Consider the following 115,343-nt stretch of genomic DNA (forward strand, 5'->3'; position numbering starts at 1 on the left):
AAATATAAAGTTGTAATGATTTGAAAAAGTAAGTTTGCTATATAATAATAAAAGTACTTATAGTTAAGGAGAGGAAAAAAGTGTTCATTAAATTTAACACAACACAACACAACACAACACAACACAACACAACACAACACAACACAACACAACACAACACAACACAACACAACACGTTGATTATGTAGGTCAACGTTTATTTGTCAAGTCATTTAATCCATTTTTAAGTATATTTAATATACTTAAAAATGGATTTTTTTATTTGAATGGAGGTGATTGCTGTGATTAGGGATCATCTTCAATCAAATGAAAATGTTAAGCCAAATACAGCGTTTTTAGAGGAATTAAAAAATAAACTGCCAGAGTTTTTCAATGATGAAGGCTTTGATATTGAAAAATTTCAAAATGCCTTGAAAGAAAATGATGTTAATGAATTTTCAGAAGGATATCAATTGAACTTTATCGGGAAAGATTATGCACGGAAACAAGCGGGTGATGCACCAACTTCTGTGATTGTTCCAGATAATGAACATAACCAAAAAGAAGAAAATAAGAATAGCAAGAATTTATTCTTTACAGGTGATAATTTAGAAGTATTACGTCATTTGAGAAATAATTATTCGAATAAAATTGATGTGATTTATATTGATCCACCATACAATACGGGAAATGATGATTTTGTTTATCCAGATAAATTTGAATATTCTGATAAACAGCTTGAAGAAGTATTTGGAATGTCAGAAAAAGATATTTTAAAATTGAATGCTTTGAAGGGAAGTAAAAGTCATTCTGCATGGCTTACTTTTATGTATCCAAGGTTATGGTTGGCTAAACAATTATTGACGGATGATGGTGTTATCTTTGTTTCTATAGATGAAAATGAGGAGGCAAACTTAAATTTAGTTTTAAATGATATTTTTGGAGAAATGAATTATGTTGGAGATATGATTAGAAAAACTAGAACTAGTAACAGTGATTCAGGAAACGGATTTAACCAACAACATGAATATATAAAAATTTTTTCAAAAAAAGCTTTGTCATTAAGAGGAGATCGAAAGGATTTTAGTAATTATAAAAATCCAGATAATGATAAAAATGGTGAATGGATTAAAGATAATCCAAGTGCTAGAAGTGGTGGAAGTAGTATGGCTTTTGAAATAAAGAATCCGTACACAGGACAAATTGATTTTCCCCCAGAAGGAAGATATTGGGCATTTTCATACGATACTTTTAATAAATGGATTAAAGAAGGCAAAGTAATTTGGGAGAAGGATATAAAAAAAGGAAGAAGAGGATTTTTTGTTAAAAAATATAAAAAAGAATTAAAAGATGAATATAAAACTTTTGAATCGCTTACGTTTATTAGTTCTAATTATTTAAACAGCGTGGGAACTAAAGAAGTAAGAGATAATTATTTTAATGGACAATCATTATTTTCAAGTCCTAAACCGGTAAATTTTATAAAGAAATTAATAAAAAGCTTTCCGTCAAAAGAATTTAATGTTTTAGATTTTTTTGCTGGTTCTGCAACCACAGCCGATGCAGTCATGCAATTAAATGCTGAAGATGGTGGAAAACGTAAATTTATCATGGTTCAGTTACCTGAAAAAACATATGAAGTAGATAAGAACGGTAATAAGAGACCAACAAAAGGTGGGAAAGCAGCTTTTGATGCTGGATACATGAGTATTGACGAAATTAGTCGTGAACGAATTAAGAGAGCTGCTAAGAAAATTAAAGATGAAAATCCTGATTTAGATGAAAATTTCGATGGAGGATTTAAACATTATTGTGTGGTATCTCCTCAAAAAGAAACATTGGATAAAATTTATGATTTTGATCCTGAAAGATATGAATTAGTTTCTGATATGATTGATAGTTTTTCAAGCTCTGCTTTAGGAGTGCCTGGAAATGCTAGTGGTGAAGATACCATCTTAACAACTTGGTTGGCAGAAGACGGATACGACTTTAATACTGACGATTTAGTTGAATATAATTTTGCAGGTTATAAAGCTTATGGAATTAAAGATACACGGCTATATTTAATTGATGGTAATTTAAATTCAAAGCAAATAAAAGAATTGTTAAATCAACTTGGAACAAATAAAATGAAATTCCAGTCAATTGTAGTATATGGCTATTCATTTAATGTAATGGATATAAAAGAGCTTGAACGTGGACTTTCACAATTAAATTCAAAAGTTAATTTAATTAAGAGGTACTAATATGAAAATTGTTTTAGAAGAATTACAACATCAAAGTGAAGCCTTAAAGCGAATTAATGAAACTTTTCCAGCAATTGATCACTTAAAGTCAGATTCATTAAATTTTGCTAACCCATTAATTGAGCATGCCTATGAAAAAGATTATTTTATTGATATTAAAATGGAAACGGGAACAGGTAAAACGTATGTTTATACGCGAATGATGTACGAATTGCATAAGCGGGGGATTTTTAAATTTGTGATTGTTGTTCCATTACCAAGCATCAAAGAAGGGACAAAGAGCTTTATTGAAAGTGACTATGCCAAGCAACATTTTAGTCAATTTTATGAGAATACTCATATTCAGTTAAACGTTATTAATAATGGTGATTTTAAAGCGAAGGGTGGAAGAAGAAATTTTCCGTCGCAATTAACTGAATTTATTGAAAGTTCGCGTGCAAATTCAAATCAAATTGAGGTTTTACTAATTAATGCAGGGATGCTTAATTCAAAATCAATGAAACGGAATGACTATGATCAAACTTTAGCCGGTGGAGAGACTTCACCAATTAAGGCGATTGCTGCCACTCGTCCAGTAGTGATTATTGATGAACCTCATCGCTTTGCAGAGGGAAATGCTGGTTATAAAAATATAATGAATTTGAAACCACAATCGATCATCCGGTTTGGAGCAACTTTTCCTAAGAAGAAAGTTGGCAGAGGAAAAAATGCAGTTGAAAAGGCACAGTATTATCAAGGAAAGCCCCAATATAATTTGAATGCGGTTGAAAGTTTTAATCAAGGTCTTGTAAAAGGAATAGATATTACTTATCCGATGTTATCAAACGAAATTATTAAGGATACATACAAAGTAAAGTCAACAGGAAAGAATGAACTAATTTTACAAGATCCAAATGGTAAAGAAAAAGTTGTTCAAACCGGTGAAAACCTTGCGGTAGCTGATAATTGGTTTGAAGGGTCGATCACGTATGATGGTGGATCAACAAAGCAAGGAAAATTATCGAACAATTTAGAAATTGTGCCAGGAATGAAACTAATTCCGGGAACATTTACTGAATCATATCAAGAAAGAATTATTAAACAAGCAATTGATGAGCATTTTAGAATTGAAGAGCGAAACTTTCTTCGAAAGAATGGTGCTCCTAAAATTAAAACTTTATCGTTATTTTTTATTGATAGCATTGATAGTTATGGCCGAAGAAAGTCAGATGGAACTGGACGTGAAAAAGGCTGGTTAACTGAGAAATTTGAAAAATTATTGCGTAAAAAATTAAATGATCGAATAAAATATTATTCACGTGCAACGAATAAACGTGAACAAGAATACTGTGATTTTTTACAAGCAACTCTTAAAAGTTTAAACTCAGAACATCAACAGGTGTATGCTGGATATTTTAGCGGCGATAATGGTCGGAAAAACCCAGACGATGATATTCAAGCTGAAGTTGATGACATCCTTAAAAACAAAGAAAAGATGCTTAGTTTTAAGGATAAAGATGGAAATTGGATAACGCGACGTTTTCTTTTCTCAAAATGGACTTTGCGTGAAGGCTGGGATAATCCAAATGTTTTTGTAATTGCCAAGTTAAGAACATCGGGATCAGAAAATAGTAAGATCCAAGAAGTTGGTCGTGGACTTCGTTTGCCAGTTGATGAAAATGGTAATCGAGTTCATCAAGATAAATTTGAAAGTCGGTTATCATTTTTAATTGGATATGATGAAAAAGATTTTGCAAACACATTAGTTAATGAAATTAATAGTGACGTGGATGTTCAATTGAACGAAGAAAAGCTTGATGAAAATATAATTAAGTTAATTGTTGAAGAACGTCAAAAAACAGATCCGGAATTCGATGCAGACAAATTAAAAAATAACTTGGGAAAACATAATATTATCGATTATTCTGGAAATTTCTATGACAAAGTTGAACTTAATGGAAAAACAATGTCAGGTTTTGAAGCGCTTGAAGAATTATATCCAGTTGTAAAACAGAAGAAAGTTGCGAGTGATAAAGTTCGTGATATGAATAAACATCCAGAATCAACAGAAGTAAAGTTAAATAAAGAAAACTGGAATAAATTACGAAAAATTTGGTTAAAACTTGTTCGACGTTCAATGGTTGTTTTTGATCGCGGTCAGGAAAATCAGGTTGAAGGCATCGCGAAAGCTGCTTTTTCAAATAGCGATAATTATGTAAAACAGGCTGTTCAAAATATCAAACAAAGAGTTCATGTTGATGAAGAAGCCGTAATCAGTGAACAAAAAGAAGATTATGAGGCACCTCAATATGAAACCATGAGTTATGGTAAATTTCTTGAACAAATATCGCGAGCAACTGGCTTGCAACCATCAACGATCAATAAGTATACAATTGAAGGAATGAAATCAGTAAATAATGATAAAGACTTTATTAACGAAATTACAATGAATAATCTGATAAAGGATTTCAATGAACGATTTAATAACTTTTTTGCTAATCTTTATCATTATGAGTCATTAGATTTTAATGCTTCAACATCAGTTTATGATTATGAAAAAGATGATTTTCTTGATACGGTATCTGCAAGCACTATTGGGGTCAATAGTATTAGTGCAACCGAAGCAGATAATAAATATCTTTATGATCGTCCGCCATTACGTTTTGATAGTGACGATCCGGAATTAGATATTTTAAAACATAACTACGATAATCAAAAAATTACTGTTTATGGTAAGTTACCAAAGCAAGCAATTAAAATCCCACGATATGATCATGGGACAACCACACCAGACTTTATTTTTAAAATCGAAAAGGATGGAGAGGATCCTAAATATCTAATGGTTGAAACCAAAGCTGAGAATCGTCGTGAAAGTGATAATCAAATTGTTAAAATTCAGGAAAAGTATTTTGAACAGTTACATGAAAGCGGAATTTACTATATGATGGCAACCAGCGATCAAGAGGTCCAAGAAAAGTTAAGAAGAATTCAAGAAGGAGAGGAATAAAAAGTAAATATGAGCATTTCACTTACAAAATTAGTAGAAGACGGTGAATTTAAGAAAACGGGAGCGAAGCCAAAACTTCCAATTAAAATTGAAGAGCTTAATTCTTCATTATTGGATGTATATCAAGTTCCATTGAAATATCTATATTACAATGATGAAAATGGGCGAATTGCTTCCGAAATGGAAAAAGAACGAATTGATCTTGAACCAGTTTCGGACAGTATTAATCCAGAATATAATGACCAAATTGCGAAACTAATTCGTAAAGATAATTCATCAAAGCTTAACCGAACAAAAAAAGATATCGAAAAAGATGGTCAAAAGGTTTTTGGATATGTGTTGGACGATGGACGAATCATTGATGGTAATCGGCGATTCACGGCACTAAGAGAATTACAAAATGAAAGTGGCAAGAATGGCTATTTTGAAGCTGTTATTTTACCATTCTCATATGACAAAAAGGTTGATCGTCAACGAATTAAAAGTCTTGAATTAGCAATTCAAATGGGTGTTGAAGAGCGGCAAGACTATGATCCGTTAGATAAAGCCGTTGATATTTACCGAACAACCGCTGATGAAAATTTATTTACACTTAATGATTATGCTGAAAAAGCTAATATGAAGAAACAAGAAGTGAAAGATAATTTTAATGCGGTTGTTTTGATGCGCGAATTCTTAGAGTTCATTGGTGTACCACAGGATGCATATTATTTGATTAAAGAAATCGGAACGTATTCAGTATTTTATGAAATGACTAAAACCTTGAGAACAACTTTTGGTAAAAGTGAAGATTCAGAGGTTAATAAAAATGAAACTAAATTAACGTTCTTTGTATGGGTACTGTCAAGAATTGGTCAAGGTGCCGGTGGAACGATGGCCTATGAAGGACGTGACTATAAGAAGAACATCATCAAGAAAAAGGAAAACAATGAATTTAACAGTGAAGTTGAAGACATTGTTGAAGATATTCAAGATGATTTATTAGAGCATGAAATTACGGGAGCAGCTTCGCTAAGTAAAGCAATTACCGATTCAAAGGATTCGTTTGAAGAATTTAACGATATTTATGATGAATACCTTGATAATGCTAAGAAGGATGAAAATATTGATTCCTTTATCAAAGATATTTCAAAAATTGCCAAGAAACTTAAAGACGTGAAATCTCAGGGAGGATTACGGGGAACAATGCGATTTGAACAGTTAAGTGATGACCAAAAAGAAGCATTACGGAATCAAATGCGTGAAATTTTAATTACCAGTGAAGATCTTTTTGAGGAGTATAAGAATGCGTAATCAACCCGAAATTATTAAGAATCAAAATGGCAATTTTCAATTAGTTGATGATGAAAACCAAACTTTACAGTCTTCAGTTGCACAACGAAAACTAAAGATCTTTAACCCATATTTTAAAGATCAAGAACAGATGATTTTTAACGATGAGGTCACGTATGTTCAAATTGAAAAATTAATTAATAGTTTAAATAAACGTCTTGATAAAAAAGGATTTCCAACTGTTAAGTTAAGTCAAAAATATCAGGAATTTATTAAGCAAAGTAAATATTACATTAAAGAGCAAAGTGATGCGGGCTTAACAATTAAAGATGCCGACCATCGATGGGATAAAGAGTTAGCAGATTTTTGTAAGGTCGTTAGTCAAGAAGTTTCACGTTCCTTAAAGAAAGAACAAGAAAGAGCTAGTTTTTTCTTAACTAAAATGAAACGAGCTGCGAATTTTTCAGTTCCAGGAGCTGGGAAAACAGCAATGATGTATGGAGCATTTGCGTACTTATCAAGTCCAAAAATTAATGAGGTTGATCGTCTTTTAGTGGTCTGTCCGTTAAACGCTTTTGAGGCATGGAGAAAAGAGTTTGTTGCAGTTTTTGGAGAAAAACGGCAGTTGAATTTCATGGACTTAAAAGATGACCGCTATAAGAATCAAAATAATATTAAGCTTGACTGGCCAAAGAAAAATGTAATTGTTATTAATTTTGAATCACTTTCAAGCAAATTAGAAGTGATTAATGAGTTAATTGATGACAAAACGATGATTGTCTTTGATGAGGTTCATCGAATTAAAGGAACTACAAGTAAGCGGGCCAAGGCAGCATTGAGCTTAAATAAAGCACCACGTTACCGTTATGTATTAACAGGAACTCCGATTCCTAACGGTTATAAGGATATATATAATTTCTTACATATAATGTATCCGGATGAATATTCAAAATTTTTTGGTTGGGATGTAAATGAGCTTGATAATGCCGATCCGGATGAAGTTAATCAAAAATTAGGACCGTTTTTTTGGAGAACAACTAAGAAAGATCTCAATGTTCCGCCGGCTGAAGCAGACCACCTAATTGAAGTAGATCCATCTGGACCCCAGTTGGGACTTGCCGAAAGGATTCATGAAGTCGAACAAAGTGCATTAGCTCGATATATCCGCTTGATTCAAGCTTCAACTAATCCTTCATTACTTAGAAAAAATATTAATTATAGTGATTTAGGATTAATTGAAGGTGAATCAAAAGAATGGGATTCTAATAAGGCAAAAATTGAGAAAGAATCACAAAGCGAAAGTAATCAATACGTTGATTTACCTTTGGAACAAATTCAAGCACCGAAATTTATTAAAGGTATTGAACTTACAAAACAATTGGTTTCTCAGAGGAAAAAGGTTTTAATTTGGGCAATGTTTGTTGATACAATGCATAAAATTCAAGATGCTTTATCTGATGAAGGGATTAAATCAACTCTAGTTTACGGTGCAACTCCTAAAAGTGATCGTGAGGGAATGATTGATGAATTTAGAAATGGAGATGTTCAAGTCCTGATTTCAAATCCAAATACTTTAGGAGAATCGATTTCATTGCATCAAACTGTTCACGATGCAATTTACTTTGAATATAATTTCAACTTAACTTTTATGTTGCAATCACGTGATCGAATTCACCGTTTGGGGTTACCTGATGATCAATATACAAGGTATTACTATTTGATGACAAATGGGACTGCAGCAGAGTCGGGATTTGTTGATCATGCTATTTATGAACGACTTAAAGAGAAGGAGCAAGTAATGTTAGACGCAATTGAAGGGGATTTACTTGTTCCGGAATATACAGATGATTATCTTGAAGAAGTTAAACGAATTATTGATGGAAAGTAAAAAATAATTTTCATAGATTTTAAAGAGGTTGTGACTGAGAATTCAATAGACAATCTCTTTTATTTTACCTAAAAAATTAGCACCGATGATCTTCTCACCTGTGCTAAATATTCAGTCAAATTTTAATGCCGCAGTTCATTTTTATTGTTAATCGACAATGCAATTAGTAACCCAATCACAGCGAGGACGATCGTAAAGATGATTCCATTATGAACTCCGTGTGTAAAGGCCACGGCACTGCTTGCACCATGAGAAGCAGTAATTCCCATTTGAAGCAGGCTGGTTGACATTGCGGTTGCGATTGCGCCGACGATCTGTTGAAGGGTGTTGATGATCGTACTTCCATCGGCTGATTCATAAATTTCAAGTGAATTTAAGGCGTGCGTTTGAGATGGTGACATTGCAAGCGGACAACCGATCATTAAAATCACGTGGGCAGCGATAATGCGCCGATGCCAGTAGTGATGATTTGCCGGGTCGTAAACCATTTAGTTAAGAGGCTTGAAAGTGGAAGGATAATTCCGATTACAAGCGTATAACCGGTAACGATCCACTGAAGGGTCGCATTGTCGATGTTAAGACTTTGCGACAATTGCGGAAGTGCAATGTTTAGTGAAGTTTTGGAAAGTATTCCAACGAACGCCCCGATAATTGGGCCCATCAAAGCGAGCCACGGATGTTGGATTTCAATTTGATGATCCATTATGATCTCCTCTCATTTCTCTAGTATGCGTTTTTAAACACGATGATTAGCATATCGAATTTTAAAATTTCATGTGAATAAAAAATTATTAAAAATAAGGATTTTATGAATCATAAATTCAAATCGCTTAAATAAATATTTTTTATAGGTGTTTTTCGAAAAAGAATATGCTATATTATAATTTGTAAAAACAAACATATGTTCGATAAGGAGGAAAACATGAAACGCAAAAGTTACATCGCCATCGATTTGAAGTCATTTTATGCCTCCGTTGAATGTATTGCGCGGAATTATGATCCATTACATACAAATTTGGTAGTTGCTGACGAAAGTCGGACAGATAAGACGATTTGTTTGGCGGTTTCACCGGCACTGAAAAGCTTTGGAATTTGTAGTCGGTCACGGCTATTCCAGGTCAAACAGAAGGTTAATGATTTTAATTACCGCCGAAAGCGGCAGGTGGTCGGTCATCGATTGAAAGATTATTCGGTCGACCGGAAAGAAGTTCGATCAAATCCCGCAATTGGTTTGGATTATGTGATTGCGCGACCGCGGATGAAATATTATGAAGAGGTCAGTGCTCAGGTTTACGGTATCTATTTGCGGTACATTGCGCCGGAAGATGTTTACGTTTATTCAATTGACGAGGCATTCATTGATGTTACGCCGTATTTAAAGGTATATGACTGTACAGCGCGGGAATTGGCTGAAAAGATCATCGATGATGTTTATCACGAAACGGGACTCACAGCGACGGTTGGGATTGGGACCAATCTATACTTGGCAAAGGTCGCAATGGATATTTTAGCCAAGCATATGACACCCACCAAGCACGGCGTTAAAATTGCAGAACTAAATGGCATGAAATACCGTAAGCTGTTGTGGAACCATGAACCGATCACAGATTTTTGGCGGGTTGGAAAGGGCTATGCGCGTCGACTGGATAAGCTGGGAATTCATACTATGGGAGAAATTGCGGCATGTTCTGCTAATCAGCTGAAATTGAATGACCAGTACAATGATGAATTGTTATACCGGACTTTTGGCAAGGCTGCCGAGGTTTTGATCGATCACGCCTGGGGTTATGAACCCAGGATATTAAAGCATACGAGCCGAAACGGCATTGTCTGTGTGTGGGCCAGCTATTGATGAAACCATACACGTTTGCGCAAAGTCAGGTGATCCTAAGTGAAATGAGTGATGAGATTGCATTGAAACTGGCAGGAACTCATCAGCTTGCGCAAGAATTAAACTTAAGTATTCATTATGATGAAAAGACATTTGGCTTGGTTTCCAATGTTGATGAGGTCGAAATTGACCGGTTTGGCCGCAAACGACCGCATTCGATTCGAAAAAGCATTGAATTACCACATCCGACAAATGCGAATTCCGTTATTCGGAAGGCTTTGCAGCAACTTTTTGATGACTACGTTGATCCACGCTATTTAATTCGGCGAATCACAATTACGGCGGAAGAGGTGATCGATGAAATGGTGGCTGATGATTTTCAAGAGTATGAACAGACTGATTTTTTTTTGCAAAACAATCCGCGGGGACATTCTAAATATGACGAGCAGCGTGAAATGGATTGTCAAAATGCGATTTTAACAATTAAGGATCGTTTTGGCCAAAACGCAATTTACAAAGCAATGGATCTTCAAGAAATTTCGATGACTCGCCGGCGTAACCTGCAAATTGGCGGTCATCTAGCTTAGGAGGAACAAAATGAAGTACGATTACCGGCAAATTATTAAAATTCCATACCATCAGTCGCAAGCTCATCCGCGAATGCCAATGGCCGAACGTGCCGCAATCTTTTTGCCATTCGCTGCTTTAAGTGGTTTTGAAGATGAAATTGAGCGGGTCAAGAAGGAAAGTCAGGATGCAGCGGATCAATAAAAAGTTAAAAAGATTGATTTGCTTCCATATTTTGATTAATGATACCATTCAAAAAAAGATACCATCACGAAATATGTCAGGGGAGATTTAGATGTCAATTTTAGTTAATTTATACAAATGGGGAAGTGCGCAGGGAGTGTTGATTCCGCGTGAAATTTTAAGGAAAATTGGAATTGATGATTTACGAAATGCCAAATTGGTATTAGATGTAAAAGATAATGTAATTATTTTGAAAAAGGAATCGTTAGAGTTGGACGATGAAGTTCAAGAAAGTGTTGAGGAATATTTGGTGGATGGAGAATAAGAGAGTTATTCAATATATTTATTTATCTATAATTTTATGATAATAAAATTGTTGACTAACTGGTCTAATCATATATAATTCTAAATGGAAAGTAGGCCACTTACTTTCCGTTCAATTTTTGTTGATCAGTCTTTACACGAAACTAACCCAACTATATTTGATCAACAATTACTCATGAATCCTCACCGTTTTGCTTAATTAACGGTGAGTTTTTTGTATGTACATAATTTATTAAAGAAAAATGAATATAAATGTAATTGAATATTAAATTACTAGACGGGACATGCTTATTATGAATATGTTCCGCTTTTTTGATATTTATTTTGATGTTTGATATAATTCCAAAGTTATATAAAAATCTAGGGGGATTTTAAATGAAAAACAAGTATAAAATTCATCAATCTTTTGTTAAATGGTTAATTGCTATCGTTGCATTTGCAATTATATTTTGGTTTTGCTACTCTAATAGATCTGATAGTCCAAAGTTAGTGTTTCAAGCTTGTATGTGGATTGCTGTAATTGGTGTTGGATTAGGATTAGTTGTTTCACTGGGAATATGCATTTGGCTTTTGTTTGCTAAGTCTGTATTAGTGTTTGATTTCGACAAAAATATGATCACTGTAAAAAATCCGGTTTTGTTTAGTAAGCGAACGACGGATGTTCGTTTTGATGAAATTTCAAAAATTTCTGTTAGTCGAGAAAGTATATATCGAATGATTAATATTGATGTCAAAGAACCGCATGAGAAAACAGGGATGACGATTAATGATGGAATGACTGTATCCGCTAATTTATATTTTCCTACTAGCAAAAGCATAAAGGATTTAGATGATGCGATTAAACGTCTAAATTCAGAATTGGATATTAAATAATACTAAATGTTTTGATAATTTTAGTGAGGGAGTATTTGCTTTGAAAAAGGATGAATTTATTGCTGAAGAATCTTCAATTAAGTGGTTATTCTTTATGTGTTATATATGTCTTTTTAGTTGTTTACCTATCGCTCTTATCATTAATTTTTTTCTTCATTTTACATTGATGAATGTAATAGAAGTTACACTTATGGGACTTTTGGTTTGTGTAGTTATTTCTTTCTGTGCGGCAATTAGTTCGCCATTAAAAATTGACTTTGATCATCGAATCATTTATTTTCGTAAGGCTCTAAATTATGAGTTTAACGGAATGGCGGGTAAGGTTGAAACGGAAGATGCAAAGAAGATTAATTTTGATGATATAGCAGACATAGAAATTAAAGGATTAAGTACTCATTTAATAAGTCTTAAATTTACTGTTCTTTTAGTTAAGACCAAAACAACTTGTGAAGGATTGCCCTATGATTTAACTAAGGGCAATAATGTTATCTCTATATCATTAAATCTAATGACATGTAGAAGTTCAAAAGGATTAGAATCAGCGGTTAATCGCTTAAAATCAGAATTGGATATTAAGTAGTACTGAGACTACTCATGAAGTTCATCGCATATTATGTGGTGAACTTTTTTGATATGCTATATTAGTAACATAAGTAATTGTACATTTTATTAAGGGAGAAAAGTGAATATGAATGTAAAAAAGGCGTTTTGTAGATTTTTGCTTATTTTGATGTTTTTTGTAGAACAGTTAGGTTTAGCATTTGTATTGATTAAAACTAAAGCTCTAATAGAGATAATTTTATTATTGGTATCAGTAATAGGAGTTATTTTTCTTCAAATGTGGTATCAAAAATTAATCAATGTAAAACTATCTCGTTTTTCCAAATATATTAAATTTATTGTCCTCACGTTGATTGTTTTACTTATTGTAGAAGAGGTTATATCACATTTTTCAAGCACGTCAGCTAACCAACAATTGATTAATCCAAAGTACTAAATGGATAATGACGGTATTAGGAGTAATAATTGCACCAATCGTTGAAGAAGGTACATTTCGGACAGGGATAATGGGAAATACCAAACATCCAGTTATTTTAGGAACAATTAGCACAGTGCTATTTGTATGTGCTCATATGATATCAACAAACCAATCGTTAATTTCCATCATATTGAACATAACTGCATATGCATTAATTAGTGCAGTATTATGTTTGTTGTATTATCGAACAAAGGATTGGCGGGTAAATACGGTATTTCATATCTCATGGAATTTACTGTCATTCGTTACATCTGCAATTTTTTAATTTGGAAAGTTACAGTGCAACGTAAATAACCTTGCCTCTACGTAACTGGAAAAGTTCATCGCATATGCGTGGTGAACTTTTTTGTGTTATTATAGATAATTTTCGGCTTTTCAAACTAGTCAAAATTAGCTGAGTGTGCAACAAATGTGCAACGAAGTTCTCAATTTGTTCTCCAAATGCTTTGGAAAATGATTTATAGAAAAACAAAAACACCGTAAAATCAACGTTTTACGGTGTTCAAGTAAAGGATAAGATTTATCAAAAAGGAGAGTACAGGATTTGAACCTGCGCGCCGGTTATAGCCGGTTCGGCGGATTTCGAGTCCGCTGCATTACCACTCTGCCAACTCTCCATAACAGCTAGTATTATATCAGTAATTATTCATGCCAGCAATAAAAAAATGCCGCATCGGCGACATTTTTTATAATTTTCAATTATTGGTTTTGGTTACCATTGTTTGCAGGATGTTGTTGGAATAAGAACACGCATGAAATAATTAAAAGAACAATTGCTGGGAATGCAAGCACTGCAGTTAATCCAAAACAAACGCTGCCAATGGTACCTAAAATTCCGCCTGTCATTTTAATGCCATACTTGTGTGATTGGTAAATGCAGATTGCATTTAAAACAACCCCAATCCAGGCCATGACATAAAAGAACGTTGCAGCTCCGCTAGTTGCATTCGCTGTTGAGCCTAACGCATCGGTAAAGGCTGTTCCAAAAATGACAAACCATGAAATGGTAAATAATACACAGTTCACAATATTAAGAATTGCGGTCCAGGTATTAATTTTTAATTTCTTAGACATACTCCAAACTCCTTTCTTCAAAAAATACTTTACTATCATATCACAATTTTAGTTAAACTTTTTACCAAAACACTTGGCGGCGTTTCTTAAAGCAAAATTCTTGGAAATTAGAGCCAATGGAACTACACTAAAGATGGTTGATGAAGGAGCTTTCATTCTAGTAGGTGAGTGAAAGAATATCGACCAAATCTTCGCTCCGGATACGGAGTGAAGTTTTTTTTATCTTAAGCAATTTTGAAAAAAAGCATTAATTCCGTTAGAATAGGGAGTATTAGATTTTGAAACGAGGAATTAACGATGGAAAGTTGGCTGTTTTTGGCATTAATTTTAGCAGTCGCGATTTTTGGAAAGAATAATTCATTGATTTTTGCAACGGTGGTTGTGATGTTATTGAAATTATTGCCATTTGCGCAAAAGTGGATGGAAACGATCCATAGTAAAGGAATCAACTGGGGCGTTACGATTATTTCAATTTCAATTTTAATTCCGATTGCGACCGGCCAGATTGGGTTCAAGGAGCTAATTGATGTTTTTAAATCACCTGGCGGCTGGGTTGCGATTGGATGCGGAATCTTAGTTGCAATCCTTTCAAAATGGGGCGTTAACCAATTATCAGTTTCGCCGCAAGTCACGGTTGCGTTGGTATTCGGAACGATTCTCGGAGTGGTTCTCTTTAAGGGAATCGCTGCGGGACCGGTGATTGCGAGCGGAATTACCTTTGTAATTATTTCATTGTTGCATTTAAGTTTATAAGTAAAAAGGTGAAGACATGTTAAAGGATATTATGGCACAAAACGTTACGGCAACGGTAACGGATGAAAATGACGAATTTGTTTTTGCGCAAATTGACGGCTTGACTTTTAAATTGGATAAAAGTGAACTGATCAAAATGCCGAAGATGGGATCAAAGATTTCTGGCTGGGCTTATGAAAATGAAAATCATGAACTCCAATTAACGAAAAATCCACCGAAAAGCGGGATTGACAAGTATGCTTGGGGAACAGTCGTTAAGGTTCAACGTAATCTAGGGGTCTTTGTCAATATCGGCTTGCCAAATAAAGACGTTGTCGTTTCAATGGATGATATGCCGGCAATGGCTGAATTGTGGCCGGCAAAGGGTGATCGGTTGATGGTTGCATTATCAGTTGACGATAAGGGCCGAATTTGGGGGGAACTTGCAACGGACTCAATGTTTCATGGAGTCAGCGATAAGGCGGATGCTTCAATGAAAAACAAGGATGTGACCGCAACGGTTTATATGTTAAAAATCACGGGAACGCACGTGATTACAAGTGATTACCAGTTAGGATTTATTCATCCATCCGAGCGGGAAGTTGAACCGCGGTTGGGTGAAGTGGTCAATGCGCGGGTGATCGGTGTCAATGATCGCGGTGAATTGAATTTATCATTAAAGCCGCGGGCATTTGAAGCAATTGGTGACGATGCGCAAATGATTTTAGCAGCTTTACAACATTCCCAAGCTCACGTGTTGCCATATACGGATAAGAGCAGTCCGGATGAGATCAAAGCATACTTTGGAATCAGTAAGGGGGCCTTTAAACGGGCGGTTGGTCATTTAATGAAGGCCGGCCTTGTTCACCAAGAAGATGGCTTACTGATTTTGAATGATCAAAATTAACCTTTTTGTCATTCAGATTGAAATATGGTACATTAACGTAAAAAGGTTATACCCTTGCATAAGAGGAAAGCATTTATAGGAGATTTAAAATGTTAGTTAAGTATAAGAGCGACTATAAGAAAATCGCGATGGGGCTGTTGTCCTTTATCCCTGGATTAAAGGACGTTAACCGCCTTGAAGCCGAAATTTCCTGGTATCAGGATGACGATAGTCGGGTTCTTTATTTATGGCGTAATGAAAATGGGGATTTTAGCGGAATCGTCGGGGTTGAAGTCAGTGACGAAATTGTCGTGATTCGGCAAATTGCACTGTCACCGTCAGAGCGAAGCCAAATTGCATATAATCAAGTATTAGATGAAGTCGCTCATCAATATCCAGATTGTAAGATGATGGGCAGCCTCGACGTTGCTTCAATTATTGCAAAATGGGAACACCAAAATGAAAGCAAACACGAATAACGATCATCAATTAACGTTTAAAGTTGAAAAATTTGAAGGCCCGTTGGATTTGTTATTGCACTTGATTCGTCAGAATAAAATGAACATCAATGATATTCCAATGGCTGAGATTACTGCCCAGTACATCGATTATTTACATCAAATGCAGACGTTGCAGCTCGATGTTGCTGGGGAGTATTTGGTTATGGCGGCAATGTTGTTAAACATTAAAAGTAAAATGTTGCTGCCGACTGAACAGGAACAAGCAGAGGAATTCGAAGAAGATTACGAGGATCCACGGGAAGAGTTAGTTCAGCAATTGATTCTTCACCAGACATTTCAAGATGCTGGAGTCCAGTTGCAGGCCCTTGCAACTGAGCGGCAAAAACAATATTCGCGTGAGCAGGCAACTATTCCGGCAGATGCCAAACTTGGTAAGTTGTCAGATGAAGAATTATCAACGGAAATGCTGCAACATGCGTTTGCTCGCATGATTGCCCAGCGGAAAATTGCCAAACCGGTTCGGCGGAAACTTGAAACTGAAAAGTACACCATTAAAGGTGAAATCAAACGGGTGCAACACCGCATTCAGCAAGCAACGCACCCTCTTGAATTTCAAAGCTTATTTGGTGATCAAATCGAAGCAGAACAACTGGTAACGACTTTTCTTGCGTTGCTTGAATTAACCAAACGGGGCGAGGTAACCGTTAGTCAAACGACCCAATTAGGCCCAATCATCTTAGAAAGAGGAACAAAAAATGCTGTCAAACCAAGCAAAGGTTGAAAGCCTGATTTTCGTAAGCGGAAATGAAGGTATATCGATCACTGATCTTGCTCACTTAACGGGCTTGTTAAAACCAGCAATTAATGAACAATTAAAATTGCTGATAAAAAAGTATAATACTGATAAGACTTGCAGTTTCGAATTGGTTCAAACGGGTGAAACGGTTAAATTTACAACTAAAAAGGCGTTTGCCCCATTGATCAAAAGCTACTTTGAAGCTCCGGCAACGACCACGCTTTCGCAGGCAGCAATTGAAACCTTGGCGATTATCGCGTATAAGCAGCCGATTACCCGGATTGATATTGAAGAGATTCGTGGTGTTAAGGCGAGCGGAATGATTCAAAAATTAATGGCGTTGGAACTGATCAAGGAAGATGGACGGTTAGATGTTCCCGGACGGCCGATTTTATACTCAACGACAGAAAAGTTTCTTGATCATTTTGGAATCAAGTCATTGGATGAATTACCGCCGCTTCCGCAGGATGAAGCAGATGAGTCGAATGATAATGAAAATGATCCAAATGATTTAATGGAATTATTTGAAAAAACAATTGGAAAGGAGGAAGAATAATGGCAGAACGACTGCAAAAGGTAATGGCGCAAGCAGGAGTTGCTTCACGGCGGGCCAGCGAAAAGATGATTTTGGACGGCAAAGTGAAGGTCAACGGGAAAGTTGTCACCCAGTTAGGAACGAAGGTAACGGGGAACGACGCAGTTGAAGTTAATGGCAAATTAATTGAACAGGCGGAAACAAAGGAATATTTTCTTTTTTATAAACCGCGTGGCGTGATTTCAGCAGCCAAGGATAATAAAGGTCGGAAAGTCGTTACGGATTACTTTAGCGACATTCCGGTTCGGTTATATCCGGTTGGCCGGTTAGATTATGATACTTCCGGATTATTGATCATGACGAATGATGGTAAATTAGCAAATATGCTGATGCATCCGCGGTACAAAATTGAAAAGACCTACGTGGCAAAGGTTAAAGGAATTCCAACAAATGATGACTTAAAACATTTGCGTTTAGGCGTGAAGTTGGATGCCAAGCATAAATCTGCGCCGGCCAAAGCAAAGATCCTATCAAGTGATAAACGCAGCGACACGGCAATTGTATCATTAACGATTCATGAAGGCCGGTATCACCAGGTAAAATTGATGCTTGAAAAGGTTGGGCATCCGGTGAAAAAACTGAAACGCGAAAAGTATGGTTTCCTGACGCTTGACGGGCTGACGGCAGGTCAATTCCGGCCGTTATCGCACAATGAAATTCGCAACCTTGAAAAGTTGGTCGAAGGAAAACGATTTTAACTTTGATAACTAAGAAATTTAAAATTAGAATTAGTTTAAATTAAATAATGATCTGAATGTCTTCAGGGCAGGGTGTAATTCCCGACCGGCGGTGACAGTCCGCTACTCCGTAAGGATCGAACCGGTGAAATTCCGATACCGACAGTAAAGTCTGGATGGAAGAAGATACAAAAAGATTTGCAACTGGCAGCAATGTCAGGTTATTTGCATGTATCTCCTTCTAAATTTGATTTAGGAGGATTTTTTTATGAAAAAATCATGGCGAAATTTAACGATTGCAGCGCTTTTAGGAGCGATGGCATACCTTTTGATGTACATTGCAATTCCGATCATTCCGATCGTTCCCTACATGACGTTGGATTTTTCCGGAATTCCAATTTTACTAGCATTTTTGATTTTTGGACGCAAAGATGGCTATGTTGCACTGCTCATTAAAGAGCTTTTACACCTGATTTTGGCAGGAATGGCAATCAGTAATTTAATTGGGGTTCTGGCAGATGCGATTGCGTTGATTGTCTTCATCGAAATTTTTAATTATTTTTCAAAAGCGGGTACCCAGCATTATATTCGCGCAATTGCACTTGCCACATTAGGAATGACGGTGATCATGGCGGCTGCCAATTATTGGGTCATTACCCCGTTGTACATTAAAGTTTTAGGAATGAAAATTACCATTCCGCTTGTTAAAATGGTTTTGCTTGGCGTCGTGCCATTTAATCTGATCAAAGGAATCGTGATTGGTGGGTTGACAACTTTACTGGTTCCAAAATTGAGAAAAGTGTTAACGATTGCGCGTTAATTGATTTTTAAAAGGCCGGTTAACGGTCTTTTTATTATGCTATGAAGTTGCTAAAAATGCTATAATTTTGATATTCATAACGATGAAGGGAGGCACCATAATGACTGACTGGCATCTTCTCTATTTTTTCGATCAGCAGCAACCGCGAAAAGCAACGGTTTTACGGCAGATCCTAACGAATAAGCGCACTGGCTCCACGTTGTTTTGGGGACTACGGTATCATTACTTGGACTACTTAAACGCCGTTCCGCGGTTGGATGTAAAAAAGTTTGATGATGTGATCGATGATCTGATTGCCCAAAATTGGTTACATTCTTCAAGACAGGGATTGCAATTGACTTCTCACGGGCAGGAAGTACTTGCAATGAAGCAAACACCGTATTCGTTTGCCAACCATCCGGAGTTGAATCAAAAATTCGATTACCAGTTGTGGCAAGCAATTTTATTATTGATGGTTCAAGTTGCCTCGGAATATCGTTATCACAATTCAAACTATTACGTTGCGAATCAGAACTTAAAGGCGCAGTTCTTAATTAAGAGCTGGTTGCAAGTTAACTCCTTTGAAACGCTTGCGGTAGAAGTTTCAGAATGCCTTGGGCAATTTTTAGATCAATGTGATCCTGCTAAAGCAGATCTTTTTACCGCTAAATTAGTTGGGCATTCCCAAAATGGATTGTCAGATGGCCAGATTGCCTCCCAGCTTGGAATTTGTCCGTTAGAAGTTTCGTGGACGTGGCGGGATCTCGCATTTCAGTTTGCGGCCTTTGTTCAGGCACGGTCAAACCTAAAAATCAGTCAACTTGTTCAGGTTATTGCCTTACCCGGAGCGTTGACCCCAACGATTCAGCAAACTGCAAGATTGTTTAACGAAGGAAAAACAGTTGACCAAATCATCCAAATTCGACGGTTACGGCGCAGTACGATCGAGGAGCATTTGCAAGTATTGGCAATTTTCCAGTCAGATTTTCCATACGAAAAGGTTTTAAGTGAATCTGATTTGAAGACGTTGGCAAGGGTCTATGCGGGGACCGAGATTGACCAGTGGCGGTATGCTGAATTGCAGCAGCAGGGTATTGAAATGCCGTTTTTGAAATTCCGCCTCTATGCAATTATAAAAACGCATGGTGAATACAATGAATGAAAATGAAATTCAAACGAAATTACAACAGGCTTTAAAACAAGAATTCGGCTTCGAAGATTTTAAACCGGGTCAAGCTGAAACTTTAACGAGTTTGGTTGAAGGTCATTCAATCTTGGCGATTTTACCGACAGGAACGGGAAAGTCATTATGTTATCAGCTTTATGGGAAGTTCACTCACCAGCGGGTTCTGATCATTTCACCGCTGATTTCATTAATGCAAGACCAGGTCGAACAAATGAAGTATAGTGGGATTTCGCAAGTGGTGGCATTGACTTCAAAGTTAACGGGACAGGAACGCGACTTTGTGTTGCATAATTTAGCGAATTACCAATTTATTTTTGCTTCACCGGAAATTCTGCAAAATGAGTTGATTTTTAACCAAATCCGGCGGTTGCAGATTGGATTACTGGTCGTTGATGAAGCACATTGCATTGCAAAGTGGGGACCAGATTTCCGACCGGATTATTTAATTTTAGGAAAGATTCGGCAATTACTTGGGCAACCGTTAACGTTGGCTTTGACCGCAACGGCAACGCCTGATGTTGAGATGGCGATCAAAAAACAATTACGGTTTGAAGATGATTCGCAAGTAATTCGGTATTCGATCGATCGGCCGAATATCTTCTTAAACGTTGAAGAAGTTGAGTCGGAAACGGCGAAAAATGACCGGTTGCTTGAATTGGTGGCCACGATTCAAGGACCGGGGTTGATTTACTTTTCAAGTAAGAAAAAGGCGGATGAAATTGTTGAATTTTTATCGCGGAAGACGAGTTTACGGGTCGCGGCCTACCATGCCGATCTGAACTTGGAAGATCGGTTCTCAATTCAACATCAGTTCATTGAAAATCAATTGGATGTAATCTGTGCAACGAGTGCATTTGGAATGGGTGTCAATAAAAAGGATATCCGGTATGTGATTCACTATCATTTACCGGCAGACCTTGAAAGTTACGTTCAGGAAATAGGACGGGCCGGACGGGATGGTCAGCAAAGCATTGCAATTTTATTGTATGTTCCGGGAGATGAAAGTTTGCAGTATACAATGCAGATCGATTCGGCGCCGCAAAAAAATGAGATCGACTATTATTATCATCATCCGGAATTATTAAAAGACCTTCAAGATGAGAACCATCAATTTTTGAAGGCGTTTATCAATGCTCAAATTTCGCTTCCGCGGCTTGAAAGCTTTTTTACGAAGCATCGGCAAGATAAATCGGCAGCACTCAATCAGATGATTGCATATATTCATACTGATCAATGCAAACGTCAATTTATTTTGGATGCATTTAAAGAAAATCGAACCGTTCAGCACAATGAAAAGTGTTGCCAAAGTGGGCCGGTGGATGTCGCGTTGCTTGGATTGGAAAAACAAGAACAAGCGGAACCGAGATCAACAATCAAAATGCAGAATTATCGTCAGGTTCTTGCAGAATTATTTGCGCAAGAAAAATAAATTTAGTATGGTAAAATTATTTTGAGATGTGGTAAGATATTTGAGGACACGTTTTAGATATGGGGTGTAATTTTGAGTCAAAAAAAGTCAAATGACCATGCAAAGAAACCTTGGGAAAGTACTTTTGAAGAAGAAAAAGACGAACAAGGCAACTTATCACGGACTGCAAGACGTCAAAATACCAAGAAAAATACGGCGTTAACGACGTCATTGCTGGTCGTGTTTATTATTATCATTATTGGTGTGGTAGGTCTTTATTTTTTATCGCAAAAAACGGCTAAGCAACATACAACGCACAGCGACAAGATCGAAGTTGTATCTTCATCAAAGAAAAAGAAGAAATCCTCATCCAAGAAGGATGACAAGAAAAAGGATGAAAAGAAAGCTAGCTCAGTCGTAAGTCAACCTGCACAGCAACAAAATAATAATCAACAGCAAACAAATGCTCAGCAAGGGAATAACAACCAAGCTCAAGCAAATCAAACCCAACAGAATAACACGAACCAGGGACAACAAAATCAGACTCAAGGTCAAGCCAATAACCAACAACAAGGTGGCGGCAATGGGTATGCAACAGTTGGTGCTGGTCAAGGAATTTACCGGGTAGCTGTTAATAACGGATTAACCGTTCAACAATTATTGCAATTGAATCCAGGACTTGCTGGAACAGAACTTAAGCCAGGACAACAAGTTCGGGTCAAATAATAAATTAATTCGAGGTCAGACGAAGGTCGCGACCTCAATTTTTTTGAAAGAAACATCAGGAGGTTTATTTAATGAAGAAAATTCAAGTAGCAATTGACGGACCGGCATCGGCAGGGAAAAGTACCGTTGCAAAGATCGTCGCTAAGAAATTACATTTTATTTACTGTGATACGGGGGCAATGTACCGTTCAGTAACCTTTGCGGCGTTAAAAAATCACGTTAAGCTGGATGATGACCAGGCATTAAAGGAATTGCTTAAAACAATTGAAATCCGGTTTGTTCCGGCTGAACCTGAACAACGGGTTTTTGTGAACGATGAAGAAGTTACCCAAGCAATTCGGACTCCTGAAATTACCAATAATGTTTCATTGGTATCCGCTCAACCAAGTGTGCGGGCTGAATTAACCAAGCGCCAACAAGAAATTGCGGAAGCTGGCGGAATCGTAATGGACGGTCGGGATATCGGAACAACGGTTTTGCCAAATGCTGAAGTGAAGATCTTCTTGGTTGCCAGTGTCCATGAACGGGCAGTGCGGCGGTTTAAGGAAAACCAAACAAAGGGGATTGACACGCCGCTTGATATTCTTGAAAAGGAAATTGAAGAACGGGATTACAAGGATTCACACCGTGAAATTTCACCATTGACCCAAGCAAAAGATGCGGTTTTGGTCGACACAACGTCACTGACCATTGGCCAAGTTGTTGATCAGATTTTAGAAATTATCAATCAAAAAACAAATTAATATTAAAATCATTAATAATACTGGAAATATTTATAAATATCAGTTAAAATACTATTTAGAGTTAGTCGTTAAGGAGGACATTGTCCATGAGTGAATCAGAAAACAAGGATTTATTAGAAGCTTTAAACAGCGTTAAGGAGGTAAATGTCGGCGACGTCGTTAAAGGCGAAGTTTTGGCATTTGATGAGAATAAGCAAGTTATCGTTGGTATTGAAGGAACAGGTGTCGAAGGTGTCGTTCCTGCCCGTGAATTAGGCGTTAAGGCAGACGAACTTGAAGACAAAGTAAGTGTCGGCGACATGTTAGACTTAGTTGTTATTTCTAAGATCGGTTCCGACAAAGAAGGCGGCAGCTTCTTATTGTCACAACGTCGTTTACAAGCTCGCAAAGTTTGGGATGATATCGAAAAGAAATTTGAAAATGGTGAAACAATTACAGCACCTGTAACGCAAGTTGTTAAGGGTGGTTTAGTTGTTGATGCCGGTGTTCGTGGATTTATCCCAGCTTCAATGATTTCAGACCGTTACGTTGAAGACTTGAACCAATACAAGGGTCAAGAACTCAAGTTACAAATCGTTGAAATCGAACCAAGCGAAAACCGTTTGATCTTATCACACAAGGAAGCAGCTAAAGAAGAACGCGAAGCTCAACGGAAAGAAGCAATGGACAAGTTAACTGTTGGTGAAACCGTTGAAGGTAAAGTTGCACGCTTAACAAACTTTGGTGCATTCATCGACCTTGGTGGCGTTGACGGTTTAGTTCACGTTTCAGAAATTTCATACGATCACGTAAACAAGCCATCAGATGTTTTGAAGGTTGGTCAAGATGTGAAGGTTAAGGTTCTTGATGTTGATGAAGAACACGGTCGGATTTCATTATCAATCAAGCAAACATTACCACAACCATGGGATGAAGTTGGCGAAAAGATTACTGAAGGCGACGTTCTTGACGGAACAGTTAAACGCTTAACAAGCTTTGGTGCATTCGTTGAAGTTATGCCTGGGGTTGAAGGTTTGGTTCACATTTCACAAATCTCACACAAGCACATTGCAACTCCAAACGAAGTCTTAGAACCAGGTCAAGAAGTTAAGGTTAAAGTTCTTAGCGTTGACCCAGCAGCTCACCGTTTGGCATTGTCAATCAAAGCTTTACAAGAAAAGTCAGCAGCTGAAAAGTCAGCTCCAAAGAAGAATAACAATAATGCTAAGAAAGTTGAAATCCCAGAAGAAGAAACTGGATTTACTTTAGGCGACATTATTGGTGACGAATTAAAAGACCAAAAATAATTTAATTTAAATTCTTAATTGATGGCCTAAAAGCATGACTTTTAGGTCATCTTTTGTTTTTTAATCTTTTTAGAATGGAGGGAATCAAATGGCAAATCCAGTAGTTGCAATTGTTGGCCGGCCAAATGTCGGTAAATCAACAATTTTTAACCGGGTCGCAGGTGAACGAATTTCAATCGTTGAAGATACCCCCGGGGTTACTCGTGATCGAATTTACACGCATTGTGAATGGCTTGGAAAGAAATTTAATATGATCGATACTGGTGGGATTGATATTGGTGATGAACCATTTATCACCCAGATTACCGAACAAGCTGAAATCGCGATCGATGAAGCTGATGTAATTATTTTTGTTGTAAGCGCGCGTGAAGGCGTAACGGATGCCGATGAAAAGGTTGCGAAGATTCTTTACAAGACTGATAAACCCGTCTTTTTAGCCGTTAATAAAGTTGATAATCCCGAAATGCGGAATGAAATTTATGATTTCTACTCATTAGGATTTGGTGATCCAATGCCAATTTCAGGAGTTCACGGAATTGGAATCGGTGACTTATTAGATAAGGTCATCAATGCCTTCCCTGAAAATGTCGATCAAGAAGAAGATCAGAGTATTAAGTTCAGCTTTATCGGCCGGCCAAATGTTGGGAAATCATCACTGGTAAACGCAATGCTTGGCGAAAACCGGGTGATTGTTTCAAATATCGAAGGAACAACCCGGGATGCAATCGATACGAAGTTCCAAACAGAAGACGGAACGGAATATACAATGATCGATACGGCCGGAATTCGGAAAAAAGGCAAAGTTTATGAAAATACCGAAAAGTATTCTGTTTTGCGGGCAATGCAAGCCATTGATCGTTCAGATGTAGTTTGTGTTGTGCTGAATGCCGAAGAAGGAATTCGTGAACAGGATAAACACGTTGCCGGGTATGCGCATGAAGCTGGTCGTGGCGTAATTATTGTCGTTAATAAGTGGGATACCTTGAAGAAGAATAGCCACTCAATGGCAGACTTTGAAAAGGCTATTCGGCAAGAATTCCAATACCTAAGTTACGCGCCAATCGTTTTTGTTTCAGCCAAGACGCATCAACGGCTGAATACGTTGCCGGCATTGATCAAGAAGGTTAATACCAACCATGAACGGCGGATTACATCATCTGTCTTGAATGAAGTGATCTTGGATGCGATTGCTCAAAATCCAACTCCAACTGACAATGGTAAGCGGTTGCGGATCTACTATGCAACCCAGGTTTCAGTTAAACCGCCGACATTTGTTGTCTTTGTCAATGACCCTGATTTGATGCACTTTTCATACGAACGATTCCTTGAAAATCAGATTCGGGCGTCATTTGACTTTACGGGAACCCCGGTTCATTTAATTATTCGGCGGCGTAAATAAATTAATAATTAAACGGTTACAAACATCCTAATTTTGCTTAATTTATATTGAAAAGCCTTGTTATATTAGGTTTTGTATGCTATCTTAATTATTGAGCAATGATTTGTTAGTCATTGTGTCAATCATTAATTTGATATTCAATAACAAGTTGTACAACTGTTATCTATTCGAGGAGGTGGAAACACATGGCAAACAAAGCACAATTAATCGAAAAAGTTGCTGAAAAGACAGGCTTAACAAAGAAGGACGCAACTACAGCAGTTGATGCAGTATTTGGTTCAATCCAAGACTTTTTAGCAAACGGTGAAAAAGTTCAATTAATCGGTTTTGGTAACTTCGAAGTACGTAACCGTGCTGCTCGGAAAGGCCGTAACCCACAAACAGGTGCAGAAATCCAAATTCCTGCAAGCAAGGTTCCAGCATTTAAGCCAGGTAAGGCTCTTAAGGATGCTGTTAAATAATCTTCCTGTAAATGAACTTTAAGGGTTGTGACGAATTGTTGTCACAGCCTTTTTATTTTGTTAAAGTATGTTTACGTTAATGATTTCAAAAGAAAGGCGAACAAATCTGAATGACATTTGCAGAAAAAACACTCGATTTAATTAGTAAAGGTCAAATTGATGAGGCACATAAAGAATTTGGATGGTCATTACGCAAAGATAGCGACGATATGGTGTACAGTCTTGCGGAAGAGTTATATTCGCTCGGGTTCACTAAGTGGGCGAAAAGGGCGTATGAAAAGCTGCTTGAACGCCATCCGGATGCTGATGAATTTCGGACATCATTAGCGGATATTGCGATTGGCGAAGGAAATGATGATGAAGCATTAAATTACCTTGCGCAAATCAAGCCGGATTCAGATGCTTACCTTGAAAGTCTTTTGGTTGCGGCTGATTTATATCAAACTCAAGGAATGTTTGATGTCAGCGAGCAAAAGCTTTTGCGGGCATATGAATTGGCGCCGAATGAACCAGTCATCCAGTTTGCATTAGCTGAATTGTATTTTGACATTAAAGAATACCAAAAGGCAATTCGGCTGTACCTCGGATTGATCAAACAGGGAATTACGGAGCTTTCACGGGTCAACCTGGTTCAACGGTTGGGAATTTCATATGCTGAAAGCGGAAAATTTGAACAGGCTTTAGGCTATCTGGAACAAATTCATGATGAAGACATGGATGACGATACGCGGTTTCAGCTGGCGTTCACGAAACTGAAACTTGGTCAGTATGACGAGGCAATCAAAGAGCTGAATGATCTCAAAGAAACCTCTTCGGATTATGCAACGCTTTATCCAGCCCTTGCCGAAGCATACGAACAGCAAGGAAAACTAAACGATGCCTTGATCACCTTACAAGAAGGAATGGGCGTTGATGAATTCAACTTGCAGTTGTACGTTAAAGCGGCAGAAATTGCCCAAAAGCTTGGGAAAGATGATCAATCTGAACGGTATTTAACAACGGCGTTACAACAAGATCCAGACAATCCAACCCTTGTTTCTTCGTTGAGCCGGTTGTTCGTTGCTCAACGCCGGCATGAAGAAAATATCAAGTTGTTGAATGATTATCTTCAAAATAATGAAGTTGATCCTTCGTTTTACTGGTTACGCGGGCAGTCGTATGCTGCATTGGAAGATTATGCGCATGCGATCGATGATTATCGTGCAGCACTGAAGGATCTTGGCGATTCAGATGACTTTTTACGCGACGCAGCGCAATTCTTCCGGATGGCCGGATTACGGGATCTGGCATTGGATTGTGTTAACCGTTACCTTGTCCATGAACCAAACGACGGAGAAATGGTTGAATTACAAGAAGAATTGATGGATTAAAAATAAGAAGGTGTGACAAAACACTAAAAACGAGCGTGGTGGAAGTAGCGAAACAAACGAATCGCGTAGCATAGATTCGGAGGTTTGCGTCCTTCCACGTAGCTCGTTTGTTTTGGCGGATATAGCAAAGCAAAGAGGTTGCGACCTTGTATCACAATCCTCGATAATAATTTAATGATTCGCGTGAAAGCCGCAAGTCATGCATCAACCGTTCATCTGAAAGATTTTGATGATGGTGAACGTAATTTAAAATTGCATTTTGATAAAGAACCGATGGCTTTAATGGAAGATCAACTTTGGGTTGGTCTTTTTTTAATATTTTGTGTAATCCGGCAAGACTAAGGGTCGGATTTGCAAGGTTGATTCGCTCTTTAAGGAAAATGGCTTGTGAATGCTGAAGGTTAACCGCAGCTTCATGTTCTTTCGCAAAGTGTTTCAAAAATTCCGTTTCAAACGGTTGCCAGTCAATATCTGGAAGCAACTGATAAAAATCAGGCTGGATGAACTCAGCAGTTGTGAAGTAGTGGGCCGTTAAAAGCAACGTCATTCGGGTGTAATATGCCAGCTGGTCGTTTGCAAGATAATCGGAAAGTTTCTTTGTCCAATTGATGGCTTCCCTTGCAGGCGACGTTGATTTGCTTTTCTTCATGCCCTTCATGCCAATCGTTGGGAGGGTCGTTGCTAATCCGTTTTGAAAAAGAAAAATAAAATAACTGTTTAAATGGGTCAGGATTTTATTATAAGTTGAATTTTTAATTTGGCGTTGGATCTGAAGCCAACTAAGATATTCCTTGATCTCAAGTTCAGTGATTTGATTTAGATCGGCCGTTGATTGGTATGTCGGATTATTTTCGCGCAGATAATTGAACAGGCGTTGAACATCTTCAGTTAAATCTTTGATCGTTGAATCGGCAAGGAAACGATCATTTTTCAAATAATTGATAAAGCGTTCCTTATATGGGAAATCCATCGTTTTGTCTCCTCAAGTATAAATTGTTATTTTAACTACGAAAAGTATAACAAAAAAAAGGAAGGTGCAATCAATATCACATCTTCCTTAGTTTAATTAATTGATCTTGTCATACGTGAAACCTTCACCGACAACTTCATTGACGTCAAGAATCGAAACAAAGGCGCGCTTGTCATATTTCGTAATGATCCGCTTGACTTCAGTAACTTCGCTTTGACTAACAACGCAGTAAAGGGCTTTGCCTTCTTTTTTCGAGTATGCTCCTTGCGTTTGCAAATACGTAACTCCGCGATCCATCGTCTTCATGATTTCACTTGAAATCTCATCTGGATGTTGGGTCATAATGATAATTCCGCGAGCTGAGTATCCGCCGTCTTGAATAAAGTTAACGACCCGTGAGAAAACAAATGAACAAACCAGGGTGTACATCATGCGACGAAGATCAATGTAAGTCAATGATGCAACTAAAACGCAGACATCAAGGGCAAACAATGATTGGCCCATGGGTGCGCCTTTTTTCTTTTCAAAGATTCGGGCAATGATATCCGTTCCGCCAGTTGTCCCATTGAACCGGTAAACCAGTCCTAAGCCGAATCCGCCGATGATTCCGGCAAGAATTGCTGCAATAAATAAGTCGTGATGAACGTTTAACGAAACAGGGAGCAGTTGCCACAGCCAGATCCAAAATGAAAGGGCTAAGGTACCATAAATTGTATAAATCAAAGACCGTTTTCCCAAGTAACGGTAACCGATGATCAAAAGCGGAATGTTGATCAAAATGGTTGAAAACGCCGGGTTAACCCCAACCAAGAACTTTAATAACAAGGTAATTCCGGCAATTCCGCCTTCCGCCAACCGGTCTGCAATGTTGACCGTTACAAATCCAAACGCATAAAGCGCGGTTCCAACCGTAATCATTAAAAAGTCGATCAACCGAACTCGTTGATTTTTATTTTGTGTCAATCTCTTTCCTCCTTCTAAAAAACATCGCTATTTAAAGGGTATCAGAAATCAAGGAACGATGCTACTAATGCGGGTTAAGATTTATTAAAAGCAATCATTTATTGAAAATATTATTTAATAGTCACAGTCTAATTGATTTGGTAAAATGAAAATTAGAAATTACGATGAGAGATGATAACTGTGAAAATTACTAAGTTTCCAAACGAATTTGTAAATGCCATTCCAGTTTTAAAGACGATCGAAAAGGCCGGATTCGAAGCTTATTTTGTTGGCGGGTGTGTTCGGGATACGCTCCTCGGGATTCCGCTTCACGACGTTGACATCACAAGCAGTGCTTATCCGGCAGAAATCAAGGAGATTTTCAACCGGACAGTTGATACCGGAATTGAACACGGAACGGTCATGGTTCTTGATCATGGGGAAGGCTATGAAGTAACAACTTTCCGGACTGAATCAACGTATCAAGACTTTCGGCGGCCGGATCATGTAACTTTTGTTCGTTCATTAGACGAGGACTTAAAACGGCGTGATTTGACGATCAATGCATTGGCAATGGATGCCGATGGAAATGTCGTTGATCTTTTTCATGGCCTTGATGATTTGAAGAATAAAATTATTCGGGCGGTTGGTAATCCGCATGAACGGTATCATGAGGATGCATTACGGATGATGCGTAGTATTCGTTTTATGAGTCAGTTAGACTTTAACCTTGAAAGCGAAACTGAAAAGGCAATTGAAGATAATGCTCATTTGCTGGAGAAAATCGCGATTGAACGAATTCACGTTGAATGGATCAAGACGTTGCTTGGGCAACGGCCGCAACTTGGAATTCAAAAATTTATTTCAACGGGACTGTATCAGTATTGCCCAGACTTTGCCAACTTTAAGGATGGGTTAACGGCCATGAGCAAGCTTGATCAGTTGCACCTGGATTCAGAGATTGAATGTTGGATCTTAATGGGGCATATGTTTGGCTTGAAACCGCAAAAGACCGCAAAATTGATGCGGGATTGGAAATCATCAAACGATTTGATCAACCAGGTCGAATTAGCTCAAACAGCGCTTGAAAATCAAGCCGGTTTGGATGATCCGCACGTTTTATTTGAAACGGGAAAGGATTTAACGTTGGCAGCCAACCATATTCTTAACCTTTTGAATCAGTCAACGGTTACGGATGAAGAAATCAAGACCGCATATGAAAAGTTGCCAATTAAAAGCAGCGCGGATATCGCCGTTGATGGCTCAGCCTTGATCAAGGAACTTGGGATGAAACCGGGACCGCAATTTGGCAAAGCCTTAACGGCGCTTAAGGATCAAATTTTAGATGGCAAATTAGCAAACGACCATGACCAGCTATTGACGTTTGTTCGTGAGAATTTTATGTAGAAAGTGTGAGTTGAATGCAGACTTTAAGGGTTGAACATTTAACGAAAACGTACGGCGAAAAGGCCTTGTTTAAGGACGCCAATTTTATTATCAATGAACATGACCGAATCGGTTTGATTGGCACAAATGGTTCGGGGAAAACAACGTTGTTAAACGCAATTGCCGGAATCGATCCAGCAGATAGCGGCGAACTTGTTATGCCGAATGATTATCGAATCGGATATTTAAAGCAGACCCCGGATCTGGATGAAACTAAAACGATCATGGATGCAGTTTTTGACGGGGCTGCTCCCGTTTTTCAAACGATTCGGCAGTATGAAGATGCGGTGGCTAAATATGCTGAACATCCTGAAGATGAAAAGTTACAACGCCGGTACGACCAAGCCGAAAAAAAGATGAATCAGGAAGACGCGTGGAATGCGGATAGTGAAGTTAAAACGATTTTGACCCAGCTTCAGATCAAAGATTTAAATCAAAAAATCGGGACGTTATCAGGGGGCCAAAAGAAACGGGTCGGTTTGGCTCAAGTTTTGATTCAAGCACCGGATCTTTTGATTCTTGATGAACCGACAAACCATTTGGATTTTGATTCGATCAGCTGGCTTGAAAAATATCTCGCTTCGTATAAAGGGGCTCTTTTAGTCGTTACACACGACCGGTATTTCCTTGATCAAGTAGCCACCCAGATCATGGAACTTTCATTTGGAACGTTGTATGCATATGAAGGCAACTATGAAGATTATGTCCGCCAAAAAGCTGAACGCGTTGAACGCGAACTTGTTCAGGAACATAAAACGCAGCAGTTATATAAAAAAGAATTAGCCTGGATGCGAACGGGAGCCAAGGCCCGGACGACTAAGCAACAAGCGCGGATCAATCATTTCAATGAATTGCAAAAATCAGTTGATCATAAGGTTCAGGTCGATCAAGATGTTCAGATCAATTTAGGATCAAAACGTCTCGGAAAGAAAGTCCTTGAATTAAAGGATGCATCGGCTAAGTTAGGATCGCATCAGATCATTAAAGACTTTAATATGATGATCAACGCGGGTGACCGGATTGGAATCACGGGCTTAAATGGGGCTGGCAAGTCGAGTTTATTAAATATCCTTGCCAATAAAATTCCGTTGGATCATGGTGAACTGATTACTGGCGAAACCGTTCGGATTGCATACTATCAACAGCAAACTGAACCAATTCCGGATGATAAACGGATGATCAATTATTTGAATGAGGTTGGACAAAGCGTTGTTAATAAGGACGGTGAACGGATCAGTACGACGCAATTGTTGGAACAATTCCTTTTCCCACGGTTTATGCATGGAACACTGATTCGCAAATTATCTGGTGGCGAAAAACGCCGGTTGTATTTATTGAAACTTTTAATGCAGCAACCGAATGTTTTACTATTGGACGAACCCACGAATGACCTAGATATTGGAACGCTGACCGTCTTGGAAGATTACCTTGATAATTTTGATGGAACGGTAATTACGGTTTCACACGACCGGTATTTCCTTGATAAGGTTGCTGATCAGCTTTATATTTTTGAAGGCAATGCCAAGATCGATCGGTATTCAGGAAAATTCACTGATTATTTGGCAAACGTTCAGTCTTCATCAAAGAAGAAGGCGGTTAAAGCTTCAAAGAAAAATGATGAGGCTCATCCGAAAGCGGATGCACCGAAGGAAAAGACCAAGTTAACGTATGCTGAACGGCTTGAGTATGAAAAACTTGAGAAGGAAATTAATGCGCTTGATGAAAAGCGTTCCGAACTTCAACGCGAGATGGAAAATACACCGGGAACGGATTATACTAAACTTGGCGATTTACAACGCGAAATTGATGAACTTGATGAAAAATCAATGGCAAAAATGGAACGTTGGGAAGAACTGGCACAATACATTGATTAGAGCAAAGGGGAATGAAGAATGACAGAAATTGTTGAAGAACCATATTTACAACTGATTCGTGATATTTTAAATCATGGTCATATGAAAGATGACCGGACTGGAACCGGAACGAAAAGTCTTTTTGGTTACCAAATGCGGTTTGATTTGAGTAAAGGCTTTCCGTTGCTGACAACGAAAAAAGTTGCCTTCAACCGGATCAAAAGCGAATTACTCTGGTTTTTAAGAGGAGATACGAATATTCGTTTCCTTCTGCAACACAAAAATCATATTTGGGATGAATGGGCATTTAAAAAATGGGTTGAAAGTGACGAATATCAAGGCCCAGATATGACTGATTTTGGATTGCGTTCACAATCGGATGCAGAATTCAAAAAGGTCTATCGCGAAGTCAAAAAAGATTTCTGTCAACGAATTCTCGATGACGATGAATTTGCTGCTAAATATGGAAATTTGGGTAATGTTTATGGTGCTCAATGGCGGCACTGGCAAACTCGCCGCGGCGGCACGATCGATCAAATTAAGAATGTAATTGAACAGATCAAAACGAATCCTAATTCACGGCGGTTGATCGTAACGGCATGGAATCCGGAAGATGTTCCATCAAGTGCGCTTCCTCCATGCCACACTTTGTTCCAATTTTACGTGGTTGATGGCAAATTAAGTTGCCAGTTGTATCAACGAAGCGGTGACACATTTTTGGGAGTGCCATTTAACATTGCAAGTTATGCATTATTGACGCATTTGATTGCGCGGGAAACCGGCCTTGAAGTTGGCGACTTTGTTCATACGCTAGGTGATGCTCACATTTATCGGAATCACTTTGACCAGGTTAAGGAACAAATCAGCCGGACACCGCACAAGGCCCCAACATTGTGGTTGAATCCTGAAAAGAAACATATTGAAGATTTTGAAATGGACGACATTAAGGTCCTTGATTATCATCCAGAACCGGCAATTAAAGCTCCGGTTGCTGTTTAAGGAGATTGGCCATGTTAGCATATATTTGGGCAGAAGATCTAACCGGTGGAATCGGTGTTGATGGTCATCTTCCGTGGCATTTAAAAGCCGATTTGAAGCGGTTTAAGGAAAAAACAATGAACCATCCAATGATCATGGGACGAAGGACGTTTGAAAGCCTACCGGGAATTTTACCTGGGAGAAAGCATATCGTGCTGACACATTCCAACCTGGATACTTCTGATCCTAACGTGAAGGTCGTGCATTCCAAAGAAGAACTGGATGAATGGCTTGCAGCTCAAGATCAGAATCAATTGAACGTGATTATTGGCGGGGCAACGTTGTTTAAACTATATCGTGATCAGGTCGATATTTTATATCAAACGATTGTAAAGGAAAATTTTCAAACGGATACTCAAATGCCAGCGATTAATTATGCCGATTTTGAAAAAATTGAAGATCAGCGGTTTGATGATTCAAATTTAAAATATGAGTTTATAACGTATAGGCGAAAATAAATGTAGTATACATTTTATTGACATTTCAGCTTTAAAAGGTAATATCAAACAGATAAAGTCCGATGATAAATGTATATTGCAATTAATTGAAAGAGTGATTTTGTGCGGATCAACGGAAAGAAAATAATTCGGTATATTCTTGGAGTATGTTGTTTAGCTTTCTTGATTGGCGGAGGATTTTTTCTTGCTTCGCGTTCAGGCCATTTAAAAAATGAAGTGTCTGTGTCGAAATCGGCTGTACGTCATAAGACTCATTCTCAGAAAATCAGTCTTGTCGGGTTAGGCGATTCGTTAACGTTTGGTCAGCAAGATCCGACGAATCGGGGCGGATACGTTTACTTGATCAAGCAGAAGTTGCAGCAAAATTATGATGTGAGGGTAACGACTCATAATTATGGGAAAACCGGAGATCGGACGGATCAAATTCAAGCGCGGTTAGAAAATGATCCTGCAATGCAAAAACAAGTTAGTGAGGCAGATGTCATTACGATGACATTTGGCGGAAATGATTTGATGCAAATTTTGCAAAATAACTTTCAACTTTTGTTTGCGAATAAACTCTCATCGATCATGCCTCAACGGGAAAAGCAGTATCAACAAAAGGTTGAATCCTTAATGCAGACTGTTCGGCATTATAATCCAGCGGCTCCAATTTTTGTGATCAGTGTCTATAATCCGTTTTATGTTTACTTTCCAACGGTGACCGCTCTTCAAAAATATACTGACCAGTGGGTGGAATTAACTAAAAAAACGGTAACTGCCCAACCGGGAGTTTACTTTGTAAACGTCAATCAGCGTTTATCGCAGGGACAGTATTTAGGCAAAAATCAAACGGAACTGAAGAAACAAAGTAAAATGAATCTTGAAAATCTGTCTAGTCAAGAAGTTGAGCAAACGTTAAATGATCATCACGAAAAGAATGAATATCTTTCACCGAATGATCATTTTCACCCCGATCTAAAAGGATATCAGTATATGACTGATCAGCTGTATAAAGTGATGATGGCTCATCGAACAACATGGCTGAATTCAGAAACAACAAAGAGGTAAATAAATGAAAAGAACGGATCAAACGTCATCCAAGCGTGAATTTAACCCGTGGAAATGGGCATTTACAATTTTACTTGTTGCCGTGCTGAGTTTTGTAGTTTTTATCACGTTAAAGGTCACGGTTCCAAGTACCCAACAGGAAAATGAAACGCAAGTTGTTAAGGTCGCTTCCAAAGACTATTCCAAGGTGAACGTGACGATGAATGAACAAAACTTTAGCGCAGCGATTAACTATCTGCTTCGGAATGTTGAAAAGGGAAGCGGCATCAAGTATCGTTTTATTTTGAATAAATCAGCCGTTTTAATGGGAACGACAAGTGTTTTAGGAAAGAAAATCACTTTTTCTGTGTATGCCAAGCCAAGTTTAGATTCAAACGGAAATATTAAGTTAAAGATTAAGTCTGTTGGAGTTGGGTCTTTGAATGCACCGCCAGCATTTGTTTTAAATTATATCAAGAAGAACTATGATTTGAAGGGAATTGTGGCAATCAACTCAGCCCAAAAGGTAATCACGCTTCGACTTGATAAACTTACAGCAAAGGACGGATTACGAATTAAAGCGAATAAAATGAATCTTGATAATAATCAAATCGATTTTTCAGTTTTAATTCCAAACAAGTAGGAGGAAATTATGCGACGGCAAAGTTTTTACCGGTATTTAATGTCTTTGCGTGATCCGAATAAGCATGATGAGGTCACGCAGTTTGCCAATGATGCGTTTTACGACCAAGGATTTCCGAAACAAGCGGATGATTACCATGAAGTGTCGGATTATTTAGAAATGAACGCATCTTACTTGCCCTCGATGAGCATTTTTGATCAGGTTTGGCAAGGATATACAGATAAAATGGATAATTAAGGAGAATGATATGACAGTAATTCAATGGTATCCCGGACACATGGCGAAAGCGGTCCGGCAAGTAAAGGAAAACTTGAAACTCGTTGACATCGTGCTTGAACTCGTTGATGCACGGTTACCGGAATCGTCTCGTAATCCGCAACTCGAAGAAATTTTACAAAATAAATTAACGATTCGGGTCTTAACGAAGGCGGATCTAGCTGATCCTAAGTTAAACCGTGAATGGGTCAAATATTATGAAGACCACGGCCAGCCCGCGGTTGCAATTAACAGTAATCAAGGATCTTTGAAAATTATTGAAAAGAAGATCAAAGAAGTCATGGCGGATAAACTGGCCCGGCGGCAAGAAAAAGGCATTATTAATCAACGGGTTAAAGTGATGTGCATTGGAATTCCAAACGTTGGAAAGTCAACATTGCTTAACCACCTTGTTAAAAAGAACATTGCCCAAACAGGAAATAAACCTGGGGTAACCAAGTCTCAACAATGGTTGAAAGCCGGCAAGACGTTACAGTTGCTTGATACCCCTGGGATTCTGTGGCCGAAATTTGAAGATCCATTGGTCGGCAAAAAGCTGGCTTTGACCGGAGCAATCAAGGATACGCTATATGCTAAAGATGACGTTGCGTTGTACGCATTGGAATATTTTGTTGAAAATCATCCTTCAGAATTAATGGATCGTTACCATCTAACCGAAGATGAAATTCATGATACAACCGTTAATTTGTTGCTGAATTTAACCAAAAAAATGGGCTTTAAGGAAGATTATGACCGGGCAAGCGAACGGTTGATCTTTGAAATTCGAAAGAGTAAACTCGGACGATATACACTTGACTCTTTGCCGGGTGAAAATCAGGAAGATTCAAATGAAAATTAGTGAAATCAAAGCCCAACTAAATGAAAATCCAACTGAAAGTTTCATTAATGAATTGCAAGATGATCCGCGCAAAGGAGTTCAACAGGCCCTTCAAAGTTATTTTCGCCGGAAGAAACGTGAACGTGAAAAGGAAGCTGCATTTGAGCACCGGCTGCAGTATGAACGGTCATTTTGGAATCAGGGAATTGATTTGATCGCTGGCATTGATGAGGTCGGTCGCGGTCCATTAGCTGGACCTGTCGTTTCAGCTGCGGTAATTTTACCGCACGACTTTCATGTGATTGACGTGAACGATTCAAAACAACTTTCTGAAAAGAAACGTGAGGAATTGTATCAGCTGATTCTTGAACAAGCAGTCGCTGTTGGAATTGGGATTGCTGATGCTGCTGAAATTGATGAGTTGAATATTTATCAAGCAACGCGAAAAGCAATGTTGCAGGCGGTTCAAAATCTTCAAGTTATTCCGCAACAGTTGATCATTGATGCGATGGCGATCGACACTTCGATTCCACAGTTGAAGTTGATCAAGGGCGATGCTAAATCGGCGTCAGTTTCGGCTGCCAGTATCGTTGCAAAGGAATTTCGTGATCACTTAATGCAATTTTATGACCGGATTTATCCGGGCTATGATTTTGCACATAATGTTGGTTATGGGACAGCCAATCATCTTGATGGATTGAGAAATTTCGGAATCACTCCGATTCATCGCAAGTCATTTGAACCTGTAAGTAAATTTAAATAAAATCAGACTCCTTTTGCGTAACTATTAATAGGTGGGCGCGAAAGGAGTTTTTTTATGTCATTTGAAGAATTTATTTTACGGGTGCGGGCGTGTATTGGAATCGGATTGGCAACTGAATTTAAAATTTACCAATTTATTAAGCAAAATAAGCGGGTTCCGAATTTAAATGATTTGATTCAAATTATGGACGGAAAATATGCAATTGCAAGTGATGTGTATATGCGGATCTTTTCAAAAGAAACTACAGATCTTTTGCAGCGAACATTAGCATTTTCAAAATATATTACGATTTTTGATCAGGCTTATCCGGAAAAGCTGCGGGAAATTTATCATCCGCCGCTCGTTTTGTTTTATCGCGGAAACCTTGAGTTGCTCCAAGGAAAAGCGTTAGCAGTCGTTGGCGCTCGCCAGCACAGTTCATACTCGCACGAAGTGTTGCAAGGGCTGATCCCCCCGGTCGTTCAGAATAAAATTATAACGATCAGCGGACTAGCTCAAGGAGTCGATAGCTTATGCCACCGGCTAACGATCAATTCTGGCGGGTATACGGTGGGTGTGATTGGAACCGGGATGAATCGGGTTTATCCGCGATGTAATCAGGAGCTTCAGTATGAAATGATGCAAAATCATTTAGTAATTTCTGAATACGTTTATGATGAAGAACCGCGAGCATGGCATTTCCCTGAGCGGAACCGAATCATTGCAGGCCTATGCGATTCATTGATGGTTACGGAAGCTAAGGAACGCAGCGGCAGTTTGATTACGGCAAATCTTGCGCTGCAAGAGAACCGTAATGTTTTGGCAATTCCAGGAAAAATCAACGCGGGACTTTCACGCGGATGCAACCTTTTGATTCGTGAAGGAGCCAAACCGGTTTTAGAAAGCCAAGACATTCTCGAAGAATTTTTAATACAATAACTTGACAAGGTTTATTCGTTTGTCCTAACATGTATACCGATTTTAGAGAATGTTAAGGAGTGGTTGGATGCCTGCAGCCAAAACGAAAACAACAGGTCGAAAAACGAAAAAGAAAACCACGAGAAAAGTTAAAAAGAATTTAGTGATTGTGGAATCACCATCAAAGGCTAAAACGATTCAAAAGTATTTAGGATCACGGTATAAGGTAATGGCAAGTTTAGGTCATATTCGTGATTTACCTAAAAGTAAAATGGGAATCGACATTGAAAATGATTATGAACCACACTATATTTCAATTCGTGGTAAAGGCGACGTTATTAAAGAACTTCGCAAAGAAGCAAAGAAAGCAAACCATGTGTACCTTGCATCTGACCCGGACCGTGAAGGGGAAGCAATCGCATGGCATCTTTCATACTTGTTAGGACTTGACCCGCATGATAAAAACCGGGTCGTATTTAATGAAATTACTAAGGATACGGTCAAGAATGCATTTAAAACTCCGCGATCAATCGATATGAACTTGGTTGATGCCCAACAAGCACGGCGGGTTCTTGACCGGTTAGTTGGATATTCAATTTCCCCGATTTTATGGGCCAAGATCAAAAAGGGGCTATCGGCTGGTCGGGTGCAATCGATTGCCTTAAATTTGATCATTAAGCGGGAAGAAGAAATTAAAAAATTCGTTCCGGAAGAATACTGGACAATTGATGGTCAATTCCAAAAGGGACGTTCAAAGTTTAATGCCGATTTTTATGGTAAGAACGGCAAAAAGGTTAAACCGAAAAATAATGATGAAGTGCAAGCAATTTTAGCTGATCTTGATTCGAAAAAGCCATTTACGGTTGCAAACGTTGAAAAGAAAGAACGGCGGCGGCAACCGCCATTGCCGTTTACGACGTCAACGATGCAACAGGTTGCAAACAACTCCTTGAAGTTTAGAACTTCGAAGACGATGATGGTTGCACAACAACTATATGAAGGAATCAATATTGGACGCGGTGGGGCTGTCGGATTGATCACTTACATGCGGACGGATTCAACCCGAATTTCAGCCGTTGCCAAGCACGAGGCTTCGAAGTTTATTCATGATGAATATGGGGCAGAATACGCAGCTCTTAAACCACGGGTCGGTAAGTTACCTGAAGGGGCCCAGGATGCCCACGAAGCAATCCGGCCGTCTTCTGTAATGCGCACTCCAGCATCCCTCAAAAAGTATTTGACTCCGGATCAAATGAAACTTTATTCATTGATTTGGTCACGATTTGTTGCAAGTCAAATGACTCCGGCAGTTTATGATACTGCTCGGATTGACCTTGAACAAAATGGAATTACTTACCGAGCAAACGGGTCGCAAATGAAGTTCCCAGGATTTACAAAAGTTTATCAGGATGCTTCCAAGAAGGATAACAAGTTGCCTGATTTGGCAGTTGGTGAAGAGGTTAAAATGGTTAAGAATCAACCAAACCAACACTTCACGCTGCCACCTGCACGGTATACTGAAGCAGCTTTAATCAAGACATTGGAAAGCAACGGTGTTGGACGGCCATCAACGTATGCGCCAACCTTAAATACCATTCAAAAACGGTACTACGTAAAACTAGTTGCGCGGAAGTTCGAACCGACCGAATTAGGTGAAATTGTAAATCAAATGATCAAGGAATGCTTCCCTGATATTTTGAATATCGATTTCACGGCTGATCTGGAAGACCAACTGGACGAAATTGAAGAAGGAAAACGTCAATGGGTCAAGGTGGTTGATGAATTTTACAAGCCATTTGAAAAGGAACTTAATAGCGCTTCTGCCAAAATCGAAAAGGTTCGTATCAAAGATGAACCAGCCGGGTTTAACTGTGAAATTTGCGGTGCACCAATGGTTGTTAAGATGGGGCGGTATGGTAAGTTTTACGCTTGCAGTCGTTTTCCGGAATGTCGAAATACAAAAGCCATTACAAAGGAAATTGGAGTTAAATGTCCGAAATGCAAGCAAGGCGAGATTCTTGAACGGAAATCGAAGAAGAATCGGATTTTTTATGGATGTTCCCGGTACCCCGATTGTGATTTCGTTTCATGGGATATGCCGGTTGGACGTAATTGTCCGAAAGATGGACACTATTTGGTATACAAAAAGAGTCGCAAGGGTCGGCAAGTTGTATGTCCAAACGGTGATTATGAAGAACCAATTGAAAAATAGATCTCAGAGAGGCTGCGACGGATGTCGGAGTCTCTTTTTGCTGAAAAAATACTTAAATCGCTTTTTTGAAGTGAATTTGTTAAAATACTGGTATCAGTGGTGATTGATTTATTCTTGACTAAATTTGACCATTGGTTAACAATGAACATTATAAATAAATTTATGAACTGAAAATTAATGAAGAATAAGGAGGAGTTACGATGACAACAATTTGTGCCGTAAAGCATAATGGAAAGACCGCAATTGCGGGTGACGGTCAAGTAACACTTGGTGAAAAGGTAATTGCAAAGGGGCAAGCACGGAAAGTTCGGCGAATCTATGATAATAAGGTTGCCGTTGGGTTTGCCGGTGGGGTTGCCGATGCAATCAATCTTGAAGAACGGTTTGAAAAGAAATTAAATGAATTTAATGATTTGAAACGGGCAGCAGTCGAACTTGCTCAAGAATGGCGGTCAGATCAAACCCTTCAAAAACTTGAAGCAATGCTGATCGTAAGTGACAAGGATAACTTATTGATCGTTTCTGGGGGCGGCGAAGTCATTGAACCGGATGATGATGTGCTTGCAATTGGTTCTGGTGGTAATTTTGCTCAAGCAGCGGCAATTGCAATGACAAAGTATTCACCAGAGATGTCAGCGGCTGAAATTGCGCATGCTGCCCTTGATATCGCAGCGGATATCGATATCTTTACGAACCACAACGTAATCGTTGAAGAACCAGAAGAATAGAGGAATTGAAATGCAAACAAGCGAAAAAACTCCAAGTCAAATTGTGAGTGAACTTGATAAGTATATTATTGGGCAAAAGCAAGCGAAAAAAGCAGTTGCAGTTGCTTTACGAAATCGTTACCGTCGAATGCAATTAAACGATGAAATGCAAGAAGAAATCAAGCCCAAGAACCTGCTAATGATCGGGCCAACAGGGGTTGGGAAAACAGAAATTGCGCGGCGGCTTGCTAAAATTGTCAATGCACCGTTTGTTAAAGTTGAAGCAACGAAATTTACGGAAGTCGGGTATGTCGGCCGCGATGTTGAATCAATGGTCCGGGATCTTATTGAAGTTTCATACAAGATGGAACAGGATGAAATGTATGCCCGGGTTCGCAGTCAAGCAGTGCAAAAGGCAAATGAACGATTAGCAAAAATTATCGTTCCAGCACAACGAAAAGAAAAGCGGCAAAATCAACAAGCCGATTTCATGAAAATGATGCAAGATTTGCAACAGGGCAAGTTACCAAATTTTGAAGATCCTAATAAGGAAGAGCCGGTTGATGCTGAAACGCAAAGTAAACGGATGAGCGTTAAGGATCAACTTCAACGCGGTTTGTTAGAAAATCAAGAAGTTACGATTGAAATGGACGATCCGCGGCAACAGTTCAATAATGAATCAGGCATGCTTGGACAAATGGGAATTGACCTGAATGATCTTGGTTCAATGATGCCCAAGAAGCGGGTAAAACGGACATTACCTGTTAAGGAAGCCCGTGAAGTCTTCATCCGTGAAGAATCTGAAAAGTTGGTTGATTCAGCTGATATTGGAGCTGCAGCCATTAAGCGGGCTGAAAATTCAGGGATTATTTTCATTGATGAAATTGATAAAATTGCATCAACGGGCAAGCAAAATAGCGGTGAAGTTTCACGTGAAGGGGTCCAACGGGACATCTTACCGATCGTTGAAGGTTCACAAATTAAAACGAAATACGGAATTGTCAAAACCGATCACATTTTGTTTATTGGTTCAGGAGCATTTGCAGAAAGCAAACCAAGTGATTTGATTGCTGAACTTCAAGGACGGTTCCCAATTCGGGTCGAACTTGACGAATTGAAGAAGGAAGACTTCGTGAAGATTTTGACGGAACCGAAGAACGCTTTAATCAAACAATACATTGCGTTGATTGGAACGGATAACATTTCGGTAACGTTCACGATCGAAGCAATTGAAAAGATTGCTGAAATTGCATACCGGGTCAACCATGAAAATGAAAATATTGGTGCGCGGCGGTTGCATACAATTTTGGAAAAACTGCTTGAAGATTTGCTTTATGAAGGCCCAGATATGCAAATGGGTGAAATTACGATTACCGAATCATATGTTGAAGACAAGATTGGATCAATTGCAGCTGATAAAGATTTGTCACGTTACATTTTGTAATTGAAGCGGAGGCTTAAAAATGGCAATTACGATCGAAAATCAAAAGATGGTAGCAACCATCAATGAACATGGAGCAGAATTAGTCAGTTTAATCAATAAAACAAACGGAAAAGAATATATGTGGAGTGGCGACGCAAAGTATTGGGGACGACACGCTCCGGTTCTTTTTCCAACGGTTGGACGATTAAAGGATGACACTTATACGGTTGATGGTCAGGAATATCATATGAACCAGCACGGATTTGCACGCGATATGGACTTTGATGTTTTAAAGGTTGAAGCCGATCAAGTGGTTCTTGAATTGCATTCATCTGATCAAACGAAAAAGTTATATCCGTATGATTTCATTTTAAGATTAGCATTTAAGTTAACGGATAATGGAGTTCAAGTTGGCTATGAAGTTGAAAACCCGGCGGATGAAGAAATGTGGTTTGGAATCGGCGGACATCCGGCTTTTAAAGTTCCAATGGATGGTGATCACTTTTACGATGACTATGTTGTTAAGCTTGAACCGCAAACTGCTCGGAACATCATTCCGTTGAACGGACCGTATGCTGATATTGATCATTTGAAAGAAGAACGGACATCTGAAATTGAAGTGAGTCATGAACGTTTCAAAGATGATGCGGTAATTTTAGATCTTGGCGAGGAGCCAACAACGATTACGTTGACCGATAACGATCAGCGGCATGGAGTTCAATTAAAGACGGCGGATGCAAAGTATATTGGTGTATGGTCATGCTATCCGCAAGAAGGGCAGTATGTCTGTCTTGAACCTTGGTGGAGTATTGCTGATACGGTTGATTCAGATCAGGATTTTAAGCATAAATTTGCTAACAATCATTTAGCAGCGCATCGAACATTCAAAACTGAATATGAGATTGATGTCTTTTAAAGACAGTAAAAGCGGTTGTGTTATTTAGCACAACCGCTTTTTATGTAATATTTATTTTATTTTTTCTTTTCTTTGCGTTGACGCAACCAATATCCAAGGCCAAATGGAACCATATTTTCCGTTCCATTTTTAATTCGTTCGATATTTTTCCAGTGACGAATGAAAACAAAAATCGTTAGGACAACTGCCACGCCGATCAAGACCGGATCGCCAAAGAAAAATGAAACGATGGTAATGATCGTAAAGCCAACCATACTTGCCATACTAACCATACTTGTAAGTAAAATTGTAATTAAGAAAATCGTCCATGCTAAAAGGAAAAACTTCCAATTATAAACTAACAGGGCTCCCGCACTGGTTGCAACGGCTTTTCCACCTTTGAAACCGGCAAAGATTGGGAAAACGTGGCCGATGATTGCTGAAAGAGCAATCAGCATTGGATTGGCACTTGAATGAAAGAAGTACGGCAACAATGCTGCAAGGGTCCCCTTTAATGAATCCATTAATAAAACAACGATCCCGGCTTTTTTGCCTAAAACCCGAAAGGTATTGGTTGTGCCCATGTTTCCGCTGCCGTAATCACGGACATCTTTACCATAGAAAATCTTACCGATCAACACTCCCGAGGGAATTGAACCTAAAAGGTATCCAATTACGAGCATTACAGGAATTTTCCAGCTCATTCGGTAACCTCCTTTTAAGAATATCAAACTCGATTTTAACACTTTCCAACACTTCCGGCAATTATGTTGAAAACAATTAGCTTAATAAAAAATGAACAATTTGAATTTGAATCATCATCCCGGAACGGCAGCGAATGTGCTATAATCTTTAGCGTGTCAATTTAACTAATTATTAGAATTAAAGAATAAAAAAGAAACTAGAAATCATTAAAGAAAGGTTGAAGCGCATGGCAAATAATAACTATGGCGACGATTCAATCCAAGTTTTAAAGGGACTTGAAGCCGTTCGGAAACGTCCCGGGATGTACATTGGTTCAACTGATTCACGCGGACTACATCACTTGGTCTACGAAATCGTTGATAATGCGGTTGATGAAGCATTATCAGGATACGGAAAAGAAATCGATGTGACGATCCATGCCGATGAATCAATTACCGTTTCAGACTATGGCCGGGGAATGCCGGTCGGAATGCATGAAATGGGGATCCCAACAGTCGAAGTTATTTTTACCGTTTTGCACGCCGGCGGAAAATTCGGTCAAGGCGAATATAAGACATCCGGTGGACTCCACGGGGTTGGGGCCTCGGTTGTTAATGCTTTGTCTGAAAAATTAACGGTCAATACGGTCCGCGATGGCGTTGAATACGAAGAAGACTTTGTTAACGGCGGCCAACCAGTTGGAACTTTGCGTAAAATCGGTAAAACTTCAAAGAAGAGCGGAACAACCGTTACCTTTAAGCCAGATCCAACGATTTTTTCAACGACCCATTATAATTACGATACGCTGGCTGAACGGTTGCGTGAATCAGCTTTCTTATTGAAGGGCGTTAAGATCACGTTAACGGATGAACGTGACGGCGGGGAACAGGATGTTTTCCATTTCGAAGAAGGAATCAAAGAATTCGTTGCGTACTTAAATGAAGATAAGGATACATTGGGCGATGTCATGTACTTTGAAGGTTCAAAGGACGGCGTTGAAGTTGAAGTCGCAGCCCAATACAATGACGGCTATTCAGAAACGATCATGTCGTTCGTTAACAATGTGCGGACGAAGGATGGCGGAACGCATGAAGCCGGAATGAAATCAGCATGGACAAAGGCATTTAATGAATATGCCCGTAAAGTGGGATTGTTAAAGGAACGTGCGCGGAACTTAGACGGTAGTGACGTTCGCGAAGGCCTTTCAGCAATCGTTTCGGTTCGGATTCCAGAAGAATTATTGCAATTTGAAGGCCAGACGAAGGGAAAATTGGGAACTCCCGAAGCCCGGTCAATCGTTGATGGCGTCGTTAATGAGCAGTTGCAATACTATTTGATGGAAAATGGAGAGTTTGCCCAAGACCTTGTTCGAAAAGCAATGAAAGCGCGGGATGCCCGTGAAGCAGCGCGGAAAGCCCGCGATGAAAGCCGAAACGGAAAGAAGCGGCGGAAAAAGGATCAATTGCTTTCAGGGAAACTGACGCCTGCGCAATCGAAAAACGCGAAGAAGAATGAATTGTTCCTTGTCGAAGGGGATTCTGCCGGCGGTTCAGCTAAGCAAGGCCGTGACCGAAAGTTTCAAGCAATTCTTCCGCTTCGAGGTAAGGTTTTAAATACTGAAAAGGCCAAGCTGCAAGATATTGTTAAAAATGAAGAAATCAATACAATGATTTATACGATTGGGGCCGGCGTTGGTGCTGATTTCAAACTTGAAGATGCCAATTACGATAAGATCATTATTATGACCGATGCGGATACCGATGGCGCGCACATTCAAACGTTATTACTGACATTCTTCTATAAGTACATGCGGCCGTTGATCAATGCTGGTCGAGTATACATTGCATTGCCACCATTGTATAAGTTGCAAAAGAAAGTTAAGAAGAAGTTAAAGGTTCAATACGCATGGACCGAAGATGAATTGCAACAGGCAACGAAAGAATTTGGCAAGGGTTATACGTTGCAACGGTTTAAGGGACTTGGTGAAATGAACGCTGATCAGTTATGGGAAACGACCATGAATCCTGAAACGCGGACGTTAGTACGGGTAAAGATCGACGATGAAGCAGTTGCCGAAAAGCGGGTCACAACGTTGATGGGTGATAAAGTTGAACCCCGACGGAAATGGATCGAGCGCAACGTTAAGTTTTCACTTGAAGAAGATGGCAGTCTGTTAGATACGGTTGCTGCTGAAGGAGCTCACGGAACTGGAAATGCAGATTCGGCTAAGGAAGCAGAATATTATTCAGAATCCCTTTTTGATGATGATTTTCTTAACAATCCAGATGAAAAGGAGGACTAGCAGTTGAGTAAACAAAGCAACATTCAGGAATTATCCCTTGAAGCGGTTATGGGTGAACGGTTTGGCCGGTATTCAAAATATATCATCCAGGAACGGGCACTGCCTGATATTCGGGATGGATTGAAGCCGGTTCAACGGCGGATCCTCTATGCAATGAATGAAGATGGAAATACCTATGACAAAGCTTTCCGCAAGTCAGCGAAGTCGGTCGGAAATGTTATGGGGAATTTTCACCCGCATGGCGATTCCTCAATTTATGAAGCATTAGTTCGGTTAAGTCAGGACTGGAAATTGCGGGAACCGTTAATTGAAATGAATGGAAATAACGGTTCAATGGACGGCGATCCGGCGGCTGCAATGCGGTATACTGAAGCGCGGTTATCTGAAATCGCATCTGAAATGTTGAAGGACATTGATAAGGATACGGTTGAAATGGTTCTGAACTTTGATGATACCGAATACGAACCAACCGTTTTACCGGCGCGCTTTCCAAACTTATTGGTTAATGGAGCAACCGGAATTTCTGCCGGTTATGCAACTGAAATTCCAACCCATAATCTTGCCGAAACGATTCAAGCAACGATCTATTTAATGGATCATCCCGATGCAACCCTTGAAGATTTGATGAAATTCGTTAAGGGGCCTGATTTCCCAACCGGGGGAATTTTGCAAGGAATTGATGGAATTAAGAAGGCTTATCGGACAGGCCGGGGACGAGTTGTTCTTCGTTCACGGACTTCGATTGAAAAAATTAAGGGCGGCAAGCAGCAAATTGTTGTCACTGAGATTCCGTATGAAGTTAATAAGTCATTGCTAGTCAAGAAAATCGATGAAATTCGCCTTTTGAAGAAGGTTGAAGGAATCGCGGAAGTTCGAGACGAAAGTGACCGTGAAGGATTACGGATCGTGATTGAGTTGAAGCGCAATGCGCAAGCTCAAGGAATTTTAAATTACCTGTTTAAAAACACCGACTTGCAAATTTCGTATAACTTCAACATGGTGGCAATCAATAATAAGCGGCCGGAACATGTTGGCTTGAAGCAAATTTTAAGTGCTTACGTTGATCATCAACGGGAAGTTACTGGCCGCCGGACCAAGTTTGACCTTGATAAAGCTCAGGCCCGGAAACACATCGTTGATGGATTGATCAAGGCCTTGTCGATTCTTGATGAAGTGATCCATACGATTCGGCATTCTGAAAACAAGAAGGATGCAAAGGATAATTTAGTTTCAAAGTATGATTTCACTGAAAAACAAGCGGAAGCAATCGTTTCGTTGCAATTGTATCGCTTAACCAATACTGATGTAACGGCGTTAGAAAAGGAAGCTGCTGAATTAACCGAAAAAATTACGCGGTTCCAACAAATCTTGAATGACCCGCAAGAACTTGATGGGGTTATTAAAACTGAATTACAAGAAGTGGCTAAAAAATATGGTTCTGCGCGGTTGACCGAAATTCAGGATGAAATTTCAGAATTGAAGATCGATACCAAGGTTACGGTTGCCGAAGAGGACGTAATGGTCTTGATCTCGAAGCAAGGTTACGTCAAACGTTCATCGATTCGATCATACACGGCTTCAGGTGAACAGGACAATGGGTTGCGTGACGAAGATCAGCCCGTTTTCCAAGGAAAAGTCAATACTTTAAATCATGTTTTAATGTTTACGAACAAGGGAAATATGATTTATCGGCCAGTTCACGAAATTACGGAAATGCGCTGGAAAGATACGGGCGAACACCTTTCCCAAACGATTGGCTTGGATGCAGATGAATTTGTTTTGCACGTTGAAGTTTTGAAATCCTTGAAAGCAGATGGCAAATTTGTAATTGCAACGAAGGAAGGACTGATCAAACAGACCAAGTTAGCTGATTTGCAACCAGGGCGAACATATCGCTCACGGGCCAGCATGTATATTAAGTTAAAGACCCCAACGGATGAAGTTTTAACCGTTGAATTTGTCAACGATGACCAACCACGGCAAGTCCTTGCGATTACTCATGGCGGTTATGGTTTACGTTATGATTTAAGTGAAGTCTCTGTTTTAGGGGCTAAGGCCGCCGGAGTTAAGAACATGAATCTGCGGGATGATTACTTGAGCGCAGTTAAGTTAGTCAATGATGATGCAGTAATCGGCATTATTACTCACCGCGGAGCATTTAAGCAAATGAAGGTCAGCGAAATTCCACAAACGACCCGGGCACGGCGCGGGGTTCAAGTTCTACGTGAATTGAAACGCAATCCGCACCGCGTTGCAGCGGTTGTACTGATCAAATCGGGTCAAGAAATTCACGTGATCACCGATCATAATGAGATTGTCTCAATTGATCCTGCTGATCATCCGTTAAGTGATCGTTACTCAAATGGTTCATTTGTTTTAGATACTGAAACGCAAGGAAACGTAATGCATGCTGAATGTATTTTAAAGGATGAACCTGAAGAAGATAAAGAATAGCAAGGTATTAATCTAATTGAAAGAGGTTGTGACATAAGAGTCGCAGCCTTTTTATTAGTTCAAGAATTTTAAAAATCTTAATCTTTTCTTATAAATTATTTTGTATAATGACCTTTATTGTTTGAATTCGAAACGAAGAGGAGCGTATTTGGAAACATGGAATATCCAATTATTCTTTGTGAAGATAATCCAGAACAATTAGCAAATTTGACCTCGATTATCAATGATTTTAATATGTTTCATCCAAACCAATATAAGTTGGCATTTAAATCATCAGATCCGCATGCGATTGAGGAATACATTAAAGAAAGCTCAGTTGAAAAAGGGGTCTATTTCCTTGATATTGATCTTGGATCAGATATTAACGGGATCGATCTTGCTCAATGGGTTCGGAATCACGATATTAGCGGAAAAATTATCTTTGTTACAACCCATACAGAGATGGCGCCGTTAACCCTTCAACGCCAGGTTGAACCGCTTGGATTTATCACGAAAGATATGGGTTATGAGCAAATGCGCATCGAAATCGTTGATACGTTGAATTTGGCATATGAACGGATCGAAAAAAAGGCTCTTGAAAATGACAAGATGTATTCATTTTCAATTGGCAACCAAGTATTAAACTTCGAAGAAAAGAAAATTATTTATATTACATCATCAGATAAAGCTCACCGGGTAATTTTGGTTACGCAAGATGGGCAGTATGAATTTTTCGACAATATTGCTAATTTGGAAAAAGAAACTGGATTATTGAAAGTTTCACGTTCATTATTGGTTAATCCGAAAAATATTGAACGTGTCGACTACAAAATGCGCGTAGTCTATTTCAAAAACGGCGATGAAGAGGTCTTTTCATTAAGTAAGACGAAAGCACTGAAGCAAGCACTGTTAAATGAGAACGAAGAGTAAAAGGCTGACGAAAGTCGTCTTTTTTATTGATTATTATCGAACGTGTGTTCTTTTTATGGTAAAATAATGCATGCGAGGTGAGAAAGAATGAAATATTATGCGGTTCGGCGAGGGCGAATCCCCGGAATTTATTCGAATTATCTTGATGCATGGAAGCAAACTCAAGGATTTTCGAATGCAAAAATGAAAGCTTTTAAAACTTTAGGTGAGGCCAAGACGTTCGTCGACAAGGTGCCAAATCGATCTCAGAAGAATATAACTGGCAATTTTTATGTGGTTGACTTTAAAGAACAGGAAACGGTTTTCCTTTCAACTGAACGAGTCGTGAATTTTTTAATTGGACATCCCGGAGCAACTCTGCGGCGGTACCTTGATTTTGGGGAATTATTACAAAATATTCGTAAAAAAGGAATTGTTTTATACACGGATGGTTCATTCATTGAAAGTTATGGTTGTTATAGCGGGGCGTTTGTTGCGGTTGATGCGGAGAAGCATGTTGTTCATGAAGAACGATTTACGGGACAGCAAACGCGATTTATTGAAGCGCGGAATAATGCTGGAGAAGCATTAGCAATCGTGCGCGCGTTAAAGTGGGCGGTTGCGAACCAGTATCAAGAAATAATGATCGTAACGGATAGTGATAATATCGTTCGGTGGATCAACGGCAATCGTTCAAACTTACCGATTTGTAATTATTTTATCAATCAGCTTAAACATTTTCGCCAAAATTCGCAGATTGAAATTCATTTTAAAGTTGTCAAAGCCCACGCCCAAACATATTATAATAACTACGTTGATCAGCTTACCCGTGAAGTGATTTACAAGGAAAAGGCTGATAATCATTTATATTACAAGTTGATGAATGATGATCAGTTTTTGCGTGATTTTTTAAATAATCATCCATCTGCGTTCACTGCTTTACAAACCGAAACATTTCATTTTTATCGGGCAAAAGAATTGAATACGCAAGCAATTAACTGGGTTCCAGCTGAACAGGCAGTTGTGATGATTGGAGATCTTCCAAATACATATGGCACGTATTTAATGTTGTTGTATAATCAAGGATCCCGGTTAAAACAGATGGTGGGGAAGATCCATTCCCGAAACTTATTTGTTAAAAATTGAATGTTTGGAAATATAAAAAAGAATAAGGTGTGATAAAACGTTAAAACGAGCGTGATGGAAGCAGAAAAGCGAACGAATCGCGCCAGCATAGATTCGGAGGTTTCGAACTTCCAAGTAGCTCGTTTGTTTTGGAACCCGATTATGCGGGAATAACAAAGAGACTGCAACTTATGTCACAGTCTCCCCTTAATACTTAATTATTTGCTGAATTCTTTGATGATTGATTTGATATCACCAATCACTTTCTTTTGTTCAACATAACTTTTGATTTTTGAATCATCATCGCTGACATTTGAAAGGGTTCCAATCAAATCATCAACTTTACGTTCAATTTTGTTAACGGTGCTGTTTTCGTCATTGATCCAATTTTGGACTTCTTTTTCGGATTGCTTTTCGGCCCGTTCTTCGACATGGTCAATTTTCTTTCCATCGCGAATGATGCTGTGCAGATCATGTAACGCTTTTTCTTGATCGGCGAAATGAGCAAGCTTATTTTCAGCACTTCCCATCTTGGATAAATTGATATCAAGTTTTTCAATTTGATCATTGATCTTCGTTAATAACTTTGCTTCTTCCTTTGCGTAATCCATAAGTGATAACCCCTTATAATTAGTTTATTTGTAAAATTCTCTTTACAAGTTTATTGTAATAGCTATTGAATTTAAAGTATAAGAAAACGGCTTTAAATAATTACGATTGGCGGTTTCTTAAGCAAAAAGCAAAATAATTTAGTAAGATTTACAAATCTGGAGGTTAAAAATGGGCGAAATCGATTTTAAAAATGTAGATATTGAAGGGTTAGAAAGTTCACCATTTACTGAGGAGCTTGCCGGATTAAGGGCCAATGAAGCCCGGTATTATTGGAATCATTTTAAAACAAAGTTTGTTACTTTCCCAGCATCTGAGCGACCAGACATTATTCAAATGATTGATCGAATCGTTGCTGAACGGGATTTGAAATTTAATTATCAACCGCTTGAAGTGGCTGACTTTACGACTGAACGTGTCCGTCACTTATACGTGTTTTATCAAAATGGATTGTCGATCAATGTAATGTATGATCTCGATGATCCGCAAAAGCGGGCCGTGGGCTTTAAATTAAGCGACCACATGGACGTTCCGAAAGAGTTTGAAGGTAAATTCAAATTTGCGAAAATGCGGTCCAAACTGGCGGGGACGATTCGCGGCAGTTACGTTAAAATTAAACAGGAGTATCCACTTTAAACAAAACGGGGTTGTGTCCTTGGACCACAACCTCGTTTTCATTTAATCACCGTTAAAATATCAGATAAATAAAAATAATCGTTTAAACGTGGAAAGTAACTGTAAATCTCACGAACTGCTGAATCATAGTCAGAAAATGAAAAAGATTGAGTGATTCGTTGATGAATCAGTTGTCGAAGTTTTTGGTATTTGTGGTTGACCTTAACTAAACTCGAAAGGTTCATTGGATCGCCATGCCCCGGGCACCACGTTTGGATTTTAAACGTCGTTAAAATCTTCTTGATATTCTGTTCGTATTCCTGGTTCAAAAGGCAAAGTTTTTGGTTAACCGGATCAATGTCTAAAAGAACGTTAAAGTAAATTCCTTTTAAAATCAGGTCCCCGCCAAAAAAGAAATTATCCTTTTGAAAAACAATGTCGGCCGGTGAATGACCGCGTAAACGGTGAATCCGAATAGAAGAAACAGGTAACCGATTCAAATCTTTAAAGTTAACGTTTTCTAGGAAAGGTAAAAAACGCTTTTGAAGCTGAGCCTTTATCTGATCAATGGCATGCGGCGGAATGCCCAAGATTTGCAGTTGTTGGGTTTGTTCTTCAATTGCATTTAAATATGCAGTTGTTCCGTAGTATCGGACTCCTGGATCAGCATAGACTGCGGTTTCTTCAGGAAAGTACTTTAACAATCCGACATGATCTGGATGGTGGTGGGTTATAACCACGGATACCTGTTTAAGGTCGATTCCAAGGCTTTTCAAATTTTGTTGTAATTCCAAATAACATGGGTAGTTATCAGGACCTGCATCAATTAATAATTTTTCATTTTTGAGAAAATAAACATTAACTTGTGGGGCACGGGAATCTGTTTGAGCCATTTTCATTAAATAGACGTCAGATGTAATTTGTTTCATTGAATTAACCTACCATTTGCACAAGCATGATAATGCCGATAATAATGAAGAAAATATCAAGGAAAACAGCTAACTTTTGATCATTGATCTTGTTGGCATACTTTGATCCGAGCATTCCGCCGATAACAGCACCGATAGCTAGTAAGATTCCATAAAGGAAATTAATGTGTCCATGCGTAAAATATCCTACGTCAGATGAAAGGGCCGTGATGGCCATGATCAAGGTCGATGTTCCAACCGCTGTATGCATTGGGTATCCAAGAATTACAACCAACGCAAGCAAAATCATGACGCCGCCACCAGCACCGAAGATTCCGCTAATAATTCCGATGGCGATCCCGATTAAAACGGCGGTTAAAATCTCAGTCCATTGATGTTTAAAATTGATTTGTTTTTGCGGTTTTTGATTTCCTTTTTTCGCTTTCCGCAACTGACTGATTCCAGAAAAAATTAATAAAACACCGAACAGGCCGGAAAGGGTAATGCCTTTAGTTTGGTTGGCGATGGTTGCTCCAATTTGCGCTCCGATAATTGACGCAATTGCGATCCAAAGACCGGATTTTAATTCAACATGGCCCTTCCGATAATAATTGTACGATACAACGATCGAGGTTACGATATCAACGAAAAGACTGGTTCCAATTGCAGTATGAACATCAACGTGAAAGAGCATTGAAAGGGTTGGTACAATCAGGGTAACCGCGCTGGCACCAACAAGACTCGTGATTCCGCCAGTGATCAAACCGATAATAATTAGGACCCCGTATAACAGATAAGTCATTTAATTCACCCCAATAATTATTGTTTTCTATCGAGTAAGTCTAGCATAACTGCGAGATGAAGGTTAATAATTCGGTTGGTTTCGAAATTAATAGGTGTAATCTTGATTAATAATTGGTATAATTTGAAATAAAGTATTGAAAGGACTGTGGATGACATGAAAATTTTTCTTCAACAAATTCAAATAAAACGCCTTGTTTTCGCCCATCGACATCCACGAATGCATGAAATTGAAAAATAATGAACCAGAAAGAAAAATTTGAAAGAATGGACGAAGTTAAATGGAAAATAACAAAACAAAGAAACTCGGATTATTAAGCCTGGCAAGTGTCGTTTTGAGTGCGATGCTTGGGGGCGGAATTTTTGATTTACCGAAAAACATGGCATCGGTTGCAGGAGCAAAAGCTCAAATTATTGCTTGGATCGTTGTCGGAATTGGAATGTGGTTTGTAACCTCAATGTTTTTGAAACTGACGGAATTAAAACCGGATTTAACGACGGGATTATACAAGTATGGCGAAGCCGGTTTTGGAAAGTTTACAGGCTTTTTTGTTTCATGGGGTTACTGGATTTGTGAGTGTTTCTCAAACGTTGCATATGCGGTTTTGATTATGAGTACGCTGAATTATTTCTTTCCAGAAAAGTTTAGCGGCGGAAATAATTGGCCATCAGTCATTGGCGCCACGATTATTTTATGGGGAATGACGTTTATCATTGCATACGGAATTGAACAAGCCGGTTGGGTAACGGTTGTTGGGACGGTTGTCCGGATGGCTGTTATCGCATTGATCATCGTTGCATTGGCAATTCACTTTAAGTGGGTCACGTTTACAACCAACTTCAGTGCATCCCAATCAATTCCAGCGTTGCATGATCAATCGTTGGGAAGCATCCCCCACCAAGTTTTGAAGACCATGACCGTTACGCTTTGGGCGTTCGGTGGAATTGAAGGCGCAGTTGTCTTATCAGATCGGGCCAAGTCACAGCTTGAAGTTAAGCGGGCAACGGCGATCGGCTACTTTATGTGTCTCGCATTGTACATCATTGTTTCATTGTTACCGTTAGGATTGTTATCTTACGGTGAAATTGCCCGGATGGTATCACCATCAACGGCTCAATTATTGACGTTAGCAATGCACTGTTCAGCCGGGCGGTTGATTATTGCAGCCGGGTTGATCGTTTCAGTTTTGTCATGCTGGTTATCATGGACAATGATGTTAGCCGAAATGCCGTTTGCCGCTGCAAAGGATGGAGCGTTTCCAAAGATTTTTGCAAAGGAAAATAAGAAGCATGTTCCAATCTTCTCGCTTTTTGCAGCAACGGTCGTGATGCAATTGATCATTTTGCTATCACACTTTGCAAACGATGCCTTTCAAATGGCATATACGATCGTGGCAACGATGACAGTTCCGCCATACTTTATTAGTGCATTATATTTGATCAAGCTTTCAATTAAGCAAGCAAATTATCCGGGACAAAAAGGCCGGATCAGTGCATTGATAACTGGGATTTTGGCTGCCTTGTTTACCTTGATTATGGGGATTTCAGCTGGAATCAATTACGTGACGATTGCGTTTATTGCATACGTGATCGGAATCCCATTGTTTATTAAGGCGCGGAAAGAACAAGCTCCTGGAGAACCGATTTTCACCCGGTATGAAAAATGGTTTGCCGCTGCAATTGTGATCGTTGCTATCGGTGGAGTTGTTTTACTTTTGAAATAGTAAGCAGGTGAATTAGTGGGAAGTTATTCAGACGAAGAGTTTACGGGAATTGTTGTCAGCCGACAAGATTACCGGGAACGCGATATGCTAGTAACGATTTTAACTGACCGCTTTGGCTTTAAGACGTTTTTTATTCGGGGAGCGCGGAAACGCGGTTTTCGAATGCAAGCTGCCATTTTACCGTTTACTCACGGAACTTATATTGGAAAAATCAATGATGATGGGTTGTCATTTATTACGACGACGAGGGAAGTTGCTCAGTACCAAGAAATTTCGCAAGATATTGAGCTTAACGCGTATGCCTCATATATTCTTGGATTAGCTCGCCAAGCATTTGGTAATCAGCCAAACTTGGCGAGTTTATGGTTTACTCAGCTTGCAACCGCGTTACAATTAATTGACGAAGACTATGATCCAGCCATCATTACCAATATTATCGAGGTTAAGTTACTTGGATGCTTTGGAGTCCAACCGAACTGGCAGGCATGTGCAGTTTGCGGGCGCGATGATCTTCCGTTTGATTATTCTGAAATGTATGGCGGACTGTTATGCCAGGAGCACTGGCATTTAGATGAGCACCGGTTACATTTAGATAAACGGACGATTTACTTTTTGCGGCAATTTAGCGTTGTTGATCTAACAAAATTGAATTCGATCAGCTTAAAAGAAACGACGAAGCGTAATTTACGGCGGGCGCTGGATGAAATTTATAACAGTCAAGTCGGCGTTTACGTCAAAGCGAAAAAATTTATCGATCAGATGGGATCATGGGATAAAATTCTTAAAAATAAAAATAATTAAAAACTTATTTATTTTATTTTAAACACTGGTATAATTTTTAGGTGTATTTTAAAAAGGCAGAAGGGATAGATTTTAATATGGATGCTGGCCAAGAAAAAGCTTTAGAAAAACTTGGAGCTTTTGAAATCAGTAGTCTAATGCTTAAATTAGCAAAGAAAAATAATCATAAATTTTTAAATGCAGGGAAAGGAAATCCAAACTGGATCAATACCAAGGCGCGATTAGCGTTTGCCCGGTTAACGGAGTTTGGGATCGATGAATCGCAACGGACGATCAATCGGCGTGATTTAGCAGGTTTCGTTGAAAAGAAAGGAATCACTGAGCGCTTAAAAGATTTTCTTGATCCGCAAGCCTATGAAAATGACCAATTTATTTTGGACATTTTGGACTATGTTTCACAAAAATTGAACTTGGATTTGGATGGTTTCGTTGCTGAATTAACAAACGGAATCATGGGAAATACTTATCCAACGCCGAACCGGATTTTGAAAAATACCGAAGTTATTTTGAATAAGTACCTCGAATCAACGTTATATAACGGCGTGCAACTTGCAGATTCAACGAAGTTATTAGCAACTGAAGGCGGAACGGCTGCGATTGTATATCTTTTCCACTCATTGGCTGAAAACCATTTGATCAAGCCCGGGGATAAGATTGCAATCAATACACCGATCTTCACGCCGTATTTGCAAATTCCAAAGTTAAACGATTATGAATTAGTTGAAGTTAAGCTTCAAGCTGATCCAAATAATGATTGGAAGGTTAATCCGGACGAATTGGATAAATTAAAAGATCCTTCAATTAAAGCATTATTTATCGTTAATCCAACTAACCCAGCTTCACGGGCATTTGACGACGATGTTTTAAATAAGATTCGGGAAGTTGTTAAGGAAAATCCAAACTTAATGATCATCACGGATGATGTTTACGGGACATTTGTTGATGGCTTTCAAACCGTTTACAGTGTTGCGCCAGAAAATACGTTATTGATTTATTCATTTTCAAAACTTTACGGCGCAACTGGTTGGCGGTTAGGGTTGCTTGCAATGAATGAAAATAACATTTTTGACCGGTTGATTCATGAATTGCCGGCGGATGAACAGGCCGCAATCAATGACCGGTACCGGTTAGTTGAAACTGATCCGGATAAATTGCCGTTTATCGAACGGATTGCCGCTGATAGCCGGTCAATTGGACTTTATCATACTTCCGGACTTTCAACGCCGCAACAAATGATGGAAGTTCTGTTTGCATTGACCCACTTAGTTTATGCAAACGGCTCAACGGATGCGTATATCGATGAATGCCGGTACGTGGTTAACCGGCGGTATACTGATTTAGTTAAGGGGCTTGGAATTGAAGCGGACAATTCACGGACAAATGCTAAATACTATACTTTGATCGATATTTACAAGCTTGCTGAGGAGAAGTACGGCAAGCAATTCAGAAAGTACTTTGAAAAATCATTTGCTCAAATTGATTTCTTGATGAAGCTTTCTGAGGACAATGGGGTTATTTTAATGGACGGAGTTGGTTTCGGGACCCAACCAGGGATTATTCGGGTTTCAGAAGCCAACTTACCAAGCAAGGCCTATGGGGTTATTGCTGAAAAGATCAACGAATTGCTTGAAGAATACTATGAAAAGTATTTAAAGACCAAGAAGTAATTCATTTTTAGGGGAAGATTTTGATATGGGAAAAAGTCGAAAATTATCGCTGTTTGATTTTCTTTCGTTAACGGCGTTGATGGTATTAACGGTTTACGAGTACCCGACCTTTGCGACGGCTAAATTATATTTATTATTTTTTGTAATCATTTTCGGAATTTTTTGGTTCTTGCCGATTTCACTGGCAGCAGCAGAAATGGCAAGTGTAAAAGGATGGGAAGATGGTGGCGTCTATGGCTGGGTTAGCAATGCGCTAGGCCAGCGATGGGGTTTTGCCGCCATCTTTTTTGAATGGTTTCAAGTTACGGTCAGTTTTGTAACGATGAGTTACTTTATTTTAGGTGCTTTAGCATCCATTTTTAACTGGTCAGCGCTAAATACCGATCCAGTAATCAAGTTTATTGGGGTCTTAATTATCTTTTGGGGATTGACTCTGACGCAATTGAAGGGCACCAAGCGGACGGCCCAGATTGCTCAAGGAGGATTTGTTGCCGGAATTTTGGTTCCGTCAGTTATTTTTTTAGGGCTTGCCATTTTATATTTAGTAAAGGGCGGGCATAGTCAGATTCCAATTAGTTGGCATGCGTTTGTGCCGAATTTTACGCAACTTTCAACGCTGGTTGTAGCGTCTTCATTTATTTTAGCGTTTGGCGGCATTGAGGCCTCAGCCCCACATGTTAATGAATTGAAAAATCCGCAACGAAATTATCCGTTAGTGATCATTATACTGGTGGTATTAACGATTTTTCTGGACGGAACTGGCGGCTTAAGCGTTGCGATGGTTGTTCCACAAAAACAGCTTTCATTAAGTGCGGGTGTCATTCAGGCGTTTAATACGTTGATGCTGCATTTTACAAGTCAAATGACGTGGTTTGTAAAGCTGATGGCATTCTTGATTGCCTTTGGGGTTGCAGCTGAAATTGCATCGTGGATCATTGGCCCGTCAAAGGGAATGTACATCGCTGCGCAAAAAGGGATGTTACCGAAGACCTTCCGCAAATTGAATTCGAATGGGGTTCCTGTTCCAGTTTTGATTATGCAAGGAATAATTGTTACCGTTTGGGACGCAATTTTAACTTTTGGCGGCGGAACGGATAACGTTTCGTTTTTGGCGGCTGTTTCACTGACCGTGGTAATTTACCTGTTGTGCTATATTTTGATTTTTATCAGTTACTTTAAACTGATTTACCGGTATTCAACGAAGAAACGGACATATAATGCTCCCGGCGGTAAAATCGGTAAAACGATGCTTGCCTTTTCAGGATTGGCATTGTCGATTTTCGCACTGATTGTTTCGTTCGTTACGCCGGCAACATTATCACCGCTTCAGGGGCGGAAGTATCAAGTTGTACTGACTGTAAGTTTTGTGATCGCGGTCATTATTCCATTTGTAATTTATGCATTTCGTCATCGGTTTGGCGAAGCCAATCATCAATTCAAACTGCGTCATGTTCGCAGTGAAGACGTCAACCGATTTATTCATCCGATTGGCCGGGGTGAATTTTTGACAGAACATGATTTAAAATTAAAACGTCAGCAAAAGAAATAGGAGGAATGTTTTATGTTATTTGGAAAGAAAGATCAGGAAGAGTCAAAGTACTTGGATCCCATTTTTGGGAATCCAAATGAAGATGCTGATTTACCGAAATATAAACTTGCGCGGGAATCAATGCAGGCCGACGTGGCATACCGGATGGTTAAAGATGAACTGGAAGATGAAGGAAATGCCCGGCAAAATCTTGCAACTTTTTGTCAAACGTACATGGAACCTGAAGCAACCAAATTGATGGCGGAAACGCTTGAGAAAAACGCAATTGATAAATCTGAGTATCCGCGGACAACGGAAATCGAAAACCGGTGTGTCAATATTTTGGCTGATTTATGGCATGCTCCGAAAGATGGCAATTATCTTGGAACATCAACGGTTGGTTCATCTGAAGCATGCATGCTTGGCGGTTTAGCAATGAAATTTGCTTGGCGGAAACGGGCTGAAAAGCTTGGACTGGATTTGAATGCTCACAAACCGAACCTTGTAATTTCTTCAAGCTATCAGGTTTGCTGGGAAAAGTTCTGTACATACTGGGATATTGAATTACGAGAAGTTCCATTGGATGAAAATGATCTTTCGTTGAATATGGATACCGTAATGGATTACGTTGATGAATATACGATTGGAATCGTTGGCATTATGGGAATCACCTATACGGGACGCTACGATAACATTAAGAAACTCAACGATTTAGTTGAAGAATATAACAAGCATACCGATTACAAAGTTTATATTCATGTTGATGCGGCTTCAGGTGGCTTTTACACGCCGTTTGTTGAACCTGAAATCGAATGGGATTTCAAGTTGAAAAATGTTGTTTCAATCAATTCATCGGGACACAAATACGGCTTAGTTTATCCTGGAATTGGTTGGGTACTATGGCGGGATGCAAAGTTTGTTCCACAAGATTTGATTTTTAATGTTAGTTATCTTGGCGGTGAAATGCCAACAATGGCAATTAACTTCTCACGCAGTGCCTCACAAATCATCGGTCAATATTATAATTTTGTGCGTTACGGGTTTGACGGTTATCGTGAAATTCATCAGCGGACGCATGAGGTGGCGAAGTATATTATTAAAGAAATCAAGAAGACGGGCAGATTTAAAGTTGTCAACGGTGCACAGCATTTACCGATCCTGTGTTACGCATTGAAAGATGACCACGCTCAAGAATGGAATTTATACGATTTATCTGACCGGTTACGGATGCGCGGCTGGCAAGTTCCGACGTACCCAATGCCGGATAATCTCAACAATTTGATCGTGCAACGGATCGTTTGCCGGGCAGACCTCGGAATGAACGTCGCCATTGAGTTTATTGAAGACTTTAAGGCCTGTCTGGAAGAACTTGATCACGCGCACGTTTTAGCTCATCATAGCGATGAACAGAAGAAAACGACCTATGGCTTTACCCATTAATTAAAAATTAGCTTGCATTTATTGCCAATTAACTTGATAATTATCTAAGAATAAAAAATGATTTAGGTGAAATAAATGTTTTATGTTTTTCTGGATCTAGTCGGAATTACAGTCGGCGGATTATTGAGTAAACCGTTACAACGGTTCTTATCGGATAAACAAATCAGTTCAATGATGGAGATTGCAACGTTATGTGTTGGCATCATCGGAATTCAAGGAGCAATTGCAACGAAACAGCCGCTGCTAATGCTTGTTAGCTTAGTTGTCGGTTCGGTTGTTGGGGTTTGGCTGGACATTGACGGCAAGTTCAATCATTTTGGTGATTGGATGAAAACGAAATTTAAAACTTCTGACCCGCATTTTGCGGAGGGATTTATTACCGTTTTCATGATTGAATGTGTGGGTTCAATGTCGATCGTCGGGCCGCTCGACGTCGCGCTTGCGGGAAAAACAAGCTTAATGCTTTTTAAGGTAATTTTGGATTTGATTACCTCTCTGGTTTATGGTGCAATCTTTGGATATAGTGTATTGCTGTCAGGACCGTTTGTTTTCCTGTATGAAGCGATCATTTACGGATGCGCCTCGTTTATTCAACCATTGCTGAATGCAAGCACGATTAATGAAATCAGTGCTGTTGGCTCGCTTTTGATCGTTGCATTGGCATGTGATATTTTAGAGATCAAACACTTTAAAGTCGCGAACTTTTTACCTGCGCTTTTAGGGCCAATTATTTATGAAGCAGTTTTAATGTTCTGTAAGTAAGATTTGACAAGCTATCCGAATTAGACTATGATAGCGACAGAATATAAGAGAAGCATTGATGAAAAAGGGTCATTTAAGTTCAAAAGACAGCGAGTCTGGCAGGTGAAAGCAGACATGCGAATTTTAATGATTGGCATTTTCGGAGTTTCTTACGAATTAAGCTGCTAGGATCTCCTAGAAATAGGGTGGAACCGCGATTTGAAGAAGTCGTCCCTATGTAACCGAATTGGCGTTACATAGGGATTTTTTTGTGCGCTGATTCGTTTCTTCAAAATTTTGAATGGAGGAGCATTGAAATGGCAAAGAAATTATCAATGCAAGATATTATTTTAACTTTGCAACAATTTTGGGCAAAGCAAGGTTGCATGATCATGCAATCGTATGACACTGAAAAAGGTGCTGGAACGATGAGCCCGTATACATTCTTACGGGCAATCGGACCAGAACCATGGAACGTTGCGTACGTTGAACCATCACGCCGGCCGGCTGATGGACGGTATGGTGAAAACCCGAACCGGTTATATCAACACCACCAATTCCAAGTTTTGATGAAACCAAACCCAGATAACATTCAAGATTTATACTTGGATAGTTTGCGGGCATTAGGAATCGAACCTAAGGAACACGATATTCGATTTGTTGAAGATAACTGGGAAAACCCTTCAATGGGATGTGCCGGTGTTGGTTGGGAAGTTTGGCTTGATGGAATGGAAGTTACCCAATTTACATACTTCCAACAAGTCGGCGGTCTCGAAGTTAAACCGGTTGCTTCAGAAGTTACATACGGTCTTGAACGGTTATCATCATACATTCAAGATGTTAACTCAGTCTTTGATTTGGAATGGGCTGACGGGGTAAAGTATGGTGACATCTTCAAGGAGCCTGAATATGAACACTCAAAGTATGCCTTTGAAGAAAGTAACCAAGAAATGCTTTTAGATGCCTTTGATACGTATGAAAAGGAAGCTAAGCGGTTGATCAAGGAAGGCCTCGTTCACCCGGCATATGATTACATTTTGAAATGCAGTCATACATTTAACCTGTTAGATGCTCGTGGAGCTGTTTCAGTAACCGAACGGGCCGGTTATCTTGCACGGATTCGGAACATGGCAAAGGCGATTGCCAAGGTCTTCGTTGAAGAACGGAAGAAGTTAGGCTTCCCATTGATTAAGGACGAAGAATTACGTCAAAAATTATTGAAGGAGGATAAATAACATGTCACATACATTTTTAATGGAAATTGGCTTGGAAGAAATTCCAGCGCATGTTGTCACTCCAAGCGCAGCCCAATTAGTTGAAAAAACTGAAAAATTCTTAAAAGAACAACGGATGGATTTTGATGAAGTCCAAACATATTCAACTCCGCGGCGGTTGACGGTTAAGGTTACAGGCTTAGCTGATAAGCAACCTGATATCCAAGAAGAAGCTAAGGGCCCGGCTAAGAAGATCGCTTATGATAAAGACGGCAACTGGTCAAAGGCTGCTCAAGGATTTGCGCGTGGCCAAGGCGTTTCAGTTGATGATATCTTCTTCAAAGAACTGAAAGGCACAGAATACGTTTATGTTAAGAAGTTTATTGAAGGTAAAGCGGCTGCCGATGTAATGCAAGGCATGCGGGACGTTGCAATGGACTTGAAATTTCCAACCATGATGCGGTGGGGAACCAATGATTTCCAATATGTTCGTCCAATTCGCTGGATCGTTGCGATGTTAGATGATCAAGTTATCCCATTCAAGATTTTGAACATCGAAAGCGGTAACGTTTCTCAAGGTCACCGGTTCCTTGGAAAACCAGTTGAATTAAAGAGTGCTGATGACTACGTTGAAGCATTGCGAGCAGAAAAGGTGATCGTTGATGCTGCCGAACGGAAATCAATGATTCGCGGTCAAATCAATGACCTTGCCCAAAAGAATAACTGGAAGATCGTGATTGACGAAGACTTGCTTGAAGAAGTCAATAACCTGGTTGAATACCCAACGGTCTTTGCCGGATCATTTGATGAAAAGTACTTAAGTGTACCGGATCAAGTTTTGATCACTTCAATGAAGGATCACCAACGGTTCTTCTACGTGACTGATCAAAACGGCAAATTATTGCCAAACTTTGTTTCAGTTCGGAACGGGAATACGGAATACTTAGAAAACGTCGTTCAAGGGAACGAAAAGGTGTTAACTGCCCGGCTTGAAGATGCCAAGTTCTTCTATGAAGAAGATCAAAAGCAATCAATTGCCGATTACGTTGAACGTTTAAAGAAGGTTATGTTCCACGATAAAATCGGGACAATTTACGAAAAGATGGCCCGGGTGCGCTTGCTGGCAGCTCAAATTGGAAAGTTTGTTGGCTTAAACGACCAAGAATTAGCTGATTTAGACCGCGCAGCTCAAATTTACAAGTTTGACCTGGTAACCGGTATGGTTGGCGAATTTGCTGAATTGCAAGGGGTCATGGGTGGAATCTATGCCCGTTTGCAAGGTGAGAATGACAATATTGCAGCTGCAATCCGTGAAGAATACATGCCAACCAGTGCGGAAGGCGAATTGCCAACAACAAAGGTTGGGGCGGTATTATCGATTGCAGATAAGATCGATAGTATCCAAGCATTCTTTGCTGCTGGAATGATTCCAAGCGGTTCAAATGATCCATATGCATTACGGCGTCAAGCTTTAGGAATCGTTCGCATTGCCCTTGCTCGCAACTGGAAGTTATCTGTTCCGATGATGCTGAAATTCGTTGAAAATGCAATGAACGAACGGCCAGATCTGTACAAGAACATCATGCCAGGCGATGAACAAAAAGACATGCAACAATTTATCATCGATCGGCTTGCCCAAATCATGAATGGCGATAAGCAACTCCGTCACGATGTGCTTGATACGGTGGTTGCTAATCCTGAAAATGCGTTCGTTGATATTGAAGAAGCTGCAAAGATCCTTGGCAAGCACCTTGAAGACGACGACTTTAAGGAAACAATCGAAGCTTTGACCCGGGTTGGCCGGATGGCAAAGAAGGCGCCAAACTTTGAAGACGATGCTGTTTTGAAAGCTGAATTGTTTGAAAATGAATCTGAAAAGAAGCTTGCCGAAGCGGTTAAGAAAGTTGCAACGGCCTTTGAACAGGCTGATTTAGAAGAAAAATTCAATCAATTAGCATCATTAAAAGATCCAATCACCGATTACTTCGATTCAACCATGATCATGGCAAAGGACGAAGATGTAAAGCAAAACCGGCTCTTGCAATTAAAGCAAATTGCTGATTTAACAAAAGATTTTGGTGAATTAGATAATTTGAACGTTAAATAAAATTAATCATTAAGTTTGAAATTCCGATGGTAGCCGCCATCGGAATTTTTTTGGCTAAAATGCCTTAAACTTGCAACCGACAGCAATTCGCGGTATCATTTTGTTTGACTGTAAACAGTGGGTGTTTTTTACCCTTTTTTAGAGAGGAGAGGTCAAATGCGGATTCCACCAGAGCTGATTGATCAGGTGCGATCAGAGGTTAATATCTTGGATGTTGTTAGTCAAAAAGTGCAGTTGCACAAGTCTGGGAAAAATTGGTTCGGCTTTTGTCCTTTCCATCCGGAAACGACACCATCGTTTTCGGTTAATGAACAAAAACAAATTTTCAACTGTTTCTCGTGCCATCGGGGTGGTAACGTCTTTAAGTTCGTGATGGAAACGGAAGGATTAACTTTCCCAGAGGCTTTTCAAAAGGTCGCCGAAATGAGTGGAATCTCACTTGATCCGAAGTATACGCAACTTGGATCATTAAATGCCGCTGAATCATCTGAAAACGGGAAAATCATCAGTTTATATGCGCAAGCCACACAACTGTACCATCATATTTTGGTAAATACTGAGCTTGGTGAGGAAGCGTTGAATTACCTGCACGATCGCGGGTTAAACGATGACATGATCAACGAATTTAACCTAGGATTTGCACCGACAACCGATATTTTGAAAAACTTTGTAAAGGAAAAGCAAATCGATTATCAAGTTTTACGCAAATCAGGATTATTTGTTGAGCGGCCGCTGAACGCCGATGATCCGGTCGATAACTTAAATGACCGGTTTAAAGATCGGGTAATGTTTCCAATCAACGATGCAAACGGTCATCCAATCGCTTTTTCAGGAAGAGCATTACACACTGAGGATAAGACGGTTCCGAAGTATTTGAACTCACCTGAAACCCCAATTTTTAATAAACGACGGGTTCTTTTTAACCTGGATAAGGCAAAGGCAACGATTCGCCAAACTAAATCAGTAATTCTTTTTGAAGGGTTTATGGATGTCTTGGCCGCTTATCGGGCTGGAGTTAAGAATGGCGTTGCGTCAATGGGAACGAGTTTAACGGATGAACAAATTGGAATTTTAGCGCATCAGGCGCGGAAGCTTTCGATTTGTTACGACGGGGATGATCCCGGTCAAAACGCGACGAAACGGGCGTTAGAAATCATTCGTCCAAGTGAACGCTTTGATCTGGAAGTCATTAATTTACCGGATAAACTTGATCCGGATGAAGTCGTTAAAAAGTATGGCGAAGAAAAGTTTCGTGAAATCGTGCAGAATCAGCATGAAACACCGTTAAGCTTTTTCATGCACTTTTATGCGCGCAACCGCAACCTTGAAAATGAAAACGACCAGTTAGCATATATTTCCGATATTTTGAAAGAACTGGTAACGGTTAAAGATCCAATCGAGCGTGACTTGTATTTAAACCGGTTAGCATCGAAGTTTGGCGTTGAATACCGCAACCTTGAAAGCCAACTGCAATCTTTGATGGCTGAGCAACAGGCGCGGGAAAAGACCAATCTGAGGGCGAATGCTCAAACAACGGAACAGGAATTTGCAAATTACCAAAAAACGATCACAACGGTTACCGAATCCTTTGAAAAGCCGAAGTATTCGCGCGTTGAACGGGCTGAACGGTTATTGCTCTACCGGATGCTGCATGAACGGGATGTGTGGTTTAAGGTCCGTGAACTGGAAGACTTTAATTTCATTCATCAAAGTTACCAAACCCTTTATTTGTTAGCTGAGGAATACTTTAACCATGATGAAGAATTTGATGATGCAAAATTTTTGGAAATGATAAGTGACGATCAACTGCATTCCTTAGCAACTGAGCTTTTGATGGAAGAGTATCAGGGAATGGCAACTGATCAAGAAATTGAGGATTGCATTTCGCTAATTATGAATGAATATCCGCTTGATGAGAAAATTAAACGGCTTGATGAAAAGATCAAGAAGGCCAAACGGATGAATGATAGCGATAACTTAATGTCATTGATTATGGAAAAAACAAATCTTTTGCGCCAAAAAGATTTAATGAAATCAGAGAACTAATAGGAGGAATTGAGAATGCCTGCAAAGAAGAAAGTTCAAACTGAAGAACCAGCATTTAATGAAAAGACGTTTAAAAAAGAAGTTAATGCTTTAATTAAAGAATATAAGAAAAAAGGTCAAATTCAATATGATGAATTAAGCAAGCGAATTGCGGAACCGATGCACCTTGACGCTGACCAAATGGATAAGCTGATCGAACGAGTTGAAGATGCTGGGGTTTCAGTCGTTGATGAAGACGGTGAACCAAGTAAGGCAAGTTTGAAAGCTGCTAACCACACCGCTGAAGAAGCGAAAAAGGACGTTTCAGCTCCGTCTGGCGTGAAGATCAACGATCCGGTTCGGATGTATTTAAAGGAAATTGGTCGAGTTAACTTACTAACGGCAGATGAGGAGATTGATTTAGCTGTAAGGATCGAACAGGGTGATGAGGAAGCCAAAAAGAAATTGGCTGAAGCCAACTTACGGTTGGTGGTTTCAATCGCCAAGCGGTATGTCGGTCGGGGCATGTCATTCCTTGATTTGATTCAAGAAGGAAACATGGGCTTGATGAAGGCCGTTGAAAAGTTCGATTACCGGAAAGGATTCAAGTTCTCAACGTACGCTACATGGTGGATTCGGCAGGCGATTACGCGGGCGATCGCTGACCAAGCGCGGACAATTCGAATTCCGGTTCACATGGTTGAAACGATTAATAAGCTGATTCGGATTCAACGGCAAATGCTGCAAGACCTTGGCCGAGAACCAATTCCAGAAGAAATTGGGGCTGAAATGGACATGCCGACGCAAAAAGTGCGGGACATTTTGAAAATCGCGCAAGAACCGGTCTCACTTGAAACGCCGATTGGTGAAGAGGACGACTCGCATTTGGGAGATTTCATTGAAGATCAGGATGCAACGAGCCCTGCCGATCATGCGGCTTATGAATTATTGAAAGAACAATTGAATGACGTTCTCGATACATTAACCGATCGGGAAGAAAACGTTTTACGGTTGCGGTTTGGCCTTGATGATGGGCGGACCCGGACGCTTGAAGAAGTCGGAAAGGTCTTCGGCGTAACGCGGGAACGGATTCGGCAAATTGAAGCTAAGGCATTACGGAAGTTACGGCATCCATCACGGTCGAAACAATTAAAAGACTTTCTTGACTAGGGAATAAAGTGAACTAAGATATTTCGAATGGGATCGAAACTAAAGGAGGAATCCAACTTGGCAGATTCAAAAATGAATGAAAAAGAATTTAAGAACAAATTGAATTCACTGATCAAAGAATACAAAAAGGCAGGAAAAGTTCAATACGATGAACTTAACAAGCGTTTTGTTGAGCCAATGAATTTAGATGCTGATCAAATGGATAAATTTATCGAACAAGTTGAAGATGCCGGTATTTCTGTTGTCGACAAAAACGGGGAGCCGAGTAAAGCCAGTTTAAGGACCGCTGATCACACTGCTGAAGAAGCAAAGAAAGAAAACTCAGCCTCGCTTTTAACTGGGGCTAAAGCCAGTGATCCAGTTCGGATGTATTTAAGAGAAATTGGCCGGGTGCCATTGCTTTCAGCTGATGAAGAAAAGGAACTGGCATTGAAAATTGAACAGGGAGATGAAGAAGCTAAACAACACCTTGCAGAAGCTAACTTACGGTTAGTTGTCTCAATTGCTAAGCGGTATGTTGGCCGCGGAATGTCATTGCTTGATCTGATTCAAGAAGGAAACATGGGTCTGATGAAGGCGGTTGAAAAATTCGACTACCGCAAAGGATTCAAGTTCTCAACTTACGCAACTTGGTGGATCCGGCAGGCGATTACGCGAGCAATCGCTGACCAAGCGCGGACAATTCGGATTCCGGTTCACATGGTTGAAACAATCAATAAGCTGATTCGGATTCAACGGCAAATGCTGCAAGATCTCGGCCGGGAACCAATCCCGGAAGAAATTGGGGCTGAAATGGACATGCCAACGCAAAAAGTGCGGGACATTTTGAAGATTGCGCAAGAACCAGTTTCACTTGAAACGCCGATTGGTGAAGAGGATGATTCGCATTTAGGAGATTTCATTGAAGACCAGGATGCAACGAGTCCTGCCGATCATGCGGCTTATGAATTATTGAAGGAACAATTAAACGACGTTCTTGATACATTGACCGATCGAGAAGAAAATGTTTTGCGGTTACGGTTCGGTCTTGATGATGGGCGGACCCGGACGCTTGAAGAAGTCGGGAAGGTCTTTGGTGTAACCCGGGAACGGATCCGGCAGATCGAGGCCAAGGCATTACGGAAGCTACGACATCCATCACGGTCAAAGCAGTTAAAAGATTTCATGAGATAAACGAGGTTTAGTTTTGGACACATATCATTTATCAAAACGATTAGCAAAAGCGGCAGCGTATGTTCCTCAGGGAGCCCGGTTAGCCGATATTGGGTCGGACCATGCATATTTACCCGCAAATTTAGCAATTAATCATATAATTGATTATGGAGTTGCTGGCGAAGTCGTAAAGGGACCGTATGAAAATGCGGTTCACGAAATTCAACGCGAACATTTGGAAGAGAAAATCTTTCCGCGCTTTGCTGATGGTTTGAAAGCCATTGAAGATGATGATCAAATTGATACGATTACGATTTGCGGCATGGGCGGAACCTTGATCCGCAATATTTTGGAAAAAGACAAATCCAAGTTGCAAAATCATCCGTTATTGATTTTACAGCCGAATGTCGGAAGCAACGTTTTGCGGCAATGGCTTCAAGCAAATCATTATCAGGTCACGCATGAAGATATTCTTGAAGAAGATGACCATATTTATGAAATCATCGTTGCCCAATATACAGATCAACCGGTTCAGTTAAGTGCGGAAGATCTCTTTTTCGGTTCGATTTTAAGGCACCACCAAAATGATGCTTTTACGAAAAAATGGGAAAGAGAAATTGCGAAGAATGAAAAGGCAATTCGCCAAATGCAAAAAGCAACGAATCCGCCGACCCAGCGACTTGCTCAGTTAAAGGCTGAGAACGAATTAATTAGAGGGGTGTTAGCCAATGGTAAAAGTTAAAGATATTATTTCCCGGTTTGAAGAATTTGCACCCAAATGGATGGCTGAAGATGGCGATCCGGTTGGGCTTCAACTTGGTGATTTAAATCAAGAAGTTCACAAAATGATGGTCACGTTGGACGTGCGGCCGGAGACGGTTCAAGAGGCAATCGACCAGCATGTTGATTTTATCTTTGCGCACCATCCAGCAATGTTTCGGCCAGTCCAACCATTTGATTTGTCAATTCCGCAAAATCAAATGTATGCTGAACTGATTAAGCATAACATTACGGTTTATGGGGCCCACACTAACCTTGATAATGCAAACGGTGGAATGAATGATTGGTTAGCTGCCTTATTTGATCTTCAAGATACGATTCCAATGATGCCGACCCGGGAAGAAAAGATGTACAAGTTGGCAGTCTTTACCCAATCAAACACAGCGGATTCAATGCGGCATGCGTTAAATGCTGCAGGTGCCGGCAATTTGGCTAACTACCGCGATTGTTCATACTCATTGACGGGTACCAGCCGTTTCATCCCACGCGATGATGAACATTCATACAGTGGCGATGATAAGGATGAAATGGTCGAAGTTGTTCAAGAAAAGATCGAAGTTTTCTTCCCTGCACGAATTAAAGATCGAGTTTTAAAGGCCATGAAGGATAATCATCCGCAAGAAGACTTTATGTATGACTTGCATGAAGTTAACGGTCTTGGTCAAGAATACGGCATGGGCCGGGTTGGTAATCTTCCTGAACCAATGACGGTTAAGGAATTTGCACTTAAATGCGAAGAAGTTTTTGATATTCCAGGCGTTCGCGTCATTTCAAAGGATATCGATCAAAAAGTTCAACGGATTGCATTGCTTGGCGGTTCAGGTGCGCGGTTCTATCCGCAAGCTTTGAGTAAAAATGCTGATCTATATCTGACGGGGGATGTATCGTATCATGTAGGTCATGATATCTTAGCTTCCGGAATGAGCGCTGTTGACGCAGGGCACTACATTGAATCTGAATGCAAACCGCATTTGACAAAGCTGTTCCAAAAGTGGAGTCAGGAAAATGACTGGCAAATTGATATTTATCAGTCAAAATTAAATACAAATCCATATCAGTTTATGTAAAAACTAGGAGAGGTTGCGGTTAATGGCGCAACCTTTTTTCATGTTAGAAAAGTTGACAATAAAAGAACAAAAACGGTATCATTAAAACATATTAAAATCAATCAAAGAAAGGCCTGAAAAAGATGGCAAAATACGAAACTTTAATTCCACGGTTTGTTTCATACGTTAAGAAAAACACGCGGTCAGATGAAAATTCAACAACGATTCCATCAACTCAATCACAAGTTGAATTTGCAAAGGATTTAATGGCTGAATTAAAGAAGATTGGAATGCAAAATGTTCGGTTAAACGATCAAAGCGGCTATGTTTTTGCAACGTTGCCAAGCAATCTTCCAGCAGGAAAAACTGCTAAGAAAGTCGGCTTTATTTCACACATGGATACGGCTGATTTCAATGCTGAAAATGTTCAACCGCAAATCATCGAAAATTATGATGGCGAATCAGATATTAAATTAGGTGATGCAGAATATTCATTATCACCAAAGGAATTTCCAAACTTGAAGAAGTCAAAGGGCCACACCGTAATTACAACAAGCGGTGACACTTTACTTGGGGCCGATGACAAGTGCGGGATTGCTGATATTATGACAGCAATGGAATACTTGATCAATCATCCAGAAATCAAACACGGTGAAATTGAAGTCGGTTTTGGCCCGGACGAAGAAATCGGAACGGGTGCTGATCACTTTGATACTAAAGATTTCGGCGCAGACATGGCGTACACCGTTGATGGCGGTCCAATTGGCGAACTTGAATATGAAACATTCAACGCTGCCAGTGCAAAGATCACATTTAAAGGAAAAGACGTTCACCCAGCAACCGCAAAGGGCGTAATGGTTAACGCTTTGAAGCTTGCAATGGAATTTGACCGTCAATTACCAGTTGACGAAGTTCCTGAAAAAACTGAAGGACGTGAAGGATTCTTCCTCTTGCTTTCATTAGATGGGGCAATTGATGAAGCCCATGCAGCTTACATCATCCGTGATCACGACCGTGAAAAATTTGAACAACGCAAACAAATGATGTTAGACATCGCCAAGAAGATGAATGATGAACTCGGTCAAGAACGCGTAATTATTGATATGAACGATCAATACTACAACATGCGCGAAGTCATCGAAAAAGACATGACGGTTGTTGACGTTGCCAAGAAGGCCATGGAAAACTTAGACATCAAGCCGGATATTTACCCGGTTCGTGGTGGTACAGACGGTTCAAAGATCTCATTCATGGGTATTCCAACACCAAACGTCTTCACTGGAGCAGATAACATGCACTCTCGGTTTGAGTTTGCCGATGTCAATACAATGGAAAAGGCAACGGACCTTGTAATTGAGATTGCAAAGTTGATTGCTGAAGAAGCTGAATAGATCGCTTAAAATTAAATAAACACTTGAGGAGATTGTGATGAAAGATCACAATCTTTTTTTGTCCATGAAATTTAAGGATTTACTTATAATTATTGAATATCCGAGATGTTAAGACTATAATTGAAATGTTACCGATTAGAACGGAATGAGGTGTCATTTTGATTCAAGAAAAAAGAATTGAGCTAATTAAACAATTATTAGAGGAACGGCAAGAACTAACAACGAAGGATATTATGGATGAATTTGACGTTTCTCAAGATACCGCGCGGCGTGATATTGTACTTCTTACGGAACGCGGAGAGGTTCGCCGGACGCACGGGGGAATTTTACCGTTGGATTTTGGGCGCAGTGTTCCGAATTACCAAAGCCGGTTAGGACAATTCACGAAGGAAAAAACACGGATCGCGATGGAGGCGTTAAAGTATTTTAAGCCGCATCACGTTTATTTTATTGGCTCCTCAACAATTTTATTGAAGACATGTCAGAATTTGAATATGGCCCTTACTGTTCATACGCACTCGCTTGATAATTGTATTGCGTTATCGGATCACAATAAAACAACGGTTAAAATCTCAAGCGGAACACTTAACCATGAAAACCGTTATTTTTACTCCAACTTAGCGGTCAAGGAACTTCAAAATATCGTTTTTGATACGGCGTTTATTGCCGCTTCCGGGATCGATAAAAATGGCGTTTACCTGCTTGATCAAGGAGACGCCGAAATCGTTGGGGTTGCTGCTCAACAAGCGCGGAAAGTTGTTTTAGTTGCCGAACATCAAAAATTCGTCAACAAATCATACTACCGGATTTGTCCGTTAGATATCATTTCAACGTTTATTACGGACCGCGAACCCACCGCTGAGCAACGGAAAATGTTTAGTCCGCATACGCAGATCATTGTTGCGAATGGGCGCTCAAAAAAGAAAGCAAGTAAGAAATAATTAGAGGTAAGAACTTTGAATACGAAAGCTGAAAAACAACCAATCGGAGTAATGGATTCCGGATTGGGAGGATTAAGTGTCCTTAAAGAAATCATTAAGTTGATGCCGAATGAAGATTATGTTTACTTTGGTGACTCTGCCAACGCACCATACGGGATCCGTACCCCAGAAGAGGTTTATCAACTTACAAAAAATATTATTGAAATGTTTATCCATCAGTATAATGTCAAGGCAATCGTAATTGCTTGCAACACAGCAACCAGTGCGGCGGCAGCCCGGCTGCGGGAAGAATATGATTTACCGATCATCGGATTGGAGCCGGCAATCAAACCAGCGGCAATCGATTATCCGCACGGAAAAGTCATTGCAATGGCAACGGAATTAACGTTAGCGGGAACTAAGTTTGAAAACCGGGTCCGGGAGTTAGGCTCGAATGCGGAAATCATTAAAGTTCCGGCACCGAATTTAGTTGAATACGTTGAACGCGGCGAACTTGATTCAACTAATGTGAAGAATTATTTACATCAAATTTTGGATGATCATTTGCCCGTTGATGCCGTCGTTCTGGGATGTACCCATTTCCCATTTGTTCAAGCGGCAATTCAAGAAGTTGTTGGTCAAGCTGTTGCCATTTATGATGGGAGTAATGGCGCCGCACGGCAATTAAAACACCAACTGAAAGCAATTCATGGCTTGACGACGGTAACTGATCAAGGAACGGTCAGCTTAAATAACAGCGATCCATCACAAATCAAATTAATGGAGAAACTGCTGGCAAAATAGAAGAGGTGCAGAATGAAAATTATTATTTCACCTGCCAAACAAATGCAGATCGATACTGATACCTTTGATGTTTTATCCCAACCGCAAATGTTGTCACAAGCCGAAGAGATCATGAACTACATGAAATCTTTGACAACTGACGAACTCAAAAAGTTGTGGCATACAAGTGATAAGCTATTTCAGCTAAATGCAGAACGGTTAAAGTCAATGGATCTGAAAAGTGAATACCAGACGCCGGCGATTTTAGCGTTTTGTGGCTTGCAGTATCAATACATGGCACCTGATTTGTTTACTGAGCCGGCATTAGATTATATTCAACATAATATGCGGATTCTTTCAAGTTTTTACGGGGTGTTGCGTCCGTTTGACGGCGTTGTGACATACCGGCTTGAAATGAAAGCGAAGGCGCATGTCAATGGCACGCGGAATCTGCATGAATTTTGGAATCGAACCTGGTTTGATTTACTGACTAAAGACGATGATTTGATCATTAACTTAGCATCTAAAATGTATGCTCATCAAGTGGGCCGGTACATGAAGAATACAAACGTTAAAATGATTTCATGTGTCTTTGGTTATTACAATGAGCAAAAAAATAAGGTAATTCAGGATAACACGTATGCCAAAATGGCCCGGGGTGAAATGGTCCGTTTTATGGCTGAAAACAATATTCATGATTATCATGAAATTGTAAATTTCAATGATTTTGGTTATCAGTACACCCCGCAATATTCTGATGACGAAACATATGTCTTTTTAAGAGATCCGAAGCAGAAGAGGAAAGTGTAATGAAAATTAAAATGCGCGATGGTGTCGCTTTAGATTGCCATCGATATGGAAAGGGCCAGCCAGTGGTTTTAGTTCACGGTTTTGGCGGAATTCAAGAAATTTGGGTTGGCCAAGTCAGTTGGCTTGTCGCTCACGGTTATGAAGCGATTGTATACGATCAACGAAATCACGGCGCATCGCAACCAATTGCCGGCCCGGTTCAAGTAATGGATCTGGTGCAAGACCTGCATGATTTAATTCTTCAGTTGCATTTGAAGAAGCCGTTTTTGATTGGGCATTCAATGGGAGCCGGGGTTGTTTACGGCTTCCTTGGGTACTATCCAAGCTTTCAATTGAGCGGAGCAATGGGGATTGATCAACCACCAAAAATGTTAAGCAATTCTGAGTGGCCATATGGCTTTTTGGATGCAACCGATGATAATTACCGGGTCAACTTGTTAAAGAGGCGCAAGGTTCACGAAACGTTGAACGGGCTTGATGATCGGATTTGGCAACGATACCATCCGGCAAAGAAGCAAAAGCCTTTTCGGTTAAAGGAAGATCTTGGATTATTAGTTAATGAAGCGCGGGCAGACTGGCGGAGTGCGTTGGAACATACTCAAGTTGATACACTGCTCGTTAGTTCAGTCCAAAGTCCATTTTTCGATTATCGGTTTGCTGAAACAATGGAACGCCTTAATCCGCAACACATTCATGCGTTGGCAGTTGAAGGCGCCGGTCACGATGTTCAAGCGGAAATTCCAGACAAGTTTAATCAAATCATGGGTGCTTTTTTGAAAAACCCGGCAACGTTTTAATTTACTTTTCGAACAACTGTGTTAAAATTCAAATGTTATAAATTTTTTCAAGGAAAAGGGTGGTAAAATGGCAGCAAAGATGAATGCGACGTGCATCATTTGCGGAAAACACTATTCAGTGATGGAAGGTTTTTACCTGCGAAGTTTGGGTCGCGATTTAACTCAGCAAATTAAAGAAGAGTATTCAAATGTCAAACCATCCTCGTTTATTTGTTTAAACGATTTGCAACATATTCGGTTAAGCAACCTTGAGAACATGATCAATGAGGATTTAGATTCTAACCGGAAAATCAACGATGCCCTTGAGAAAAATCTCAACAGCAACCACTACGTTGTTAAGAACACCAACAGTATGAAATTGACCCGCGGGCAAAAGATTGCGGATGCCTTAGCGAAGTACGCCGGAAGTTGGGGATTTATCATTGCCTTTTGTATTTTCCTGTTTGTATGGATGTCGGCAAATACGTTACATATTTTTGGAATTCACTTTGATCCGTATCCATTTATCTTGCTGAATCTTTTCTTGAGTTGTTTGGCAGCTTTACAAGCGCCGGTTATCATGATGAGTCAAAACCGGCAAGCTGAACGTGATCGGTTCGACGCTGAAAACGACTACAAAACGAACCAAAAAACAGAAATGGAATTGCGGAACTTGCATAAAAAGGTCGACCAGTTGAATGAAGTTCAATGGCCGCACTTATTGGATATCCAAAAAACGGAAATTGAAGTTTTAACGGAAATTGAATCTGAATTGCAACAAATGAAAATTAAGCAGAACGAATTGATCAAGGCGCGGCAACATCAGACGCGTCATCGTTCGCGACAATGATGAAGGTGTGACAAAACTTCAAAAACGAGCGTGATGGAAGCAGAAAAGCGAACGAATCGCGGAGCATAGATTCGGAGGTTTTCGAATTAGCTTCGCGTCACCACTCAGCTCGTTTGTTTTGGAACCCGATTATGCAAATATAGCAAAAGAGGCTGTGAACTTGTCACAACCTCTCTTTTTTAGCAGTGAGTGATATTATAAAAAGTTTTAAGAATTTAATTAGAATAAGAAAAGGTAGCCACTGCATAACGGTTATTTTATCTCAAAAATGAAAAAATTCAATAGAATTTAATAACTATTGTGAAAGTTATGGGAAAATCATATATTTAAAAGGCTTTTTATTATGATATTCGGGTCAAATAGGATATACTTAAGATGTAATCAAGGAGGAATTGGATTATGAATAAAGATTATAAAGAATTAATTTCAGATTTAACAGCAGATGTTGAACATGTAAATCAACGCATCAAAGAACTTGATAATATCACTGATAAAGAAGATTTACCTGAAGATGAAATGGAATTAATCGATCGTCAAGAAAAGGTAATGAAAGATTACGCTGACGTAATGATGGAACGGATCGAATTATACAAAACACGTGATTAATTTGAGCGGTTAAATCATAAAAGACGAACTTTAAATTTATGAAAGTTCGTCTTTTTTTGTTTTGATATTCGGATAATTGTCAAAAGTCGATTATTTCTTAGCTTTTGATGAAGAAAAGTAAACTTTATGGCTTCGCGGAAATTCTCTTCCAAATGAAGTTTTGATTTGACGCTTAGCATTTTGATCATTAAGTTCGATATCAAGTTCTTTGTAGCCAGTTTCAATCAAGCGGGCGGAGTCTTCCGTTAACTTAATGGTTACTGAACGGTCTTTTTTAAAAGTATAAAATTCGAGCAGGTCAAACCGTCTCTTCTTTAAATTGGTAACCGCTGTTTTCTGGGCCTGTTTTAATTCGACTAATTTCATCTCGTATTACTTCCCACCTAAAAAATGTTCTAAATCATGCGTAAAGTCTGCTTTTACGATGTTGGTCGTTAAGTAGACGATTTTAACTTGATTTTCATCCCGAATAAACGCTACCCGCACTGGCGGTAATTGAGGGGGATTAACGCGGCATTCATAACATTTATTGCCTTCAACTTCGATCCGGGTTGCAAGTTTAACCTTCGCGAAGTCCGTGTCCATTTGCCGGGTTAGTTGTTTTTCAATTGTTTTTTTGATTATTTTTTCTTGATGCCGGTAAGTTTTGAAAACCTTGCGACATCCTTTTGAATCATAGCTGAATTGGTAACTTGCCATGAAAATCCTTCCTTTATTAACTGATACTTCAATTTTAGCATTGATTTTAAAATTTAACTATTGATACCTCTTTTTGAGCAATAAGGCTTTTTAATAACATAATTGAAAATTTTCAATTAAAATGGAAATGAAAGTAGGGAAAATGAATGAATAATTTATTGAATCAAATCAAAACTCTTACCGAACAAGTAAGTCAGAAATGGAATGAAACGGATAGTCTTGTAAGTCAAACCGTTACTCAAATGGCCAAACTGAATTTGGAATTAACGGAAAATTTCTTTGAATTACTTGAAAAGGGATATCCGATTGCTGCTCGAATCGTTGCTCGGCCCGTATATGAACGCAGTATGTTTTTGCAATACATTTTGCATGACCGGCGCGAAATCAGCTCCCGGGCCTTATTATTCTACCATTCAAGCCGGTTACGGCAATATTTATGGCTTGGTTACATTTTACGCGATCCAGAGTCATTTAGAAGCTATTCTGAGGAATATCAAACCTATCAGAAACAAAACCAAAAGATGATCCGTAGTCAAAAGAAATCGATGAAGAAGTGGGTCAGTGAACAAATCGAAAATGAAAAACAGGCGTTCAACCGGATTGAAGAGCTTGTTAAATATTGCGACATTGAACACTTTGACAAGGATGAACGGCGGAAGACATGGTACCGGCTTGATCCTGAAATCTTTGGCGGAAAGTTGAAAATTTCAACATTGTCGGACGTTTCAAAATATGTTTTAAATGATAAGCAAAACTATTACTATAATTTATTTTACGGAATCGATTCGTTGTTTACCCACGGGTATTTAATCGCGGACATGCTTGATGCGCAGGTCAATGAATTCAAGGTTGCGTTGTTAACGATGTGTCTTGGAAACTTGAATAGTTTAATGAAGTTTCTTGAACTCGATGACGCCCAAGCACAACAATTGAAGACTCTTAATCGGAAAATCAAACAATTACGCGTTGCCAAGACGCCAATGAACTTAAACGAATTTAAGGAAAAATTAGATGATCAGAAGTTAGCTGCCAAGTTTAAGGCGCAAATCCAACAAAACTTTGATGCTTACCGTTATCTTGCGGATCATCAGCACAACTACGCGTTGCATGTCCTTTTACGGACGATCAATGAACAGATCATGAGTTGGAAATGGATGAATCAAGATCATCCTGAAAATCGGATCAAGATGTTTACATTGACAAGTCAGATCCAGACGATTTCGGACTTGTACCGGTTAAGTATTCCTAACTCAACGGAACAAGATACCTTATCGCATTTGCGGCGGGATAAGAAGGATGAGTACGATGAACTTGCTCAGGATGTGATGCGCGAACGGTCATACCGGAAAGATAAGCAAAAGCGGCGTTGGTTTGTCCTTGAAAGTGACCAGCAAACTGTACATTCAATGCATCAACTGGAACATGTTGTTCTTGAAAACGAAGGAGAATTTGCATACTTGTATGCCAATGGCTTCTTATCGGTTCATGTTCATGGCATCAACCTTGAACTTCCGTTTATCCTTAATAAAAAGCCGGTATTTCTCTTAGGCGGGGTCGACGAAACGCATACTTGCCACCAAGTTGTTCAAAAGTTATGGCAGTTATTTCAATCAAAGGATGATTAATTAATGAAAGTTGTTAGTCGAACGGCGGTCCGTGTTCAGCTTGAAAAAAGCTTTAAGGCATATTCAAGTTGTCACGCAACGCTGACCAATTACAAACAGGATCGGCGAATTGATATCATTAAGAATAAAGACGATTTTGTATATCGTGAAAGCGGGTTTGAACGAATCCGCAAAAAGAATTTGAACAAGGCGAAAGTGATGAATCTTGTTCAAAAACAAATGGAAGTTGAATTTCCGAATAGTAAGAAGATTTACTACTTAATTAAATAAACGGTTTTTGAATTTTATAGTTTGCTTTTAGAACTCAATTATCCAGAAATAGTTAATAGGTTATGGCGAGTGTCATAACTTATTTTTTAACCTTTTTGTAATCCAAAATATGCTAGCGAAATTTTTTAATTCGTGGTACGGTCAAAATATTAGGTAAAAAATTGATTATGAAAGGAGCCATTTTATGATTCGAATTTTAGCGAAATCGGTTCGTGAAAATAAAAAATATTCGATCATTGCGCCAATTTTGGTATTTTTCCAAGCAATGACAAACGTTGCGGTTCCGTTCTTGATGGGCGATTTGATCGATAAGGGAATCATGAAGGGCAACTTAACGTATATTTGCCACCTCGGATTGCTCTTACTACTGCTTGCTCTTGCAGGAATCATTGCCGGAACAACCGCTAGCTGGCTTGCCGGCAGGGCAGCGGCTGGATTTTCAAAGAACCTGCGGCATGATCTATTCAATCATATTCAGCAATTTTCATTTGAAAATATTGATAACTTTTCAAGCGCAAGTTTAGTGACGCGGTTGACAACCGACACTAATAACTTGCAGCAGGCGTACCAAGGGATGTTACGGATCGCCGTGCGAGCACCATCCGTAATGATTTTTGCATTCGCAATGGCTTTTGTCGTGAGTGCAAAGATGGCGCTGATTTTTGTAGTTGTCATTCCGATTTTAGCCCTCGGATTATTTGTAATTATTAAAAAGGCGCGTCCGTTATTTCACCAAGTCTTTCAACGGTACGACGTGTTAAACCAAGTCGTTCGGGAAGATGTTCGGGGAATTCGGGTGGTTAAATCTTACGTTCGGCAAGCAACCGAAAAGCAGAAGTTCAATGATGCGGCTGATGGAATCTACGATGTTTTTTTGAAAGCTCAACGGACAATGGCCTTGAATGCACCGTTAATGCAGTTTGTCATTAATGCAACGATGCTGCTTTTATGCTGGTTCGGCGCAAAATTGATCGTTGGTAATCAACTTCAAGACGGACAGTTAATTAGTATGTTTTCATACACGATGCAGATTTTGATGAGCTTAAACATGTTGTCAATGATCTTTAACCAGTTATCAATGGCTGAAGCGTCAGCATCCCGCGTCGTTCGCGTTTTGAAAGCCCAACCATCGATCGAATCACCTGCAGATGGGGTTCAAATCGTTAAGGATGGCACGGTTGATTTTGATCGCGTTAACTTCAGTTATGACCATGATCCGCAAAAGCTGCAGCTGCAGGATATTAACTTACACCTTAAAGCAGGCGAAACGCTGGGAATCATTGGAAAAACCGGTTCGGGAAAGTCAACTTTAGTTTCATTACTACCGCGATTATATGATGTAACTTCCGGTGAAGTTCAGCTTGGCGGAATCAACGTGCAGGATTATGATTTGAAGACACTTCGGGACAATGTTTCCGTTGTATTGCAAAATAACGTCTTGTTCTCCGGTACCGTAAAGGATAATCTGCGGTGGGGCAATCCGCATGCAACGGATGAACAAATCGTTCAAGCATGCAAGTGGGCCCATGCCGATGAGTTTATTCAAAAGCTCCCGGATGGCTATGATACAATGCTGGAACAAAACGGGACCAACGTTTCTGGTGGGCAAATGCAACGGTTATGTATTGCGCGGGCGTTGCTTAAAAATCCGCAAGTTTTGATTTTGGATGATTCGACAAGTGCGGTTGATACGAATACAGATGCGCAGATTCGGCAAGCCTTTCGTGACGAGCTGCCGCATATCACAAAGATCATTATTAGTCAACGAATTTCATCGATTTCAGATGCTGATCAAATCATTGTGCTTGATCACGGGAAAATCACTGCCCAAGGAACGCATGCAGAACTGTTGAAATCAAGCAAACTTTACCATGACATTTATGAATCGCAAAATTATCAAGGAGGTGAGCACCATGGCGAAGCCAATTCGTAAACGCGGAACGTTGAAGGAAAACTTGCCAACGTTGAAGCGGCTTTTAAAGTTGATTTTTACTTCACACCCGGTCATTTTGCTAATGGCGTTTGTTGGAATCATTGTTAACGCCGCCGCTGGGGTATGGGGCTCACTGTTTTTACAACGGTTGTTTGATGATTACATCACGCCGTTGGTTAAGAGCAGTAATCCGAATTTTATTCATTTGATCCATGCGTTGCTGATCATGGGCGGAATTTACCTGCTTGGCGTCTTGGCCGCCGCCTTGTATACCCAATTGATGGCGGTTTTAGCGCAAAAGATTCAATTAAGTTTGCGGAAAGAAATGTTTGCGCACATGCAAACCTTAGCGATCAGCTATTTTGACCGTAATAATTTTGGCGATTTAATGAGCCGGTATACTAATGATATTGATGCGTTGTTGCAAATGATCATGCAAAGTTTCCCGCAATTTGTCAGTGCGCTGTTTAACATCGTGTTTGTTACTGCCGGGATGCTTTATTTGAGTCCATTTTTGACGATCGTTTCATTCGTGATCTTTGCAACCAGTATTGTTTTTTTGAACTTCTTAAGTAAGCGCAGTTCAAAATACTTCAATCAGCAGCAGGAAACCATTGGGGCGCTTGATGCTCAAATTGAAGAAATCCTGAACGGCCAAAAAGTTGTCAAAGTCTTCTCGCATGAAAAGCAAGTTGAAGACCAGTTTAATAAGTTGAACGATGATTGGGCCGAAGCTTCTGGAAAAGCAAATGGCTATGCAACAATGCTGTTCCCGTTTATGGGCAACTTAGGGACGATCTTATACGTCTTGATCGCAATCATTGGCGGTTTCTTGACGTTAAAGGGTTATTCAGCTCTAACCTTGGGAACGATTGCGGCCTTCTTACAGCTTAGCCGATCATTTAGTCGACCAATTGCTCAGATTTCACAACAGTTGAACAACATTATTTTGGCACTTGCCGGCGGAAAACGGATCTTTGAGTTATTGGATGCCCAACCGGAAGTCGATAACGGAACTGTCGATCTTGTCCGGGTTACTCACCAAAATGGTCAATTAATTGAAACCACCGATTCAAGGCATGATGAGTGGGCATGGAAAGATGGTTCCAAGTTTGTTCCGTTACAGGGAAAAGTTGACTTTCAGCACGTTGATTTTGGTTATTTCAAAGATAAAACGATTTTGCATGACGTTAACTTAAAGGTCAAACCGGGACAAAAGGTTGCTTTGGTTGGTCCAACTGGGGCCGGTAAAACGACGATTACCAGCATGTTGAACCGGTTCTATGAAATCGATCAGGGTAAGATCACCTATGATGGAATCAACATTCAACGCATCAAGAAGGAAGCGCTGCGCCGTTCACTTGGCATCGTTTTGCAGCAAACGAATCTCTTTACGGGAACAGTCATGGAAAATATTCGTTACGGACGGTTAGATGCAACGGATGATGAAGTGATCGCAGCTACCAAACTGGCCAATGCTGACTCATTTATTCAGGAATTGCCGCAAGGGTACCAAACCGTGATTACCGGCGACGGCTCAGATTTATCGCAAGGTCAGCGGCAAATGTTATCGATTGCGCGGGCGGCTTTAGCTGATCCGCCAGTTATGATCCTTGATGAAGCAACTTCAAGTATCGATACTCAGACCGAACGCAAGGTTCAAGGGGCAATGGATAACTTAATGAAGGGGCGGACAAGTTTTGTGATCGCTCACCGCTTATCAACGATTTTTAACTCAGATTTGATTATCGTTGTTGAAGACGGAAAGATCATTGAACAGGGCAGTCATGAAGAATTGATCGCGCAACGCGGAAAGTATTTCCAATTGTATACTGGTGCGTTAACATTAGAGTAGATGATTAGAAAGGGAGAATTGAAAATGGCAGACTATCGAATTGAGGCTGATACGCTTGGCGATGTTAAAATTCCGCAAACGGCATTGTGGGGACCGCAAACGGAACGAAGCCGGCATAACTTTCCAACGGGCACTTTAATGCCGTTGGACGTGATCAAGGCAATGTTAAACATCAAGAAAGCCGCCGCCTTAGCCAACCTTGAACAGGGAAACATTGAACAGGAAAAGGCGGACCTGATCGTTAAGACCGTGGATGCATTACTGGCTCAAAATGATGATGAGTTACGGCAGGAATTTCCGCTTCACGTTTACCAAACGGGTTCCGGAACGCAAACGAACATGAACGTCAACGAAGTCGTGGCGCATAAAGCCGCTCAGGTTGATGATTCAATTGAAATTTTGCCAAATGATGACGTTAACCGTAGTCAAAGTTCAAATGACACGTTCCCAACCGCAATGAATATTGCAGCGCTTGAAAAGGTCAATGAGCTTGAAAAGGCTGCGCACCATTTGATCACGGTGTTGGATAAGAAACAACATGAATTTTGGGACGTTGTTAAAATTGGACGGACACACTTGCAAGATGCAACGCCGTTAACGTTTGGCCAGGAAGTCAGCGGCTGGAAGAGTATGATTCAGCATGACGTTGATTATTTAGCCGAGCTGAAACCAACCCTGAACGAATTGGCGATTGGTGGAACGGCAGTTGGAACCGGCTTGAATACCCCAGACGGGTTTGCCGACCAAATTACCAAGCATCTGAATCAAATTTATGGCGGTAACTTAACGGCCAAGTCAAACAAGTTTTACGGATTAGCTGCTCATTCGGGACTTAACGTTGTTCATGGCGCAATTAAGACGTTAGCCAGTGATTTATTGAAGATCGCAAATGATGTCCGCTTCCTCGCAAGCGGTCCGCGCGCAGGTTACAATGAATTAAATATTCCGGCAAACGAACCGGGATCATCAATCATGCCTGGAAAGGTCAACCCAACTCAGGCTGAAGCCGTTACAATGGCAGCAGCGCGGGTTATGGGCAATGACACGACGATCACGATTGCCTGCTCGCAAGGTAACTTTGAAATGAACGTTTATAAACCGATCTTGATTGCCGCATTCCTTGAATCATGTGAAATTCTTGCCGGAACGATTATGGGCTTTGCAGACAAGATGGTTGCCGGATTAACGGTCAACCGGGAACGGATGCAAGCCTTAGTTGACAATTCATTGATGACTGTTACTGCATTATCACCGCATATCGGTTACCATGCAAGTGCTGAAATTGCTCAGATGGCAGAACGCGAAGGAACCACCTTGCGCGAAGCCGCATTGAAGTCTGGCAAAGTAACTGCTGAACAATTCGACCAGTGGGTTGATCCGTTAAAGATGACGAATTATGATAAATAAAAATTAAAAAAGGAATCCATTGAGGATCGAACAGGCAGCTATCGCACCCGTGAGGTTTACAAAAAGAGATGTGGGCGAGCCGTCCTACCAATGGATTGCGAATGAAGTCTAGTTTTAACTAGGCTTCTTTTTAGTATAAAAAATGACAAGGTTCTTGACCTTGCCATTTTGTTATCTTTATTCAGTTTAGTTCATGTATTCGCGGGTCATTGGCATGTTGATTCCGCTTGGTCCCTTGGTTAATTGGAACTGCATGACATCAATGTTGCCGGATTCAAATGAAGCGGCACATGCTTGCAGGTATAAATCCCACATCCGTGCGAACCGTTCGCCCATTTTCGCAACGATTTCTTCACGGTGCGCGTTAAAGTTCTTGTCCCAGATTTCAAGCGTCTTTTGGTAATGCCGACGCAAACTTTCAAGATCAGATAATTGAAGTTCAGCTTCGACAATGTTAGTCATGTTTTCAACTAATCCTGGAATGTAGCCGCCAGGGAAGATGTATTTATCAAGCCAAGCATTGGAAGCCCCGCCTTGTTGCCGCGTAATTCCGTGGATCAAGGCAATCCCGTCATCTTTGAGATACTTATTAATGATCTTAAAGTACCGTGGTAATTCATCATGACCGACGTGTTCGAACATGCCGACGCTTGTGATGTAATCAAACGGTTCGTGTTTCAACTCACGGTAGTCTTCAAGGATTACTTCAGCTTGACCTTCAAGTCCAAGTTCCTTGATTTGTTGGTTAACGTAGTTGTACTGTTCCTTACTCAAGGTAATTCCAGTAACTTTCAGGTTATATTCCTTGGCGGCCGTCAACATCAACGTTCCCCAGCCACAACCAATATCAAGCATGGTCTTGCCCGGTTGCGGATCGAGCTTCTTTAAAATGTGGTGAACCTTATTCATTTGTGCTTGTTCCAAGGTATCATCTGGATTTTCAAAGTAGGCACATGAGTAAGTCATCGTTGAATCCAGCCATAACTTGTAAAAGTCATTTCCGATGTCGTAATGGCTTTGAATATCCGCCTTATTTTTGTTTTCAGAATGATCTTGGTGAGGGTGGTACTTTTTCAGCTTGGCACTGCGTAAAAAGCTGCCTTCTGAACGATATGCAGAGGCAATGATCTTTTGGATCGAGCCTTGGATATCAATAATGCCATCCATATATGCTTCGCCAAGACAGACGGATGGATTCTTGATCAATTCCTTAACAGAGATATTATCACGGAAAGTAATCACTGCTTCGGGAGTTCCATCGCCACCGTATTGTTTGCTTGAACCATCAGCATAGTTAACTTTGACCGGAAAATCAAAGGAATGCTTCAAAATGGTTTTAAAAAGCATGCTATCAAGCATATAAATGCCCCCAATATATAATAATTAGCAATTATAGATATCAAATTATATCTAATTGTTTAAATTTTACCATTCCTGACATTTGGATACAAATAAACCGTCACCGGATCTTCTTATTGCGCGTTTCGTTAAAAATGATAGAATAGCATAGTACACTTAAATAGTTACAATTCATTCCCGATAGGATTCACATATGTGAAGATGCCTTGTAACCATTTAAAATTATTAATTCAAATGGGGGACGTTTTTTATGTCAGAAAAATACTTATTTACTTCAGAATCTGTATCTGAAGGGCATCCAGATAAAATTGCTGACCAGATCAGCGATGCAATTTTGGATGCGGTCTTAAAGCAGGATCCACAAGCCCGGGCTGCGATCGAAACGACCGTTACAACTGGATTAGTGGTTGTTGTCGGTGAAATGTCAACTTCCGCATACGTTGACATTCAAAAGATTGCCCGTCAAACGATCAATGATATTGGTTACGTTGACGGTAAGTTTGGGTTTGACGGTGATTCATGCGCAGTCTTAACGGCCATTGATGAACAATCACCTGATATTGCGCAGGGGGTTGATGAATCAATTGAACGGCGCGAAGGCGATCAAGACGAATTTGATGAGATCGGTGCCGGCGACCAAGGAATGATGTTTGGTTACGCCATTAACGAAACACCGGAGTTAATGCCAATGCCGTTAATGTTAAGCCACAAGTTGATGCGTAAACTTGCTGAAATCCGGAAGAACGGAATTTTAACTTACCTTGGACCGGATGCTAAAGCCCAAGTTACGATCGAATACGATGAAAACCACAAGCCAAAGCGGGTTGACACGGTTGTTCTTTCAACCCAACACTTGGCTGATGCTTCACTTGAACAAATTCGGAAAGATGTTATTGAAAAGGTAATTAAGAAGGTTATTCCAGCTGACCTGTTGGATGACCAAACCAAGATCTACGTTAACCCAACTGGCCGGTTCGTAATTGGCGGCCCTCACGGGGACTCAGGATTAACTGGCCGGAAGATCATCGTTGATACGTATGGTGGGGCTGCTCACCACGGCGGCGGAGCCTTCTCTGGAAAAGACGCAACCAAGGTTGACCGTTCAGCAAGTTACGCTGCCCGGTACATTGCCAAAAATATCGTTGCTGCCGGCTTCGCTGATGAAGTTGAAATCCAACTTGCATACGCCATTGGGGTTGCGCGTCCGGTTTCAATTTCAGTCAACACCTTTGGCACCGACAAAGTCAGCGAAGACAAGTTAGTGGCCGCAATCCGGAAAGTCTTTGATTTGCGTCCAGCCGGCATCATCAAGATGTTAGACTTGCGCCGGCCAATTTACAAGCAAACTGCCGCTTACGGTGCATTCGGCCGTGATGATCTTGATCTTCCATGGGAAAAGACGGATAAGGTCGATGAATTAAAGAAAGTAATCGCTAACGAAAAATAATTAATTTGACAATCACTCAAATGCCAAGTATACTGAATGACAGTTTAAAAGAGTCCTTTAATTTGGTCCTGTGAGGCCACAAAAGACAGTTCGGTTTATTTGAGAAAATCAAATTTAGAAATAGCTTTTGTGTATCACAGGATATGCAAAGGCTATTTTTTGTTAGGAGGAAGTTTTTGATGGCTGAAAAGAAACACGATGTTGTCTTAGATGTCAATGAACGGCCGAAACCCGGGCAATGGGTCGGACTTTCAATTCAACATATGTTTTCAATGTTTGGCTCAACCGTTTTGGTTCCAATTCTGGTTGGACTAAATCCAGGAATCGCCTTATTCAGTTCCGGAGTCGGAACGTTGATGTATATCCTGATTACGAAGGGTAAGATTCCCGCATACATGGGATCAAGCTTTTCATTCATCGTGCCGATGGTCGCTTTAATGAAGACAGTCGGCTATCCTGGAATTGCCCAAGGGACAATTGCCGTTGGGTGTGTTTACCTAATCGTATCGCTGATCGTCAGCAAGATCGGTTCGGATTGGATCGATAAGATTTTACCGCCAATCGTCGTTGGCCCGATCATCATGGTAATTGGGTTATCACTTGCGGGAACAGCTGCAAAGGATGCAACGATTAACGCTGCTGGTCACTATGACTTGCGGTACTTCTTGGTTGCATTGTTGACCTTGATGATCACGATCTTCTTTAACATGTATCTTAAAGGATTCATGGGATTGATTCCGATTCTTTTAGGAATTGTCTTTGGTTACGGAATTGCATGCTTATTCGGCCTGGTCAACTTTGCACCAATTGCTAAAGCGCACTGGATCAGTTTGCCAGCATTCCAAATTCCATTTGTGACGTATCACCCGCACATTTTCTGGGGTGCGATTTTGAGTATGGCACCCATCGCGTTCGTCACAATGACCGAACACATGGGCCACATTATGGTCTTGAATGAGTTAACTGATCGGGATTTCTTCAAGGATCCCGGCTTGAACCATACGCTTGCAGGTGATGGGACAGCATCAATTATTGCCGGTCTTGTCGGTGGTCCGCCCGTTACAAGTTACGGTGAAAACATCGGGGTCCTTGCGATTACCAAAGTTCACAGTGTTTACGTTCTTGGCGGCGCAGCGTTATTTGCAATCCTATTTAGTTTTATCGGAAAGTTAAGTGCGTTGATCCAATCAATTCCAAGTCCGGTAATCGGCGGAATCTCATTCTTGCTTTTCGGGGTAATTGCCTCAAACGGATTAAAGGTTTTGATCGATAACAAAGTTGATTTAGGAAAGAAGCGCAACTTAATGGTTGCCTCAACGATTTTAGTTATTGGGATCGGAAATGCTTACCTTCAACTTGGGCAATATCAATTCTCTGGCTTAGCTGTTGCATCAGTCATCGGGGTTATTTTGAACTTGATTTTGCCAGATAAAGCCAATAGCGAAAAAGAAGTTGAAGCCAAAGCGGCCAAACGCAATGACTAAAAATTAAATTGGAGCTTACCAATTAATAAAATTAAACGAATGATTTTAGATATTAGAACCGATTTACAAACAATAAGGTATTATTTTTGATTAATGTTAATAATTTAATTGAATTATCGAATTTAATTGGGTACAATTAGACTGTTATAAATTTACTAGCAATTATATTGAGGAGGAGAACAATTGTATCTCGCAGTTAATATTATTGGTTTACTTATCTTCCTTCTGATCGGCTGGCTCTTTTCAAAGGACCGCAAGAAGATCGATTGGAAGGGTATCGGTATTATGGTAGTCTTCAACCTTTTGATGGCGTTCTTCTTGGTTAAGGTTCCGTGGGGACGTGACATCGTTAAGGGCTTGGCTGCCGGATTTGACACCTTGATTCAAGTCGCATACAAAGGAATCGCATTCTGTATCCCAAGTATGGTTCACGTGAAGAACATGGACTTCTTTGTTAGTGTCTTGTTACCAATTCTTTTGATCGTTCCGTTATTTGATATCTTAACTTATATTGGTTTCTTACCATGGGTTATCAAGTGGATCGGAAAGATTTTAGCATTCATCACGCGGCAACCGAAGTTCGAATCATTCTTCGCTGTTGAAATGATGTTCTTAGGAAACACTGAAGCCTTAGCCGTTTCATCCCTTCAATTAAAACAAATGAAGGCATCCCGGAACTTGACGCTTGCGATGATGTCAATGAGTTGTGTTACAGCTTCAATTTTAGGTTCATACATGCAAATGATGCCGGCGCAATTCATTTTAACCGCTGTCCCGATCAACGTGATCAATGCCTTGGTCGTAACTGCAATGCTTAACCCGGTTGAAGTTTCAGAAGCTGAAGATACAATTGCCACGATGAAGGGCTCAGCAGCCAAAGAATCAGGCGATGTTGAAGCTGACGGTAAGAAAGAACCATTCTTCTCATTCTTAGGCGACTCAATTTTGGGTGCCGGCCGTTTGGTATTGATCATCGCTGCGAACGTTATCACATTCGTTGCTTTAGCTGCCTTGATCGATAAGATTCTTTCATTAGTACATATCTGGTCAATGGAAAAGATCCTTGGCTACATCCTTTATCCATTTGCATGGCTCTTAGGGGTCGGCGGCGATCCGCACACTGTCTTACAATTAAGTCAGTACATGGGAACAAAGTTGATCACCAACGAATTCGTTGTCATGGGTAAAGTTTCACCAATCATCCATACCTTTGCACCACACTTTAGAGCTGTCTTGACAGTCTTCTTAACATCATTTGCTAACCTTTCAACAATCGGAATGATCATCGGTTGCTTCAAGGGAATCGTAAATCGTGAAAAAAACGACTTGATTTCAAAGAACGTTGGATACATGCTTCTTTCAGGAATTCTTGTATCACTTCTTTCAGCTGCAATGGTTGGATTATACGTTTGGTAATTTTTAAAGCAAAACTTGTTGAAGAAGGTCGCATTGATTGTGGCCTTCTTTTGTTTTAACCGCTTTGTTTGCTATAATAATCAACTGTGATATTTTTTACGGAGGATTATTAAATGAATTCAAAAACTTTACGGGCGGTTACCGCGACGGGAATTTTATCGTTTGCTGGGATTGTCGTTGAAACCGCAATGAACGTTGCCTTTCCAACGCTCATGCGGGATTTTCACGTTTCAACGTCTGCGGTGCAATGGTTGACGACTGGATACTTACTGGTTCTTGCACTCGTAATTCCAACGTCATCATTTTTAAAACGCAGCTTTAAGACGAAAAGTTTATTTGTAATTTCAAACTTATTCTTTATTTTAGGAACGGTGGCGGCCATGTTTGCGCCGTTCTTTGCAATTATTTTACTCGGACGGTTAATTCAAGGAATCGGAACCGGAATTGCATTGCCATTGATGTTTAACATCATCGTTGAACAGGTACCGATTTCCAAGACTGGAACGGTAATGGGCTTTGCGAACTTAATTATTGCAATCGCGCCGGCAGTTGGTCCGACAATGGGCGGTTTCATTGTTAAAATGTTTGGTTGGCGGGTTATTTTTCTGGTGTTATTGCCATTGCTAGTAATCTCGTTGATTCTTGGAATGACGTCCATTACTCAGAAATCAGCAATTGAACATTTGAAATTTGATTTCATTAGTTGGATCATTTTAGCAATTGCGTTCAGCAGCTTAGTATTCGCAACGAACCAGGCCTCAATTTCTGGGTGGCTTGACTTACGGGTTATTGTTTTACTGTTAGTGAGCGTAATTGCCGTCATTGGATTCTACAAGTATTCAAAGAAGCCACACCATCCGTTGATTCGGACCAATGTATTGTTGAATTGGCGGTTTGATTTAAATACGCTTGCGCTGATGATTTCACAGTTCAGTATTTTAGGAACAAGCTTCTTATTGCCTAATTTTGCGCAATTATCACTTCACCAAAATGCATTCGTTGCTGGTTTACTGCTTCTGCCAGGAACAACGCTGGGAATCTCCCTGTCATTGCTTGGTGGAAAGATGTACGATGTTTTGGGAGCGCGGAAGCCAATCATGCTCGGATTTAGTTTGTATGCTGTCGCTACCTTGCTTTTCAGCATCTTTATGCCAAAAATGACAATTTGGATGATCATTATCTTCTTTGCGATTGCAATTATGGGACAGGCATTTAGTTCCGGAAACACGATGACAAGCGGGCTTCATCAAGTTGAAGATCAATTCAGTACCGATGCAAATGCAGTTTTGAATACCGTGCAACAGTTGGCCGGAGCTTTAGGGACCTCAATTGTTGCGACAATTGTTGCGGAACACCAGCGTGCAGCCCATCACATTGCTTTTGGAACCATGACCGGCGTTCGAACGGCATTTTGTTTGTTGTTCATCTTACAGTTAGTTGCATTGTTATTTACATTTTTAGTTACGCAAAAAGCAGCAAAGAAAAATAAAAGATGAAATGAGGCGATAAAATGGTTACAGTCAATGTTATTTTAGGAAGTAACCGGCAAGTGGCGATTGGCAAACGACTGTTTAAATACCTTGAAAATCAAATTGCACCGTTCGTCAGTGAACGCGATGAAATCACCTTCAAGTTCATCACGTTAGATCAATATCACTTGGACTTCTTCCATGAAGATTTACCACCGATCAATAATCCGGAACGGAAACTTGCACCGAATGAACAGCAATGGATCGACGACATGCAAGCTGCTGACGGATACATCTTCATTACGCCGGAATACAACCATTCAATTCCGGCCGTTTTGAAAAACGCGATCGATTACCTTGCATTTGAAGGGAATCGGAAACCAGCCAAAATCATTAGCTACGCCGATAGTATGCGCGCTGGTCAGTTTGGTGGCGAAGCTTTGCGTGAAGTGATCAATCGGTTAGGCTTTATCACTTTGCCAATGGTTACCACGGTCGGTAAGGTTACAGCAAACTTTTCAGCAGATGGCTTTTTGCTTGAAGACGCGCCATCAGGGGCATATTACCAGAAGAAGTTACTTGAAACTTTGCATGAAATTGGCTTTTACAGCCGTGTTTTAAAGGATCATCCATATCAAGAATTTAATGATTAATGGAAAGGAGGTTGTGATATCAGTCGTAATCTCTTTCTTACTATCAAAGGGAGTGATTGAGTTGGAAAAACAATTTTTTAACCAAATTTTGACTAACAGTTTGATTCAAGAAAATTCAAATCATTCTAACCAGTACCTTGCGCCGCAAATTATTACTAATCAGCCGCATGATTGTTTGTGGCAGCACCTTAAATACGAACTGCTGCACTGTAAAGAATTTAAATGGGCGGTCGCCTTTATTACCCGTGATATGCTGACACCATTGAAAGTTGTTTTAAAAGAATTGGTAACCAAGGGCGTACACGGGGCTTTGATCACCGGAACATATTTGGGGTTTAATGAACCCGCCGTTTTTCGGGAATTAATGAAAATTTCAAACCTTGATGTTCGCATCGTAACCGCTCCCGGATTTCATGCAAAGGGGTATTTCTTTGATTATGATGAATATCAAACGGCATATATTGGAAGTGCGAATTTTACGCGCAGTGCGTTGATTCAAAATCAGGAGTGGAATTTACGGCTGACATCAATGCATCAGGGACAGTTTATCAAACAACTCAATACAGAATTTGAGCGGTTGCAGCAGCAAAGTGTCCCGTTAACCCATGATTGGATCGATGAATATCAAGAAAATTACGTTAAACCGCAGCGGCCGGGTTCATCATCACGAACCGGTCAGTCAACGTCGATCACTCCTAATAAAATGCAGGCAGCTGCCCTTAATGAATTAGACGATTTGTACTATCAGCAACATGCTTCCCGGGGACTGATCGTTTCAGCGACGGGAACGGGGAAAACTTACTTAGCGGCTTTATGGACGAAAAAGTTTAGGCCGCACCGCTTTTTATTTGTCGTTCACCGCGAACAGATTTTGTTAAAGGCGAAAGAAAGTTTTTATAAGGTGATTGGCGGTGCCAAAGATGATTTCGGAATCTTAAGCGGTAATCAGCACCATGCGGAAGCTAAGTACGTTTTTGCAACAATCCAAACCATCTCGCAAATGGAAAAGATGAAGCAGTTTGCTCCTGATGAATTTGACCTGATCATTATTGATGAAGCGCACCATGCCGCTGCCAAGAATTATCAATCATTACTGAATTACTTCAAACCGCAATTTTGGTTGGGCATGACGGCCACGCCTGAGCGAATGGATAACCAAGATGTTTTTCAACTTTTTGATTATAATTTGGCGTATGAAATTCGGCTGCAAGATGCTTTGGAAAACAACATGCTATGCCCGTTTCACTATGTCGGGGTCGCAGACTATGAGATCAATGGGCAGTTGATCGATGATACGGCATCATTAAAGCATCTAACGGCAACTGAACGGGTTAATTATGTTTTAGACCAGTTAGACTACTACGGCGATAACAGGCAACCAATTGCTGGATTAGTTTTTTGCAGTCGGACAGCCGAAGCAACCCAGCTTGCTGAAATTTTTACGCAAAAAGGGCATTCGGCAAAAGCATTGACCAACCAGTCAAGTGCAACGGAGCGGTCAAAGGTAATTGCGCTTCTTGAAAAGCATCAAATTGAATATATCATTACGGTCGACCTGTTCAATGAAGGGGTCGATATCCCGTGTTTGAATCAAATCGTAATGCTGCGCAGCACACAGTCCAGCATTGTCTTTACCCAGCAACTCGGCCGTGGTTTGCGGAAGTATCCGGGAAAGGACTTCGTAACGGTCATTGATTTCATCGGAAATTACCGGAATAACTATTTAATTCCAATTGCTCTTTATGGCGACAACGATGGCGATCCGGATCGCTTGAAGGCTGAATTACTGACTGAGGATCTTGTCGACGTTTCAACGATCAATTTTACGTCCATTTCAAAACAGGTTATTTTAAATTCATTGGCCAAGGTCAAACTCAATTCGCTTCAAGCATTGAAAACCGAGTATCTGAACTTAAAACAGCAACTTGGGCGGGTACCGCTATTGATGGATTATCAAAAGTTTGGAACGATTTCTGCCCGGCCGTTTATTGAAAATCCCCGGCTGAATAACTATGCAGAATTTTTAGGGAAAATGGGAGCGAAAGTTCAACTTTCGGAATATCAGAATCAAGTTTTGACGTTTATTACGAAGGAACTGGCCAATGGTAAGCGGCCGCATGAACTGATCGTGTTGCGGGAGCTGATCGAACACGGACATATTGCATTTGACCAGTTGAAGCGAATCTTTAATTCGCAGCATATTTATGTTAACGATGCGGTCATTCAATCGGTCATCCAAGTCATTTCAATGGCATTCTTCGATGTCAAGGCGGGGAAGACGACCCGCAAGGCCCAATACGGCGGTCATTCATTGATTCAAACTGATTTGTTGGAAATCAGCTTAAGCCCGGCATTCAAACAGGCATTAACTCAAAATGGAACCGATTTTAAACGGCTCGTAAATGATGCGATCAGGGTTGGATTAGATTTCAATCAACATTATGACAATCAGGCGCAATTTACAATGTACCAGTCATACTCGCGGAAGGATGTTTGCCGGCTTTTGAACTGGGAAAAGGATGTCAGCGCACCGCTTTATGGTTACCGGGTAACGGATGAAGTATGTCCAATCTTTATTACGTACCATAAAAGTGATGATGAGCATCAACGCAGTGCCCGTTATCAAAACGATTTTACGGCGAACTCCGTAATTAAATGGTACACGCGCAGTCCGCGACACTTAACTTCGGATGAAGTTCAGAAACTTCTTCGGGGAGTCGATCAAGGAAATCAGCAAACCCGCATCGAAATCTTTATCAAACGCAATGACGCAGCGGGAAAAGAGTTCAGCTATGTTGGTGAAGGGGAAATCATTCCAGGCTCTGCGCATGAAGAAAAAATCGCTTCAAATCGGGGGCGTGAAAAGGCGGTTGTTGCAATGGAAATTCGGTTAAAAACGCCGTTAACATTGGCCGCAGCGCTGAAAATAACCGATTAGTTCATATTATTTATGAATGACTATTCATAATAAAATTCATATAGAAATTATAACAATAACTTTTGACGCAATTTAAAAAAATCGATACAATGAAGGTGTTGATAGGAGATCGGTGATGATAGCAAAGAACTACAAAGCAATCTCAAAAAGAAAGGCGATGTAGGAGGATGCAGTTAGGTAAAAACCTGAAAATTGCTCGTCAAAATTCGGGATACACCCAAGAAGAAGTGTCAAACATCTTATTTGTTTCCCAACAAACAATTTCAAATTGGGAAAAGGAAATCAGCACTCCGAGTGTAAGTGACTTGGTCAAGATCAGTAATTTGTATCAAGTTTCAGTCGACACGCTTTTGAAGGATCAATTGTAGTGTACATCAAAATTGTATCCAAAATATTTTCTATTAATTAACGACTTTTTATGGCAAAATAAAGAAAAAGGTTAAGCGAATTGGAGAATGAATCAGGGAGATATGGGGAATTTTAATTAGAAAGAGTGATTGAAATGTGGTTAATGGTCGGATGTCAATCAGGAAAAGTATATTTAAAAGCGTCAACAAAAGCTGAACTTAATCAGCTTGCGATTACTAAGTACAAACGGACAGACAACGCAACGACCCGTTTCCGTCAAGAATTATATCCGGAACCGATGCGTTATATGAAGAAAGCATAATGATGGAAGAATCGTGCAGCATGCACGGTTCTTTTTTGTCCGTGATGTTATAATAATGACAGAGTTTAAAAGAAATAGGGTGAAAAAATGAAAGTTAATGTTCCATTAGATCACGGCTTTTTGCCTGACAAATATGCAAAGAAAGCAGCGCCCGAATTCCAATTGAAAGATCATCCAATTGTTTCTTTCCCAATTGATATTCAGGATGCACCTGCTGGCACCCAGACCTTTGCGTTAACGTTAGTTGACTTTGATGCGATTCCAGTTTGCGGATTTGCATGGATTCACTGGACTGCAGCTAACATTCCGGTTGAATTGAATCATTTACCAGAAAACGCTAGCCGTGAATTACATGACTTTATTCAAGGAAATAACAGTGCTGCTGGTTACCTTGTTGGGGGCGGCCAAACAATCAGTCGCAACTATCTTGGACCGCGGCCACCAGAAGGCGTTCACAACTATACATTGACTGTTTACGCCCTTGATACCGAACTTCCATTGGAAAACGGCTACTGGATGAACGAACTGTTAGATGCCATGAAGGGGCATGTTTTGGAAAAGGTAAAGGTTGAATTACCTTACGAAGGATAAAATGACTGTAAACTGAGGCAAATGCCTCGGTTTATTTTTTTGCAAAAAATGCAAAATTTGCAAAAAATGCAAAATTAAAATTTTATGCAAAAAATGCAAAATTTGCAAAAAATGCAAAAAGTAAATAAAATAAATAATAGAAAGGATGAGAAAATTGGCAGATCAATCACCATTTAACCCTAACTTTGGAAAAGTCCCGCGTTTATTTCTTGATCGAGAAAACATCATTGACGATTATATTGATGAATTAACAAACTCTGGTAAACATATTGACACCCCATACCAGACAACAATGATCTACGGCGTCCGGGGTTCTGGGAAGACATCAATGTTAACGGATATCATCAATCGCGTGAAACAACTAGATGATTGGATCGTAGTTGATTTATTAAATAACCGGGCGATCATTGATAATTTAATTGAAAGCCTCCAAATGCAATCAAAACTTAATTTGTCAAAACTGATTCAAAAGATTAATGATATTAAAATCAAAAACTTTGAAATCAAATTGAATAGTCAAAATACGCATCAGATGCAATTGTTGCTTGGAATTTTTGAAAAACTTAGTCAGCAAGGAAAGAAAGTTTTGATTACAATTGATGAAGTTTCATCGACTCCTGAAATGCGTGATTTAGCAATGATGTATCAACTATTAATTCGGCAAAACTTCGGAATTGCGATGATCATGACCGGTTTGCCTGAAAATGTTTCGGAATTAAAACATAATAAGGTATTAACGTTTTTACTTCGAAGTAATCAACTTGAATTATCTTTTCTGCAAGGCCGATCAATTGAAGACGCATTTCGAACGAATTTTGAAAAGGGCAATCGCCAAATTTCAGATTCAACGGCTGTTAAACTAACCCAAATGACAAAGGGTTATGCCTATGCATTTCAGTTGCTAGGATATTTGATTTGGAAAAAGACAAAGCCTGGCGATTTGATTGATGAAAAAGTAATTGATCAGGTGATCGATGATTACCAACAAAAGCTTTTTGATAATTCCTACGCGTTGATTTATCAGAAACTGACAGCAGTTGATAAACAGTTTTTGAAAGCAATGGCGCAAGATAATGCTGATGAAATTAAATTGGCCTTTATTGCTGACCAAACAGGTAAACCGTCGAATTATTGGTCGACATATCGGAAACGACTTGTTCGTAGCCAAATTATCAAGAATAGTTCATACGGATTTGTTTCGTTTAAGTTACCGTTCTTTAAGGAATTTCTGCTTGAAGAAGAAAATTTTGAAAAATATGATTTTTAAAAAGGAAGCTGAGACTAATGTTTCGGCTTCTTTTTGTTTATCTACGGAAATGATTTATTTTTTAACGTTTATGCGGATTTTGGTTATAACAAGAATGATTAGGATAGAATACGAATATTAAACAATCATTTAACTAAAGGAAAAGTAGCAGGGCGTCTATATGAAAATATTTTATACTTCTTCTTACATTGTTAAAAAGAACACATCCAAGCCATTGTTTTGGACAGTGTTTATTTGGCCAATTACTTTATTGATGGGATTAGAAGTGATTATAACGGAAAAGGATATCAAAACATTTTTAATTATGAAAGAGGGATTATTTAGTATTGGAATTCCATTATATGCATTGATTGCAGTTGTGTTCTTTTCACAAATGATCGCAAGAGAATTTTATATCGGAAAATCGGAAAGAATATTGGAATTTTTGATAGCAATGAGTAACTATAAAGCCCAATTTTACGGTCGTTTATTAGGTGTAAGTATGATTGTATTAATATCAAATTTATTTTACGCTGCCATACTAGTAATCTTTAAAGGAAAATCATCCCAGATAGGTAAATTACTACATCAATTTAATTTTCTAGATACTAAGCAGCTTTTTGAGTTTTTAATAGCATTATTTTTGTTTAGTATGTTTGTAATTTTATTTTCTGTTTTGGTCGGAATTGAAACCCGCGACGTTTCGAAAATTAGTCAACATTTAGGAATTATATATTTATTGATTATTTCCGCATCAATTATCAATTTAATTTCGAGTGATTTTATTCAAAGGAAAGTGTTGTTATATGTTCCTTTTTTTAACATTCCAGGTATTGATTTACAAACTAGTTTAACAGATATTCTAATCATATTTGGAACAAATATTTTTACACTTATAGTTTTTGTAATTGGATTGCAAAAGTTATTTAAAAAGAGAGTTGAAGTTCAATGAATAAAATATTAATTGTAGCTAAATATACTTTTATGACTAATTTTACGACTAAATGGTTTTTAGTGACAACATTGATTCCGATATTTACTGAGTTTTTTATATTACATTCGAATAAAATGTTTAATTTTTTTCTTTTATTTACGAATCATTTAAATCCTAAAAATGTAATTGCTTTAGTTGTTCCAGTTATCGCCGTATATTTTTGCATTTTATACTCATCAATTATTGCAAATGAAGTTGTGAATGATCGAACAACGCGCATAAACGAGCTATTATTCGCGATGTCGAGTGCGCGAATTCAATTGATTGGAAAGATTGTTGGTTTATACGTATTGCTGATTATTCAATTAGCAATGCTAACAGTTGCAACCATTTTTTTGGCGGAATGGCAAAGACATTTTTCCCTATATATCCCGTCAATATTCAATGCAATATACTTTATTTTTAATATTTTATTTGCAACTTTCTTTGGGTTAATATGGACAGTTCAAATTGCTGTGTGTATCGATGACAATACTCAAACTGCTCTTGCAGTTATTCCGGTTACCTTAATATATCTTCAGGCGGCAGGTTTAGCAATTTCGTTTGCACTTACTCCTGGGAAAATGAGCTTTGGAATTGCAAGAATAGTTCTGGATTGCGTTGGAATCATTCCAGGGATCGGTTCAATTTTAATGCCTGTTTTATATTATGCTCAAAATTTTTCCCTAATTGAAGTTATTGTTTCAGTAATTGGTGAAATTTTAATTGGTAAATTTTTATATAAAAGAGCAATTAAAAAATATTCTGTAAAAGCGTTGGCTCATAGTAATAAAAAGACAAATAAATGGATTTAAATAAAAAAAGAATGGAGATATATTTTATGATCGAACTTAAACATGTAAGTCGTAATTTTAATAATACTGTTGCAGTAGACGATTTAAATTTCAAATTATCTTCAGGAGAAACATTAGGGATTATTGGTCAAAATGGCGCCGGCAAATCAACAACTTTTAGAATGATCATGGGATTTATTGAGCCATCAAAAGGACAAATATTAGTAGACGGTAAGTTAGTCAATGAAAAAATAAGGAATTCTTTTGGATTTATGCCGGAGGAACGAGGCCTGTATCAAAATGAAACAATAATTAATCAAATGACTTATTTCGGGGAACTACATGGAATGAACCATTTAGATTTAAGAATGAATTTGAGAAAATGGATGAAAAAATTAGACGTAGTCAGCGATTTTAATGATAAAATAAAAGATTTATCAAAGGGAAATGCCCAAAAAGTTCAATTAATAGCTGTTCTTATGTTTGAGCCCAAATTAATTATTTTAGATGAACCTTTTTCAGGCCTTGATCCAGTAAATGCTGAGTTATTAAACAATGCGATTTTAGAATTAAAAAGAAAAGGTTCAATGATTGTATTTTCAAGTCATAGTATGAATAATGTAGAAAAGGTTTCTGATAAAATACTAATGTTAAAACATGGGAAAACAGTTTTAAACGGTGAGATAAAAGATATTTACAAAGACTTTATTAGAGAGTATCTTACGATTAACGGAATTGAAAACATAGACTTTTTCAAAAAATATAATGGTGTTTCAGACATTCAACAAATGAAAAATGGAAATATAAAAATGAAATTAGTCAACGAACAAATGGGGAGAGTAATTTTTAGAGATATCGTTAAAGAATATGGATATATTCCATTATTCAATCAATCATATCCTTCGTTAGAGGAGATATTTAAACGCAAAGCCGTTGATTAATTAAATACATTAAGGGGAATTGCTATGTTACTTATTTTACTTTGTGAAGATAAACCGGTTCAACTAAAAGAATATTGTACAATTATTCAGAATCATATCATGATAAATGAATTCAATAGTAAGTTACAAATAGCAACATCTAATCCAATCGATATTATTGATTTCTTGACAAGAGAAGCTATTGAAATCTTTGATAAAAATATTTTAGTATTTATTGATATCGATTTAAAAAATGAAATTACAGGCCTTGAACTTGGAAAATGGGTTCGAACTTCTTTTCCACTTGCTCAAATTGTGTTTATTACAACTGATATAAAATATTTACTCCTAGCAATTGAAGCGCGAATTTCTCCGCTTGATTATATTATCAAGAATCATTCGAATTACAATATAAAAGGCCGAATTGAAGAAGATCTCCGATATGCATATGACTACTACTATTTACAATGTTTAAATTTAAAAAAAGAATTATTCAAATTTAAACTAGGGCATGAAATCAAAATTTTGCCATTAAATGATATTCTTGCAATCGAAGCTTCTAATCCTCATAAAGTAATTTTATCTACTTTAAGCGAAAAAATAAAATTTTCAAGCAGCATCAAAGATATTCATCGACAACACACAAAATTATTAAGAATTAACCGCGGAATCTTAGTTAATCCCGAAAACATTATTCATTTTGATGTAAGTAAAAGATTGGTTACATTAACTAATTCATGCAGATACGAAGTTTCATTTCGCCATATAAAAGATGTTAAAAAGGCAATTAAAGCTCCATGACCAAAGCAAAATATAACAAAAAAGGACTAAGTTTTCTTAAAATAGAGCTTAGTCCTTAATTCATTAGGCAATAGCCTTTAAATTTTATTTCTTCGGCTGATAATTTAACCCAATCACCGCAATAATAATCAAAACCGAGCCAATGATTTCAGCAATGCTTAGCGTTAACCCCATTAAAATGACTGAGCCAAAGGTCGCCGTAATTGGTTCAAAGGCATCCAGTAAACTCATAATCGTTGGGTTGACGTGTTTAAGCGCCACCGAGAATAACAAGAACGGAATGATCGTGCCGATTAAAATTACGCCGATGATCTCAGTAAAGTTTACTGGCGCTAAATTTACTTTGGGAACTACTGGATGAATAATCGATAACGCAATTCCCGCAATTAAGATTCCCCAACCCGTAACCGTGAGGGCGTCATATTTTTGAAGTAATTGCCGCGGGCTAACCGTCGTTGTCATTACCCCAACTGCAGATAAGATTCCAAAAAGCAAAACTGCTGGTGTAATTGCAAGGTGGGTAAATTTCCCGTTTGTCGCAACCGTGGCAACTCCAATAAAAGCAACGACCGCGCTGATGATTTCGATTCGGCGGGGAAGTTGATGATGAACCAACGCCATGTAAAGCATTACAAAAAACGGTCCGATAAATTGAAGAATCGTCGCAATCGACGCGTTGCCGTAATTCACCGTAATAAAATAAAACAATTGATCAGGAATCATTCCAATCACGCCGTAAATCAAAAGCTGCAGGACCGCATGCCAATCGTGAAAAACGGCAAAAGGGTGACAACCGCAAAGCGCAGCCAACAATACCATAATTCCTCCAGCACAAATCATTCGAATCTGAGTAAGGAACACCGGAGTCATTTGCGGAACTTCAAACAAAAACTTAGCAATAATTCCTGACAATCCCCAAAAGATCGAAGCGACCGCGCCAAAAACGATCCATCGGCGCTGATTATTAACTTGCAATCCAATTCTCCTTCTTTCCATAAAGAAAGCCGTGACGTTCAGCCACAGCTTTCATTCTCTTTCTACTTACGAAATTTTATTCAAAGTCATCTTCAGTCGCAGTGATTTTAACGATTTTCAATCCTAAGCGGTTAGCTAATTGAACTGGATACCAACTATCATCTTTATCACCGTCAAAATCCATAAACGGTTTTGCATCCATCCAAAAATCACTGAAAGTTACTTTTTCGTGGCCTTCTTCGCCACTTACTGAACTAACATAACCTTTTTCTTCACTTTTAAGTACGAATACACTATCTAAATTCATGGTTAAAATCTCCTTTACTACCTTTATTGTAAAAGATAATTTATTAATATCCAAGAATTTTCATGCACTATTTTTCAGCAGTGTATTCCTTTTTCCCAATCAAAATAATCAGGATAATTCCAACAAGGGTCAGGCCGCCAATATACCACCAACGCATTGCAAGGTGGGTGCCGCCAAGGTAGAAGCTGCCGATCATCGCGATTAACAGAACACTGACCATTCCGATCCATTGCGGCTTCGTAAAGGCTTCGCCAATCGAACTGCGTTGTTCCCGCCGCGTTACGTATGGCATGATCGCACCTAAGCCAATCAAAACAATGATTGCGATGATATTGATTGCTAATTCATACCACCATGTTCCTGAGAATTGACTGACATCTTGCGGAGCAATTCCTAAGATCGTCGCAACCGCAGTAACGATCAGCATCCACCAGCCGACTGCTAACGCAAATTTCCGATTTTTAATAAAGACGTATTCTGATGGGAATTGGTCTTCCTTTTCACGAATCTTAATAAATGCGAAGAAAATCCAGCAGGTAACCCCAGGGGAAACAATCCCGTTAAGGTTCAGTAACCAGTTGAAAATGTCGTTCATATCCGGAAGGAAGATTCCAAGTCCGATAATGAAGGCACTTAAAACGCAGGTTAAGATGTAGCCGTTAACAGGTAAACCATTGGCATTTGTTTTCCGTAAAAACTTCGGCATGTATTTTGAACCCGTATCGGAAATCAAAATCCGCGTCATCGCATCCAATAAAACGGCTAATAAAGCACACATGTAGAAGACTTCCGTCCATGCAAAGCAATACATGAAGAAGTTCCCAACATGGAATTGCCGTCCAAGGGCTTGGAAGGCATAGTATGAACCGTTCATCTTAAGGTCATTTGGCAAGTGGTGGGCATTGAAGAAAACTCCCAGTGAGAATGAACCGAAAATCGTTAAGAAGGCTGTCATGACCGCTAACATGATCATGGCTTTCGGGAAATCTGATTTCGGTTTCTTCATCCGGGTGACGAACGGGGCAACTAATTCCGCACCGTTCATTGCATAGATCAACATTCCAATCGTTGCGAAGTATTTAAAGTTAAAGGTTGGAAGAATTGCATGCAGATTAAACGGTTGGGTCGCAATGTGACGGCCTTCAGCCAAAGCCCCAAATGTCATGATTACAAAAAGAACCGTCATTCCAAACATGGCAACCCCACCAATGGTACTTAAGACTTCAAGTGAATTTTTGAAACGGGATTGAATAAAAATGAAAATTACAAAGACTAATAAACTTAATAATGCAAATTTGGCGTTTGAAAGATGACTTTCAAGGGAATCATTGCCATTAAAACACCATCCAAGCCCAACAACAACTGAATTTGCCGTATCAACAACGTATGGAATCGACGCAGCCCAGTAAGTCCACGCGGTAAAGTAACCGAGGAATTCACCACTTGTTCCGCGGACCCATGAACTTAAACCGCCACCTTCTTTACTGAATGCCGATCCTAACTGACCGACCATTAATGAGTAGGGAATTACATAAACAAATAACATAATTACCCAACTCGAAATTACACTTAATCCTTGATTTTGAAAGTTATAAATCAAGTCATCAAAACCAATGACGGTTACAAAATCCATTAACGCCAACACTGGCCAGGTAATATATGATTTCTTCGATTGATTAACATCCTCCATCATATTTGAATTCGCTCCTTTAATTTAAAGTATCAAGTTAATTCTACCTTAAATTTGAAACAAAGAGAATAAAAAGTTGATTTCACCGGCGATTTTGAAAAGTTTTCTTTATCAAAATCGAATATAAACTTCAGAATATTTTAAAAATAATTCTTATTTTAGTCTTTTTTTTCATTGATATCTTTTGGTATCATTAGTTATAAAGTGAAAATATATAATAAAGGGTGTTGCTGAATGACAAAGAAAGAAATTTTACTTGTCACCAACAAAAAAGGATTAAGCGACTCATTAGTTTCAGTATCAACTGATTTAGAGGTTTTATGGACTGGGGATCATGAACAAGCAATTGCAATTTATCAACGTGAACGTAATACCATTCAAGCAGTGATCATTGACTGGGATGATCCGGCAATTAACGCTGCCGATGTAATTGAACAAATTCAACATGAAAGTAATGTTCCGGTAATTGCAATGGTCAGCAAGGAGAACGTTGACGCCGTAGTTGGCAATCCGGCCGTTAATGACTACGTAACGAAACCATTTGGAACAGAAGAGCTATTAGCACGGACGCAAGTTGTGATTCGACGGAATAAGACTAAGACAACGGTTAATGACAGTATTTATCGAATTCAGGATTTAACTTTGAATTTAAAAACTAGTCAAGTATATCGGAATGGTGAAAGTATTCGGTTAACTCACCGCGAATTTCAAATGTTACTGCTTTTGTTTGAACACCAAGGTGATGTTCTTTCACGGGAAATGCTTTTAGATCAGATTTGGGGTAAAGATTTTAAGGGACAACAAAATATCGTTGACGTATATGTCCGGCTACTGCGGCAAAAGATTCATGACGATGACAGGTCAAATCGGCTTATTCGAACAATTCGCGGTGTGGGATATGGACTAGCTACCAAGTAATTTGGTACTTTCACATATTTTTCTTAAATATCAAAAATCTTTCATAAAAAAACTAAGACTTAGTAACTGATTAACCTAATTATCCTTCTATAATTTTATTCGTTAAGTTATGGGAGGTAATTCGAATGAAGAAAAATAATAAGTTAGTTCTTTTAGGCGCTGCATTAACAATGACTGCAGGCTTAAGTATGGTAGGTGCAAGTGTTAATGCTGATCAAGTAATTAATGCAGGTCAATATACTGAAAGTGCACAACAATTACAACAAATCTTTACAAACAAGAACAAGAACTTTTCATTAAAGGAAGTTTCTGTTGAAAATCATAACGATAACAAGCAAGAACCAGTATATGAATTAGAAGGTTTCAACGCTAAGAAGACTCAAAGTGCAAAGATGGTCGTTAACGCTGAAAAGACAAACGAAGTCATCAAGAACAAGACAAAGAAGATGTCTTCAAGCGATAAGAAAGATGCAAATGCATTGAACGTTAATGATGTAAAGAAGAGCCCAGTTGACGCAATCAACTTGGCTAAGAAGTACGCTAACGTAACCGGCAACCCAACATCATGGAAACTTGAAATGACAAAGGTTAACGGTAATGAAACTCCAGTTTATGAAGTTGAATTTGACGGCACAGCAACTGCTGCAAGTTCGTCATCAGCTTCATCAGCTAAGAGCTCAAGCGTTAAGAATGCCAAGGCTAAGAAGAGCTCAAAGGCTTCATCAAAGAAGGCAACCAAGAGCGCCAAGAAAGTTACCGTTAAGTTAAACGCAACAAACGGTAACAAGATTGCCGTTGAAAACGATGACTAATTGTCATTACTAAAGGTTAAATTTATACGATTTAAGGAGACTGTGATTGAGTTCACAGTCTTCTTTTTTGCTCAAAAATTAAATTGTTAGTAATTTAATCAAACGTTTTTAATAACTTTGAAGTAAATCAGCAAAATTGCTAAATGTTAAATTTTAACCCCTCGTTTTGATGCAAAATTCCAAACGTTAATTCTTATATCAGGCCCGTCACTGAACACCATCCTATTTCAAATATTGTTCGTTTATAATCAAATAATAGATGTAATAATTTATTTTATGATTTGTTTTTATGATAAAATACGTATATTTATATTGGATATAGAAATATAGTATGTTATTATTTTGAACATACAGGAAGGAGTTGTTGTAACCAAAGAAATGCCATTTAACTTTTTAATTGACGAAATAGGGTAAATCAGAGACAATTAACGTCCATCGCGAATTTTGGAGGGAAGAAATTGAAAAAGAATCGAAATGTTGTTGCATTTGCAGGAGTTATGTTTCATTTAATGATCGGATCAGTTTATGCATGGAGTGTTTTCTCAAAACCAATCATTGCGCAAACCCATTGGAGTGAAGCATCCGTATCATTCGCATTTAGTTTAGCAATCTTTTGTCTAGGGATGTCAGCTGCCTTTATGGGAAAGGCCGTTGAAAAGTTTGGACCAACCGTTACCGGAACGGTTTCTAGTATTTTGTTCGGTTCAGGAATTGCCTTGACCGGATTAGCAATTCATTTACATTCACTCATTTTACTTTATTTAGGTTACGGAGTGATCGGCGGAATTGGTTTAGGTGCTGGTTACGTTACACCTGTATCAACGATTATCAAATGGTTCCCTGATCGGCGCGGATTAGCAACTGGACTTGCAATCATGGGATTTGGCTTTGCCGCATTGTTGACCAGTCCAATTGCCCAAGCTTTGATTAAAGCCGTTGGCATCGTTAAGACCTTCTACATTTTAGGATTAGTATATTTCGTTGTAATGATCATTTCGGCTCAATTCATCAAACGGCCAAATGAAGATGAAATTCCCAAGGTTGAAAATGCCAAGACAACGATCAAATCAACGTTCCTTGATGGTAAGCAATTTACAGCTAACGAAGCCGTTAAAACCCGTTCATTCCGGCTATTATGGTTAATGTTCTTTATCAACATTACATGCGGAATCGGCCTTGTTTCAGCTGCCTCGCCAATGGCACAATCAATGACCGGAATGTCAGTTGCGAAGGCCGCTGTCATGGTTGGAATTATCGGATTATTTAATGGTTTCGGCCGTCTTGTCTGGGCAACATTGTCGGATTACATCGGTCGACCAAACACATTCTCGCTGATTTTCATCGTCGATATTTTAATGTTAGTTCTAATGCTGATTTTCAAATTACCATTTATCTTTACAATTGCTCTTTGCCTGTTACTTTCATGCTATGGTGCAGGATTCTCCGTTATTCCAGCATATCTCGGCGACGTCTTTGGAACCAAGGAACTCGGGGCAATCCACGGTTACGTGTTGACTGCCTGGGCCGTTGCCGGAATGGTTGGACCAGTGTTATTATCCGTAACGCATGAACTATTACATACATATACCGTTACGATCATTGCGTTTATTATCATTGATGTAATTGCTTTGTTCTTCTCATATCATATTCGGAAAGACTTTGTTCGCGAGATTCGGAATTTAAAGCAAGAAGCATAAACCTTTTAAAGGTTAAATAATAAGGAGCCTGTGTCTGGAAAGATGCAGGTTTTTTTATTAATTAGAAAGATTGATAGTATATTCCAATTTTCCGTTGTTTGCCGTAACAATTAATTCCATATTCGGATCGTCGGCATTAAAATATATCTTTGAATGAGTTTGCATGCTTATTTCTTGAGTTACAGGGATAATCACACTTTTTAAAAATCCATTCTTATCATTATCTCGAATATCTTGAAGTAAAGATTGATTTTTTAAATGAACAGAATATCCATCATTAAAAGAATGAATATCAATAGACAAATTATGGTTCTGATAATCATTTACGATTTCATTCATTGTCATTTTTTGTTGCGGAGAATCCTGTTTTATTGTAAATCGATGTTCAACAGATGACGATGTTGAATGTCGATGCGTAACTACTTGTTTATTTTGAGAACACGCAGTTAATAATATTATTAAAGGTAAACAAATGAAGAATTTCTTCAAAAAAATCACACCCAGTCTTGCATGTTTACATACTTTATAGTTATTATACACTCCAAGGATAATCAATATGGTTTCATGCTGTATTTAACACTAGAAGAACAAAAAGATTTTCAACAAAATTAGGAGAGTTTTATGGATTTTAAATTTGGAAAATTCATTAGAAATATTAACCATATGGAATAATAATGAATTGATTGGCTTAATCCGTGTGATTGGAGATGGGGAAACAATTCTTTATATTCAAGATTTGCTGATAAGACCTGACTATCAAAACCAAGGATTAGGATCTATCTTACTGCGGAAGATGTGTGATCGTTATCAAAGCGTTCGCCAAAAAGTGTTAATAACGGATAACACTGATAAAACTAATTCTTTTTATGAGAAGAATGGTTTCATAAAGGCTGATTATTTAAATCTTAATTGTTATTACTTTAAATAGAAACGCTAAACAGAATAATAAAAAAAGAGCCAATTGGCTCTTTTTTATCAAGATTTAATTCGAGTGAGCTGTAATATAGTCTAATAACTGAAACATAATTTGCTTATTCTCTTTGGGAACCGCTTTATTAATAATTTGTTCTTTGCTTTGATTCAACACTGAACCACTAATGTACGGATAATCATTTACAACAATTTCTTTGACATTATTATCTAAAGGCTCAAAGTGAAATTGTAATCCAATTACATTATTTTGATAAATATATCCTTGATTTTTAACGTGATCACTTGAAAACAACAATTGAGCTTTCGGAGGAATTTCAAACATATCTTCATGCCAATGTAAAACGGTTGCTTTTTCAGGAATGTTAGGAATCAGGTGGCTTTGCAAATATACCGGAGCCCATCCAACTTCCTTAAACGGTGCCTTTACAATTTTACCGCCTAAAATTTTAGCGATTAATTGGGCGCCAAAGCAAACTCCTAAGATCGGGATGTTTTTGCTTAATAATGATGATACTAACTTATACTCCTGACGAATCCATGGTAAATCATCGTTGGGACTCATCGGGCCGCCTAAAATGACTAACATATCAGTATCATTGTCCGTGGGCAATTTACCGAACTGATATGGATGATAGGTATATACATCATGATGGTGCAACTTAGCCCATTCTAAAATGGAACCGGCCTTTTCATTGGGAGTATGCTGTAAAATATTAATTCTCATGAAATTCCTTTCTACACTAAAAAAGTGAAATGATTCTCAAAATTACTTTCAACAAGGTCATTATATTATAAAAGATAAATTTAAAGATAGTATTGCTTATTCTTGAATCAACGTCTCAAATAAAAGTTCCTAAATTCAATCTCATTCATCGTAATATACTCCTTATATATTAGCTATATCGTAACTAAAACCATACAAAAAATCAATATTAGATTTTATTATATGGATATTAATCAATTATTTTGTTAATTTTTAGCCAAAAAAAGAATATCCGTTAATTTTAATGTTACAAGATCAAGAAGGAGTAATTTTATGATTAGTATGTCAAATGCCATCTTTGTTTTATTCGCAAGCATTCTCGTATTTTCAATGACCCCGGGATTAGCATTCTTTTATGGCGGCCAAAAACGTCGTCAATACGATGATTTCAATTTTTTCGATTTGCGGAATTGGAATTTTACTGTTTATCAGCTGCGGATATGGGCTGTGCTTCAGCAGGAGTCATTTTGGAATTATCGGAAATTTCCATCATCTCTTTTTATCAGGCGTTAATTTAATGAAACCATTTGGAACGACCCATATTCCGTTAGGCGTCGATATTATTTTTCAGTTGATGTTTGCTTTAGTAACACCAGCGCTGTTTGTTGGGGCAACAGTTGGTCGAATGAAATTTAATTATTTGATCACCCTCGTATGCGTCTGGACCCTCGTTGTTTACTATCCGCTGGTTCATATCATATGGTCGCCAGCTGGATTATTAGCTCAACATGGTTTACTGGATTTTGCTTGGAACGACTTTCTTATGGATCGGTTGGTACGGCTTTAATGCTGGTTCAGCTCTGGAAATTAATCACGTCGCACTTCAAGCATTCATGACAACCACGATTGCGACTGCATCCGCAATGGTCAGCTGGATGGTTTTGGAAACCATTCACGGCAATCACCCTGATATGGTTGGAATCTGTACCAGTGCTTTATGCGGGCTTGTTGGGATCACTCCAGCAGCGAGGTATGTTACCCATGTTGAAGCATTCATGATTGGAATTTTATGTTCACTTGTCAGCTTTATTTACATTACGTTCATTAAACCGCATTTAAAATATGATGATCCGCTTGATGCGTTTGGTTGCCACGGTGTATCTGGAATCATCGGCTCAATTTTAGTTGGATTTTTTGCAACCGCGAAGGTGAATTCTAATATTCATGAAAATGGACTATTTTATGGCGGTGGATGGCACTTATTGGGAATCCAACTTGGGGGAACCTTATTTACAATTGTTTTTGTCGCAATCATGACTTGGGGGGTGTGCGAAATTGATTACCTTAATCATTCCAATGCGGGTTAGCAAACAAGCCGAAGACGTGGGCCTCGATCAAAGCGAACACGGCGAAAGTGTTGACTACACGGTCCGGAACATTCGCGACCTTGAACTATACCGGAATGAATTTAAAGGACAATTAAGTCATTTGTACCGGAACCGAAAATAAGAAAATTAATGATAAATAAATTAAATTATGTTGTACAAAATATTTGTTTTCAAATTAACATCTAGATATAATAAGTATGAGGTGAGATTTATGAATTATATTGGTAAAGAAATTGATGACTTTAAAGTTAAAGCCTTTCAAAATGGCGAAACCATCGACGTCACCAAAGAAGATATGTTAGGTCACTGGAGCATTCTTTTATTCTACCCAGCAGATTTTTCATTTATCTGCCCAACTGAATTGGAAGCTCTTCAAGGGTTGTATGACCAATTCAAGAATGCCGGTGCTGAAATTTATTCATGTTCAGAAGATACTGAATTTGTTCATAAAGCATGGACAGACGCATCTCCTGAAATTGCGAAGATCCAATATCCAATGTTAGCTGATCCAGCTGGCAAATTGGCTCGCGCGTTTGATGTCCTTGATGAAGAATCAGGTCAAGCATACCGTGGAGTCTTCATCATTGATCCAGATGGCGTAATTCAATCATACACGATCAATAATATGTCAATCGGCCGGAGCGCAGATGAAATGTTGCGGACTCTTGAAGCCGCTCAATTCGTTCGCGAACACGGCGACCAGGTTTGCCCGGTCAATTGGAAACCAGGCGACAAGACATTAAAACCGGGAATGGATCTTGTTGGTAAACTTTAAAAAGTAAATTCAATTTTAATACGTAAAGTAAAGGCGACAGATTTTAATAGTCTGTCGTCTTTTATTATAATATTCTAATTTTATATTCATATCACTTCAACTCGCGTTTATTAAAAAGTTCACTATATAACTAACATTAAAATTAATAAAAAGATTACTAATCATTAACCAGTACATTTTTATCAATAAAATGAAATAAATTCACGAAATTTGTTTACAAATAGATTTATTAATGTATAATGAGAATAAATTAATTTTAAATGAGAAAATAATAATACAAAAATTAGATTATTATTAATTTAAAATAGTGCATTTATAAAAAGGGTGGTTATATGAGTGGCAATCAACCAATTTTAGATATTAATGACCTTACAACTAGTTTCAGGATTGAAGGGCGATATTACCCCGCAATCGAAAACATTCATCTTTCTGTTTATAAGGATGAAGTTTTGGCACTCGTTGGTGAATCCGGATGCGGAAAAAGTACGTTAGCTACGAGTATTATGGGGCTTCATAATATGAACACAACCAAGATAATCGGAAGTATCCGGTTTGAAGATAAAGAAATCGTTGGAATGACCAATGACGAGATGGATCGAATTCGTGGGAGCCGAATCGGAATGATTTTTCAAGATCCATTAGCTGCATTAAACCCGCTTCAACGAGTTGGCGATCAAGTCAAAGAATGTCTCGATATCCATACCGATTTATCTGAAGAAGATAAGAAAAAAGAAGTACTGGAACTTTTAGATGGTGTGGGAATTGTTAATCCGCAGCGAACATATCGTCAATTTCCACACGAACTATCAGGTGGGATGCGGCAGCGAATCATGATCGCAATGGCAATTGCTTGCAAGCCGGAGTTAATTATTGCAGATGAACCGACAACCGCTTTAGATGTAACAATTCAAGCTCAAATCCTTGATTTGCTGCGGAAAATTCAACATGAAAATCACGCGGGGATAATCATGATTACCCATGATTTGGGCGTTGTTGCTGAAACCGCGGACCGGGTCGCTGTAATGTATGCGGGCCAGATCGTTGAAGTCGGGACAGCTGAACAAATTTTCAATAATCCGCAACATCCATATACACGGTCGTTGTTAAGATCAATGCCTCAAGCTGATACTCCGAATGATGAATTGTATGTCATCCAAGGCATGGTTCCTTCAATCAAAAAAATGCCCCATATAGGATGCCGGTTCGCTCCACGAATTCCTTGGATCAAGGCTGAAAAACATGAAGTTGAGCCGCAAATGCATGATTTAGGCGAAGGACACTTAGTCCGGTGCACGTGTTACCGTGATTTTGAATTTGAAAAGTGAGGGGAAAAATATGAGTGATTTAATTCAAATCAATGATCTTTGCGTTCACTATCCAATTAGATCGGGATTCTTTAATCGAATTACCGATTACGTGTATGCAGTTGATGGCGTGTCATTCACCATTCAGCCTGGAGAAAGCTACGGTGTGATTGGCGAATCGGGATCAGGAAAATCAACAATCGGAAAGACGATCGTTGGACTAGAAAAGGCCACAAGCGGGGCCGTCAAATATCAAGGCCAAGATATCACACGGCCATCGGTCAGAAAAAAGATCAACTACAACAAAGACGTCCAGATGATTTTCCAAGATTCGCTTTCAAGTTTAAATCCGAAAAAAAAGATTCTTGATATTGTCGGTGAACCGTTAAAGAACTTTGATCATTTGAAAGGCAATAAATTAAAAAAAGCGGTTTTGAAACTTCTCCAAACGGTGGGGCTGGATCAAGACGCAATCGATAAATATCCGCACCAATTTTCTGGTGGTCAGCGTCAACGAATCGGCGTTGCACGGGCAGTAGCTACGCATCCGAAACTGGTTATTGCTGACGAACCAGTTTCAGCGTTAGATTTATCCGTTCAAGCTCAAGTCTTAAATTACATGAAAAAAATCCAGCGCGAATATCAAATCGCATTCATGTTTATCTCACATGACTTAGGGGTCGTTTACCATATGTGCGATCATCTAGCAATCATGCACCGCGGACGGTTCGTTGAAATTGGTACCCGGCAAGATATTTACCAAAATCCAATGCATATATACACCAAACGGCTACTTGCAGCCATTCCGCAAACGAATGTCGATCAAAAAGAATTTTATCGCAAGCGACGACATCAAATTGAACGCGAATTCGAAGAGTCAAAGGGAAAATACTACGACTCAAACGGAAAAGTCTTCCCACTAAAAAAGATTTCAGATACTCATTTTGTTGCTCTTCCTGATGAACTGTTAAGGAGGTGAGACTATGTGGAAGACAATTTTAAAACGAATCTTAATTATGATTCCTGAAATTATTATTTTAAGTTTATTGGTTTTCCTGCTTGCACAACATATGCCAGGCGATCCGTTTACCGGAACGATTACTCCGCAAACATCCCAGGCTCAGTTGCATCATTTGATGGCTAAGGCAGGATTATATGATCCATGGTACGTTCAATATTGGCACTGGATCGTCCGCATCTTCCATGGAAATCTTGGAA

General features: G+C 39.3%; 108 protein-coding genes, 1 tRNA gene, 2 pseudogenes and 2 riboswitches (1 of these 113 running past the window's edge). Of the genes and pseudogenes, 94 read left to right on the top strand and 17 right to left on the bottom strand.

Annotation, left to right across the window (positions count from 1 at the left end; all coding sequences use genetic code 11):
• Positions 1–281 precede the first annotated feature (281 nt).
• Genes Q3C15_RS00005 through Q3C15_RS00020 form a run of 4 tightly spaced genes read left to right on the top strand, consistent with a single transcriptional unit; the run spans position 282 to position 8,371 of the window.
• Positions 282–2,225, top strand: coding sequence for a site-specific DNA-methyltransferase (locus Q3C15_RS00005; RefSeq protein WP_302703401.1), 1,944 nt, complete (start codon positions 282–284; stop codon positions 2,223–2,225).
• Between the two features lies 1 nt (position 2,226).
• A complete protein-coding gene (locus Q3C15_RS00010; RefSeq protein WP_302703402.1) occupies positions 2,227–5,211 on the top strand; it encodes a type III restriction-modification system endonuclease in 2,985 nt (994 codons plus the stop codon).
• A gap of 9 nt (positions 5,212–5,220) precedes the next feature.
• A complete protein-coding gene (locus Q3C15_RS00015) occupies positions 5,221–6,504 on the top strand; it encodes a hypothetical protein (RefSeq protein ID WP_302703403.1) in 1,284 nt (427 codons plus the stop codon).
• Positions 6,497–8,371 (top strand): DEAD/DEAH box helicase, encoded by a 1,875-nt coding sequence (locus tag Q3C15_RS00020; protein WP_302703503.1) that lies wholly within the window; start codon positions 6,497–6,499, stop codon positions 8,369–8,371. The genes Q3C15_RS00015 and Q3C15_RS00020 overlap by 8 nt, the downstream gene beginning before the upstream one ends.
• Before the next feature lie 122 nt (positions 8,372–8,493).
• Here the strand turns inward: Q3C15_RS00020 and Q3C15_RS00025 are convergent.
• Positions 8,494–9,074, bottom strand: a pseudogene (locus tag Q3C15_RS00025) (hypothetical protein).
• 219 nt (positions 9,075–9,293) lie between these two features.
• On the opposite strand from Q3C15_RS00025, the gene Q3C15_RS00030 reads away from it, so the two are divergent.
• The 8 genes from Q3C15_RS00030 to Q3C15_RS08670 all read left to right on the top strand — a co-directional run bounded on the left by Q3C15_RS00030 (position 9,294) and on the right by Q3C15_RS08670 (position 13,453).
• Complete coding sequence (locus tag Q3C15_RS00030; protein ID WP_302703404.1) at positions 9,294–10,223, top strand: hypothetical protein; 930 nt, start codon at positions 9,294–9,296, stop codon at positions 10,221–10,223.
• The gene (locus Q3C15_RS00035) at positions 10,223–10,789 is read left to right on the top strand and encodes a hypothetical protein (RefSeq protein WP_302703504.1); all 567 of its coding nucleotides are present in this window, start codon (positions 10,223–10,225) and stop codon (positions 10,787–10,789) included. The genes Q3C15_RS00030 and Q3C15_RS00035 overlap by 1 nt, the downstream gene beginning before the upstream one ends.
• 10 nt (positions 10,790–10,799) lie before the next feature.
• Positions 10,800–10,973, top strand: coding sequence for a hypothetical protein (locus Q3C15_RS00040; RefSeq protein WP_098034961.1), 174 nt, complete (start codon positions 10,800–10,802; stop codon positions 10,971–10,973).
• A gap of 91 nt (positions 10,974–11,064) precedes the next feature.
• Positions 11,065–11,277 (top strand): AbrB/MazE/SpoVT family DNA-binding domain-containing protein, encoded by a 213-nt coding sequence (locus Q3C15_RS00045; RefSeq protein WP_302703405.1) that lies wholly within the window; start codon positions 11,065–11,067, stop codon positions 11,275–11,277.
• A 374-nt stretch (positions 11,278–11,651) separates the two neighbouring features.
• On the top strand, positions 11,652–12,149 hold the full coding sequence (locus Q3C15_RS00050; RefSeq protein WP_302703406.1) for a hypothetical protein: 498 nt from the start codon (positions 11,652–11,654) through the stop codon (positions 12,147–12,149).
• Positions 12,150–12,189: 40 nt separating this feature from the next.
• A complete protein-coding gene (locus tag Q3C15_RS00055; RefSeq protein WP_302703407.1) occupies positions 12,190–12,729 on the top strand; it encodes a hypothetical protein in 540 nt (179 codons plus the stop codon).
• A 108-nt stretch (positions 12,730–12,837) separates the two neighbouring features.
• Positions 12,838–13,146 carry a hypothetical protein gene (locus Q3C15_RS00060; RefSeq protein WP_302703408.1) on the top strand — a complete coding sequence of 103 codons (309 nt, stop codon included), beginning with the start codon at positions 12,838–12,840 and terminating at the stop codon, positions 13,144–13,146.
• A 7-nt stretch (positions 13,147–13,153) separates the two neighbouring features.
• On the top strand, positions 13,154–13,453 hold the full coding sequence (locus tag Q3C15_RS08670) for a CPBP family glutamic-type intramembrane protease (RefSeq protein ID WP_368045385.1): 300 nt from the start codon (positions 13,154–13,156) through the stop codon (positions 13,451–13,453).
• A 264-nt stretch (positions 13,454–13,717) separates the two neighbouring features.
• Here the strand turns inward: Q3C15_RS08670 and Q3C15_RS00065 are convergent.
• Positions 13,718–13,805: transfer RNA gene (locus tag Q3C15_RS00065), tRNA-Ser, on the bottom strand.
• An 82-nt stretch (positions 13,806–13,887) separates the two neighbouring features.
• Positions 13,888–14,262 carry a hypothetical protein gene (locus Q3C15_RS00070; RefSeq protein WP_057827390.1) on the bottom strand — a complete coding sequence of 125 codons (375 nt, stop codon included), beginning with the start codon at positions 14,260–14,262 and terminating at the stop codon, positions 13,888–13,890.
• 297 nt (positions 14,263–14,559) lie between these two features.
• Here Q3C15_RS00070 and Q3C15_RS00075 point away from each other — a divergent pair, with 297 nt between their 5' ends.
• From Q3C15_RS00075 to Q3C15_RS00145, 15 genes are all read left to right on the top strand, one after another.
• Complete coding sequence (locus Q3C15_RS00075; protein ID WP_283580501.1) at positions 14,560–15,015, top strand: DUF441 domain-containing protein; 456 nt, start codon at positions 14,560–14,562, stop codon at positions 15,013–15,015.
• A gap of 16 nt (positions 15,016–15,031) precedes the next feature.
• Positions 15,032–15,901: a S1 RNA-binding domain-containing protein gene (locus Q3C15_RS00080; RefSeq protein WP_302703409.1), complete on the top strand. Its 870-nt coding sequence runs from the start codon at positions 15,032–15,034 to the stop codon at positions 15,899–15,901.
• 89 nt (positions 15,902–15,990) lie between these two features.
• Entirely contained in the window at positions 15,991–16,359 is a 369-nt protein-coding gene (locus tag Q3C15_RS00085; protein ID WP_057827393.1) for a hypothetical protein, read from the top strand.
• Positions 16,340–17,122, top strand: coding sequence for a ScpA family protein (locus Q3C15_RS00090; RefSeq protein ID WP_302703410.1), 783 nt, complete (start codon positions 16,340–16,342; stop codon positions 17,120–17,122). The genes Q3C15_RS00085 and Q3C15_RS00090 overlap by 20 nt, the downstream gene beginning before the upstream one ends.
• On the top strand, positions 17,097–17,693 hold the full coding sequence (gene scpB, locus Q3C15_RS00095; protein WP_064208645.1) for an SMC-Scp complex subunit ScpB: 597 nt from the start codon (positions 17,097–17,099) through the stop codon (positions 17,691–17,693). Before Q3C15_RS00090 ends, scpB begins: the two co-directional genes overlap by 26 nt.
• Positions 17,693–18,430, top strand: a complete 738-nt coding sequence (locus tag Q3C15_RS00100) for a pseudouridine synthase (RefSeq protein WP_057827396.1) — start codon at positions 17,693–17,695, stop codon at positions 18,428–18,430. The genes scpB and Q3C15_RS00100 overlap by 1 nt, the downstream gene beginning before the upstream one ends.
• Positions 18,431–18,484: 54 nt before the next feature.
• A riboswitch (FMN riboswitch) is annotated at positions 18,485–18,601 on the top strand.
• 76 nt (positions 18,602–18,677) lie between these two features.
• Positions 18,678–19,229, top strand: a complete 552-nt coding sequence (locus Q3C15_RS00105; protein WP_282458146.1) for an ECF transporter S component — start codon at positions 18,678–18,680, stop codon at positions 19,227–19,229.
• Between the two features lie 100 nt (positions 19,230–19,329).
• Positions 19,330–20,370 carry a helix-turn-helix domain-containing protein gene (locus Q3C15_RS00110; RefSeq protein ID WP_302703411.1) on the top strand — a complete coding sequence of 347 codons (1,041 nt, stop codon included), beginning with the start codon at positions 19,330–19,332 and terminating at the stop codon, positions 20,368–20,370.
• A complete protein-coding gene (locus Q3C15_RS00115; RefSeq protein WP_302703412.1) occupies positions 20,363–21,823 on the top strand; it encodes an ATP-dependent DNA helicase RecQ in 1,461 nt (486 codons plus the stop codon). Before Q3C15_RS00110 ends, Q3C15_RS00115 begins: the two co-directional genes overlap by 8 nt.
• Before the next feature lie 72 nt (positions 21,824–21,895).
• On the top strand, positions 21,896–22,528 hold the full coding sequence (locus tag Q3C15_RS00120; RefSeq protein WP_302703413.1) for a LysM domain-containing protein: 633 nt from the start codon (positions 21,896–21,898) through the stop codon (positions 22,526–22,528).
• Positions 22,529–22,599: 71 nt separating this feature from the next.
• Positions 22,600–23,271 carry a (d)CMP kinase gene (cmk, locus tag Q3C15_RS00125; RefSeq protein WP_302703414.1) on the top strand — a complete coding sequence of 224 codons (672 nt, stop codon included), beginning with the start codon at positions 22,600–22,602 and terminating at the stop codon, positions 23,269–23,271.
• Between the two features lie 86 nt (positions 23,272–23,357).
• Positions 23,358–24,557 carry a 30S ribosomal protein S1 gene (gene rpsA / locus Q3C15_RS00130; RefSeq protein WP_302703415.1) on the top strand — a complete coding sequence of 400 codons (1,200 nt, stop codon included), beginning with the start codon at positions 23,358–23,360 and terminating at the stop codon, positions 24,555–24,557.
• An 88-nt stretch (positions 24,558–24,645) separates the two neighbouring features.
• Entirely contained in the window at positions 24,646–25,956 is a 1,311-nt protein-coding gene (gene der, locus Q3C15_RS00135; protein WP_302703416.1) for a ribosome biogenesis GTPase Der, read from the top strand.
• A 185-nt stretch (positions 25,957–26,141) separates the two neighbouring features.
• On the top strand, positions 26,142–26,417 hold the full coding sequence (locus Q3C15_RS00140) for an HU family DNA-binding protein (RefSeq protein WP_057827404.1): 276 nt from the start codon (positions 26,142–26,144) through the stop codon (positions 26,415–26,417).
• 110 nt (positions 26,418–26,527) lie between these two features.
• Positions 26,528–27,787 (top strand): lipopolysaccharide assembly protein LapB, encoded by a 1,260-nt coding sequence (locus tag Q3C15_RS00145; RefSeq protein ID WP_064212968.1) that lies wholly within the window; start codon positions 26,528–26,530, stop codon positions 27,785–27,787.
• 151 nt (positions 27,788–27,938) lie between these two features.
• Here the strand turns inward: Q3C15_RS00145 and Q3C15_RS00150 are convergent, their stop codons facing one another.
• Both Q3C15_RS00150 and Q3C15_RS00155 read right to left on the bottom strand, forming a co-directional pair.
• Complete coding sequence (locus tag Q3C15_RS00150) at positions 27,939–28,757, bottom strand: site-specific integrase (RefSeq protein WP_283601743.1); 819 nt, start codon at positions 28,755–28,757, stop codon at positions 27,939–27,941.
• A 96-nt stretch (positions 28,758–28,853) separates the two neighbouring features.
• On the bottom strand, positions 28,854–29,675 hold the full coding sequence (locus tag Q3C15_RS00155; protein ID WP_057827543.1) for a YitT family protein: 822 nt from the start codon (positions 29,673–29,675) through the stop codon (positions 28,854–28,856).
• A 225-nt stretch (positions 29,676–29,900) separates the two neighbouring features.
• On the opposite strand from Q3C15_RS00155, the gene Q3C15_RS00160 reads away from it, so the two are divergent.
• From Q3C15_RS00160 to Q3C15_RS00225, 14 genes are all read left to right on the top strand, one after another.
• Entirely contained in the window at positions 29,901–31,106 is a 1,206-nt protein-coding gene (locus tag Q3C15_RS00160) for a CCA tRNA nucleotidyltransferase (protein ID WP_302703417.1), read from the top strand.
• 14 nt (positions 31,107–31,120) lie between these two features.
• Complete coding sequence (locus Q3C15_RS00165) at positions 31,121–33,019, top strand: ABC-F family ATP-binding cassette domain-containing protein (RefSeq protein ID WP_302703418.1); 1,899 nt, start codon at positions 31,121–31,123, stop codon at positions 33,017–33,019.
• Positions 33,020–33,037: 18 nt separating this feature from the next.
• Positions 33,038–33,997, top strand: coding sequence for a thymidylate synthase (locus Q3C15_RS00170; RefSeq protein ID WP_302703419.1), 960 nt, complete (start codon positions 33,038–33,040; stop codon positions 33,995–33,997).
• A gap of 11 nt (positions 33,998–34,008) precedes the next feature.
• The gene (locus Q3C15_RS00175) at positions 34,009–34,494 is read left to right on the top strand and encodes a dihydrofolate reductase (protein ID WP_302703420.1); all 486 of its coding nucleotides are present in this window, start codon (positions 34,009–34,011) and stop codon (positions 34,492–34,494) included.
• A gap of 102 nt (positions 34,495–34,596) precedes the next feature.
• Positions 34,597–35,544, top strand: a complete 948-nt coding sequence (locus Q3C15_RS00180) for a GDSL-type esterase/lipase family protein (RefSeq protein WP_302703421.1) — start codon at positions 34,597–34,599, stop codon at positions 35,542–35,544.
• 4 nt (positions 35,545–35,548) lie between these two features.
• Complete coding sequence (locus Q3C15_RS00185) at positions 35,549–36,166, top strand: YpmS family protein (protein WP_302703422.1); 618 nt, start codon at positions 35,549–35,551, stop codon at positions 36,164–36,166.
• A gap of 6 nt (positions 36,167–36,172) precedes the next feature.
• The gene (locus Q3C15_RS00190; protein WP_186806288.1) at positions 36,173–36,403 is read left to right on the top strand and encodes a YozE family protein; all 231 of its coding nucleotides are present in this window, start codon (positions 36,173–36,175) and stop codon (positions 36,401–36,403) included.
• A 10-nt stretch (positions 36,404–36,413) separates the two neighbouring features.
• Positions 36,414–37,280, top strand: a complete 867-nt coding sequence (ylqF, locus tag Q3C15_RS00195) for a ribosome biogenesis GTPase YlqF (protein WP_057827414.1) — start codon at positions 36,414–36,416, stop codon at positions 37,278–37,280.
• Entirely contained in the window at positions 37,270–38,022 is a 753-nt protein-coding gene (locus Q3C15_RS00200; protein WP_302703423.1) for a ribonuclease HII, read from the top strand. The genes ylqF and Q3C15_RS00200 overlap by 11 nt, the downstream gene beginning before the upstream one ends.
• 54 nt (positions 38,023–38,076) lie before the next feature.
• Entirely contained in the window at positions 38,077–38,940 is an 864-nt protein-coding gene (dprA, locus tag Q3C15_RS00205) for a DNA-processing protein DprA (protein ID WP_302703424.1), read from the top strand.
• A 67-nt stretch (positions 38,941–39,007) separates the two neighbouring features.
• Entirely contained in the window at positions 39,008–41,131 is a 2,124-nt protein-coding gene (gene topA / locus Q3C15_RS00210) for a type I DNA topoisomerase (RefSeq protein ID WP_204779143.1), read from the top strand.
• A 200-nt stretch (positions 41,132–41,331) separates the two neighbouring features.
• Positions 41,332–41,859, top strand: a complete 528-nt coding sequence (hslV, locus tag Q3C15_RS00215; RefSeq protein WP_057827418.1) for an HslVU peptidase proteolytic subunit — start codon at positions 41,332–41,334, stop codon at positions 41,857–41,859.
• Positions 41,860–41,869: 10 nt separating this feature from the next.
• Positions 41,870–43,282, top strand: coding sequence for an ATP-dependent protease ATPase subunit HslU (gene hslU, locus Q3C15_RS00220; RefSeq protein WP_302703425.1), 1,413 nt, complete (start codon positions 41,870–41,872; stop codon positions 43,280–43,282).
• Between the two features lie 19 nt (positions 43,283–43,301).
• Complete coding sequence (locus Q3C15_RS00225) at positions 43,302–44,177, top strand: aldose 1-epimerase family protein (protein WP_302703426.1); 876 nt, start codon at positions 43,302–43,304, stop codon at positions 44,175–44,177.
• Between the two features lie 56 nt (positions 44,178–44,233).
• Here the strand turns inward: Q3C15_RS00225 and plsY are convergent, their stop codons facing one another.
• Positions 44,234–44,860 (bottom strand): glycerol-3-phosphate 1-O-acyltransferase PlsY, encoded by a 627-nt coding sequence (gene plsY, locus Q3C15_RS00230; RefSeq protein WP_204779141.1) that lies wholly within the window; start codon positions 44,858–44,860, stop codon positions 44,234–44,236.
• A gap of 227 nt (positions 44,861–45,087) precedes the next feature.
• On the opposite strand from plsY, the gene parE reads away from it, so the two are divergent.
• The 4 genes from parE (at position 45,088) to Q3C15_RS00250 (ending at position 51,630) form a co-directional block, all read left to right on the top strand.
• Entirely contained in the window at positions 45,088–47,142 is a 2,055-nt protein-coding gene (gene parE / locus Q3C15_RS00235; RefSeq protein ID WP_064208209.1) for a DNA topoisomerase IV subunit B, read from the top strand.
• Between the two features lie 3 nt (positions 47,143–47,145).
• The gene (gene parC, locus Q3C15_RS00240) at positions 47,146–49,596 is read left to right on the top strand and encodes a DNA topoisomerase IV subunit A (protein WP_302703427.1); all 2,451 of its coding nucleotides are present in this window, start codon (positions 47,146–47,148) and stop codon (positions 49,594–49,596) included.
• A 156-nt stretch (positions 49,597–49,752) separates the two neighbouring features.
• On the top strand, positions 49,753–50,505 hold the full coding sequence (locus Q3C15_RS00245) for a LytTR family DNA-binding domain-containing protein (RefSeq protein WP_302703428.1): 753 nt from the start codon (positions 49,753–49,755) through the stop codon (positions 50,503–50,505).
• A gap of 87 nt (positions 50,506–50,592) precedes the next feature.
• The gene (locus Q3C15_RS00250) at positions 50,593–51,630 is read left to right on the top strand and encodes a ribonuclease H family protein (protein WP_302703429.1); all 1,038 of its coding nucleotides are present in this window, start codon (positions 50,593–50,595) and stop codon (positions 51,628–51,630) included.
• A 197-nt stretch (positions 51,631–51,827) separates the two neighbouring features.
• On the opposite strand, the gene Q3C15_RS00255 is transcribed toward Q3C15_RS00250, so the two are convergent.
• Positions 51,828–52,220, bottom strand: a complete 393-nt coding sequence (locus tag Q3C15_RS00255) for a hypothetical protein (protein WP_057827425.1) — start codon at positions 52,218–52,220, stop codon at positions 51,828–51,830.
• Positions 52,221–52,389: 169 nt separating this feature from the next.
• Between Q3C15_RS00255 and Q3C15_RS00260 the strand changes: the two genes are divergently transcribed.
• Positions 52,390–52,854: a phage tail protein gene (locus Q3C15_RS00260; RefSeq protein WP_302703430.1), complete on the top strand. Its 465-nt coding sequence runs from the start codon at positions 52,390–52,392 to the stop codon at positions 52,852–52,854.
• A gap of 38 nt (positions 52,855–52,892) precedes the next feature.
• On the opposite strand, the gene Q3C15_RS00265 is transcribed toward Q3C15_RS00260, so the two are convergent.
• The gene (locus Q3C15_RS00265) at positions 52,893–53,762 is read right to left on the bottom strand and encodes an MBL fold metallo-hydrolase (RefSeq protein ID WP_302703431.1); all 870 of its coding nucleotides are present in this window, start codon (positions 53,760–53,762) and stop codon (positions 52,893–52,895) included.
• Positions 53,763–53,766: 4 nt separating this feature from the next.
• Complete coding sequence (locus tag Q3C15_RS00270) at positions 53,767–54,543, bottom strand: sulfite exporter TauE/SafE family protein (protein ID WP_057827428.1); 777 nt, start codon at positions 54,541–54,543, stop codon at positions 53,767–53,769.
• A 280-nt stretch (positions 54,544–54,823) separates the two neighbouring features.
• Here Q3C15_RS00270 and Q3C15_RS00275 point away from each other — a divergent pair, with 280 nt between their 5' ends.
• From Q3C15_RS00275 to Q3C15_RS00370, 20 genes are all read left to right on the top strand, one after another.
• Complete coding sequence (locus Q3C15_RS00275; protein WP_283599096.1) at positions 54,824–56,266, top strand: basic amino acid/polyamine antiporter; 1,443 nt, start codon at positions 54,824–54,826, stop codon at positions 56,264–56,266.
• Between the two features lie 15 nt (positions 56,267–56,281).
• On the top strand, positions 56,282–57,067 hold the full coding sequence (gene recO / locus Q3C15_RS00280) for a DNA repair protein RecO (protein ID WP_289554913.1): 786 nt from the start codon (positions 56,282–56,284) through the stop codon (positions 57,065–57,067).
• A 77-nt stretch (positions 57,068–57,144) separates the two neighbouring features.
• Entirely contained in the window at positions 57,145–58,734 is a 1,590-nt protein-coding gene (locus tag Q3C15_RS00285) for a bifunctional aspartate transaminase/aspartate 4-decarboxylase (RefSeq protein ID WP_302703432.1), read from the top strand.
• A gap of 25 nt (positions 58,735–58,759) precedes the next feature.
• On the top strand, positions 58,760–60,283 hold the full coding sequence (gene gadC / locus Q3C15_RS00290; protein ID WP_302703433.1) for a glutamate:gamma-aminobutyrate antiporter: 1,524 nt from the start codon (positions 58,760–58,762) through the stop codon (positions 60,281–60,283).
• 12 nt (positions 60,284–60,295) lie between these two features.
• Positions 60,296–61,702, top strand: a complete 1,407-nt coding sequence (locus tag Q3C15_RS00295) for a glutamate decarboxylase (RefSeq protein WP_283579578.1) — start codon at positions 60,296–60,298, stop codon at positions 61,700–61,702.
• 75 nt (positions 61,703–61,777) lie between these two features.
• Positions 61,778–62,464, top strand: a complete 687-nt coding sequence (locus Q3C15_RS00300; RefSeq protein ID WP_064208220.1) for a DUF554 domain-containing protein — start codon at positions 61,778–61,780, stop codon at positions 62,462–62,464.
• A 296-nt stretch (positions 62,465–62,760) separates the two neighbouring features.
• Entirely contained in the window at positions 62,761–63,678 is a 918-nt protein-coding gene (gene glyQ / locus Q3C15_RS00305; RefSeq protein ID WP_057827435.1) for a glycine--tRNA ligase subunit alpha, read from the top strand.
• A 1-nt stretch (position 63,679) separates the two neighbouring features.
• Positions 63,680–65,764, top strand: coding sequence for a glycine--tRNA ligase subunit beta (gene glyS, locus Q3C15_RS00310; protein ID WP_302703434.1), 2,085 nt, complete (start codon positions 63,680–63,682; stop codon positions 65,762–65,764).
• Between the two features lie 156 nt (positions 65,765–65,920).
• Entirely contained in the window at positions 65,921–67,810 is a 1,890-nt protein-coding gene (dnaG, locus tag Q3C15_RS00315) for a DNA primase (RefSeq protein WP_302703435.1), read from the top strand.
• Positions 67,811–67,825: 15 nt separating this feature from the next.
• On the top strand, positions 67,826–68,959 hold the full coding sequence (gene rpoD, locus Q3C15_RS00320; RefSeq protein ID WP_302703436.1) for an RNA polymerase sigma factor RpoD: 1,134 nt from the start codon (positions 67,826–67,828) through the stop codon (positions 68,957–68,959).
• A 72-nt stretch (positions 68,960–69,031) separates the two neighbouring features.
• Positions 69,032–70,132: an RNA polymerase sigma factor RpoD gene (gene rpoD, locus Q3C15_RS00325; protein WP_302703505.1), complete on the top strand. Its 1,101-nt coding sequence runs from the start codon at positions 69,032–69,034 to the stop codon at positions 70,130–70,132.
• A gap of 13 nt (positions 70,133–70,145) precedes the next feature.
• Positions 70,146–70,853, top strand: coding sequence for a tRNA (adenine(22)-N(1))-methyltransferase TrmK (locus Q3C15_RS00330; protein ID WP_302703437.1), 708 nt, complete (start codon positions 70,146–70,148; stop codon positions 70,851–70,853).
• Entirely contained in the window at positions 70,840–71,958 is a 1,119-nt protein-coding gene (locus tag Q3C15_RS00335) for a Nif3-like dinuclear metal center hexameric protein (RefSeq protein WP_302703438.1), read from the top strand. Before Q3C15_RS00330 ends, Q3C15_RS00335 begins: the two co-directional genes overlap by 14 nt.
• 122 nt (positions 71,959–72,080) lie before the next feature.
• A complete protein-coding gene (gene pepT, locus Q3C15_RS00340; protein ID WP_302703439.1) occupies positions 72,081–73,328 on the top strand; it encodes a peptidase T in 1,248 nt (415 codons plus the stop codon).
• A 158-nt stretch (positions 73,329–73,486) separates the two neighbouring features.
• Positions 73,487–74,269, top strand: coding sequence for a DeoR/GlpR family DNA-binding transcription regulator (locus Q3C15_RS00345; RefSeq protein ID WP_302703440.1), 783 nt, complete (start codon positions 73,487–73,489; stop codon positions 74,267–74,269).
• A 15-nt stretch (positions 74,270–74,284) separates the two neighbouring features.
• Positions 74,285–75,052 carry a glutamate racemase gene (gene murI / locus Q3C15_RS00350; RefSeq protein ID WP_302703441.1) on the top strand — a complete coding sequence of 256 codons (768 nt, stop codon included), beginning with the start codon at positions 74,285–74,287 and terminating at the stop codon, positions 75,050–75,052.
• A gap of 12 nt (positions 75,053–75,064) precedes the next feature.
• Positions 75,065–75,841 (top strand): peroxide stress protein YaaA, encoded by a 777-nt coding sequence (yaaA, locus tag Q3C15_RS00355; protein ID WP_302703442.1) that lies wholly within the window; start codon positions 75,065–75,067, stop codon positions 75,839–75,841.
• The gene (locus Q3C15_RS00360) at positions 75,841–76,638 is read left to right on the top strand and encodes an alpha/beta fold hydrolase (protein ID WP_302703443.1); all 798 of its coding nucleotides are present in this window, start codon (positions 75,841–75,843) and stop codon (positions 76,636–76,638) included. Before yaaA ends, Q3C15_RS00360 begins: the two co-directional genes overlap by 1 nt.
• A gap of 67 nt (positions 76,639–76,705) precedes the next feature.
• Complete coding sequence (locus tag Q3C15_RS00365) at positions 76,706–77,467, top strand: DUF1003 domain-containing protein (protein WP_057827445.1); 762 nt, start codon at positions 76,706–76,708, stop codon at positions 77,465–77,467.
• A 399-nt stretch (positions 77,468–77,866) separates the two neighbouring features.
• Positions 77,867–78,073, top strand: a complete 207-nt coding sequence (locus Q3C15_RS00370; RefSeq protein WP_057827446.1) for a hypothetical protein — start codon at positions 77,867–77,869, stop codon at positions 78,071–78,073.
• A 90-nt stretch (positions 78,074–78,163) separates the two neighbouring features.
• Here the strand turns inward: Q3C15_RS00370 and Q3C15_RS00375 are convergent, their stop codons facing one another.
• Positions 78,164–78,439: a hypothetical protein gene (locus tag Q3C15_RS00375; protein ID WP_283601762.1), complete on the bottom strand. Its 276-nt coding sequence runs from the start codon at positions 78,437–78,439 to the stop codon at positions 78,164–78,166.
• Between the two features lie 6 nt (positions 78,440–78,445).
• Positions 78,446–78,772: a hypothetical protein gene (locus Q3C15_RS00380; RefSeq protein ID WP_057907096.1), complete on the bottom strand. Its 327-nt coding sequence runs from the start codon at positions 78,770–78,772 to the stop codon at positions 78,446–78,448.
• Positions 78,773–78,918: 146 nt separating this feature from the next.
• On the opposite strand from Q3C15_RS00380, the gene Q3C15_RS00385 reads away from it, so the two are divergent.
• The 5 genes from Q3C15_RS00385 to Q3C15_RS00405 all read left to right on the top strand — a co-directional run bounded on the left by Q3C15_RS00385 (position 78,919) and on the right by Q3C15_RS00405 (position 85,862).
• The gene (locus tag Q3C15_RS00385; RefSeq protein ID WP_302703444.1) at positions 78,919–80,397 is read left to right on the top strand and encodes a DUF5677 domain-containing protein; all 1,479 of its coding nucleotides are present in this window, start codon (positions 78,919–78,921) and stop codon (positions 80,395–80,397) included.
• 3 nt (positions 80,398–80,400) lie between these two features.
• Positions 80,401–80,667: a hypothetical protein gene (locus Q3C15_RS00390; protein WP_057827450.1), complete on the top strand. Its 267-nt coding sequence runs from the start codon at positions 80,401–80,403 to the stop codon at positions 80,665–80,667.
• Positions 80,668–80,851: 184 nt separating this feature from the next.
• The gene (locus tag Q3C15_RS00395; RefSeq protein WP_302703445.1) at positions 80,852–82,600 is read left to right on the top strand and encodes an ABC transporter ATP-binding protein; all 1,749 of its coding nucleotides are present in this window, start codon (positions 80,852–80,854) and stop codon (positions 82,598–82,600) included.
• Positions 82,581–84,455, top strand: a complete 1,875-nt coding sequence (locus Q3C15_RS00400; protein WP_302703446.1) for an ABC transporter ATP-binding protein — start codon at positions 82,581–82,583, stop codon at positions 84,453–84,455. Before Q3C15_RS00395 ends, Q3C15_RS00400 begins: the two co-directional genes overlap by 20 nt.
• Before the next feature lie 24 nt (positions 84,456–84,479).
• Positions 84,480–85,862, top strand: coding sequence for a class II fumarate hydratase (locus Q3C15_RS00405; protein WP_302703447.1), 1,383 nt, complete (start codon positions 84,480–84,482; stop codon positions 85,860–85,862).
• A 186-nt stretch (positions 85,863–86,048) separates the two neighbouring features.
• On the opposite strand, the gene Q3C15_RS00410 is transcribed toward Q3C15_RS00405, so the two are convergent.
• Positions 86,049–87,221 carry a cyclopropane-fatty-acyl-phospholipid synthase family protein gene (locus Q3C15_RS00410; RefSeq protein WP_064208762.1) on the bottom strand — a complete coding sequence of 391 codons (1,173 nt, stop codon included), beginning with the start codon at positions 87,219–87,221 and terminating at the stop codon, positions 86,049–86,051.
• A 159-nt stretch (positions 87,222–87,380) separates the two neighbouring features.
• Positions 87,381–87,474: riboswitch (SMK box riboswitch) on the top strand.
• Between Q3C15_RS00410 and metK the strand changes: the two genes are divergently transcribed.
• The 14 genes from metK (at position 87,472) to Q3C15_RS00480 (ending at position 102,623) form a co-directional block, all read left to right on the top strand.
• Positions 87,472–88,668: a methionine adenosyltransferase gene (metK, locus tag Q3C15_RS00415; RefSeq protein WP_302703448.1), complete on the top strand. Its 1,197-nt coding sequence runs from the start codon at positions 87,472–87,474 to the stop codon at positions 88,666–88,668. It overlaps the preceding riboswitch by 3 nt.
• A gap of 179 nt (positions 88,669–88,847) precedes the next feature.
• The gene (locus tag Q3C15_RS00420) at positions 88,848–90,152 is read left to right on the top strand and encodes a uracil-xanthine permease family protein (protein ID WP_057827457.1); all 1,305 of its coding nucleotides are present in this window, start codon (positions 88,848–88,850) and stop codon (positions 90,150–90,152) included.
• A gap of 183 nt (positions 90,153–90,335) precedes the next feature.
• Positions 90,336–91,568, top strand: coding sequence for a NupC/NupG family nucleoside CNT transporter (locus Q3C15_RS00425; RefSeq protein WP_057827458.1), 1,233 nt, complete (start codon positions 90,336–90,338; stop codon positions 91,566–91,568).
• A gap of 113 nt (positions 91,569–91,681) precedes the next feature.
• Positions 91,682–93,064, top strand: coding sequence for a DHA2 family efflux MFS transporter permease subunit (locus Q3C15_RS00430; RefSeq protein WP_302703449.1), 1,383 nt, complete (start codon positions 91,682–91,684; stop codon positions 93,062–93,064).
• A 14-nt stretch (positions 93,065–93,078) separates the two neighbouring features.
• Positions 93,079–93,690: an NADPH-dependent FMN reductase gene (locus tag Q3C15_RS00435; protein ID WP_204779626.1), complete on the top strand. Its 612-nt coding sequence runs from the start codon at positions 93,079–93,081 to the stop codon at positions 93,688–93,690.
• 61 nt (positions 93,691–93,751) lie between these two features.
• Positions 93,752–96,628 (top strand): DUF3427 domain-containing protein, encoded by a 2,877-nt coding sequence (locus tag Q3C15_RS00440; protein ID WP_302703450.1) that lies wholly within the window; start codon positions 93,752–93,754, stop codon positions 96,626–96,628.
• 167 nt (positions 96,629–96,795) lie between these two features.
• Positions 96,796–96,996: a helix-turn-helix domain-containing protein gene (locus tag Q3C15_RS00445; RefSeq protein WP_057827462.1), complete on the top strand. Its 201-nt coding sequence runs from the start codon at positions 96,796–96,798 to the stop codon at positions 96,994–96,996.
• A 134-nt stretch (positions 96,997–97,130) separates the two neighbouring features.
• Entirely contained in the window at positions 97,131–97,298 is a 168-nt protein-coding gene (locus tag Q3C15_RS00450; protein ID WP_155519394.1) for a hypothetical protein, read from the top strand.
• Between the two features lie 87 nt (positions 97,299–97,385).
• Positions 97,386–97,889 (top strand): YbhB/YbcL family Raf kinase inhibitor-like protein, encoded by a 504-nt coding sequence (locus tag Q3C15_RS00455; protein WP_302703451.1) that lies wholly within the window; start codon positions 97,386–97,388, stop codon positions 97,887–97,889.
• Between the two features lie 154 nt (positions 97,890–98,043).
• Positions 98,044–99,156 (top strand): ATP-binding protein, encoded by a 1,113-nt coding sequence (locus Q3C15_RS00460; protein ID WP_302703452.1) that lies wholly within the window; start codon positions 98,044–98,046, stop codon positions 99,154–99,156.
• A 160-nt stretch (positions 99,157–99,316) separates the two neighbouring features.
• The gene (locus tag Q3C15_RS00465) at positions 99,317–100,087 is read left to right on the top strand and encodes a hypothetical protein (RefSeq protein ID WP_283601771.1); all 771 of its coding nucleotides are present in this window, start codon (positions 99,317–99,319) and stop codon (positions 100,085–100,087) included.
• Complete coding sequence (locus Q3C15_RS00470; RefSeq protein WP_283601772.1) at positions 100,084–100,923, top strand: hypothetical protein; 840 nt, start codon at positions 100,084–100,086, stop codon at positions 100,921–100,923. Before Q3C15_RS00465 ends, Q3C15_RS00470 begins: the two co-directional genes overlap by 4 nt.
• A gap of 26 nt (positions 100,924–100,949) precedes the next feature.
• Complete coding sequence (locus Q3C15_RS00475) at positions 100,950–101,843, top strand: ABC transporter ATP-binding protein (RefSeq protein ID WP_302703453.1); 894 nt, start codon at positions 100,950–100,952, stop codon at positions 101,841–101,843.
• 24 nt (positions 101,844–101,867) lie between these two features.
• Positions 101,868–102,623, top strand: coding sequence for a LytTR family DNA-binding domain-containing protein (locus Q3C15_RS00480; RefSeq protein ID WP_283601773.1), 756 nt, complete (start codon positions 101,868–101,870; stop codon positions 102,621–102,623).
• Between the two features lie 84 nt (positions 102,624–102,707).
• Here the strand turns inward: Q3C15_RS00480 and Q3C15_RS00485 are convergent, their stop codons facing one another.
• The 3 genes from Q3C15_RS00485 to Q3C15_RS00495 form a co-directional block, all read right to left on the bottom strand.
• Positions 102,708–103,598: a DMT family transporter gene (locus Q3C15_RS00485; RefSeq protein ID WP_302703454.1), complete on the bottom strand. Its 891-nt coding sequence runs from the start codon at positions 103,596–103,598 to the stop codon at positions 102,708–102,710.
• Positions 103,599–103,674: 76 nt separating this feature from the next.
• Positions 103,675–103,905: a hypothetical protein gene (locus Q3C15_RS00490; RefSeq protein ID WP_064213094.1), complete on the bottom strand. Its 231-nt coding sequence runs from the start codon at positions 103,903–103,905 to the stop codon at positions 103,675–103,677.
• 67 nt (positions 103,906–103,972) lie between these two features.
• The gene (locus tag Q3C15_RS00495; RefSeq protein ID WP_283577669.1) at positions 103,973–105,595 is read right to left on the bottom strand and encodes an APC family permease; all 1,623 of its coding nucleotides are present in this window, start codon (positions 105,593–105,595) and stop codon (positions 103,973–103,975) included.
• Positions 105,596–105,829: 234 nt separating this feature from the next.
• Here Q3C15_RS00495 and Q3C15_RS00500 point away from each other — a divergent pair, with 234 nt between their 5' ends.
• From Q3C15_RS00500 to Q3C15_RS00510, 3 genes are all read left to right on the top strand, one after another.
• The gene (locus tag Q3C15_RS00500; RefSeq protein WP_057827470.1) at positions 105,830–106,513 is read left to right on the top strand and encodes a winged helix-turn-helix domain-containing protein; all 684 of its coding nucleotides are present in this window, start codon (positions 105,830–105,832) and stop codon (positions 106,511–106,513) included.
• A gap of 125 nt (positions 106,514–106,638) precedes the next feature.
• Positions 106,639–107,325 (top strand): PepSY domain-containing protein, encoded by a 687-nt coding sequence (locus Q3C15_RS00505; RefSeq protein ID WP_283601776.1) that lies wholly within the window; start codon positions 106,639–106,641, stop codon positions 107,323–107,325.
• A gap of 458 nt (positions 107,326–107,783) precedes the next feature.
• Entirely contained in the window at positions 107,784–109,022 is a 1,239-nt protein-coding gene (locus Q3C15_RS00510; protein WP_282458206.1) for an OFA family MFS transporter, read from the top strand.
• 57 nt (positions 109,023–109,079) lie between these two features.
• Here the strand turns inward: Q3C15_RS00510 and Q3C15_RS00515 are convergent, their stop codons facing one another.
• Complete coding sequence (locus Q3C15_RS00515) at positions 109,080–109,511, bottom strand: hypothetical protein (protein WP_302703455.1); 432 nt, start codon at positions 109,509–109,511, stop codon at positions 109,080–109,082.
• Between the two features lie 145 nt (positions 109,512–109,656).
• Here Q3C15_RS00515 and Q3C15_RS00520 point away from each other — a divergent pair, with 145 nt between their 5' ends.
• Positions 109,657–109,950 (top strand): GNAT family N-acetyltransferase, encoded by a 294-nt coding sequence (locus Q3C15_RS00520; RefSeq protein WP_368045386.1) that lies wholly within the window; start codon positions 109,657–109,659, stop codon positions 109,948–109,950.
• Between the two features lie 54 nt (positions 109,951–110,004).
• On the opposite strand, the gene Q3C15_RS00525 is transcribed toward Q3C15_RS00520, so the two are convergent.
• Positions 110,005–110,679, bottom strand: coding sequence for a type 1 glutamine amidotransferase (locus Q3C15_RS00525; RefSeq protein WP_283601779.1), 675 nt, complete (start codon positions 110,677–110,679; stop codon positions 110,005–110,007).
• Between the two features lie 312 nt (positions 110,680–110,991).
• Here Q3C15_RS00525 and Q3C15_RS00530 point away from each other — a divergent pair.
• From Q3C15_RS00530 to opp4B, 5 genes and pseudogenes are all read left to right on the top strand, one after another.
• Positions 110,992–112,167 (top strand): annotated as a pseudogene (locus Q3C15_RS00530) (ammonium transporter).
• A gap of 90 nt (positions 112,168–112,257) precedes the next feature.
• A complete protein-coding gene (locus Q3C15_RS00535) occupies positions 112,258–112,821 on the top strand; it encodes a peroxiredoxin (RefSeq protein ID WP_064213088.1) in 564 nt (187 codons plus the stop codon).
• Between the two features lie 332 nt (positions 112,822–113,153).
• The gene (locus Q3C15_RS00540) at positions 113,154–114,146 is read left to right on the top strand and encodes an ABC transporter ATP-binding protein (RefSeq protein ID WP_283573090.1); all 993 of its coding nucleotides are present in this window, start codon (positions 113,154–113,156) and stop codon (positions 114,144–114,146) included.
• Between the two features lie 10 nt (positions 114,147–114,156).
• Complete coding sequence (locus Q3C15_RS00545) at positions 114,157–115,104, top strand: ATP-binding cassette domain-containing protein (protein ID WP_283573091.1); 948 nt, start codon at positions 114,157–114,159, stop codon at positions 115,102–115,104.
• A gap of 4 nt (positions 115,105–115,108) precedes the next feature.
• Positions 115,109–115,343: the 5' portion of an oligopeptide ABC transporter permease gene (gene opp4B / locus Q3C15_RS00550; protein ID WP_283601780.1), read on the top strand. The gene runs 725 nt beyond the window's last position; 235 of the gene's 960 nt are visible here — the first part of the coding sequence; the start codon lies at positions 115,109–115,111; its stop codon lies beyond the right edge, outside the window.

Source organism: Ligilactobacillus sp. 110_WCHN, from assembly GCF_030518115.1.
Lineage (GTDB): Bacteria > Bacillota > Bacilli > Lactobacillales > Lactobacillaceae > Ligilactobacillus > Ligilactobacillus aviarius_C.

Coding starts and splice junctions, on each gene's coding strand:
- Q3C15_RS00365 (WP_057827445.1), top strand. CDS start 76,706: ATGGCAGCAAAGATGAATGCGACGTGCATCATTTGCGGAAAACACTAT.
- Q3C15_RS00015 (WP_302703403.1), top strand. CDS start 5,221: ATGAGCATTTCACTTACAAAATTAGTAGAAGACGGTGAATTTAAGAAA.
- Q3C15_RS00150 (WP_283601743.1), bottom strand. CDS start 28,757: ATGGATTTCCCATATAAGGAACGCTTTATCAATTATTTGAAAAATGAT.
- Q3C15_RS00480 (WP_283601773.1), top strand. CDS start 101,868: ATGTTACTTATTTTACTTTGTGAAGATAAACCGGTTCAACTAAAAGAA.
- Q3C15_RS00540 (WP_283573090.1), top strand. CDS start 113,154: ATGAGTGGCAATCAACCAATTTTAGATATTAATGACCTTACAACTAGT.
- Q3C15_RS00435 (WP_204779626.1), top strand. CDS start 93,079: ATGGTTACAGTCAATGTTATTTTAGGAAGTAACCGGCAAGTGGCGATT.
- Q3C15_RS00045 (WP_302703405.1), top strand. CDS start 11,065: ATGTCAATTTTAGTTAATTTATACAAATGGGGAAGTGCGCAGGGAGTG.
- Q3C15_RS00260 (WP_302703430.1), top strand. CDS start 52,390: ATGGGCGAAATCGATTTTAAAAATGTAGATATTGAAGGGTTAGAAAGT.
- rpoD (WP_302703505.1), top strand. CDS start 69,032: ATGAATGAAAAAGAATTTAAGAACAAATTGAATTCACTGATCAAAGAA.
- Q3C15_RS00405 (WP_302703447.1), top strand. CDS start 84,480: ATGGCAGACTATCGAATTGAGGCTGATACGCTTGGCGATGTTAAAATT.
- glyS (WP_302703434.1), top strand. CDS start 63,680: ATGTCACATACATTTTTAATGGAAATTGGCTTGGAAGAAATTCCAGCG.
- Q3C15_RS00465 (WP_283601771.1), top strand. CDS start 99,317: ATGAAAATATTTTATACTTCTTCTTACATTGTTAAAAAGAACACATCC.
- dprA (WP_302703424.1), top strand. CDS start 38,077: ATGTCATTTGAAGAATTTATTTTACGGGTGCGGGCGTGTATTGGAATC.
- Q3C15_RS00500 (WP_057827470.1), top strand. CDS start 105,830: ATGACAAAGAAAGAAATTTTACTTGTCACCAACAAAAAAGGATTAAGC.
- glyQ (WP_057827435.1), top strand. CDS start 62,761: ATGGCAAAGAAATTATCAATGCAAGATATTATTTTAACTTTGCAACAA.
- Q3C15_RS00010 (WP_302703402.1), top strand. CDS start 2,227: ATGAAAATTGTTTTAGAAGAATTACAACATCAAAGTGAAGCCTTAAAG.
- Q3C15_RS00035 (WP_302703504.1), top strand. CDS start 10,223: ATGAAACCATACACGTTTGCGCAAAGTCAGGTGATCCTAAGTGAAATG.
- Q3C15_RS00165 (WP_302703418.1), top strand. CDS start 31,121: ATGCAGACTTTAAGGGTTGAACATTTAACGAAAACGTACGGCGAAAAG.
- Q3C15_RS00175 (WP_302703420.1), top strand. CDS start 34,009: ATGTTAGCATATATTTGGGCAGAAGATCTAACCGGTGGAATCGGTGTT.
- cmk (WP_302703414.1), top strand. CDS start 22,600: ATGAAGAAAATTCAAGTAGCAATTGACGGACCGGCATCGGCAGGGAAA.
- Q3C15_RS00100 (WP_057827396.1), top strand. CDS start 17,693: ATGGCAGAACGACTGCAAAAGGTAATGGCGCAAGCAGGAGTTGCTTCA.
- Q3C15_RS08670 (WP_368045385.1), top strand. CDS start 13,154: ATGACGGTATTAGGAGTAATAATTGCACCAATCGTTGAAGAAGGTACA.
- rpsA (WP_302703415.1), top strand. CDS start 23,358: ATGAGTGAATCAGAAAACAAGGATTTATTAGAAGCTTTAAACAGCGTT.
- Q3C15_RS00285 (WP_302703432.1), top strand. CDS start 57,145: ATGGATGCTGGCCAAGAAAAAGCTTTAGAAAAACTTGGAGCTTTTGAA.
- Q3C15_RS00360 (WP_302703443.1), top strand. CDS start 75,841: ATGAAAATTAAAATGCGCGATGGTGTCGCTTTAGATTGCCATCGATAT.
- Q3C15_RS00455 (WP_302703451.1), top strand. CDS start 97,386: ATGAAAGTTAATGTTCCATTAGATCACGGCTTTTTGCCTGACAAATAT.
- pepT (WP_302703439.1), top strand. CDS start 72,081: ATGGCAAAATACGAAACTTTAATTCCACGGTTTGTTTCATACGTTAAG.
- Q3C15_RS00145 (WP_064212968.1), top strand. CDS start 26,528: ATGACATTTGCAGAAAAAACACTCGATTTAATTAGTAAAGGTCAAATT.
- Q3C15_RS00400 (WP_302703446.1), top strand. CDS start 82,581: ATGGCGAAGCCAATTCGTAAACGCGGAACGTTGAAGGAAAACTTGCCA.
- Q3C15_RS00335 (WP_302703438.1), top strand. CDS start 70,840: ATGGTAAAAGTTAAAGATATTATTTCCCGGTTTGAAGAATTTGCACCC.
- der (WP_302703416.1), top strand. CDS start 24,646: ATGGCAAATCCAGTAGTTGCAATTGTTGGCCGGCCAAATGTCGGTAAA.
- metK (WP_302703448.1), top strand. CDS start 87,472: ATGTCAGAAAAATACTTATTTACTTCAGAATCTGTATCTGAAGGGCAT.
- Q3C15_RS00115 (WP_302703412.1), top strand. CDS start 20,363: ATGAATGAAAATGAAATTCAAACGAAATTACAACAGGCTTTAAAACAA.
- Q3C15_RS00545 (WP_283573091.1), top strand. CDS start 114,157: ATGAGTGATTTAATTCAAATCAATGATCTTTGCGTTCACTATCCAATT.
- Q3C15_RS00470 (WP_283601772.1), top strand. CDS start 100,084: ATGAATAAAATATTAATTGTAGCTAAATATACTTTTATGACTAATTTT.
- Q3C15_RS00505 (WP_283601776.1), top strand. CDS start 106,639: ATGAAGAAAAATAATAAGTTAGTTCTTTTAGGCGCTGCATTAACAATG.
- hslU (WP_302703425.1), top strand. CDS start 41,870: ATGCAAACAAGCGAAAAAACTCCAAGTCAAATTGTGAGTGAACTTGAT.
- Q3C15_RS00535 (WP_064213088.1), top strand. CDS start 112,258: ATGAATTATATTGGTAAAGAAATTGATGACTTTAAAGTTAAAGCCTTT.
- scpB (WP_064208645.1), top strand. CDS start 17,097: ATGCTGTCAAACCAAGCAAAGGTTGAAAGCCTGATTTTCGTAAGCGGA.
- Q3C15_RS00265 (WP_302703431.1), bottom strand. CDS start 53,762: ATGAAACAAATTACATCTGACGTCTATTTAATGAAAATGGCTCAAACA.
- Q3C15_RS00030 (WP_302703404.1), top strand. CDS start 9,294: ATGAAACGCAAAAGTTACATCGCCATCGATTTGAAGTCATTTTATGCC.
- Q3C15_RS00420 (WP_057827457.1), top strand. CDS start 88,848: ATGGCTGAAAAGAAACACGATGTTGTCTTAGATGTCAATGAACGGCCG.
- Q3C15_RS00245 (WP_302703428.1), top strand. CDS start 49,753: ATGGAATATCCAATTATTCTTTGTGAAGATAATCCAGAACAATTAGCA.
- Q3C15_RS00050 (WP_302703406.1), top strand. CDS start 11,652: ATGAAAAACAAGTATAAAATTCATCAATCTTTTGTTAAATGGTTAATT.
- Q3C15_RS00370 (WP_057827446.1), top strand. CDS start 77,867: ATGAATAAAGATTATAAAGAATTAATTTCAGATTTAACAGCAGATGTT.
- Q3C15_RS00040 (WP_098034961.1), top strand. CDS start 10,800: ATGAAGTACGATTACCGGCAAATTATTAAAATTCCATACCATCAGTCG.
- Q3C15_RS00225 (WP_302703426.1), top strand. CDS start 43,302: ATGGCAATTACGATCGAAAATCAAAAGATGGTAGCAACCATCAATGAA.
- topA (WP_204779143.1), top strand. CDS start 39,008: ATGCCTGCAGCCAAAACGAAAACAACAGGTCGAAAAACGAAAAAGAAA.
- Q3C15_RS00060 (WP_302703408.1), top strand. CDS start 12,838: ATGAATGTAAAAAAGGCGTTTTGTAGATTTTTGCTTATTTTGATGTTT.
- Q3C15_RS00430 (WP_302703449.1), top strand. CDS start 91,682: ATGAATTCAAAAACTTTACGGGCGGTTACCGCGACGGGAATTTTATCG.
- Q3C15_RS00410 (WP_064208762.1), bottom strand. CDS start 87,221: ATGCTTGATAGCATGCTTTTTAAAACCATTTTGAAGCATTCCTTTGAT.
- Q3C15_RS00295 (WP_283579578.1), top strand. CDS start 60,296: ATGTTATTTGGAAAGAAAGATCAGGAAGAGTCAAAGTACTTGGATCCC.
- Q3C15_RS00495 (WP_283577669.1), bottom strand. CDS start 105,595: ATGGAGGATGTTAATCAATCGAAGAAATCATATATTACCTGGCCAGTG.
- Q3C15_RS00275 (WP_283599096.1), top strand. CDS start 54,824: ATGGAAAATAACAAAACAAAGAAACTCGGATTATTAAGCCTGGCAAGT.
- plsY (WP_204779141.1), bottom strand. CDS start 44,860: ATGAGCTGGAAAATTCCTGTAATGCTCGTAATTGGATACCTTTTAGGT.
- Q3C15_RS00085 (WP_057827393.1), top strand. CDS start 15,991: ATGTTAGTTAAGTATAAGAGCGACTATAAGAAAATCGCGATGGGGCTG.
- Q3C15_RS00445 (WP_057827462.1), top strand. CDS start 96,796: ATGCAGTTAGGTAAAAACCTGAAAATTGCTCGTCAAAATTCGGGATAC.
- yaaA (WP_302703442.1), top strand. CDS start 75,065: ATGAAAATTATTATTTCACCTGCCAAACAAATGCAGATCGATACTGAT.
- Q3C15_RS00270 (WP_057827428.1), bottom strand. CDS start 54,543: ATGACTTATCTGTTATACGGGGTCCTAATTATTATCGGTTTGATCACT.
- Q3C15_RS00525 (WP_283601779.1), bottom strand. CDS start 110,679: ATGAGAATTAATATTTTACAGCATACTCCCAATGAAAAGGCCGGTTCC.
- Q3C15_RS00375 (WP_283601762.1), bottom strand. CDS start 78,439: ATGAAATTAGTCGAATTAAAACAGGCCCAGAAAACAGCGGTTACCAAT.
- Q3C15_RS00080 (WP_302703409.1), top strand. CDS start 15,032: ATGTTAAAGGATATTATGGCACAAAACGTTACGGCAACGGTAACGGAT.
- Q3C15_RS00395 (WP_302703445.1), top strand. CDS start 80,852: ATGATTCGAATTTTAGCGAAATCGGTTCGTGAAAATAAAAAATATTCG.
- Q3C15_RS00070 (WP_057827390.1), bottom strand. CDS start 14,262: ATGTCTAAGAAATTAAAAATTAATACCTGGACCGCAATTCTTAATATT.
- ylqF (WP_057827414.1), top strand. CDS start 36,414: ATGACAGTAATTCAATGGTATCCCGGACACATGGCGAAAGCGGTCCGG.
- Q3C15_RS00385 (WP_302703444.1), top strand. CDS start 78,919: ATGAATAATTTATTGAATCAAATCAAAACTCTTACCGAACAAGTAAGT.
- Q3C15_RS00390 (WP_057827450.1), top strand. CDS start 80,401: ATGAAAGTTGTTAGTCGAACGGCGGTCCGTGTTCAGCTTGAAAAAAGC.
- Q3C15_RS00090 (WP_302703410.1), top strand. CDS start 16,340: ATGAAAGCAAACACGAATAACGATCATCAATTAACGTTTAAAGTTGAA.
- Q3C15_RS00490 (WP_064213094.1), bottom strand. CDS start 103,905: ATGAATTTAGATAGTGTATTCGTACTTAAAAGTGAAGAAAAAGGTTAT.
- Q3C15_RS00020 (WP_302703503.1), top strand. CDS start 6,497: ATGCGTAATCAACCCGAAATTATTAAGAATCAAAATGGCAATTTTCAA.
- hslV (WP_057827418.1), top strand. CDS start 41,332: ATGACAACAATTTGTGCCGTAAAGCATAATGGAAAGACCGCAATTGCG.
- Q3C15_RS00475 (WP_302703453.1), top strand. CDS start 100,950: ATGATCGAACTTAAACATGTAAGTCGTAATTTTAATAATACTGTTGCA.
- Q3C15_RS00185 (WP_302703422.1), top strand. CDS start 35,549: ATGAAAAGAACGGATCAAACGTCATCCAAGCGTGAATTTAACCCGTGG.
- Q3C15_RS00140 (WP_057827404.1), top strand. CDS start 26,142: ATGGCAAACAAAGCACAATTAATCGAAAAAGTTGCTGAAAAGACAGGC.
- Q3C15_RS00110 (WP_302703411.1), top strand. CDS start 19,330: ATGACTGACTGGCATCTTCTCTATTTTTTCGATCAGCAGCAACCGCGA.
- Q3C15_RS00380 (WP_057907096.1), bottom strand. CDS start 78,772: ATGGCAAGTTACCAATTCAGCTATGATTCAAAAGGATGTCGCAAGGTT.
- Q3C15_RS00250 (WP_302703429.1), top strand. CDS start 50,593: ATGAAATATTATGCGGTTCGGCGAGGGCGAATCCCCGGAATTTATTCG.
- parE (WP_064208209.1), top strand. CDS start 45,088: ATGGCAAATAATAACTATGGCGACGATTCAATCCAAGTTTTAAAGGGA.
- rpoD (WP_302703436.1), top strand. CDS start 67,826: ATGCCTGCAAAGAAGAAAGTTCAAACTGAAGAACCAGCATTTAATGAA.
- gadC (WP_302703433.1), top strand. CDS start 58,760: ATGGGAAAAAGTCGAAAATTATCGCTGTTTGATTTTCTTTCGTTAACG.
- Q3C15_RS00105 (WP_282458146.1), top strand. CDS start 18,678: ATGAAAAAATCATGGCGAAATTTAACGATTGCAGCGCTTTTAGGAGCG.
- Q3C15_RS00075 (WP_283580501.1), top strand. CDS start 14,560: ATGGAAAGTTGGCTGTTTTTGGCATTAATTTTAGCAGTCGCGATTTTT.
- dnaG (WP_302703435.1), top strand. CDS start 65,921: ATGCGGATTCCACCAGAGCTGATTGATCAGGTGCGATCAGAGGTTAAT.
- Q3C15_RS00200 (WP_302703423.1), top strand. CDS start 37,270: ATGAAAATTAGTGAAATCAAAGCCCAACTAAATGAAAATCCAACTGAA.
- Q3C15_RS00300 (WP_064208220.1), top strand. CDS start 61,778: ATGTTTTATGTTTTTCTGGATCTAGTCGGAATTACAGTCGGCGGATTA.
- Q3C15_RS00170 (WP_302703419.1), top strand. CDS start 33,038: ATGACAGAAATTGTTGAAGAACCATATTTACAACTGATTCGTGATATT.
- Q3C15_RS00450 (WP_155519394.1), top strand. CDS start 97,131: ATGTGGTTAATGGTCGGATGTCAATCAGGAAAAGTATATTTAAAAGCG.
- Q3C15_RS00155 (WP_057827543.1), bottom strand. CDS start 29,675: ATGATTACGGTTGGAACCGCGCTTTATGCGTTTGGATTTGTAACGGTC.
- Q3C15_RS00255 (WP_057827425.1), bottom strand. CDS start 52,220: ATGGATTACGCAAAGGAAGAAGCAAAGTTATTAACGAAGATCAATGAT.